At 58.0% G+C, this 111,207-nt stretch carries 117 protein-coding genes (1 of these 117 only partly in view); 48 read left to right on the forward strand and 69 right to left on the reverse strand.

Annotated elements, in window-relative coordinates:
• The first annotated feature begins 1 nt into the window (after position 1).
• From pta to ACR0AM_RS07215, 4 genes are all read left to right on the forward strand, one after another.
• Positions 2-1,009: a phosphate acetyltransferase gene (gene pta / locus ACR0AM_RS07200; protein WP_480622512.1), complete on the forward strand. Its 1,008-nt coding sequence runs from the start codon at positions 2-4 to the stop codon at positions 1,007-1,009.
• A 90-nt stretch (positions 1,010-1,099) separates the two neighbouring features.
• Positions 1,100-3,919 (forward strand): molybdopterin oxidoreductase family protein, encoded by a 2,820-nt coding sequence (locus tag ACR0AM_RS07205; RefSeq protein ID WP_480622513.1) that lies wholly within the window; start codon positions 1,100-1,102, stop codon positions 3,917-3,919.
• Positions 3,920-4,028: 109 nt separating this feature from the next.
• Positions 4,029-4,778 (forward strand): 4Fe-4S dicluster domain-containing protein, encoded by a 750-nt coding sequence (locus ACR0AM_RS07210; protein ID WP_480622514.1) that lies wholly within the window; start codon positions 4,029-4,031, stop codon positions 4,776-4,778.
• Entirely contained in the window at positions 4,778-5,650 is an 873-nt protein-coding gene (locus tag ACR0AM_RS07215) for a dimethyl sulfoxide reductase anchor subunit family protein (RefSeq protein WP_480622515.1), read from the forward strand. Before ACR0AM_RS07210 ends, ACR0AM_RS07215 begins: the two co-directional genes overlap by 1 nt.
• A 133-nt stretch (positions 5,651-5,783) precedes the next feature.
• Here ACR0AM_RS07215 and dapA read toward each other — a convergent pair whose 3' ends face one another.
• On the reverse strand, positions 5,784-6,656 hold the full coding sequence (gene dapA, locus ACR0AM_RS07220; RefSeq protein WP_480622516.1) for a 4-hydroxy-tetrahydrodipicolinate synthase: 873 nt from the start codon (positions 6,654-6,656) through the stop codon (positions 5,784-5,786).
• 133 nt (positions 6,657-6,789) lie between these two features.
• Here dapA and ACR0AM_RS07225 point away from each other — a divergent pair, with 133 nt between their 5' ends.
• Positions 6,790-8,763 (forward strand): lytic transglycosylase domain-containing protein, encoded by a 1,974-nt coding sequence (locus tag ACR0AM_RS07225; RefSeq protein WP_480622517.1) that lies wholly within the window; start codon positions 6,790-6,792, stop codon positions 8,761-8,763.
• Here ACR0AM_RS07225 and ACR0AM_RS07230 read toward each other — a convergent pair.
• Positions 8,737-9,606, reverse strand: coding sequence for a DMT family transporter (locus ACR0AM_RS07230; RefSeq protein WP_480622518.1), 870 nt, complete (start codon positions 9,604-9,606; stop codon positions 8,737-8,739). The two genes, ACR0AM_RS07225 and ACR0AM_RS07230, sit on opposite strands and share 27 nt — an antisense overlap.
• Positions 9,603-10,268: a tRNA (5-methylaminomethyl-2-thiouridine)(34)-methyltransferase MnmC2 gene (gene mnmC2, locus ACR0AM_RS07235; protein ID WP_480474112.1), complete on the reverse strand. Its 666-nt coding sequence runs from the start codon at positions 10,266-10,268 to the stop codon at positions 9,603-9,605. Before mnmC2 ends, ACR0AM_RS07230 begins: the two co-directional genes overlap by 4 nt.
• Positions 10,269-10,323: 55 nt before the next feature.
• Here mnmC2 and ACR0AM_RS07240 point away from each other — a divergent pair, with 55 nt between their 5' ends.
• Entirely contained in the window at positions 10,324-11,358 is a 1,035-nt protein-coding gene (locus ACR0AM_RS07240; protein WP_480622519.1) for an NAD(P)/FAD-dependent oxidoreductase, read from the forward strand.
• Here the strand turns inward: ACR0AM_RS07240 and ACR0AM_RS07245 are convergent.
• The 4 genes from ACR0AM_RS07245 to ACR0AM_RS07260 form a co-directional block, all read right to left on the reverse strand.
• On the reverse strand, positions 11,350-12,141 hold the full coding sequence (locus ACR0AM_RS07245; protein ID WP_480622520.1) for an HTD2 family dehydratase: 792 nt from the start codon (positions 12,139-12,141) through the stop codon (positions 11,350-11,352). The genes ACR0AM_RS07240 and ACR0AM_RS07245 overlap by 9 nt on opposite strands.
• A 15-nt stretch (positions 12,142-12,156) precedes the next feature.
• Positions 12,157-12,699: an NADPH-dependent FMN reductase gene (locus tag ACR0AM_RS07250; RefSeq protein ID WP_480622521.1), complete on the reverse strand. Its 543-nt coding sequence runs from the start codon at positions 12,697-12,699 to the stop codon at positions 12,157-12,159.
• Positions 12,700-12,821: 122 nt separating this feature from the next.
• Positions 12,822-13,493, reverse strand: coding sequence for a YiaD family glycine zipper/OmpA-like lipoprotein (locus ACR0AM_RS07255; protein WP_209505259.1), 672 nt, complete (start codon positions 13,491-13,493; stop codon positions 12,822-12,824).
• Between the two features lie 125 nt (positions 13,494-13,618).
• Entirely contained in the window at positions 13,619-14,311 is a 693-nt protein-coding gene (locus ACR0AM_RS07260) for a helix-turn-helix transcriptional regulator (protein WP_480555054.1), read from the reverse strand.
• A 104-nt stretch (positions 14,312-14,415) separates the two neighbouring features.
• On the opposite strand from ACR0AM_RS07260, the gene ACR0AM_RS07265 reads away from it, so the two are divergent.
• On the forward strand, positions 14,416-14,607 hold the full coding sequence (locus tag ACR0AM_RS07265) for a hypothetical protein (RefSeq protein WP_480484088.1): 192 nt from the start codon (positions 14,416-14,418) through the stop codon (positions 14,605-14,607).
• A 2-nt stretch (positions 14,608-14,609) separates the two neighbouring features.
• On the opposite strand, the gene ACR0AM_RS07270 is transcribed toward ACR0AM_RS07265, so the two are convergent.
• Positions 14,610-15,257: an RluA family pseudouridine synthase gene (locus ACR0AM_RS07270; RefSeq protein WP_480606234.1), complete on the reverse strand. Its 648-nt coding sequence runs from the start codon at positions 15,255-15,257 to the stop codon at positions 14,610-14,612.
• 92 nt (positions 15,258-15,349) lie between these two features.
• Between ACR0AM_RS07270 and ACR0AM_RS07275 the strand changes: the two genes are divergently transcribed.
• On the forward strand, positions 15,350-15,760 hold the full coding sequence (locus ACR0AM_RS07275; RefSeq protein WP_480622522.1) for a nuclear transport factor 2 family protein: 411 nt from the start codon (positions 15,350-15,352) through the stop codon (positions 15,758-15,760).
• A gap of 4 nt (positions 15,761-15,764) precedes the next feature.
• A complete protein-coding gene (locus ACR0AM_RS07280) occupies positions 15,765-16,478 on the forward strand; it encodes an SGNH/GDSL hydrolase family protein (protein ID WP_480622523.1) in 714 nt (237 codons plus the stop codon).
• On the opposite strand, the gene rarD is transcribed toward ACR0AM_RS07280, so the two are convergent.
• From rarD to ACR0AM_RS07340, 12 genes are all read right to left on the reverse strand, one after another.
• The gene (gene rarD, locus ACR0AM_RS07285) at positions 16,469-17,374 is read right to left on the reverse strand and encodes an EamA family transporter RarD (RefSeq protein ID WP_480606239.1); all 906 of its coding nucleotides are present in this window, start codon (positions 17,372-17,374) and stop codon (positions 16,469-16,471) included. The genes ACR0AM_RS07280 and rarD overlap by 10 nt on opposite strands.
• Positions 17,375-17,633: 259 nt before the next feature.
• Positions 17,634-20,087 (reverse strand): GcvT family protein, encoded by a 2,454-nt coding sequence (locus ACR0AM_RS07290; protein WP_480622524.1) that lies wholly within the window; start codon positions 20,085-20,087, stop codon positions 17,634-17,636.
• Positions 20,088-20,176: 89 nt separating this feature from the next.
• Positions 20,177-21,151, reverse strand: a complete 975-nt coding sequence (locus ACR0AM_RS07295; RefSeq protein ID WP_480555049.1) for a GlxA family transcriptional regulator — start codon at positions 21,149-21,151, stop codon at positions 20,177-20,179.
• Positions 21,152-21,161: 10 nt separating this feature from the next.
• Complete coding sequence (locus ACR0AM_RS07300; RefSeq protein ID WP_480622525.1) at positions 21,162-22,055, reverse strand: homocysteine S-methyltransferase family protein; 894 nt, start codon at positions 22,053-22,055, stop codon at positions 21,162-21,164.
• An 11-nt stretch (positions 22,056-22,066) separates the two neighbouring features.
• Entirely contained in the window at positions 22,067-23,101 is a 1,035-nt protein-coding gene (locus ACR0AM_RS07305) for an alcohol dehydrogenase catalytic domain-containing protein (protein WP_480622695.1), read from the reverse strand.
• Positions 23,102-23,115: 14 nt separating this feature from the next.
• Positions 23,116-25,569, reverse strand: a complete 2,454-nt coding sequence (locus tag ACR0AM_RS07310) for a GcvT family protein (RefSeq protein WP_480622526.1) — start codon at positions 25,567-25,569, stop codon at positions 23,116-23,118.
• A 15-nt stretch (positions 25,570-25,584) separates the two neighbouring features.
• A complete protein-coding gene (locus ACR0AM_RS07315) occupies positions 25,585-25,965 on the reverse strand; it encodes a GFA family protein (protein ID WP_480622527.1) in 381 nt (126 codons plus the stop codon).
• Between the two features lie 4 nt (positions 25,966-25,969).
• Positions 25,970-26,593: a LysE family translocator gene (locus ACR0AM_RS07320; RefSeq protein WP_480474126.1), complete on the reverse strand. Its 624-nt coding sequence runs from the start codon at positions 26,591-26,593 to the stop codon at positions 25,970-25,972.
• On the reverse strand, positions 26,593-27,162 hold the full coding sequence (locus tag ACR0AM_RS07325) for a helix-turn-helix domain-containing protein (protein WP_480474127.1): 570 nt from the start codon (positions 27,160-27,162) through the stop codon (positions 26,593-26,595). The genes ACR0AM_RS07320 and ACR0AM_RS07325 overlap by 1 nt, the downstream gene beginning before the upstream one ends.
• Positions 27,163-27,287: 125 nt before the next feature.
• Positions 27,288-27,806, reverse strand: a complete 519-nt coding sequence (locus ACR0AM_RS07330; RefSeq protein ID WP_480622528.1) for a GNAT family N-acetyltransferase — start codon at positions 27,804-27,806, stop codon at positions 27,288-27,290.
• Between the two features lie 100 nt (positions 27,807-27,906).
• Positions 27,907-28,362 (reverse strand): GAF domain-containing protein, encoded by a 456-nt coding sequence (locus tag ACR0AM_RS07335; RefSeq protein ID WP_480474129.1) that lies wholly within the window; start codon positions 28,360-28,362, stop codon positions 27,907-27,909.
• A 74-nt stretch (positions 28,363-28,436) separates the two neighbouring features.
• Positions 28,437-29,609, reverse strand: coding sequence for an acetyl-CoA C-acyltransferase (locus ACR0AM_RS07340; protein ID WP_480622529.1), 1,173 nt, complete (start codon positions 29,607-29,609; stop codon positions 28,437-28,439).
• 102 nt (positions 29,610-29,711) lie between these two features.
• Between ACR0AM_RS07340 and ACR0AM_RS07345 the strand changes: the two genes are divergently transcribed.
• The 3 genes from ACR0AM_RS07345 (at position 29,712) to ACR0AM_RS07355 (ending at position 32,317) form a co-directional block, all read left to right on the forward strand.
• Positions 29,712-30,050: an STAS domain-containing protein gene (locus tag ACR0AM_RS07345; RefSeq protein WP_480493872.1), complete on the forward strand. Its 339-nt coding sequence runs from the start codon at positions 29,712-29,714 to the stop codon at positions 30,048-30,050.
• A 21-nt stretch (positions 30,051-30,071) separates the two neighbouring features.
• Positions 30,072-30,521, forward strand: coding sequence for an ATP-binding protein (locus ACR0AM_RS07350; protein ID WP_480474132.1), 450 nt, complete (start codon positions 30,072-30,074; stop codon positions 30,519-30,521).
• A 218-nt stretch (positions 30,522-30,739) separates the two neighbouring features.
• Positions 30,740-32,317 (forward strand): gamma-glutamyltransferase family protein, encoded by a 1,578-nt coding sequence (locus tag ACR0AM_RS07355; RefSeq protein ID WP_480622530.1) that lies wholly within the window; start codon positions 30,740-30,742, stop codon positions 32,315-32,317.
• 35 nt (positions 32,318-32,352) lie between these two features.
• Here ACR0AM_RS07355 and hspQ read toward each other — a convergent pair whose 3' ends face one another.
• Positions 32,353-32,679 carry a heat shock protein HspQ gene (gene hspQ, locus ACR0AM_RS07360; protein ID WP_209504966.1) on the reverse strand — a complete coding sequence of 109 codons (327 nt, stop codon included), beginning with the start codon at positions 32,677-32,679 and terminating at the stop codon, positions 32,353-32,355.
• Between the two features lie 80 nt (positions 32,680-32,759).
• On the opposite strand from hspQ, the gene ACR0AM_RS07365 reads away from it, so the two are divergent.
• Both ACR0AM_RS07365 and ACR0AM_RS07370 read left to right on the forward strand, forming a co-directional pair.
• Complete coding sequence (locus ACR0AM_RS07365; RefSeq protein ID WP_480493874.1) at positions 32,760-33,641, forward strand: AEC family transporter; 882 nt, start codon at positions 32,760-32,762, stop codon at positions 33,639-33,641.
• A 60-nt stretch (positions 33,642-33,701) separates the two neighbouring features.
• Positions 33,702-34,283 carry a transglycosylase SLT domain-containing protein gene (locus ACR0AM_RS07370; protein ID WP_209504968.1) on the forward strand — a complete coding sequence of 194 codons (582 nt, stop codon included), beginning with the start codon at positions 33,702-33,704 and terminating at the stop codon, positions 34,281-34,283.
• Between the two features lie 15 nt (positions 34,284-34,298).
• Here the strand turns inward: ACR0AM_RS07370 and ACR0AM_RS07375 are convergent, their stop codons facing one another.
• The 4 genes from ACR0AM_RS07375 to ACR0AM_RS07390 form a co-directional block, all read right to left on the reverse strand.
• Positions 34,299-34,895 carry a LolA family protein gene (locus ACR0AM_RS07375; RefSeq protein ID WP_480474135.1) on the reverse strand — a complete coding sequence of 199 codons (597 nt, stop codon included), beginning with the start codon at positions 34,893-34,895 and terminating at the stop codon, positions 34,299-34,301.
• Between the two features lie 39 nt (positions 34,896-34,934).
• Positions 34,935-37,859: a DNA translocase FtsK gene (locus tag ACR0AM_RS07380; protein WP_480622531.1), complete on the reverse strand. Its 2,925-nt coding sequence runs from the start codon at positions 37,857-37,859 to the stop codon at positions 34,935-34,937.
• Between the two features lie 14 nt (positions 37,860-37,873).
• Entirely contained in the window at positions 37,874-39,055 is a 1,182-nt protein-coding gene (locus ACR0AM_RS07385) for an aminotransferase class I/II-fold pyridoxal phosphate-dependent enzyme (RefSeq protein ID WP_480622532.1), read from the reverse strand.
• A 108-nt stretch (positions 39,056-39,163) separates the two neighbouring features.
• Complete coding sequence (locus tag ACR0AM_RS07390; RefSeq protein ID WP_480622533.1) at positions 39,164-40,492, reverse strand: amidase; 1,329 nt, start codon at positions 40,490-40,492, stop codon at positions 39,164-39,166.
• A gap of 52 nt (positions 40,493-40,544) precedes the next feature.
• Between ACR0AM_RS07390 and ACR0AM_RS07395 the strand changes: the two genes are divergently transcribed.
• Complete coding sequence (locus tag ACR0AM_RS07395) at positions 40,545-41,807, forward strand: FAD-dependent monooxygenase (protein ID WP_480622534.1); 1,263 nt, start codon at positions 40,545-40,547, stop codon at positions 41,805-41,807.
• On the opposite strand, the gene ACR0AM_RS07400 is transcribed toward ACR0AM_RS07395, so the two are convergent.
• The 6 genes from ACR0AM_RS07400 to ACR0AM_RS07425 all read right to left on the reverse strand — a co-directional run bounded on the left by ACR0AM_RS07400 (position 41,804) and on the right by ACR0AM_RS07425 (position 45,823).
• On the reverse strand, positions 41,804-41,989 hold the full coding sequence (locus ACR0AM_RS07400; protein WP_209504973.1) for a Trm112 family protein: 186 nt from the start codon (positions 41,987-41,989) through the stop codon (positions 41,804-41,806). The two genes, ACR0AM_RS07395 and ACR0AM_RS07400, sit on opposite strands and share 4 nt — an antisense overlap.
• The gene (locus tag ACR0AM_RS07405; protein ID WP_209504974.1) at positions 41,986-42,627 is read right to left on the reverse strand and encodes an LON peptidase substrate-binding domain-containing protein; all 642 of its coding nucleotides are present in this window, start codon (positions 42,625-42,627) and stop codon (positions 41,986-41,988) included. The genes ACR0AM_RS07400 and ACR0AM_RS07405 overlap by 4 nt, the downstream gene beginning before the upstream one ends.
• Positions 42,628-42,653: 26 nt before the next feature.
• Positions 42,654-43,568, reverse strand: a complete 915-nt coding sequence (gene trxA / locus ACR0AM_RS07410; protein WP_480622535.1) for a thioredoxin — start codon at positions 43,566-43,568, stop codon at positions 42,654-42,656.
• A gap of 75 nt (positions 43,569-43,643) precedes the next feature.
• Positions 43,644-44,432 (reverse strand): exodeoxyribonuclease III, encoded by a 789-nt coding sequence (locus tag ACR0AM_RS07415; RefSeq protein WP_480622536.1) that lies wholly within the window; start codon positions 44,430-44,432, stop codon positions 43,644-43,646.
• 73 nt (positions 44,433-44,505) lie between these two features.
• On the reverse strand, positions 44,506-44,898 hold the full coding sequence (locus ACR0AM_RS07420; protein ID WP_480622537.1) for a GFA family protein: 393 nt from the start codon (positions 44,896-44,898) through the stop codon (positions 44,506-44,508).
• A gap of 238 nt (positions 44,899-45,136) precedes the next feature.
• Positions 45,137-45,823, reverse strand: coding sequence for a response regulator transcription factor (locus ACR0AM_RS07425; RefSeq protein WP_171724917.1), 687 nt, complete (start codon positions 45,821-45,823; stop codon positions 45,137-45,139).
• A 162-nt stretch (positions 45,824-45,985) separates the two neighbouring features.
• On the opposite strand from ACR0AM_RS07425, the gene ribA reads away from it, so the two are divergent.
• Both ribA and ACR0AM_RS07435 read left to right on the forward strand, forming a co-directional pair.
• The gene (ribA, locus tag ACR0AM_RS07430) at positions 45,986-47,077 is read left to right on the forward strand and encodes a GTP cyclohydrolase II (protein WP_480539617.1); all 1,092 of its coding nucleotides are present in this window, start codon (positions 45,986-45,988) and stop codon (positions 47,075-47,077) included.
• A complete protein-coding gene (locus ACR0AM_RS07435) occupies positions 47,074-47,574 on the forward strand; it encodes a L,D-transpeptidase family protein (RefSeq protein WP_480622538.1) in 501 nt (166 codons plus the stop codon). The genes ribA and ACR0AM_RS07435 overlap by 4 nt, the downstream gene beginning before the upstream one ends.
• Here ACR0AM_RS07435 and ACR0AM_RS07440 read toward each other — a convergent pair.
• Both ACR0AM_RS07440 and ACR0AM_RS07445 read right to left on the reverse strand, forming a co-directional pair.
• Positions 47,558-48,217 (reverse strand): YggS family pyridoxal phosphate-dependent enzyme, encoded by a 660-nt coding sequence (locus ACR0AM_RS07440; RefSeq protein ID WP_480622539.1) that lies wholly within the window; start codon positions 48,215-48,217, stop codon positions 47,558-47,560. The two genes, ACR0AM_RS07435 and ACR0AM_RS07440, sit on opposite strands and share 17 nt — an antisense overlap.
• A gap of 99 nt (positions 48,218-48,316) precedes the next feature.
• Positions 48,317-49,336: a porin gene (locus ACR0AM_RS07445; RefSeq protein WP_480622540.1), complete on the reverse strand. Its 1,020-nt coding sequence runs from the start codon at positions 49,334-49,336 to the stop codon at positions 48,317-48,319.
• A 281-nt stretch (positions 49,337-49,617) separates the two neighbouring features.
• On the opposite strand from ACR0AM_RS07445, the gene ACR0AM_RS07450 reads away from it, so the two are divergent.
• From ACR0AM_RS07450 to holA, 4 genes are all read left to right on the forward strand, one after another.
• The gene (locus ACR0AM_RS07450; protein WP_480484184.1) at positions 49,618-50,103 is read left to right on the forward strand and encodes a DUF3576 domain-containing protein; all 486 of its coding nucleotides are present in this window, start codon (positions 49,618-49,620) and stop codon (positions 50,101-50,103) included.
• A 72-nt stretch (positions 50,104-50,175) separates the two neighbouring features.
• On the forward strand, positions 50,176-52,713 hold the full coding sequence (leuS, locus tag ACR0AM_RS07455; RefSeq protein ID WP_480622541.1) for a leucine--tRNA ligase: 2,538 nt from the start codon (positions 50,176-50,178) through the stop codon (positions 52,711-52,713).
• Complete coding sequence (lptE, locus tag ACR0AM_RS07460) at positions 52,700-53,191, forward strand: LPS assembly lipoprotein LptE (protein WP_480622542.1); 492 nt, start codon at positions 52,700-52,702, stop codon at positions 53,189-53,191. The genes leuS and lptE overlap by 14 nt, the downstream gene beginning before the upstream one ends.
• On the forward strand, positions 53,188-54,216 hold the full coding sequence (gene holA, locus ACR0AM_RS07465; protein WP_480622543.1) for a DNA polymerase III subunit delta: 1,029 nt from the start codon (positions 53,188-53,190) through the stop codon (positions 54,214-54,216). Before lptE ends, holA begins: the two co-directional genes overlap by 4 nt.
• Before the next feature lie 4 nt (positions 54,217-54,220).
• Here the strand turns inward: holA and ACR0AM_RS07470 are convergent, their stop codons facing one another.
• Complete coding sequence (locus tag ACR0AM_RS07470; RefSeq protein ID WP_480622544.1) at positions 54,221-55,402, reverse strand: TIGR03862 family flavoprotein; 1,182 nt, start codon at positions 55,400-55,402, stop codon at positions 54,221-54,223.
• A 48-nt stretch (positions 55,403-55,450) separates the two neighbouring features.
• Here ACR0AM_RS07470 and ACR0AM_RS07475 point away from each other — a divergent pair, with 48 nt between their 5' ends.
• Positions 55,451-55,747, forward strand: coding sequence for an HNH endonuclease (locus ACR0AM_RS07475; RefSeq protein WP_480474152.1), 297 nt, complete (start codon positions 55,451-55,453; stop codon positions 55,745-55,747).
• Here the strand turns inward: ACR0AM_RS07475 and ACR0AM_RS07480 are convergent, their stop codons facing one another.
• From ACR0AM_RS07480 to ACR0AM_RS07490, 3 genes are read right to left on the reverse strand one after another with little or no spacing between them, the layout of a single operon-like run.
• Complete coding sequence (locus tag ACR0AM_RS07480) at positions 55,748-56,485, reverse strand: VOC family protein (RefSeq protein WP_480622545.1); 738 nt, start codon at positions 56,483-56,485, stop codon at positions 55,748-55,750.
• Positions 56,482-57,090 carry an enoyl-CoA hydratase/isomerase family protein gene (locus ACR0AM_RS07485; protein ID WP_480622546.1) on the reverse strand — a complete coding sequence of 203 codons (609 nt, stop codon included), beginning with the start codon at positions 57,088-57,090 and terminating at the stop codon, positions 56,482-56,484. The genes ACR0AM_RS07480 and ACR0AM_RS07485 overlap by 4 nt, the downstream gene beginning before the upstream one ends.
• A complete protein-coding gene (locus ACR0AM_RS07490; protein ID WP_480493887.1) occupies positions 57,087-57,830 on the reverse strand; it encodes an SDR family oxidoreductase in 744 nt (247 codons plus the stop codon). Before ACR0AM_RS07490 ends, ACR0AM_RS07485 begins: the two co-directional genes overlap by 4 nt.
• A gap of 140 nt (positions 57,831-57,970) precedes the next feature.
• Between ACR0AM_RS07490 and ACR0AM_RS07495 the strand changes: the two genes are divergently transcribed.
• The 5 genes from ACR0AM_RS07495 to lpxK all read left to right on the forward strand — a co-directional run bounded on the left by ACR0AM_RS07495 (position 57,971) and on the right by lpxK (position 64,010).
• Entirely contained in the window at positions 57,971-59,485 is a 1,515-nt protein-coding gene (locus tag ACR0AM_RS07495) for a DUF2125 domain-containing protein (RefSeq protein ID WP_480622547.1), read from the forward strand.
• 168 nt (positions 59,486-59,653) lie between these two features.
• Complete coding sequence (locus tag ACR0AM_RS07500) at positions 59,654-61,000, forward strand: TldD/PmbA family protein (RefSeq protein WP_480622548.1); 1,347 nt, start codon at positions 59,654-59,656, stop codon at positions 60,998-61,000.
• Complete coding sequence (locus ACR0AM_RS07505; RefSeq protein ID WP_480622549.1) at positions 60,987-61,787, forward strand: inositol monophosphatase family protein; 801 nt, start codon at positions 60,987-60,989, stop codon at positions 61,785-61,787. The genes ACR0AM_RS07500 and ACR0AM_RS07505 overlap by 14 nt, the downstream gene beginning before the upstream one ends.
• Positions 61,784-63,022, forward strand: a complete 1,239-nt coding sequence (locus tag ACR0AM_RS07510) for a 3-deoxy-D-manno-octulosonic acid transferase (RefSeq protein WP_480517867.1) — start codon at positions 61,784-61,786, stop codon at positions 63,020-63,022. The genes ACR0AM_RS07505 and ACR0AM_RS07510 overlap by 4 nt, the downstream gene beginning before the upstream one ends.
• Positions 63,009-64,010: a tetraacyldisaccharide 4'-kinase gene (gene lpxK / locus ACR0AM_RS07515; protein ID WP_480622550.1), complete on the forward strand. Its 1,002-nt coding sequence runs from the start codon at positions 63,009-63,011 to the stop codon at positions 64,008-64,010. The genes ACR0AM_RS07510 and lpxK overlap by 14 nt, the downstream gene beginning before the upstream one ends.
• Before the next feature lie 37 nt (positions 64,011-64,047).
• Here lpxK and ACR0AM_RS07520 read toward each other — a convergent pair whose 3' ends face one another.
• Together ACR0AM_RS07520 and ACR0AM_RS07525 are read right to left on the reverse strand one after the other, a co-directional pair.
• The gene (locus tag ACR0AM_RS07520; RefSeq protein ID WP_480474161.1) at positions 64,048-64,710 is read right to left on the reverse strand and encodes a DsbA family protein; all 663 of its coding nucleotides are present in this window, start codon (positions 64,708-64,710) and stop codon (positions 64,048-64,050) included.
• Positions 64,711-64,723: 13 nt separating this feature from the next.
• Complete coding sequence (locus tag ACR0AM_RS07525; protein WP_209504997.1) at positions 64,724-65,230, reverse strand: DUF721 domain-containing protein; 507 nt, start codon at positions 65,228-65,230, stop codon at positions 64,724-64,726.
• An 81-nt stretch (positions 65,231-65,311) separates the two neighbouring features.
• Between ACR0AM_RS07525 and mutY the strand changes: the two genes are divergently transcribed.
• Together mutY and ACR0AM_RS07535 are read left to right on the forward strand one after the other, a co-directional pair.
• Positions 65,312-66,367, forward strand: a complete 1,056-nt coding sequence (gene mutY / locus ACR0AM_RS07530) for an A/G-specific adenine glycosylase (protein ID WP_480493893.1) — start codon at positions 65,312-65,314, stop codon at positions 66,365-66,367.
• Positions 66,368-66,428: 61 nt separating this feature from the next.
• Entirely contained in the window at positions 66,429-67,565 is a 1,137-nt protein-coding gene (locus ACR0AM_RS07535; RefSeq protein ID WP_480493894.1) for an alkane 1-monooxygenase, read from the forward strand.
• 65 nt (positions 67,566-67,630) lie between these two features.
• Here ACR0AM_RS07535 and ACR0AM_RS07540 read toward each other — a convergent pair whose 3' ends face one another.
• From ACR0AM_RS07540 to ACR0AM_RS07555, 4 genes are all read right to left on the reverse strand, one after another.
• Entirely contained in the window at positions 67,631-69,013 is a 1,383-nt protein-coding gene (locus tag ACR0AM_RS07540; protein ID WP_480622551.1) for an adenylate/guanylate cyclase domain-containing protein, read from the reverse strand.
• A 139-nt stretch (positions 69,014-69,152) separates the two neighbouring features.
• On the reverse strand, positions 69,153-70,256 hold the full coding sequence (locus ACR0AM_RS07545) for a site-specific DNA-methyltransferase (RefSeq protein WP_209505001.1): 1,104 nt from the start codon (positions 70,254-70,256) through the stop codon (positions 69,153-69,155).
• Positions 70,257-70,363: 107 nt separating this feature from the next.
• Positions 70,364-70,981 carry a ribonuclease HII gene (locus tag ACR0AM_RS07550; RefSeq protein ID WP_480622552.1) on the reverse strand — a complete coding sequence of 206 codons (618 nt, stop codon included), beginning with the start codon at positions 70,979-70,981 and terminating at the stop codon, positions 70,364-70,366.
• Between the two features lie 110 nt (positions 70,982-71,091).
• Positions 71,092-71,550, reverse strand: a complete 459-nt coding sequence (locus ACR0AM_RS07555; RefSeq protein WP_480493896.1) for a hypothetical protein — start codon at positions 71,548-71,550, stop codon at positions 71,092-71,094.
• 176 nt (positions 71,551-71,726) lie between these two features.
• Here ACR0AM_RS07555 and ACR0AM_RS07560 point away from each other — a divergent pair, with 176 nt between their 5' ends.
• The 3 genes from ACR0AM_RS07560 (at position 71,727) to ACR0AM_RS07570 (ending at position 74,366) form a co-directional block, all read left to right on the forward strand.
• Positions 71,727-72,014 (forward strand): hypothetical protein, encoded by a 288-nt coding sequence (locus tag ACR0AM_RS07560; protein WP_209505003.1) that lies wholly within the window; start codon positions 71,727-71,729, stop codon positions 72,012-72,014.
• Entirely contained in the window at positions 71,986-72,687 is a 702-nt protein-coding gene (locus ACR0AM_RS07565) for a winged helix-turn-helix domain-containing protein (RefSeq protein WP_267365085.1), read from the forward strand. Before ACR0AM_RS07560 ends, ACR0AM_RS07565 begins: the two co-directional genes overlap by 29 nt.
• Before the next feature lie 104 nt (positions 72,688-72,791).
• The gene (locus ACR0AM_RS07570; RefSeq protein ID WP_480622553.1) at positions 72,792-74,366 is read left to right on the forward strand and encodes a DUF427 domain-containing protein; all 1,575 of its coding nucleotides are present in this window, start codon (positions 72,792-72,794) and stop codon (positions 74,364-74,366) included.
• 76 nt (positions 74,367-74,442) lie between these two features.
• On the opposite strand, the gene ACR0AM_RS07575 is transcribed toward ACR0AM_RS07570, so the two are convergent.
• The 6 genes from ACR0AM_RS07575 to ACR0AM_RS07600 all read right to left on the reverse strand — a co-directional run bounded on the left by ACR0AM_RS07575 (position 74,443) and on the right by ACR0AM_RS07600 (position 78,133).
• Positions 74,443-75,237, reverse strand: a complete 795-nt coding sequence (locus tag ACR0AM_RS07575; RefSeq protein ID WP_480622554.1) for a DUF1217 domain-containing protein — start codon at positions 75,235-75,237, stop codon at positions 74,443-74,445.
• The gene (gene flbT / locus ACR0AM_RS07580) at positions 75,234-75,635 is read right to left on the reverse strand and encodes a flagellar biosynthesis repressor FlbT (protein WP_480622555.1); all 402 of its coding nucleotides are present in this window, start codon (positions 75,633-75,635) and stop codon (positions 75,234-75,236) included. The genes ACR0AM_RS07575 and flbT overlap by 4 nt, the downstream gene beginning before the upstream one ends.
• The gene (gene flaF, locus ACR0AM_RS07585; protein WP_480622556.1) at positions 75,635-76,009 is read right to left on the reverse strand and encodes a flagellar biosynthesis regulator FlaF; all 375 of its coding nucleotides are present in this window, start codon (positions 76,007-76,009) and stop codon (positions 75,635-75,637) included. The genes flbT and flaF overlap by 1 nt, the downstream gene beginning before the upstream one ends.
• Positions 76,010-76,086: 77 nt before the next feature.
• A complete protein-coding gene (locus ACR0AM_RS07590; RefSeq protein ID WP_480622557.1) occupies positions 76,087-77,298 on the reverse strand; it encodes a flagellin N-terminal helical domain-containing protein in 1,212 nt (403 codons plus the stop codon).
• A 210-nt stretch (positions 77,299-77,508) separates the two neighbouring features.
• Positions 77,509-77,868 carry a flagellar biosynthesis protein FlgN gene (locus ACR0AM_RS07595; RefSeq protein ID WP_480622558.1) on the reverse strand — a complete coding sequence of 120 codons (360 nt, stop codon included), beginning with the start codon at positions 77,866-77,868 and terminating at the stop codon, positions 77,509-77,511.
• A complete protein-coding gene (locus ACR0AM_RS07600) occupies positions 77,858-78,133 on the reverse strand; it encodes a rod-binding protein (RefSeq protein WP_480474173.1) in 276 nt (91 codons plus the stop codon). Before ACR0AM_RS07600 ends, ACR0AM_RS07595 begins: the two co-directional genes overlap by 11 nt.
• A gap of 110 nt (positions 78,134-78,243) precedes the next feature.
• Here ACR0AM_RS07600 and ACR0AM_RS07605 point away from each other — a divergent pair, with 110 nt between their 5' ends.
• Genes ACR0AM_RS07605 through ACR0AM_RS07615 form a run of 3 tightly spaced genes read left to right on the forward strand, consistent with a single transcriptional unit; the run spans position 78,244 to position 81,092 of the window.
• Positions 78,244-79,488: a flagellar hook-length control protein FliK gene (locus tag ACR0AM_RS07605; protein ID WP_480622559.1), complete on the forward strand. Its 1,245-nt coding sequence runs from the start codon at positions 78,244-78,246 to the stop codon at positions 79,486-79,488.
• 3 nt (positions 79,489-79,491) lie between these two features.
• Entirely contained in the window at positions 79,492-80,154 is a 663-nt protein-coding gene (locus ACR0AM_RS07610; RefSeq protein WP_480474175.1) for a flagellar hook capping FlgD N-terminal domain-containing protein, read from the forward strand.
• A 50-nt stretch (positions 80,155-80,204) separates the two neighbouring features.
• Positions 80,205-81,092 carry a phosphotransferase gene (locus ACR0AM_RS07615; RefSeq protein WP_480622560.1) on the forward strand — a complete coding sequence of 296 codons (888 nt, stop codon included), beginning with the start codon at positions 80,205-80,207 and terminating at the stop codon, positions 81,090-81,092.
• Here the strand turns inward: ACR0AM_RS07615 and ACR0AM_RS07620 are convergent.
• From ACR0AM_RS07620 to ACR0AM_RS07640, 5 genes are all read right to left on the reverse strand, one after another.
• On the reverse strand, positions 81,085-82,389 hold the full coding sequence (locus ACR0AM_RS07620) for an NAD(P)/FAD-dependent oxidoreductase (RefSeq protein WP_480622561.1): 1,305 nt from the start codon (positions 82,387-82,389) through the stop codon (positions 81,085-81,087). The two genes, ACR0AM_RS07615 and ACR0AM_RS07620, sit on opposite strands and share 8 nt — an antisense overlap.
• Positions 82,386-83,204: an ABC transporter permease gene (locus tag ACR0AM_RS07625; protein ID WP_480474178.1), complete on the reverse strand. Its 819-nt coding sequence runs from the start codon at positions 83,202-83,204 to the stop codon at positions 82,386-82,388. The genes ACR0AM_RS07620 and ACR0AM_RS07625 overlap by 4 nt, the downstream gene beginning before the upstream one ends.
• A complete protein-coding gene (locus ACR0AM_RS07630; protein ID WP_480474179.1) occupies positions 83,201-84,091 on the reverse strand; it encodes an ABC transporter permease subunit in 891 nt (296 codons plus the stop codon). The genes ACR0AM_RS07625 and ACR0AM_RS07630 overlap by 4 nt, the downstream gene beginning before the upstream one ends.
• Positions 84,091-85,218, reverse strand: coding sequence for an ABC transporter ATP-binding protein (locus ACR0AM_RS07635; RefSeq protein ID WP_480474180.1), 1,128 nt, complete (start codon positions 85,216-85,218; stop codon positions 84,091-84,093). The genes ACR0AM_RS07630 and ACR0AM_RS07635 overlap by 1 nt, the downstream gene beginning before the upstream one ends.
• Before the next feature lie 69 nt (positions 85,219-85,287).
• Positions 85,288-86,373 carry a polyamine ABC transporter substrate-binding protein gene (locus ACR0AM_RS07640; protein WP_480474181.1) on the reverse strand — a complete coding sequence of 362 codons (1,086 nt, stop codon included), beginning with the start codon at positions 86,371-86,373 and terminating at the stop codon, positions 85,288-85,290.
• A gap of 140 nt (positions 86,374-86,513) precedes the next feature.
• Here ACR0AM_RS07640 and ACR0AM_RS07645 point away from each other — a divergent pair, with 140 nt between their 5' ends.
• On the forward strand, positions 86,514-87,197 hold the full coding sequence (locus tag ACR0AM_RS07645) for a GntR family transcriptional regulator (RefSeq protein ID WP_480474182.1): 684 nt from the start codon (positions 86,514-86,516) through the stop codon (positions 87,195-87,197).
• 77 nt (positions 87,198-87,274) lie between these two features.
• A complete protein-coding gene (locus ACR0AM_RS07650; protein ID WP_480517901.1) occupies positions 87,275-88,672 on the forward strand; it encodes an aspartate aminotransferase family protein in 1,398 nt (465 codons plus the stop codon).
• Between the two features lie 52 nt (positions 88,673-88,724).
• On the opposite strand, the gene ACR0AM_RS07655 is transcribed toward ACR0AM_RS07650, so the two are convergent.
• Both ACR0AM_RS07655 and ACR0AM_RS07660 read right to left on the reverse strand, forming a co-directional pair.
• Complete coding sequence (locus ACR0AM_RS07655) at positions 88,725-90,041, reverse strand: lytic murein transglycosylase (protein ID WP_480622562.1); 1,317 nt, start codon at positions 90,039-90,041, stop codon at positions 88,725-88,727.
• A 62-nt stretch (positions 90,042-90,103) separates the two neighbouring features.
• Positions 90,104-90,817 carry a helix-turn-helix transcriptional regulator gene (locus tag ACR0AM_RS07660; RefSeq protein ID WP_480484146.1) on the reverse strand — a complete coding sequence of 238 codons (714 nt, stop codon included), beginning with the start codon at positions 90,815-90,817 and terminating at the stop codon, positions 90,104-90,106.
• 84 nt (positions 90,818-90,901) lie between these two features.
• On the opposite strand from ACR0AM_RS07660, the gene ACR0AM_RS07665 reads away from it, so the two are divergent.
• On the forward strand, positions 90,902-91,600 hold the full coding sequence (locus tag ACR0AM_RS07665; protein WP_480622563.1) for a glutathione S-transferase family protein: 699 nt from the start codon (positions 90,902-90,904) through the stop codon (positions 91,598-91,600).
• Positions 91,597-91,983, forward strand: a complete 387-nt coding sequence (locus tag ACR0AM_RS07670) for a DUF1801 domain-containing protein (protein ID WP_480622564.1) — start codon at positions 91,597-91,599, stop codon at positions 91,981-91,983. Before ACR0AM_RS07665 ends, ACR0AM_RS07670 begins: the two co-directional genes overlap by 4 nt.
• Here ACR0AM_RS07670 and rnr read toward each other — a convergent pair.
• From rnr to dapE, 3 genes are read right to left on the reverse strand one after another with little or no spacing between them, the layout of a single operon-like run.
• Positions 91,974-94,232 carry a ribonuclease R gene (rnr, locus tag ACR0AM_RS07675; protein WP_480622565.1) on the reverse strand — a complete coding sequence of 753 codons (2,259 nt, stop codon included), beginning with the start codon at positions 94,230-94,232 and terminating at the stop codon, positions 91,974-91,976. The genes ACR0AM_RS07670 and rnr overlap by 10 nt on opposite strands.
• 47 nt (positions 94,233-94,279) lie before the next feature.
• Positions 94,280-94,855 carry a TIGR04282 family arsenosugar biosynthesis glycosyltransferase gene (locus tag ACR0AM_RS07680; protein WP_480588368.1) on the reverse strand — a complete coding sequence of 192 codons (576 nt, stop codon included), beginning with the start codon at positions 94,853-94,855 and terminating at the stop codon, positions 94,280-94,282.
• Positions 94,856-94,858: 3 nt separating this feature from the next.
• Positions 94,859-95,998, reverse strand: a complete 1,140-nt coding sequence (dapE, locus tag ACR0AM_RS07685; RefSeq protein ID WP_480622566.1) for a succinyl-diaminopimelate desuccinylase — start codon at positions 95,996-95,998, stop codon at positions 94,859-94,861.
• Positions 95,999-96,207: 209 nt separating this feature from the next.
• On the opposite strand from dapE, the gene ACR0AM_RS07690 reads away from it, so the two are divergent.
• Positions 96,208-97,266, forward strand: a complete 1,059-nt coding sequence (locus ACR0AM_RS07690; protein ID WP_480474191.1) for a transporter substrate-binding domain-containing protein — start codon at positions 96,208-96,210, stop codon at positions 97,264-97,266.
• Here ACR0AM_RS07690 and ACR0AM_RS07695 read toward each other — a convergent pair.
• Positions 97,263-97,607: a hypothetical protein gene (locus ACR0AM_RS07695; protein WP_480474192.1), complete on the reverse strand. Its 345-nt coding sequence runs from the start codon at positions 97,605-97,607 to the stop codon at positions 97,263-97,265. The genes ACR0AM_RS07690 and ACR0AM_RS07695 overlap by 4 nt on opposite strands.
• 116 nt (positions 97,608-97,723) lie before the next feature.
• Here ACR0AM_RS07695 and ACR0AM_RS07700 point away from each other — a divergent pair, with 116 nt between their 5' ends.
• Positions 97,724-98,059, forward strand: a complete 336-nt coding sequence (locus ACR0AM_RS07700; protein ID WP_480622567.1) for a cupin domain-containing protein — start codon at positions 97,724-97,726, stop codon at positions 98,057-98,059.
• 319 nt (positions 98,060-98,378) lie between these two features.
• On the opposite strand, the gene dapD is transcribed toward ACR0AM_RS07700, so the two are convergent.
• The 3 genes from dapD to ACR0AM_RS07715 form a co-directional block, all read right to left on the reverse strand.
• Positions 98,379-99,206: a 2,3,4,5-tetrahydropyridine-2,6-dicarboxylate N-succinyltransferase gene (gene dapD, locus ACR0AM_RS07705; RefSeq protein ID WP_480474194.1), complete on the reverse strand. Its 828-nt coding sequence runs from the start codon at positions 99,204-99,206 to the stop codon at positions 98,379-98,381.
• Between the two features lie 109 nt (positions 99,207-99,315).
• Positions 99,316-99,915, reverse strand: coding sequence for a GntR family transcriptional regulator (locus tag ACR0AM_RS07710; protein WP_209598385.1), 600 nt, complete (start codon positions 99,913-99,915; stop codon positions 99,316-99,318).
• Positions 99,916-99,959: 44 nt separating this feature from the next.
• Positions 99,960-100,871 (reverse strand): threonine/serine dehydratase, encoded by a 912-nt coding sequence (locus tag ACR0AM_RS07715; protein WP_480622568.1) that lies wholly within the window; start codon positions 100,869-100,871, stop codon positions 99,960-99,962.
• A gap of 79 nt (positions 100,872-100,950) precedes the next feature.
• Here ACR0AM_RS07715 and ACR0AM_RS07720 point away from each other — a divergent pair, with 79 nt between their 5' ends.
• Both ACR0AM_RS07720 and ACR0AM_RS07725 read left to right on the forward strand, forming a co-directional pair.
• Positions 100,951-101,793, forward strand: a complete 843-nt coding sequence (locus ACR0AM_RS07720; protein WP_480559968.1) for an LOG family protein — start codon at positions 100,951-100,953, stop codon at positions 101,791-101,793.
• A 3-nt stretch (positions 101,794-101,796) separates the two neighbouring features.
• Positions 101,797-102,897, forward strand: a complete 1,101-nt coding sequence (locus ACR0AM_RS07725; protein WP_480622569.1) for a cystathionine gamma-lyase — start codon at positions 101,797-101,799, stop codon at positions 102,895-102,897.
• Here ACR0AM_RS07725 and ACR0AM_RS07730 read toward each other — a convergent pair whose 3' ends face one another.
• Complete coding sequence (locus tag ACR0AM_RS07730; RefSeq protein ID WP_267363718.1) at positions 102,898-103,281, reverse strand: hypothetical protein; 384 nt, start codon at positions 103,279-103,281, stop codon at positions 102,898-102,900.
• Positions 103,282-103,440: 159 nt separating this feature from the next.
• On the opposite strand from ACR0AM_RS07730, the gene ACR0AM_RS07735 reads away from it, so the two are divergent.
• The 3 genes from ACR0AM_RS07735 to ACR0AM_RS07745 all read left to right on the forward strand — a co-directional run bounded on the left by ACR0AM_RS07735 (position 103,441) and on the right by ACR0AM_RS07745 (position 106,419).
• On the forward strand, positions 103,441-104,361 hold the full coding sequence (locus ACR0AM_RS07735) for a DnaJ C-terminal domain-containing protein (protein ID WP_480474198.1): 921 nt from the start codon (positions 103,441-103,443) through the stop codon (positions 104,359-104,361).
• Positions 104,358-104,696: a hypothetical protein gene (locus ACR0AM_RS07740; RefSeq protein ID WP_480474199.1), complete on the forward strand. Its 339-nt coding sequence runs from the start codon at positions 104,358-104,360 to the stop codon at positions 104,694-104,696. Before ACR0AM_RS07735 ends, ACR0AM_RS07740 begins: the two co-directional genes overlap by 4 nt.
• A 64-nt stretch (positions 104,697-104,760) precedes the next feature.
• Positions 104,761-106,419 (forward strand): U32 family peptidase, encoded by a 1,659-nt coding sequence (locus tag ACR0AM_RS07745; protein ID WP_480622570.1) that lies wholly within the window; start codon positions 104,761-104,763, stop codon positions 106,417-106,419.
• Here ACR0AM_RS07745 and ACR0AM_RS07750 read toward each other — a convergent pair.
• From ACR0AM_RS07750 to ACR0AM_RS07765, 4 genes are all read right to left on the reverse strand, one after another.
• Complete coding sequence (locus ACR0AM_RS07750) at positions 106,416-107,036, reverse strand: cytochrome P460 family protein (RefSeq protein WP_480493906.1); 621 nt, start codon at positions 107,034-107,036, stop codon at positions 106,416-106,418. The genes ACR0AM_RS07745 and ACR0AM_RS07750 overlap by 4 nt on opposite strands.
• A gap of 286 nt (positions 107,037-107,322) precedes the next feature.
• Entirely contained in the window at positions 107,323-108,510 is a 1,188-nt protein-coding gene (gene rlmN / locus ACR0AM_RS07755) for a dual-specificity RNA methyltransferase RlmN (protein WP_480622571.1), read from the reverse strand.
• A gap of 93 nt (positions 108,511-108,603) precedes the next feature.
• Positions 108,604-108,981: a lysozyme inhibitor LprI family protein gene (locus ACR0AM_RS07760; RefSeq protein ID WP_480474203.1), complete on the reverse strand. Its 378-nt coding sequence runs from the start codon at positions 108,979-108,981 to the stop codon at positions 108,604-108,606.
• 108 nt (positions 108,982-109,089) lie between these two features.
• Positions 109,090-109,257 (reverse strand): hypothetical protein, encoded by a 168-nt coding sequence (locus ACR0AM_RS07765; RefSeq protein WP_209598391.1) that lies wholly within the window; start codon positions 109,255-109,257, stop codon positions 109,090-109,092.
• Positions 109,258-109,756: 499 nt separating this feature from the next.
• Here ACR0AM_RS07765 and ACR0AM_RS07770 point away from each other — a divergent pair, with 499 nt between their 5' ends.
• Positions 109,757-110,254: a DinB family protein gene (locus tag ACR0AM_RS07770; RefSeq protein ID WP_480622572.1), complete on the forward strand. Its 498-nt coding sequence runs from the start codon at positions 109,757-109,759 to the stop codon at positions 110,252-110,254.
• Between the two features lie 80 nt (positions 110,255-110,334).
• Here the strand turns inward: ACR0AM_RS07770 and ACR0AM_RS07775 are convergent, their stop codons facing one another.
• A complete protein-coding gene (locus tag ACR0AM_RS07775; protein ID WP_480474205.1) occupies positions 110,335-110,871 on the reverse strand; it encodes an invasion associated locus B family protein in 537 nt (178 codons plus the stop codon).
• A gap of 179 nt (positions 110,872-111,050) precedes the next feature.
• Here ACR0AM_RS07775 and ACR0AM_RS07780 point away from each other — a divergent pair, with 179 nt between their 5' ends.
• Positions 111,051-111,207, forward strand: partial view of an asparaginase gene (locus ACR0AM_RS07780; RefSeq protein WP_480554431.1) — the 5' end (the start) only. Its footprint extends 842 nt past the window's final position; the window shows 157 of its 999 coding nt (coding positions 1-157); it begins with the start codon at positions 111,051-111,053; its stop codon lies off the right edge, out of view.

Genomic DNA, 111,207 nt, shown 5'->3' on the forward strand with positions numbered 1-111,207 from the left:
CATGACCCTGACACCCGTCGAGCTGTTGCGGCAAAACGCTCCGGCCACCCGTCCCATAATCGCCCTCAGCGAAGGCAACGACCCCCGCATCTCCAAAGGGGCCCTCAACGCGCATCAGGCCAATCTGGCCGATATCATTCTGGTTGGCCCGCACGCCGAAGTCGAAGCGTCCCTGAAAGAACAGGGGGCTGCTGCCTCTCACGGCGTTGAGATCCATGACCCTGTGACTTCGGACCTGACCGAAGAATTTGCCCAGACCTTTTTCGAACTGCGCCAGCATAAAGGCGTCGACCGGGTCAAAGCCCGTGCTGCCGTTGAAACACCCCCCGTCTATGCCGCCATGCTGGTGCGCAGCGGACGCGCCACCGGCACCGTAGGAGGGGCCGTTCACACGACCGGCGAAATCGTCCGTGCAGCCATCCAAGTGATTGGCATGGCCCCCGATGCAGGAATGGTGTCGTCCTTTTTCCTGATGTACCCGCCGGAAAACGCTCAGCCCGGGGCGCGGGCGATGCTCTATTCCGATTGCGGGCTGGTCATCAATCCGACCGCGGGCGAGCTGAGCAAGATTGCCATGGCATCCGCCACATCGGCCCGGACGCTGCTGCAGGTCGATCCAAAGATCGCGATGCTCAGCTTTTCCACGAAGGGCAGCGCCAAGCATCCGGACGTGGAAAAGGTGATCGAGGCTACAGAAATGCTGCGCCAGGCCGCGCCAGACCTGAACGTCGACGGTGAACTGCAATTCGACGCCGCCTTTGTACCTTCGGTTGGTGAGCGTAAATCACCGGGTTCGTCTGTCGCCGGGCAGGCCAACGTGATGATCTTTCCCAATCTTGATGCTGGCAATATCGGCTACAAAATCACCCAAAGACTGGGGGGCTACACCGCCATCGGACCGGTCTTACAGGGGCTGGCCAAACCCGCCAACGACCTGTCCCGCGGATGCAGCGCCGAGGATGTGACCCAGATGATCGCCGTGACCGCATTACAGGCAAATAGACTGTAACACTTAATTTTCGCACCGCTCCCGGAACGATGTTCTAAAATACCGAGGAAACTGACAAAATCCTCCTGACATAACCAACTGGACCCGCAAATGACCCATCAGCAGCCGATCCTTGATACGTCACCGAAAGTCTCGGACGAAATCCGCAGGACCACCTGCTACATGTGCGCCTGCCGATGCGGCATCAACGTTCACATGAAAGACGGCAAGGTTGCTTATATCGAAGGCAATCGCGACCACCCGGTGAACAAGGGCGTCTTGTGTGCCAAGGGGTCCGCCGGGATCATGCAGGTCAACGCCCCTTCGCGCCTGCGCAAGCCACTGAAACGGGTCGGCCCGCGTGGCTCGGGTGAATTTGAGGAGATCAGCTGGGACGAAGCGCTGGAACTGGCTGTCAGCTGGCTGGAGCCAATCCGTAAAGACAACCCGGAGAAGCTGGCCTTTTTCACCGGCCGGGACCAAAGTCAGAGTTTTACCAGCTTCTGGGCGCAAAATTTCGGAACCTGCAACTATGCGGCGCATGGCGGCTTCTGTTCGGTCAACATGGCCGCGGGCGGCATCTATACGATGGGCGGCGCGTTCTGGGAATTCGGCCAGCCTGATTGGGACCATACCAAGCTGTTCATGTTGTTTGGCGTGGCCGAAGACCACGACTCCAACCCGATCAAAATGGGTATTGGCAAGATCAAAGCGCGCGGCGCACGTGTAATCGGCGTCAACCCCATCCGCAGCGGATACAATGCCGTCGCCGATGATTGGGTCGGCATCACACCGGGAACTGACGGGCTGTTCATCCTGTCATTGATCCATGTACTGATGAAAGCCGGAAAGATCGATCTCGACTATCTGAGCCGCTACACCAATGCCCCGGTTTTGGTGGACGCGTCCGAAGGCGCCGGAAACGGCCTGTTCCTGCGCGACGATGACGGAAAGCCCCTGGTCATCGACCGGAATACAGGCAAGCTGACGGCCTTCGACACGCCTGGCGTTCGCCCGGATTTGTCAGCGATCTACGAAAACGACGGTGTCGTTCATCGCCCTGTGTTTCACTTGATGGCGGAAAAATACCTGTCTGAGGAACACGCGCCCGAAGCTGTTGCCGAAAAATGCGGTATTCCCGCCAAGCGCATTCGCGCGATTGCTGCGGAACTGGCGCGCGTCGCCTTTGACGAGGCGTTCGAGCTGGATCACGAATGGACCGATTTCCGGGGCGAGAAACACACCAAGATGATTGGCCGCCCTGTTGCGATGCACTCGATGCGCGGCGTTTCGGCTCATGCCAATGGTTTCCAGACCTGCCGCGCGCTGCATGTGCTGCAGATCATCCTTGGCACGGTCGAGGTTCCCGGCGGCTTCCGCTTCAAGCCCCCCTACCCCAAACCGATCGAGGCGCACCCGACACCGCATTGCAAGGTGACGCCCAACTCGCCCCTGGATGGCCCGCATCTGGGTTTCGTCCGCGGCCCGGAACACCTTGCGCTGAAGAAAGATGGCAGCCCCGCACGGATCGACAAGGCTTTCACCTGGGAAAACCCGATGTCCAGCCACGGGCTGATGCATATGGTGATCTCGAACGCACATGCTGGCGACCCGTACAAGATCGATACGCTGTTCATGTACATGGCAAACATGTCGTGGAACTCGACCATGAACACCAAGGGTGTCATCGAGATGCTGACGGACAAGGTTGAAAACGGCGATTACGTGATCCCGCGCATCATCTATTCGGACGCCTATTCTTCCGAGATGGTGGCCTACGCGGACCTCATCCTTCCGGATACAACCTACCTCGAACGCCACGACTGTATCTCGCTGCTGGATCGCCCGATTTGCGAGGCGGATGCGGCCGCTGACGCAATCCGCTGGCCTGTGATCGAACCGGACCGTGACGTGCGCGGGTTTCAGTCAGTATTGATCGATCTCGCAAACCGTATGAAACTTCCGGGCTTCACCCATGAAGACGGCAGCGCAAAATGGGTCGATTACGCCGACTATATCGTCAATCACGAACGCAAGCCGGGTATTGGCCCACTGGCTGGATTCCGTGGCGAAAATGCCGACAAGGAAGGGCGCGGAGAAGTCAACCCGGATCAGTTGAACCGCTATATCGAGAACGGCGGCTTCTACGTGGCGCATATCCCGCAAGGCGCGGATTACTACAAACCATGGAATGCGGCCTATCAGGACTGGGCCGTGGGCATGGGGCTCTATGACAGCCCGCAGCCATACCTATTCCAACTCTACTCCGAGCCGATGCGCAAGTTTCAGCTGGCAGCCGAAGGCCACGGCGACCGACAGCCGCCGGATCATCTGCGCCAGCGGATCAAAGACACGATGGACCCGCTTCCGATCTGGTACGAAACCGACCAGCACGGCAACGACGGCTTCACTGTCAACGCGCTGACCCAGCGCCCGATGGCGATGTATCACAGCTGGGGCACGCAAAACGCCTGGCTGCGGCAGTTGCACGGGCGAAACCCGCTCTATGTTCCGACCAAGCTGATGCACAAGCACGGCCTGAGCGACGGAGATTGGGCCAAAATCACATCCCCTCATGGTGAGATTACCGTCCCTGTGATGGAAATGGCCGCCCTGAACGAAAACACCGTCTGGACATGGAACGCCATCGGCAAACGCAAAGGCGCCTGGGCTCTGCAGCATGACGCGCCCGAGGCCACTAAGGGCTTTTTGCTCAACCACCTGATCCACGAATTATTGCCGCCAAAAGGCGACGGGCTTCGCTGGGCCAACTCCGACCCCATTACTGGTCAGGCTGCATGGTTTGACCTGAAAGTCAAAATCGAAAAGGCCGACGCGCCCGCCGATGCTCAGAGCCAGCCTCATTTTGACCCGATCAAATCACCGGTAGGAACTGGACCTGCGAATTTGGCGTGGAAGGTGGGCGAATGACCCGGACCCGCACTTCATCTGGCCACAAATATCCCGGGGGTGAATTGAGCCGCAGGCTCAAGAGGGGGCTGGCCCCCTCACCCGTCCTCAACAGCACAGGTATCCTGACATGACCCAGCTACCGAACTCCACCGAGCGCAAGATGGGTCTGGTGATCGACCTGGACACCTGCGTTGGGTGCCATGCCTGCGTGATTTCCTGCAAGGGCTGGAACACGGAAAATTATGGCGCGCCGCTGTCCGATCAGGATGCCTATGGCGCCAACCCGTCAGGCACCTTCCTGAACCGCGTGCATTCCTACGAGGTGCAACCGGCGGAAGGACACGCGCAACTGATCCATTTCCCGAAATCCTGCCTGCACTGCGAAGACGCGCCCTGCGTCACCGTCTGCCCGACCGGGGCCAGCTACAAGCGGGTCGAAGATGGCATCGTGCTGGTTAATGAAAGCGACTGTATCGGGTGCGGCCTGTGTGCCTGGTCCTGCCCCTATGGCGCGCGTGAACTGGATAAGGCCGAGGGGGTGATGAAGAAATGCACCCTCTGCGTCGACCGGATCTACAACGAGAACCTGCCCGAGGTGGACCGGATTCCGTCCTGTGTCCGAACCTGTCCGGCGGGCGCACGGCACTTTGGCGATCTGGGCGATCCGGACAGCGACGTCAGCAAGCTTGTTGCGAAACGCGGCGGAATGGACCTGATGCCCGAAATGGGCACCAAACCCGTCAATAAATATCTGCCGCCGCGCCCGAAAGACACGGTGGAAGATCAGATCGACATCCTGGCCCCGCTGTTGGCACCTGTCGCTGAAGAGCCCAAGGGCTTCCTCGGCTGGCTCGACAAGACGTTGGAGAAACTCTGATGCATCCTGCACCCTCCGTCATCCTCTTCACCACCCTGTCCGGTCTGGGCTTCGGTTTGCTCATCTTCCTTGGTCTTGGCTTTCCGGCCGTCTCGGGTTGGGTGGCCTTTGTGTTCTTCGCCATTGCTTACGGTCTGGCCGTCGGAGGGCTGATGGCCTCGACCTTCCACCTCGGCCACCCGGAACGGGCCTTGAAGGCTTTTACCCAATGGAAAACCAGCTGGCTCAGCCGTGAGGGCTGGTGTGCCGTGCTCGCCCTGGTCGTCATGGGACTTTATGCGATTGGCGTAGTGTTTCTGGATCGGCATTGGAGCCTGCTGGGTTGGGTCGGAGCCTTGATGTCACTGGCGACCGTGTTCACGACATCGATGATCTACACGCAACTCAAGACCATCCCGCGCTGGAATATGAACCTGACCCCCGCCATGTTCCTGAGCTTCAGCCTGGCGGGTGGTGCGTTGCTGGCGGGCCAGACACGTGTTGCTATTCCGCTTCTGCTGATCGCCGCTTTGGTTCAATTCTTGTATTGGAAGAAAGGCGACAAAGCGCTGGAGGCATCCGGAACGGATCTGGGCACGGCGACAGGTTTGGGTAACCGGGGCACAGTCAGAGCGTTCGAGCCACCGCATACCGGTACCAACTATCTGCTGCGTGAGTTTGTTCATGTGGTCGGGCGCAAACATGCACAGAAATTGCGGGTGACCTCGTTTGTATTGGCCTTTGTCCTGCCGGTTCTGTTGCTGGTCCTGCCATTCAACCATTTCCTGGCCCTGCTGGCGGTGGCATCGCATCTGGCGGGTGTCGCGACCTCGCGCTGGTTGTTCTTTGCGCAGGCCGAACATGTCGTAGGGCTTTATTACGGCAAACGTTGAGGGGGCTCTGCCCCCGCCGCGGCACACCGCGACTCCCCCGGGATATTTTTGGCCAGATGAAGTCTGGATCCTGAAAAAGAAAAAGGCGGCGCTCGGTAGTCGAGGCCGCCTTTTCCGGTTTCTGAAGACCGGGTCAGATGAGGCCCGCGTGTGCCATTGCTGCTTTAATCGCGGCCTTTGTGCTGTCTCCCAGCTCGGTCAGAGGCGAGCGGACTTCAGTGCTGCAGAGACCCAGTTTGCTGAGCGCGTATTTGGCGCCGACCAACCCGGGTTCGATAAAGATCGCTTCGTGCAGCGGCATCAGCTTGTCCTGGTATTCCAGTGCCTTTGCATAATCGCCCGACAATGTGGCCTGCTGGAATTCGGCGCAGAGTCTGGGGGCCACGTTTGCGGTAACTGAAATGCATCCGACACCGCCATGGGCATTGAAACCCAGTGCCGTGGCGTCTTCACCGGACAGTTGGCAGAAGTCCTTGCCACAGATCGCACGCTGCTGGCTGACGCGCGCCAGATCGCCCGTCGCATCCTTGACCCCGACAATACGCGGCAACCGGGCCAATTCGCCCATGGTGGCGGGGGTCATGTCGATGACCGATCGCCCGGGAATGTTGTAGATGATGATCGGAATATCCGCAGCCTCGTGCAGGGCTTGGAAATGCGCGATCAAGCCGCGTTGAGTCGGCTTGTTGTAGTAAGGTGTGACAACCAGCGCCGCATCGGCCCCAACTTTTTCGGCGAACTGAACGAACCGGACGGCTTCGACCGTATTGTTCGACCCGGCACCGGCAATAACCGGCACACGGCCAGCAGCCGTTTTGACCACTTCTTCGATGACCGTTTCGTGTTCGTCGTGGCTGAGCGTCGGGCTTTCGCCGGTGGTTCCAACGGGCACCAGCCCGGTCGAGCCTTCGGAGATCTGCCATTCGACCAGATGTTTAAGCGTCTTCAGGTCCAACTCGCCGTTGTTGAACGGAGTGACGAGGGCTGGCATCGAGCCTTTGAACATGACACGCTCCTTAAGGTGCACATTGCGGTTTTTGCGCCTCGGCCTCTCACGTTTCCAGCTTTGTGAGTTGATCCCGCCGGCGCAGGGTTTATCCTCACAGGCTCTATCCTCGGTTGGTTGGGAAATGCAAGGGATGACACGCTTTCTGGCACTGTTGACTGGTGTGATTCTATACGCAGTGACGACACCGCAAGCCGTACGCGCGGACGCGGCCGGTGATTTGCGCGCTGGGCTCTATGAAATGCGCAAGGGCGACTGGAACGCGGCACTGCGCGTATCGGGCCAGCGCGGCTCGGTCTCGCGCGATGTCATCGTCTGGCACTGGTTACGTGAGGGGTTTGGCAGCTCGGGCGATGTGCTGGTGTTTCTCGAACGCCGCCCGGACTGGCCCGGACTGGATTGGCTGCGCCGCAAGAGTGAGCCGGTCTTTACCGGGGCCGATCCCGACAGGGTTCTGAAGTTTTACGCTGGCTTACCCCCTCAGACTGCTGAAGGCGCGCTGAACTATGCGGTGGCCTTTAAGGCCAAAGGGCGCATTGGCGAGGCGGAAGCCGACATCGTGACAGCCTGGCGTACCATGCCGATGGGGTCGGGGTTGCAAAAAGACTATCTGGAAAATTTTGCCAAACTGCTGAAGCCGCACCATGCCGCGCGGCTGGACCGGATGCTGTGGGATGGCCATTTGGTCAGCGCAGAACAGATGCTGCCCTTGGTCAGCACCGACGAGCGCAAGTTGGCCGAAGCGCGGATCGCATTGCAGAAACGCCAGCCAGGCGTTGACGGCAAGGTGGCGGCGGTGCCGAAGTCGCTGGCAGATACGCCGGGGCTGGCATTCGACCGTTTTGTCTGGCGGGACAAGAAAGAACTGGATGACAGCGCCGTCGACCTGATGCTGGCACGGTCAAGCGGACCGGAAGCCCTGGGCGAGCCTGACAAATGGGCCGAGGGTCGCCGCCGTCTGGCCCGGCTCGAGATGCGATCGGGGCGGGCGGCGCGTGCTTATGACGTAGCGGCCAAGCACCATATGACCCCCGAAATGGGATATTCCTATGCGGATCTGGAGTGGCTGGCCGGGTTTCTGGCCCTGCGCAAACTGAATGACCCCGCCACAGCCGTGCGACACTTCCAGAATTTTTCGGATGCCGTGCAATCGCCGATCTCGAAAGGGCGCGGCGGCTATTGGCTGGGGCGGGCTTACGCCGAGCTTGGGGAAGCAGACAAAGCCTATGAGGCCTATGCGATGGGCGCGGATCATCAGACCTCTTTTTATGGTCTGCTGGCGGCGGAACGGATCGGACGGCCATTTGACAAGGAACTGGCCAATCCGCGTCGCGCGCCGCACTGGCGTCAGGCTGAGTTCGCCGCTTCCAGCGTTCTGGAAGCCGGGCTGCTGTTGCTGAAGGCCGGGGAAGACAACTTGTCCGAGAGGTTCCTGACCCATCTTGTCGAAGGTCTTGACCCTGTGCAGGCCAACCAGTTGGGCGACCTTGCAATTGAACTTAAGCAGCCGCATCTGGCCGTGATGATCGCCAAGCGGGCTGCGACCACGGGCACCATTTTGCCTGCGGCCTACTACCCGGTTCATCCGGTGGCCGACATGCGTCTGCCAATGGCCAAGGAAATGACGCTGGCCATCGCACGGCGCGAAAGCGAATTTGATCCGGTTGTCGTCAGCGGCGCGGGTGCGCGCGGCCTGATGCAGGTGATGCCCGCAACGGCCAAGCTGGTGGCCGGAGAGCTGGGGATACTCAGCGGCCATCAGATCGGTCGGTTGACGTCGGACTGGCAATACAACGCCAAGCTTGGCGCCAACTATCTTTCGGGCCTTGCGACCGAGTTCAACGGGAATGTCGTCATGATGGCGGCCGGTTACAATGCTGGTCCTAAGCGTCCAATCTCGTGGATGGAACGCTATGGTGATCCACGCACCGGCGAGGTGGATATCGTAGACTGGATCGAGACCATTCCGTTCGATGAGACGCGCAATTATGTGATGCGCGTGACCGAAAGCTTGCCGGTCTACCGCGCCCGACTGGGGCAGCCCGCCCTGCCGGTTCCGTTTTCGCAGGAACTGATCGGATCATCGCTGGCGGCGTTCGCGCCATAAAGTAAAAAGCCCTGCAGCTACAACAATCGCTGCGCCTGCGACAACTTCGGGGCGCAGTGTTTCACCAAAGATCGAAATCCCCAGAATCGCGCTCCAGACCAGGTGGAAATAGGCGAAGGGTTGGACAGCACTGGCTTCGGCCATCTCATAACATTTGATCAGCAGCCAGTGCCCCGTTGCCCCGCTGACGCACAGCAACGCCATCCACAGCCAGTCGCTGCGGGCCATTGGCTCCCAGAACCACATTCCAAAAAGGGTCATGGCGATGGCACCAACAACGCCGGTCCAGAAAAAGCTGGTGGCCGTGCTGTCCTGACGTGCGACATAGCGCGTCAGCAGGCCGTAAATCGCAAACAGAAACGCCGAGATCAGCGGTATGACGGCCCAAGGATCAAAAACACCAACGCCCGGCTGCAGAATGATCAGAACACCAATGCAACCGACACCGATCGCAACCCAGCGCCGCCATCCGACCTTTTCACCCAGAACCGGCCCGCTCAGCGCGGCGACAAGCAGGGGATAGCTTATGAAAACGGCCATACTGTCGATCAGACCGAGCACTGTGAAACCGAACACGGCGACGCAGATCTCGGTGGCCAGCAGCAGGCCCCGCAGGATCTGAAGCCCCATCTGGTTCGTCTGCATGGCCGCCCTTAACCCGCCGGAAGATCGCGCCGCCAGTGCAATGACAAAGGCCGCAAAGAACCAATAGCGGATCATCACCACCATGTAGGTGTTATAGGTTCCGGCCAAATGGCGTGAGATACCGTCCTGCAAGGCAAAGACAATCGTCGCGCCCACCATCAGGGCGATACCCGCACCTGCATTGTTTTTTTGCGTCATGCCTTGAGCGCCCGCGTCATGTGCCTCTTTCGGCCATAACCGGATGTACGGGTGACGGTGAAACCGGCATCCTGAAGCCCGCGTCGAACAAACCCGGCGGCCGTATATGTGGCTGCGGTACCATCGGTGGCTGTATGCGCCGCCACTTGCTGCATCAGATCTGCCCCCCACAATTCTGGGTTCTTGGCAGGAGAGAACCCGTCGAGGAACCAGGCGTTGGCCAGGCCAGTCCATTGCGGCAGGCTGTTGCGCGCATCGCCGATGATCACTTCGCATTGAAGGGTTTCAAGACTGCACGCGCGACCTGTCCAATGGGCCAGAAACCGGCTGCTCCACGGATGCAACTCGGGGAAGGCCTCAAGCGCGTGACGCATATCATCCGTGGCCATGGGAAAGGCTTCGAAACTGGTGAACCGAAGCGGCCCTGTTTGGCCGGATTTCTCCCATTCAGACCAGACCGTCAGCAGGTTCAGACCGGTGCCAAAGCCCAGCTCGGCAATATGAAACCCCGGCGCAAAACGTTCTGGCAGATCATTACCTGCTAGAAACACATGGCGCGTCTCTTCCAGCCCGTTCTGCAACGAGTAATAGGGATCGTCGAAACGGTCCGAGACCGGTATCTGATCCTCGGTCCACGTCAATTCGGCATGCTGGTCTGCCATCGGGGAATCCTGTAGCTAAGCGGCGCGACACTGAACAAGGAAAAGGGAATTGGCAATGATCGATGTGACGGTTCGCGGGGCAGGAATTTTCGGCCTGTCCATCGCCTGGACCTGCGCCCGTCGGGGCGCGAAGGTGCAGGTCGTCGATCCTTTTGGGCCGGGCTCCGGGTCCAGCGGCGGTCTGGTGGGGGCCTTGGCCCCGCACGTGCCTGAAAACTGGAATGCTAAGAAAGCTTTCCAATTCGACAGCCTGATCATGGCCGAACCCTTTTGGCATCAGGTCGAGGGTACCGGCGGCGTTTCTCCCGGCTACGGGCGGCTGGGCCGTCTTCAACCCATTCCTGACGCCCGCAGTCTGGATCTGGCCCGGCAACGCGAAGGTTCAGCCGATCAGCTTTGGAACGGGCAGGCAGAATGGCGGGTGATCAGCACATCGCAGGCCGGATCGTGGTGCCCGCCCAGCCCCACCGGCTTTGTCATCCGCGATACACTGACGGCGCGCATGCATCCCCGGCGGGCCTGCGCCGCTCTGGTTGCAGCCCTTGAGGTCATGGGTGTCCACGTTGTCAGTAGCGCTGATGATAAAGGGCAGGTTGTCCACGCCACGGGCCTAGCCGGATTACTGGAACTGAACGACGCCTACGGAAAGACCGTCGGAAACGGTGTCAAAGGTCAGGCCGCCCTGTTGCGCTTTGATGCGGGAGAGGTGCCACAGCTTTTCGCGGATGCGGTCCATATCGTGCCACATGCGGACGGAACGCTTGCAATCGGATCAACGTCTGAACGGGACTATGACGACCCAACCAGCACAGACAGTGCATTGGACGATGTCATAGACCGGGCCACGAGCGCACTGCCGCTTTTACACGGGGCCGAGGTGATCGAACGTTGGGCCGGGGTGCGTCCCCGCAGCAAAAGCCGCGCCCCGATGTTGGGCCTGCATCCGTTGCACCGGGGTCAGTTCATCGCCAATGGCGGCTTCAAGATCGGATTTGGCATGGCTCCGAAAGTGGCCGAGGTCATGGCTGATCTGATGCTGGAGGATCGGGATTCGATCCCCGATGACTTCCACCCCGAAGCCTCACTGTGATAGGGCCACAGCCTTCATGCATTCCCGCCCGTCCGGGCCGCGCACCCACATGTCCTGACCGTTCCGGCACAGCTGGGCAGTCTCGAAATGCATCAACGGTGAGGTCGCACGGAAAGAAAACGATTTGAGTGGTCCGCCAAGATCAACTGCAAACAGCATCAGAAGCTGCGCCAAAAGTGGCCCGTGCACAACCAGCCCTGCATATCCTTCCACATCGCGCGCATAGTCCAGATCGTAGTGAATGCGATGGCCGTTGAAGGTCAGCGCTGAGTAGCGAAACAGCAGGGTGGTATCGAACGCAACCGCGCGGATATCCGTTTCATCCGTGCGTGAACGAGGCGGTGTCGGAGTTATTGCGTCCGGCGTGGGGTCTTCACGATAAACAAGGTCCTGCCATTCTGTCAGACAAAGTTGGCCACCTTGCCGTATCTCATGCCGCAACGTGACAAAACCCAACGGTCCGGAGCGCCCTGTTTTTGTGCTTTGGTTTTCAAGAACCGATGTCCTGTCGGCAGTGACTCCTGCGATCAGCGGCGCATGAAATTCCAATTGCCCACCGGCCCACATTCTGCGGGGCAACCCCATATCCGGGATCAGGCCACCCACCCTGGGATGCCCATCCCGGCCCAGCGCAGCAGGCGGTTGCGGCGCCCAAAAATAGAGCTGATGGAAGAATGGCGGCAGAGCTGAACCTTTGGCAATTGTTGGCTCAGAGCCCAACGCAACCTGAAACGACGCAGCGCGGGCCGGGTCAAGGATATCGCTTTGACGATGTTCCAACATTTGGGCAGTCCAAGCTTAGAAACCGGCCTCGGCCCTGAGTTTCTGCATCAGCATGTGCAGCGAGTTTTCGTATCGCCCGGACAACAACCTTCCCTGTTCGTCGAACTCATTAGAACTGTCAGCGAGGTGGATTTCCGGACCCTGCAAAATGCGGGGCTGAAAGGGCACCATGCAGGCGCGCAGGATCATCTGCGCCCTTTCCCCACCAGCGCGGCCACCCGCCGCCGACATCACGGCAACCGGCTTGCCCGCCCATGGATTGCCTTTCGTCCGGCTGACCCAGTCCAGTGCGTTTTTCAGAACTCCCGAAGGCCCTTTGTTGTACTCGGGCGTCGAGATGATCACCGCATCCGCCTGCCCGATCTGGTCGGCCAGCATCTGAACAGATGCCGGTATCCCTTCGGCATCCTCCAGATCGCCATCATAAAGCGGCAAGTTCAGGTCTGCTTCGGCATAGCTGACAGGGTCGAACAACCGGGCCGCTTCGCGCAGCAGCTTGCGGTTCGTCGCGTCCTTGCGCAGGGAGCCGGACAGGCCAAGCAGGGTCGGTTGAGACATCAGGGACAACTCCGTTTCAGTGTTTCCCATTAGTTAGACCGAGATTGACCCCGACCAAACCCCCATTGACGCACAGTCATTGCGCAACAGGGGATGTGCCAGACCGGTCCTGCGTTTCAGGATCACGCGTTTCCGCTGGGGACCACAACAATCTCAACCCGCCGGTTTTGCGCTTTTCCTTGCGGCGTTAGGTTGGACGCGACCGGGTTGTTTTCACCCTGACCGTAGGTTCTGATACGGCTGTAGCTGACACCATTGGCTTGCAGGATATCCGCGACCGCGTTTGCGCGACGCTCGGACAATCCCTGATTATAAGACGCGTCGCCGTCGCTGTCGGTATGACCAATGATCTGCACGTTCGAGTTGGGATAGTTGACAAGGTTCTGGCCCACTTTCACCAGATCCGCCCGCAGCGCCGGGCGCACGGTCGAGCTGTCCGTGTCAAACGTAATGTCATTCGGGACGGTCACGATCAGCCGGTCACCCGCATTGACGATGGTAATCCCGTCATTTGCCAGTTGCTGACGCAATTCCGCAGCCTGCTTGTCCAACTGGTTGCCGATCAGACCGCCACCCGTGGCACCAATGGCGGCACCGGCCAGCGCCCCAAGACCCGGGTTCGAATTATTGGCAATCGCGCCGACACCCGCACCGATAAGGCCGCCCAGAACCGCACCCTGCTTCGTATTTTTGTTGGGGTCGTTCTGAACGGTCAGGGTGCCCGGATCGGTACAGGCCGTCACCGCCATGATTGAACACAGGCCTGTCGCCAGAAAAAACTTTGAAATCGTCATGATATCACCTTCTGCTCCGGTACCCGTTCTTCGGGCTTGATCCATTTCACCCAGTATATCACTGCGCTTGCTCACAGGCTCAAGCAACAATGCGGTGAAATAGGCGAATACCCGCCAAAGGCCATTCATACCGGTTCCGCAAAGGTGCCCGCGTGCTGTTGTTCCTGCCAGAGATCACGCAAAGATTTACCCTGTCCCAGAAATCCTTCGTCAGTGTATTCACTGGACCAGATGCGATCGGTTCTGAAATGGCGAAAGCCGTTTCGCATTTCGCACCACCCTGCCAGCAACGTGCATTCGATATGATAGATCAGCGCCAGCGGGCGCACCACGCGGATGGTTTGTTCGCCTTCACCATCTACGTAAGTGATGCGGATTTTCCGTTCTGCCCGAATAGCTTCGCGATAATGCGAAACAGAAACACATCCCTTCTCGGGATCATCCGCCGGAGCCCCCCAGGGTGAAACCTGCAACCAATCGGTCGGGCTATGCAGTGCATCGATCTTCCGACAGATTCGACTTGCAGCGCGCTGCAAGTGGCTGTCGCCGGTGCGCGCCAGAAGAGACAGGCCAACCCACAGAGCCTCAACCTCTTCGGCGTCGAAATTCAGCGGCGGCAAATCGTAACCACGCCGCATCATGTAGCCGACACCGGCCTCACCTTCGATGGGTGTTCGCTGGGCCTGCAATTCGGCAATGTCACGATAGACGGTGCGCATGGACACCTCCAGCCGGGCAGCCAGCGCTTCTGCCGTGACCGGCGCACCTGCGGCCCGCAGAATCTGGATGATTTCAAATAAACGGGTCGAACGGCGCATCGCATTCTCCTGACACTCTGCTGACACCCTAGCACACCCCACTGACAACATGCTGTCAGCAGTGACGCGCGACAATGGGTGGATATCACACAAGGAGCCAAGAAATGCCGCACCTCGACAACCACGTCATGATGACACTGAAGCTTGGTCAATGGTCACAGGACCACACACTGCGTGCTTTCGAGATTGAACGTGAGCTCGCGCAGGAGCGCCATTGCCGCCAGCCGGTTTCGACGAAACGAACAAGACGCATTTCGCTGGGCAACCTGAAGATGCTGTGGGCCGGAATTGTCTAAAATCAGAAATCGGGCTGGGCGCGAAACTTCATCGAATGCCCGCCCTCGGGATGCTTCAGGCGCAGTTCTTCGGAATGCAGCATCAATCTGGGAAATTCCCTTGCCGCACCTGTTGTATAGAACGGATCGCCAAGGATCGGGTGACCCAATGCCTGCATATGAACGCGCAACTGATGAGACCGCCCGGTTTTGGGAAACAAACGCACGCGAGAGGTCTCGCCCTCATGTTTTACGACGCGCCAATCGGTAACCGCAGGTTTGCCCGTATCATGACACACCATTTGTCTGGGCCGATTGGGCCAGTCCACGATCAACGGCAGGTCAACGGTGCCGGTCTTTGGCTCCATCCGCCCCCAGACACGGGCAATATAGGTTTTCCGGGTCTGCCGCTTCTCGAACTGCATACTCAGATGCCGTTGCGCATGGGGTGTTTGGGCAAAAACCATGACACCTGATGTGTCCCGGTCCAGTCGATGCACAAGCAGCGCCTGAGGGAATGCCGCCTGCACGCGTGTCAGAAGACAATCAGCCAGATGCTCGCCCCGCCCCGGCACGGAAAGCAGACCTGACGGTTTGTTCACCACAATCAGCTGCGCATCTTCGTGCAGCACGTCCAGCGCGGTTTGCGGGGGGGCATAGGTTTCGGTCATGCGGGCCTGCTTATCTCAGCGCGCACCTTCCCGCAACGTCGTCCTTGCGCGCCCGGTCATGATCAGTGAACTTCTGCGCAGGAGGACAGGACATGCACCCCACAATTGAACGACTGCAAGAGGTTGTCGCCAAGGGCGATGAGGCGCAGATCCACGATCTGCTGGCCGAAGATGTGCAGTTCCTGCCACCAACCTATTACAGCACCTGGACCGGGCGCGCACCTGTCGCTGCCGTTCTTGGTCATGTCGGGCAGGTCTTTTCCGACTTCCGGTATCGCAGGATCATGGGCGCTGGCAACGATTGGGCACTGGAGTTTCAATGCAAGATTGGAGATCTGGACGGCATTGGCGTTGACCTCATTACGCTGAACGAGGATGGTTTGATCCAAATCTTCGAAGTGGCCATGCGCCCCTACAAAACAGTCGGCGCTTTGCGCGAGGCGATGATGGCGCGCGTGATGACTGACGCTCGTTTTCTGGAATTCAAAAACGCCCTGACGTGACTTGATGATGCGCACTCTGATAGCACCCGACCAGGTTTTACGTGTGCCCTTGTTGCCCATTCTGGCCGCGCAAGCCCTTTTGGTGCGCCGCAATGCCCGGCTTTTGCCGGAGCCGATTGGCCCGCGAGCGGGCCGAACAGGGCGTGGCCCCCGCCTGCGTCTGCTGATCACCGGCGACAGCTCGGCGGCCGGAGTGGGCGCGGGAACTCAGGCGCAGGCCTTGTCGGGGCAGCTTGTGGACCGGTTGGCCAGACACCACACGGTTGAATGGCAACTTGAGGCCACCACAGGGCACACGACGCTGGATACGATTGACCGCCTGAGGCGCATAAAGGGCGAATTCGATGCGGTGGTCACTGCTTTGGGGGTGAACGATGTCACCCGCGCCGTCTCTTGCCGCACATTTGCGGATCGTCAGGCGCAGCTTATCAACATCCTGACAAAAGACCTGGGGGCGCGTCGCATTATCATCACCGGCGTTCCGCAAATGAACAGGTTTCCGGCCCTGCCACACCCATTGGCCTGGGTGCTTGGCCGTCAGGCTGCGCGGCTGGATAATGCGTTGCAACAGGTTGTTTCCGTCCATTCACACGTGCAACAACTAAGGCTTGATCTGCCCGACGACCCGGCCCTGGCGGCACCGGACGGGTATCACCCAAGCCCCCGGGCCTATGCGCTGTGGGCAGACGCTGCAGCACGCCTGTTGCTTCAGGCCTGAGCCCGCGCCTGCCGGATCATCGGGATCGAGTAAATGACCAAAGCCACCCAGATCAGTGGGAATGCGATCATGCGTCCGGTGTCGATTTTCTCACCAAACAGAGTGATGGCTGTAATGAAAATCATAGTCGGCGCAATGTACTGCAGGATGCCCATGGTCGACAGGCGCACCAGCTTGGCCCCGTTCGCATAGACCAGCAATGGAACCGCCGTGACGATACCGGCGCAGGACAACAGTAGGGTATCAGACATCGCGACCCCAAAATGGCCTGTGCCTTGCACGCCCAGCCAGGTGACATAAGCCAAGGCCGGGATCAAAAGGATCAGGACCTCAAGCAGAAAGCCCTGGTTGGGACCAATTGGAAGGGATCTCTTGAAGAACGCATAGAAACCCCAGCTGACCATCAAACTCAGCGCCGCCCAGGGAAGCCGCCCTGCCTCAAGCACAAGCACAAGAACGCCCAGCGCGGCAAGCCCCACCGCAAACAATTGGGTCCGAGTCAAGGGCTCACGCAGCAGAATTGCGCCCAACGCAATACTGAAAAGCGGGTTGATGTAATACCCAAGCGCCGCTTCCAGCGCGTGCCCCGTCGAGATCGCCCAAACATAAATCGCCCAGTTCACGGAAATCAGCGCCGCCGTCAAAGCCGCCATGGCCAGCATCCGGGGATTGCCCAGTGCAGCTTTCAAGTCCCGGGTACGCCCCAGCGCGACCAGAAGCAAACCTGCAACCGGAACAGACCAGATAACCCGATGCGCCACCACCTCAACCGGTCCAATGTGATCCATCGCCTTCATATAAAGCGGCAGAAATCCCCACAGGACATACGCCGTGACAGCTAAAGCCAGACCTTTGGGCGTGTCCGCATTCTGTGGTGGTAAAGGCGTGTCTGTCACGAATGTTCTCCGGTTGATACCGGTTTCGTTTACGGCAGAACTGAACGGATTGAAAACTCTGAAAACAGTGAAGTGTCACATAACGATTTGTGATAAGTTAGCTGACCGCAGCTGTTGCCGCCAAAATGCGAGGCTCTGCCTCGCGCTCCAGGATATTTAGAGCCAGGTGAAGCAAGGGATCCGCACTTCATCTGGCCCAAAATATCCCGGGGGAGTCGCCCGGCACGGGCGGCGGGGGCAGCGCCCCCTCCCCTGTTTGTCAGACCTTAACCCGTTCGGATTTCGGGTCATACATCGGTTTAAGCGATGCTTCGGCTTTGACCTTCACGCCGCAAACATCGATCTCATAGGTTGAACCCAGAACGTCTGCGGCCTTTTCACCTTCGCACGGTACATAGCCCATTCCGATGGCACCGCCGAGGCTGTGACCGTAGTTGCCGGAACTCAGGTAGCCGACATATTCGCCATCACGCACGATCGGCTCGTTGTGGAACAACAGCGGTTCAGGGTCGGTCAGACGGAACTGTACCAGACGGCTTTTGGGGCCGCTTTCTTTTCGTGCAATCACCGCTTCACGCCCGATAAAATCACAACCTTTGTCCACCTTGACGGCAAAGCCAAGACCAGCATCAACCACGTGATCCTCACAGGTGATATCATGGCCGAAATGGCGGAAACCCTTTTCGATCCGGCAGCTGTCCATCATGTGCATACCACACAGCTTCAGCCCCATGTCCTGACCGGCCTCATGCAGCGTCTCGAAGACGTGGCCCGCCATGTCCGAAGAAACATAGATTTCCCACCCAAGCTCACCCACATAGGTCACGCGATGAGCGCGGGCCAGGCCCATGCCGATCTCGATTTCCTGCGCGGTGCCAAAGGGGTTGTTCGCGTTTGTGAAATCATTGGGCGAAACCTTCTCCAGCAGAGCCCGAGCGTTTGGCCCCATGACAGCGAGAACGCCTTCACCCGCTGTGACATCTGTAATGACCACGTTGAAATCCCCGACATGGCGCATCATCCATGTCTGATCCGCCAAGCGTGTGGCTGCGGGGGTCACGACCAGATAGGTAGTTTCGGTCAGGCGGGTCACGGTGACGTCCGCTTCGATCCCGCCCGTGCGGTTCAAAAACTGCGTATAGACGATCTTGCCGACAGGGACCGAGTAGTCTCCCCCGCCGATGTAGTTCATGAACTTTTCAGCATCAGTGCCTTCCACGCGAATCTTGCCGAAGGAAGACATGTCATACATGCCCACATTCTCGCGCACGGCTCTGTGCTCGGCAGCGGAATTCTCGAACCAGTTCTGGCGCTTCCAGCTGTACTGGTATTCGCGCTCCTGCCCTTCATTCGCGTACCAATTGGCACGTTCCCAACCTGCGAGTTCGCCAAAAACGGCGCCTTGTTCTTTCAGGTGATGGTGGAACGGGGTTCGGCGCACACCGCGCGCGGTGACTTTCTGACGATAGGGATAGTGATCGGCGTAGAGCAGTCCCAACGTTTCTTTTGAGCGTTCAAAAAGGTACTTCTTATTGCCCTGAAACGGCTGCATCCGACCGATATCCACGTCGCCCAGATCAAAGGGCTTTTCACCGGTATCCATCCACTCGGCCAGCGACATGCCCGCGCCACCGGCGGACTGGATACCGATCGAGTTGAACCCGGCCGCGACCCAAAAATTGTCCATCTCGGGCGCCAGACCCAGGTGATAGGCGTCGTCGGGAGTAAAGGATTCGGGGCCGTTGAAGAAGGTGTGAATACCCGCCTCGGACAGCATTGGCATCCGGTTGCACGCCGCTTCGAGGATCGGTTCGAAGTGGTCGAAATCCTCGGGCAGTTGGTCGAACTCGAAGCTGTCAGGAATACCGTTCATGGCCCAGGGTTTGGCATTGGGCTCGAATGCGCCCAACATCATTTTGCCCGCGTCTTCCTTGTAGTAGGCGCATTCATCCGGCACCCGCAGAACCGGCATTTGGCTCAACCCTTCAATGGGTTCAGAGACGATGTAGAAATGTTCGCAGGCGTGCAGCGGCACATTCACGCCGGCCATCTTGCCTACCTCGCGCCCCCACATTCCCGCGCAATTGACAACCATATCACAGGCGATATGCCCTTGGGTTTGCCCGTCATCACTGACCCAGTCGACACCGGTTGCACGCCGTCCGTGCCGGGAAATCCCGGTCACCTTCACCCGTTCCTTGATCACCCCACCGCGTTGACGCGCACCCTTGGCCAACGCCAAGGCAATATTAGCAGGATCCGCCTGGCCATCGGTTGGCAACCAAACGCCACCTGCCACGCCGTCGAGGTTGATGTGCTCATATCGCTCTTTGACTTCGGTCGGTGACAGCTCTTCGACCGGCACGCCAAAGGCACGGGCCATTGCCGCATTTCGGTGAAGCTCTTCCAACCGCTCACTGGTCAGGGCGACCGAAACGGACCCGACCTGACGCAGGCCGGTGGCGACACCGGTCTCTTCCTCAAGGCCCAGATAAAGCTCGGCGGAATAGCGCGCCAGTTTGGTCATGTTGGAAGACGCGCGCAGTTGCCCGATCAGGCCCGCCGCGTGCCAGGTGGTGCCGCTGGTCAGTTGCTTGCGCTCTAGAAGAACAACATCAGTCCAGCCCTTCTTGGTCAGATGATACGCGACCGAACATCCGATGACGCCGCCACCGATGATGACCACTCGGGCCTTGCTGGGAAGATCAACCATCCTGAAATCTCCGCTGTGTCAGGTTTGGCGTAAGCTGCCACGGAAGATCGACAACAAATGCACCAAAAACGTCACAAGATCAGCAGTTTTCACCGATGTGTCGCGGCCCGCTTTTCACGTCGAACGACAAAAGGCGTGACCCCGAAGAAGCTTTTGTAAACAGACGAAAACCCGTTCGGAAAACCACAGGCCAACCCGATTTCGCGAACGCTCATAGTGGTGTTCAGAAGCAGGTTATTGGCCTTGGCCAGCCGCATTTCACGATAGAATCCGTTGGGCGTGGTGCCAAAGAAGGTTTTGAACTTACGCTCAAGCGAGCGGTTCGACAGTTGCAGCGAATCGACGATCTGATTGATCGGCAGAGGGTCTTCGATATTGGCCTGCATGAGCTTGATGCACTGATCCAGCTTCACATCTCCGGTCGCCGTCAACTTTACACCAGAGAATGGCTGCATCGAGGCGAAATCCCGGATGTTTTCATGCAACATGATGTCCGCCACGGTCATTTTTGCGGGCCCCGAGATATGACGGCCGATCACTGCCAGCGCGATATCTGTTGTCGCCTCCATTCCGGCACAGGTCACAACGGCGCCCTGTTCGGTTGCAATCGACAGTTTGGCTTCAAACCGGGCCCCGCGTTCCCGCAGGAACGAGGCATTCTCCCAGTGGGTTGCCAAGTCGTCTGTACCCTGTTCGTCGATATACCGGCTGGCGGCTTCCGCCAGCAGAAACACCTTGGCATCCCGGAAGGTGTAATCCGACACCACCCGCCCCAAAGACAAGTCCGGGTGATCCGGGTCAGAATTGCCAATCACAAAAAGATAATTCGCCTTGGGCTGCGCCTGCACGCGTTCCGTTTGCACCACCGCGTCGCTGCTGCTGGAGATCGGGCCACCTTTGAGCGACCGATAGGCAAAAGTGAACGGCGGCTTCGGACACACACGATTTGCCAGCCTGAGAACCTCGACCAATGAGGCCAGTTCAAGCAGCACAAATCCGGGTGCGACCAAAATATCGAAATGTTGCTGTATCGCCTGCGGTGATTCAGAAGCAAATTTCCTCATCGCTGTCACCTTAGACGATCTCATGCCCGGCAGTACGCAACCGCTTGGCCAGCGCTTCGATGTGGTCCGGGCCGATCTCGCAGCATCCACCGACAATCGTGGCCCCCTGATCGACCCAACGCATGACGTGATCCGCATAGGCATCGGGACCAAGATCATGGCGTTGATCCAACGCATCCACTGTCGGCGCGTCCATTAGAAACTCATCCGAAATATGTGTAAAGCCGTTGGCATAGGCACCATAAGGCTTGTTCATGCCGGACAGGATGTCCAGAGCAGCTGGGATCGCTTCGGGGCGCGAACAATTGATCAGCAGCGCATCAGGTGAAAACTCTGCAACCAAGGGCGCGACATCCCTGAGCGGTTCGCCGGACCTGAGGCGGCTGCCATCTTCGTCATTGACCGTGAATGACAGCCAGACTGGTTTGCCACATCCGGTCGTTCCGCGCAGCGCACCCTCGGCCTCCTGCACCGAAGATACTGTCTCGATCAGAAACAGATCGACGCGCGCAGCCATCAAAGCCACAAGTTCAGCAAACTTTCCCGCCGCATCTGCCGGGTCGGGATTCAGGTCGGGTCGGTAAGATGCAAGAAGCGGCCCCAGAGACCCCGCAATCCGCCCCCCGGTCGAAGTACGAGCACGTTCGGCCTGTGTCAGGGCAGTGTCGATAAGGGCGGGCATCTGGTCCTCCATCCCCACTCGCACTAGGCGTGAACGGTGGACGGCATAGGTATTGGTGGTGGCAACCGTGGCACCACGACGGAAGTAGTCGCCATGCACCGCGCCGACCAGATCAGGGTGGTCGATCATCACACGTGTGGACCATAGTGGCGTCGCCCGGTCTCCGCTGCGTTTGACCAATTCCTGTCCAATTGAACCGTCCAACAGAGTGATCTTTGTCATGTCGTTGCTCCTTAAGGCAGCAGCACGAGTTTACCCGGAAGGGTCTTTGCCTGAAAATCAGCCTGTGCGCGGACGATATCCTTCAACGGGTAGGTTCGGGAAACCAGTGGCTTGATCCGTCCGGTATTCATCAACTCCACTAGGCGGCCAAAGACTTCGGGTGCCTGATGCGTGCAGCCGTGAATGGTGATGTCGCGCAAATAGATGTCCCGCAGATCAGCCTCGACAATCGGGCCGGCGATTGCCCCAGAAACGGCGTAGTGCCCGCCGGGCTTCAGGGCAAGGATCAGCGATGCCCATGCGGGCCCGCCAACAACATCTATAACCGCGTCGAACATATCCTGCGGCGGCAGCTCATCCCGGGCAAATGTGCCCAACGCCCCTTGGGATCTGACGACCTCTGCCTTCTCTGCAGCCGTCACACCCCAAACCGATGCTCCGCGCAGCGCCGCAAGCTGCACCGCCGCCAGACCGACGCCGCCTGACGCGCCAGTGATCAGAACTTTTTGCCCAGACGTCACGCCCGCGCGCGTCAGCAGGTTTTCGGCAGTACCAAAGGCGCAGGGAATGGCCGCAATTTCAACATCAGACAGGGGCGATGCACTTACGTCGTAAAGATCATTTGCTTCAACCAGACAGTATTGGGCAAAGGCCCCATCAATCTCTGACCCGAGCGCAATAAAGCCCTGAGGTTTGCCGGGGCGCGGACGTGGAAGGTTGATCGGGCACGTCACACGCTGGCCCTTTTTGAACCCCGTGTTTGGCCCGACTTCTTCAACGATCCCGCACAGATCGCCGCCCTGAATGCGGGGAAAGTTCAGTGCGCCGCCCCACCCTCCGGCTTCAATATCCTGATCGACGGCATCCGTCCCGCCGGTGACATCCGATGAATACCAGCCGACCCTTGTGTTGATATCCGTGTTATTGACCCCTGCCGCGGCGACCCGAACAAGCACCTGCCCCGGCCCAGGGGCCGGGACTGGGATATCGTCGCGCCATTCCAGCGCCTCTGTTCCGCCATGGCCGGTCAGATAGACGCCGGACATGGTCGCCAGACGCGTCACGCCCGCAACCGCTCGTTCTCGGGGTCCCAGAGCGGTTGATCCAGCTCTACCACGGCGCGGCATTTCTGACCGTAGATTTCGACCTCAAGTTCAGTTCCGGGGTTGGCAAACTCGGCCCGGATCATGCCCAGCGCGATGGATTTGCCAACGCGGTAGCCCCATGCGCCGGATGTGGTTTCGCCGACGATCTCATCGCCTTGCCAGATACAGGACATATACGGCGCGTCGCAATCGCCCGCATCAACGGTCAGGGTGACGAAGGACTTTTTCACGCCTCGCTGCTTTTCGTTCAGGATTGCAGCCTTGCCCGGGAAGTCCTGTGGTTTGTCGAGCTTGACGAACCGTTCCAACCCGCCTTCAAGCAGGGAATAGTCGGTCGACAGATCGCCCTTCCAGGCGCGGTACCCTTTTTCGATCCGCAGCGAGTTCAGCGCATACATTCCAAACGGCTTGGCACCGGCATCGATGATCGCGTCGTAGATTGCAGGCATATCCGCATTTTCAGCGTGAACTTCCCAGCCCAGCTCACCAGCGAATGAGACACGCAGCAGAGCGACCCATCCGCCTTTGATTTCGCTTTCCTGAAAGCTGAGCCACGGCAAGGTCAGATCGGCCTCGGTAACTTTGCTGAGAATGTCCCGAGATCGAGGCCCGGTAACGATCAGCGTGCTCATCCGCGTTGTCCAGTCTTCCAGCGTGAACTCGGCATCGGCAGGTATGTGACGCACAAGCCATTCACGGTCATGCCATTGCGCGGTCGCTGCAGTGACCAGAACGAACAGGTCTTCGGCCTCGCGCGTGACCGACATTTCGGTCAGGATACGCCCGCGGTCATCTGCGAAGTAAACCAGCCCAACCCGACCAATCTTGGGCAATGCCCCTGCAACCAGACCGCGCAGCCATTCATCAGCACCCGGCCCCTGTATTTTGAACCGCGAGAAGCCCGGCAGGTCCAACACGCCACAATGATCGCGCACGGCCTCACATTCTTCCTTGATCCGCTGTTCCCACGGTCCGGACCGACCCCAAGTATGGGTCGCGTCCAGCGAGGTGTCATCGCCGGGCTGTGCAAACCAGTTGGCGCGTTCCCAGCCGCTATAGGCCCCCATGACACCGCCGTGCGCGATCACCTTGTCATGCACGGGCGACAGCTTCTTGTCTCGTGCGGCAGGCCATTCATGGTGCGGGAAGTGCATGGCATATTCGTTGCCATAAACTTCCATGCCTTTCTGGTTGCAATAATCCTGATCGGTGTAATCGGTATAGCGGCGCGGATCGACGGCCCACATATCCCATTCGGTCGCGCCATCAACGACCCACTCGGCCAGAACCTTGCCTGCGCCACCGCCCTGCGCGATGCCAAACGTGAAAGTATGTGCTTCGAACGCGTTCTTGACGCCGGGCATCGGGCCGATCAAAGGCAGCCCGTCAGGCGCGTAAGGGATCGGCCCGTTGATGACGCGTCCAACGCCCGAGGTTGCCATCAGCGGCACTCGCTCCATCGCATCGGTGACGATATCTTCGATGCGGTCCAGATCGTCATTCCACAGCTGAAAGCTGAAATCATCCGGCATCGGATCGTCTTCGGTCATCCAGTGGCCCTTGCAGTTCGGCTCGTAAGGACCAAGGTTGAAGCCGTTCTTTTCCTGCCGCAGGTAGTAAGAGACATCCACATCACGCAGTAGCGGCAGCTTGGCACCGCTTTGCTTGGTCCATGCTTCGATCTCGGGGATTTCATCGGTCAGCAGGTACTGGTGACTCATGACCATTGCCGGAACGGTGCGGCCACCGAAGGGCTTGAACCATTCGCCCACGCGCTGTGCATAATACCCGGCTGCGTTCACAACATAGTCACAGGCTATATCGCCTTTGTCCGTGTGCACGGTCCAGGTGCCGTCATCATGCTGCGTCACGCCAGTCGCCGGGCAGAAACGGATGATCTTCTGCCCCATATCGCGCGCGCCTTTGGCCAGCGCCTGGGTTAGCTGCGCCGGATCGATGTCGCCATCCGTCGGATCGTAGAGAACACCTTCAAGGTCATGCGTTTCCAGGAAGGGATAACGCTCTTTCGCTTCTTCCGGGGTCCACATTTCCATCGGAATCCCCTGATAGCGGCCCATCGCCATGGCGCGCTCGAACTCCTGCACACGTTCTTTCGAATGCGCCAGTCGGATCGAACCGGTCTGGTGGTAGTTCATCGGGTAATCGACTTCCTCGCCCAGACGCGCATACAGCTCGGTCGAATAGCGCTGCATGTTCATGATCGCCCATGAGGTCGAAAAGGTCGGAACGTTCCCTGCCGCATGCCAGGTCGACCCGGCAGTCAGTTCGTTCTTTTCCAGCAGAACACAATCGGTCCAGCCTTTCTTGGCAAGGTGATATAGCGAGGAAGCCCCCACCACGCCACCGCCGATAATGACCACGCGGGCTTTTGTTGGAAAATCACTCATGCGTTTTGATCCTTGTTACTGTGCCTCTTGAGGCAGATCGTCCGTGATGTCGTAATAATCGCCCTTGTCAGCCACAAAGATGTGCTTTGAGAGCTTTAAACCCGTGGAAACATCGAGTGCGCCCATGGAGATCGAAATCGTGTCCTCCTGGTTGTGTTGCCAGAAGAGAAACGAGCCACATTTGCTGCAGAACCCCCGTCGGGCGATGTCAGACGCGCGATACCAGCTTAGCGTGTCGCTGGCCGAGAAACTCAGGTTGTCCTGATGGGTTGAGGTCGAAGCCCAGAAATGGCCCGACTGTTTGCGGCATTGTCCGCAATGGCAGACCGAAGGCGGCGACATGTCTCCGTTGATCGTGAACGCGACCGAGCCGCAAAGGCAGGATCCCTTATGCATCTGACTACCCCTTTGTTGCGGGTGTGGTGCTGGTTCCCAACAACACACCGTAGATGACAAAACAGGCCGCCATGATCCGGCGCACCCAGATATTGAACACGGCGCTCAGCGCTGCCCTGCCCATCAAGGCGCCCAGCGCCGTAAAGCCGGTGTAGCTGAGTGTGGTGATGATCAGCGCGGTAGGCATGATAACCCCCATCTGCTGCCAGACCGGGACCTCGGGCTGAACGAACTGCGAAAACGCGGCCAGGTATCCGGCGACGCTTTTGGGATTGATCGTTGCCACTGCCAGCGCGTGCAGATAGACATGTCGCGCCGGACGCTCGGAGGCTGGTGCGGGTTTTGTTGCATTCATCCATCCGCGAATGCCCAACCAGATCAAAAACCCCGCGCCAATCAGTTTGGCGACAAAGAACCCGGTCGGCGATGCGGCGATCAGGGCCGTCACACCCAGCGCAGACAGGATCAGAAAGGCGCTGGCTTGCGTGAGAATTGCCAATACGCCCAGCATTGCCTTTGGGAACGGAAGGCTCATCCCGTTTGAGATGCAATTGACCGCATTTGGGCCCGGCGTGGTTACGAAAACCACCCAGAAAAACGCAAATATGGTCCAGGCTTCGAACGACATCAGTAGACCGGCGGGGCGATGACCCAGATGGCCGCAGCGGGCTCGTCGTAAGGGTTGGCCCATTGATAAGGTTCGTGTCGGATCCGAAAACTGTCACCTGGCCCAACCGTGAACGCGCGCGCCCCGATTGTCAGGTCCAACTTGCCCGAGATCATGTATCCGACTTCCTGTGTCGGACGATTGGCCGGTGTCTGCATCTGCGAGTTGGGTTTGAAGGTAGAATGTACCATTTCGAAATCATCGGTCAGATCCGGCGAGAGCAGTTCTTCGATCAACCCTTCCTCGCCCGACCCCATGGGCCGGCGCGAGCCGGCACGCACGACATATCCCTGCTCGTCCGCAGGTGCCGCCGAATGCGCAAACAACATCGACATGGGTACGCCAAGGCATTCGGCGATCTGCCTCAGGTCCGAGATCGACGGCTCAGACATGTCACGCTCAACCTGGCTGAGCCAGCCGACAGACCTGTCCAGCCGGGTTGCGATAGCACTCAGCGTCAATCCACGCGCCTTGCGCAGCGCGCGGATATCTGCACCAAGTGTTGCACTTTGCGGGGCCTGGCTGTTCAAGGGGGCTCCAACTCTCGTGAAAATTTGATCTCGTTTTTCACGATGCCTCGATTCCGTGAAATTTCCAAGCATTTTTTCACGCAAGCCCGTATTCCGGATTGGCTATGCCCTGACGGTTCGGTCACTCAGCTGATATGGCAAACATATGTATCGGTGGTGGCAGAGGCGCGTTCCTGCCAAAGCGTGAAGCCTGTTTTTTGCAGAACGCGGGCTGAACCCGGATTGTCACGCCCGACCCCGGCAATGAGACGCACGGCAGGCCCAGGCGTCAATGCGTCCTGCAAGCCTTGCAAAATCTCGGAGGCGTAGCCATTCCCCCAAGCGGATTCTGCAATCAGATAGCCAACGTGAAGGTTTGGAATTGAATCGGCCTCTGTACTCATGGCCAACACGAATAGGCCAATAAGGTGGTTACCGCGGTTATAGCGCGCAAGCAGAATATCGCTTTCAGCACGTCTGTCATCAATCCAGTTCGAAATTTCCCGGCCCTGCAACTGCATCGACGGTGGCAGGTGTTTCAGGACCGCAGGGGTCAGAAGCGCGACAAGATCATCTTCAAGCCGAGCTCGCAATCGCGGATCGGTGAGTTCAACCTTCCAGTTGCGAACCGAAAGGCGCGGAGTTCGGAAATGGCCTGGAACCATGGTTAATCCAATACGTATCGGGCTTTCCGGTTTTATCAGGCCCCGAGCGAAATCGAAAAGAGGAAACCGGTAGACGCACCTTGTACGGACCGAGAATCAATCAGGCTTGTGCGAAGGTCTTTGACAGGATCGCGGACAGGTTATCCGCGTCTTCAGTTGAGAACGCATCGGGTTGATTGCTGTCGATGTCGAAAACTGCAATCAACTCGCCCGCTGCGTTCCGCACCGGCAGAACAAGTTCGGACCGGGTTGAACTGGCGCAAGCGATGTGACCCGGAAACGCGTCGACATCCGGCACCAGCTGCACTTCGCCAGTGCGCGCTGCCGCCCCGCAGACGCCGCGCGCGAACGGGATGACCAGACAGCCATGCCCGCCCTGGTAGGGGCCGATCTTCAGCAAGCCCGGTTCTGTCACCCGGTAAAACCCGGTCCAGTCGAAACGGTCGTCAGAATAGTGGACCTCGCAAGCAACGGTGGCCATCAGGGCAACCTGATCGGTTTCGCCTTCGGTCAATGCTGCAATTGTACTGGCCAGCGTACTGTAATCGACGGTCATAGGTCCCGAACCCCTTGGAAAACCCCGGGGGCTCTGCCCCCGAACCCCCGGAGTATTTCGAAAAAGATGAAGGGTCAAATGCGTTCGATCGCGATAGCTGTTCCTTCACCGCCGCCGATGCAGATTGCAGCAACTCCCCGCTTGAGATTTCGTTTCTCGAGCGCGTTCAACAAGGTGACCATTATACGGGCGCCAGATGCTCCTATAGGATGGCCCAAGGCACAGGCACCGCCATTTACGTTCACCTTGTCGCGCGGCAATCCCATCTCGTGCATGAAAGCCATCGGCACAACTGCGAAGGCTTCATTGACCTCCCACAGGTCGACATCATCCTTGTTCCAACCGATGCGGGACAGGAGCTTTTGCGCCGCCGGAACCGGCGCAGTCGTGAAAAGTCCGGGCGCTTGAGCATGGCTGGCATGTCCCAGAATCCGGCCCCGAACTGTCAGCCCTCGCGCTTCTGCCGTTTCAGCCGATACCAGAACAAGCGCCGCCGCGCCGTCGGATATTGACGAGGAATTGGCGGCGGTCACTGTCCCGTCCTTGCGGAAAGCGGGTTTCAGCGTCGGAATTTTCTCGGGACGGGCAGATTTGGGTTGCTCGTCAGCCACCTGTACAACCTCACCCTTTCGCGTGCGCACTGTGACGGGGACGATCTCGCCCGCGAAAGCACCGCTTTCTTGCGCGGAAAGTGCGTTGGACAAGGATTTCAAGGCATATTCATCCTGCGCTTCGCGGGTGAACTGATACGCCTCAGCGCAGTCTTCGGCAAAGGTTCCCATCAGGCGGCCCTTGTCATAGGCGTCTTCCAGCCCGTCAAGGAACATGTGGTCGATTACCTGACCATGACCGATGCGCGCACCGCCCCGCATTTTCGGCAGCAGGTAGGGCGCGTTGGTCATGCTCTCCATACCTCCGGCGACCATTGTATCCGCATAACCCAATGCGATCTGGTCGAAGGCCATCATCGCCGCCTTCATCCCGGAACCACACATCTTGTTCAGCGTGGTGGCGGGAACCTCCTCGCCCAAGCCCGCCGCGAAACCCGCCTGGCGCGCCGGAGCCTGCCCCTGACCTGCGGGCAGGACACATCCCATCAACACCTCGTCAACCGTCTGTGCCCCTGCCTGCTTTAACGCGGCACGAATCGCTGCGCCGCCAAGCTCGGATGCTGCGACACCGTCGAACATGCCCTGAAAACCACCCATTGGCGTTCTGGCAGCACCTGCAATAACAACATCTCTCATCCGGATAATCCTCCTGTCGTCCAGTCCTTGAATACCGAATGGTAAGAATTCGCGTCTAGCGTATTTCTACGACTCATTTTCAGATTGGAGGGCGGCCGGACCATGGGGCTGACCAGCACATCAGACGGTACGACACAGATTATCACCGTTCACTCTGACCGGATCGACGCTGCGATGGCCATTCAGTTCAAAGAAGACATGCGCGCTGAGACCGAGGCCTGCGCTGATCGGGTTGTCCTTGACCTTTCAGGTGTCGAGTTCATCGATTCAAGCGGGCTGGGCGCAATCGTGGCCTCCATGAAACAACTGGGGCTGAACCGAAGGCTTGATCTGGCAGGCCCGCAGCCCGTGGTGGAAAAGGTCTTTCGCCTGACGCGCATGGATACTGTGTTCAGGTTGTTTGCGACACTGGATGACGCCCTGTCGAAACCGGACAGGTGACAAGAGCAGGAGTGCGACAACATGGAGCCCATTTGTAACGCGACCTGCCTGGAAGTGAGCTTTCCCGCAACGGAAACAGAAGCCAGCGCGGGGATTGCGAAACTCAGTGCCGGACTGGCGAAACGAGGGTTGCCGCCGCACAAGGCGGACGACGTCAAGATCGCACTGGCAGAAGCAATCAACAACGTTGTGGAACATGCCTATATGGACGTGGCCCCGGCCGGGGTTCAGGTCACATGCCGGTTGGACAGAAACCGCCTGGACATTCTGATCTCGGACACGGGCCATCCATTGCCCGGCTACGAACCACCAGACGGAACACCAGCACCACTGGGAACCCGCATTCAGGATCTGCCCGAAGGCGGATTCGGCTGGTTCCTGATTCATCAACTTACCAGCGATATCTGTTATGAGCGTCGCGACGGGTGCAATCGGCTATCCTTGCGATTTAACTTTGACAAGAACGGGTAATCAGCCGCAATTGGCCACAATAACGCCATTTTCGAAACATTGTCGCGCCGCAAATCGCCGCCATACAGTGAATCGTAGCTCAGATAGCTTCCCTCGGCGCCAATTATCACAGCCCCCACCCAGTGAACGGCGCCGAGGATCTCCTCCCCAACTTGAATTGACTGGACAACCGGCAATCAGAGAATAGCTTTCCCCTGTTTTAAGGAGAAAGAACCACCATGCGTGATCTGCACAAACCTGGCCGGTCGGAAGTTTTTGCAACGCGGGGGATGTGCGCAACGTCGCACCCGCTGGCCGCCAAGGTGGCAATCGATATTCTTGAGCGCGGCGGCAACGCCATGGACGCAGCGATTGCAGGTGCAGTTCTGCTTGGGATTTGCGAACCGCAGATGACCGGGTTGGGCGGCGATTGTTTCGTTTTGTTCAGCCGTGCGGGCGAAAACCGGATACGCGCATTGAACGGATCGGGTCGCGCACCGGCCGCTGCACGGGCGCAGCCCTTGCGAGACAAGGGTCTGTCATCTGTACCGTTGAACGGCCCGGACGCGGTGACTGTTCCCGGTGCCGTGGACGCCTTCTGTCACCTTGCAGAAACCGAAGGACGTTTGGGGCTGGGCGCGATTCTGGAACCCGCAATCCACTATGCCGATGCTGGCGTTCCGGTGGCCCCTCGGGTTGCATTTGACTGGAAAACAGGGGCGGCCACATTACAGGGCGCTGCGCGTGATCATTATCTGATCAATGGGCAAATACCCGCAATCGGGCAGATCTTTCGCGCCCCCGGTCAGGCTGAGGTCTTGCGCAGGATCGCCAGTCAGGGACACGACGCTTTTTATTCAGGAGACATTGCCGAGGATATAATCCGGGCTCTGTCCGCACTCGGAGGTGTCCACACCGCCGAGGACTTCCACCGCACCAAGTGCACTGAAACGCAGCCCATGCGCGGGGCCTACAAGGGTGTTGATCTGGTCGAACACCCGCCGAACGGCCAAGGTGCAACCGCGATCCTGCTGCTGAACATTCTAAAACAGTTCGATCTGGCCAGTATGGATCCATTTGGAGCAGAACGGGTTCATATCGAGGCTGAAGCCACCAAGCTGGCTTATGACGCGCGCAACCGGTTCATTGCTGATCCCGATCATGTCGCGCGGGCCGAGCGGTTTCTTGATATGGATGTAGCAGTCAGGCTGGCGGCATTGATTGACCCAAAACGCGCAATGCCCGCAGCAGCACCTTTGACGGAAGCCGTACACAAAGACACGGTCTATATCACGGTGGTCGACCGCGACCTTATGGCTGTGTCGCTGATTTACTCGATCTTTCATAGCTTTGGGTCAGGGATCGCGTCCGAGAAATACGGCATTCTGCTTCAGAACAGGGGCGCGGGGTTCACGCTTCAGCCGGGTCACCCCAATGAACTGGCTGGTGGCAAGCGCCCGATGCACACGATCATACCGGGGATGTTGACCGAGAATGACCGTGTCACGATGCCATTCGGCGTCATGGGCGGTGCTTATCAACCGACCGGGCACGCGCGTTTCGTTTCGAACCTTAGGGACTTTGGGCTGAAGCTACAGGAAAGCATCAACGCGCCGCGTGCCTTTTTTGATGGAAATGTCCTGAAACTGGAGCGGGGCTATTCTGAAGAAGTGGCGAAACAATTGTCTGAAATCGGCCACAATATTGAAGTTCCGGAAACTCCGCTTGGTGGAGCGCAAGCGATCCGAATCCGAAAAGACGGTGTTTTGGAAGGTGCCAGCGACCCGCGCAAGGATGGGTGTGCCCTTGGATACTGATCAGCGGCAGTACAATGCCGACCGGTTCGCCAGACCTAGTTCAGGTGGAAATGCAGAGGGTAGGCACCGTCTTCGAATGGGCCGAACATGTTGGAGATATCCGGGTGTTCAACCGGCTCGCCGGAATAATCTGCAACCAGATTTTGTTCTGAAACATAAGCAACATAGAAGGATTGGTCGTTCTCTGCCAACAGGTGGTAGAACGGCTGTTCTTTCCTTGGACGGCTGTCTTCCGGAATGGCCTGATACCATTCTTCTGTGTTCGAAAACTCTGGGTCCACGTCAAAAATCACCCCTCGAAAAGGGTGTTTCTTGTGACGGACCACCTGGCCCAATCCGTATTTCGCGCGTGTCTTTAACATTGTTTCAGCCCCCACCGCTTTTACTAACGGTTTTTGGCCCGAAATGCCAATCATTGATGTGAAATTCAGGGAAACAGTCTGTGAACCTAATACTGACAGTGTTCGAAATCGTGGCCCCGGTTTTTCTCTTGGCAGCCATTGGCTTTACCTGGGTCAAACTGGGGTTCGAATACCGGCTGCAATTTGTGACACGCTTTGCAACGACGCTGGCAATGCCCAGTCTGATCTTTGTTGCGCTCATGCAAACCGACATCCCGGGCGGAGATTTGTCGCGTTTCACATCCGCGACCCTGGTCGCAAATCTTCTGCTGGCAGGGGTGTTCTGGTTGCTGGTTCGCGTATTGAAACTGGATCAGCGCACGTACCTGTCACCTCTGATTTTCGGCAATACCGGCAATCTTGGCTTGCCGCTATGTATCTTTGCGTTCGGACAGATTGGCTTGGGTTACGCAGTCATCTTTCTGTCTGTAACTGCGCTGTTTTCTTTCACTTATGGAATATACCTAGTCGCCGGAAAAGGCGCATGGGGACAAGTCTTGCGCCAGCCGATGGCGTGGGCGACCATTCTGGGTGCAGTGTTTTTGTGGCAAGGGTGGCAAACTCCGACATTTCTAACCAACACGTTAGAGCTTTTGGGGCAAATGGCTGTTCCGCTGATGTTGGTCACGGTCGGTGTGGCAATCGCCCGCCTGACCTCGCGCAGTCTGGGGCAAGCACTCTGGTTGTCAGTCCTGAAACTTATCGTCTGCTTTGCGTTGGGCTGGGGGATTGGAGTGTTGTTTGATCTGGACACTGTCGCCTTTGGCGTTCTGGTCCTGCAAATTTGTACGCCGGTCGCTGTGACCTCATATTTGCTGGCAGAACGATTTGAGGCCGATTCCGATGCCGTTGCCGGCATGGTCATGGTGTCCACTGTGCTTTCCGTGGCGGCGTTACCCGTAATTCTTGCCATTGTTTTGTAGCGATTGTGATTTCCTCAGAGCTCAATCTACGCTAGAATAAACAAAAAAGGCATGAGGCACATGAGCAGAATTCTTATCGTACTCTTCGGGGTGCTGCTTTTGGCATCCTGTGGCGGCGGGTCAAAACAACCGCCCAGCAAACTGAACGACGCGTGCAGTATTGCGCACGAGCGACCGGATTTTATCAAGGCTTTCAAAAGCACCGAGCAGAAATGGGGTGTTCCGGTTCACGTTCAGATGGCCACGATTTATCAGGAAAGCCGATATCGCCACGATGCACGTACCCCGCACCGTTACGTGCTGGGCGTGATCCCGATGGGGCGGCAAAGCAGCGCCTATGGGTTCAGCCAAGCACTGGACGGCACCTGGGATCAATATCAGCGCGAAACCGGCAAGCGTCGGGCCAAGCGGGATCGCATCCGCGACGCGTCGGACTTCATCGGCTGGTATATGAACAAAAGCTATGAGCGCAACGGCATCCACCCCGGCGACACACGCAATCAATACCTGGCCTATCACGAAGGCCACACGGGGTACGCACGCGGCACCCACAACAGCAAATCATGGTTGTTGAGCGTGGCCAATGACGTGGACGCACGCGCGCAACTGTATCAGGCGCAATTAGCGAACTGCCGGTACTGAGTCATACTCAACGGGTCAGCGATTGACTGACCCGCGTCTTTCCTTGTTCGAAAAAAGGCCCTGATCCAGGTCATCGCTTTCGGTCAGCGCGCCCAGAAGAACTGTGGTCTGACTGCCCGCGTTGTCATGGATCACCCATTTGCGAAGTTCGACCGGGTTATCGGTGAACATCAATTCAATCCGGCCTGCTTCAGGGTTCTTGGGGTCTTGTGCAGTGACCACTGTGGCCGTGCCGTCAAAGCTGTGGCCGACAACCATATTGGCCTGATCAAGATTCACATTGCGCGCCAGCACAATGGATAGCGGCGTGCGCTTCAGCGGGTATTGCTCGGGCGGCTGGTTCGATTTGGGATCAAAGATCTGAACACTGCCCGAGCGCGCCAGCACCACAGCGCTGTTGGGCGGGTCATATTCGAACCGCATCTTGCCTGGGCGCTGCATCCACAGCTGCCCGGTGCTCAACGAGCCATCATCATTCACCTGCGTGAACGTTGTCTGAACCGTTTTCAATCCGTTCAGGTAGCTTGAGATTTGCGAAAGCGGCAGTTTTTCCGCCGCCCAGGCGGCTGGTGCAGCCAGTGTCAAAGCAAGGGCAAAAGCAATCTGTTTCATGCCGTACAGATAGGCTGTCTGCCCTTGTTATTAAATATCCTATTGCTCGGGGACGAGGATTTCGCGTTTCCCGACATGATTTGCTGACGAAACAACACCTTCCTCTTCCATCTGCTCAACAAGCCGCGCCGCCTTGTTGTACCCGATGGCGAGTTTCCGCTGAATGTAAGAGGTCGAGCATTTGCGATCCTTGATCACAATTGCCACCGCCTGATCGTACAGCGCGTCTTCTCCGTTCGTGTTGCCACCCGTATTCAGCCCCAGAACGGCGTCAATGTTGTCGACCTTGTCCTCGGCCGGTCCATCCAGAACGCTGCCCACGTAATCGGGCGGGCCGAATTGTTTGAGGTGGTTGACGATTTCCTCGACCTCTTCATCCGACACAAACGGCCCGTGGCATCGGGTGATCTTGGCGCCACCGGCCATGTAAAGCATGTCGCCCTGCCCCAGCAGCTGCTCGGCGCCCATCTCGCCCAAAATGGTACGGCTGTCGATTTTTGAGGTCACCTGGAACGAAATCCGCGTCGGGAAGTTGGCTTTGATCGTGCCGGTGATCACGTCAACAGACGGGCGCTGTGTTGCCATGATCAGGTGAATGCCCGAGGCCCGCGCCATTTGCGCCAGACGCTGGATACACGCTTCGATCTCCTTGCCCGCGACCATCATCAGATCGGCCATCTCATCAACAATGACGACGATATAGGGCATCGCTTCGGGCGCGAATTGTTCCGTCTCGAATGTTGGTTCACCGGTTTCATCGTCAAACCCGGTCTGCACCGTGCGGCTGAACAACTCGCCCTTGGCCAGCGCATCCTTCACACGGCCATTGTAGCCAGCGATGTTGCGCACGCCCATCTTGGACATCTTGCGATAGCGGTCTTCCATTTCGCCCACGACCCATTTCAGGGCCACGACCGCTTTTTTCGGATCGGTCACAACAGGTGACAGCAGATGCGGGATGCCATCGTAAACCGACAGTTCCAGCATCTTGGGGTCGATCATGATCAGGCGGCATTCATCCGGCGTCAGCTTGTAAAGCAGCGACAGGATCATCGTGTTGATCGCCACCGACTTGCCCGAACCCGTGGTCCCGGCGATTAGCAGGTGAGGCATCTTGGCCAGGTTCGCCACCACGGACGCGCCGCCGATATCCTTGCCCAGCGCCAACGGCAGCGCCTGATTGCCATCGCCGAAATCGCGGCTGGCGAGGATTTCGCGTAGAACCACCATTTCCCGGTTTTCATTGGGCAACTCGATCCCGATCACCGAACGGCCGGGCAGTGTCGAAACACGTGCCGAAAGAGCCGACATCGAGCGCGCAATATCGTCTGCCAAACCGATCACACGGCTCGCCTTAAGGCCCGGAGCGGGCTCCAGCTCGTACATGGTCACGACCGGGCCGGGGCGTACGCTGACGATCTCACCCTTGACGCCGTAATCGTCCAGAACGTTTTCCAGCATCCGCGCGTTTTCTTCCAAGGCCTCATCGCTCAGGTGATGGCGCTGGATATTTGCGGGGTTGGACAATAAGCCCAGAGGCGGCAGTTCAAAATCAGAGTGTCGTTCCTCGAAGGACAATGCCGGTTGCGCTTCGGCCTGCGCACGACGGGACGGCAACGGTGTCCGGCGCACGGGCTGCGCCACCACAGGCTTCCGCGGTTCAGCCACTGGGATCTTCATCGCCTGACGCGGTTGCGGCATGGCATCGGCGACATCCTCGAAAACCGATTCATCATCGATATCCAACTCGGACGCGTAGTCGTATTGTTCCGTCCCGGCCTCATAACCCATCAAAGCAGGCTCTGGTGCCTCTGGCGTGTCACCAGTGGACACCTGCGGCTCGGGGCGCAGACCATACGCCGTCACCGGCGGTTCCGGGGGCAGTTCGGACAAGGTATGCTGGTTCAGGATCAGCGGATCGGGACGGCGTCCACGACCTTTGGTCAACGGCAGGCTGGGATCTGGCTCGGGTGTCATTTCGCCCACGGCAACCTTGCGATTTCGCACGGCGGCCGAGATTTTGGAGCGGATGCGATCTTCGCCGGGCATGTCGTCAAAGCCCGCGATCGGTTCCGGGTCCACCAGCTCGGGTTCGGGCACTGGATCGGGGCGACGGATAAGCGACGGCATTCGCGCCAACAGGCCCGATTTGACCGGAGGTTCAGGGCGTCCCAATTCCGGTTCTTCAAAAACAGGGTCGGCATAGACCAGTTCGTCGTCAAACATCGCTTCAGCCGCTTCAGCCCGAGCAAGCTTGCGTTCTTCCCACTGCGCCCGGCGATCCCGTGCCGCTTGCGCGGCCGAGGCCGCACCGCGCCCCATCAGCGTCATCAGCATGTCATAAGACATCACAAGGCCCAGGATGAAGGCCCGGAAGCCGCGTTTCACGTCGGCCTTGGTGAAGCCCAGCACAAAAACACCCAGCGCGGTCATACCGACGGCCATGGCCAGCGACATCAGTTTGACCAGAAAATGCGAGGACATCGGCAACAGCGTCAGCAACGCGCCCATGACCGTGTCGCCAAACAAACCGCCCAAACCGTAGCTATGCGTTGCACGCCACTCGGCACCGGGAACAAGGGTAGCGGCATAAACCGAGGCTACAGCGATCCAGATCGGGGCAAAGATCAGGCGGGCAATGGCCCGGTCTTCACCGAAATGGCCCGCAAAACGCAGACCCCATCCAACCAGAACAAGCGCGATGCCCCAGCTTCCCCAGCCCACGATCATGAACAAGGGGGCTGCAATAGACGCGCCCACCCGTCCCATCCAGTTCTGCACCGGTGCATCGGTCGAAACCATCCAGTTGGGATCATCGGGCGTATAGGACCAGATCATCGCAGCCGCGGCCAAGCCCAACAGGATCAGCGCGATACCGATCAGTTCTTTACTGCGTCGCTCAAGGGCTGCCTGTGTTGTGCTGTCCAGCAATGGGTCGCGGTTTCGCGCATTATATGATGCCATTTTGCCCTCGTACCTCACGTATAGATGCAGTCGCGGAGTGTGATCAGACCACGCTGCAACTCTGTTTTTGGGGCTACCAATGCAACCCGGATAAAGCCTTCGCCCGGGTTGTTCCCCGGATCGCCTTGTGAAAGATATGCGCCAGGAAGAACCCGAACCCCGGTATCCTTCCAAACCTTCAATGCCGCGTCCTCGCCATTCTCGACCGGCAACCACAGAAAGAACCCGGCCTCTGGCGACATGTAACCTTGCACGCCCGCAAACACCTCATCAGCAATGGCGTATTTCTCCTGATAGAGCGCGCGGTTTTGCTCGACATGTGTCTCATCCGCCCAGACGCGCGCGGCGGCGGCTTGCAAGGGCAAAGGCAGTGGGGACCCGGCATAGGTGCGCAGCTTTTTCACCTGGCTGATGGACTTTGGTCCACCTGCAATCAGGCCCGAACGCAAACCGGCCAGGTTCGAGCGTTTGGACAGGGAATTAAACAGCGTGATCCGTTCGGGATCAGCCCCCAGTTCCTGCGCGACAGTCAGAACCCCCGTCGGGGCTTGGTCACGGTAAATCTCGGAATAGCACTCGTCGGCAAAAATGCGGAAATCGTAAGCCTCGGCCAGACGGATCAGGTCAGCCCAATAGTCGCGCGACGCAACTGCACCCTGCGGGTTGGCCGGGGAGCAGATATAAGCCACCGCAGTTCGGTTCAGCACATCTTCGGGCAGGCTGGAATAATCCGGCAGATGACCTGTCGCGGCGGTTGCAGGGACAAAATAAGGTTGCGCACCCACCGAAATCGACGCGACCATGTAGACCTGATAAAACGGGTTCGGGCACAGGATGATCGGTTGTTTGCCATTCTTCTGTTCCGGGCACAGCGCCATGGCCGCATTATACAGCCCCTCACGTGTGCCGTTCAGCGCCATGACGTTGGTGTCAGGGTCCATTTCGACCCCATAGCGCCGCTTGATCCAGCCCGTGATTGCACCGCGCAGGTCTTCCGAGCCTTCGTTCGGCGGATAGCCCTGAAACCCGGCCGCGTTTTCCATGATAACATCCGTCACCCAGGCCGGAAAGTCGTGCGTGGGCGCGCCAATCGTCATATGAACGACGTCACCGCCCGGTTGATGGTGATCCAACAGGGCGCGCAAACGCGGGAATGCATATTCCGGTAGGTTCGAAAACCGCTCGGGAAAATCCATATTACTGCCTCAATATCGGGGTCATTTGCGCCCCGTTTTTTTGGCAGATTACAGCCCGCATACCTCTTCGTCCAGACAAAGAGGTTCCGAATCAGTGGATTGTGGCATTCAGGCCAATGCCGATTCTGCCGCTGACCCCAACCGCAACAGGGCCTCTTCCGAGTTCGGATACCCCATCATCATCAGCCCGCAACCGGGCGTTCCGGTGGGCAGGGTCAGCGCCGCAAGCCCCATCAGGTTGCCGATCCGCGTGTTGCGAAGGGCCAGCAGGTTTTCAGTCACGTAATAGTCGTGATCGGTCATCAACCGGTCCAGATTGGGTGGCAGATTGGGAACGGTTGGCGCAAGAACGGCATCGAACCCGGCGGTGGCGGTATCCCATGCCGCGCGACAGGCTTCTAGCTTCGACCACGCAGCGACGTAGTCCGGACCGGATACGTCTTTTCCAGCCCGGAACCGTTCCAGTATCGGAGGATACATTACATCAGGATTCGCTTCGATCACATCTCGCCACAGTCCGTACGATTCGGTGGGATCGACAACACTAGACAGGGACATTGCGTTGTGAAGTTCGGGAACCTCAAGAGGTATAACCTTTGCGCCTGCGTCTCGAAGTCGTTCCAAACCAACCTCATAAGCGACTCGCGGTACATCGCGCAAATCGTCTTTAACCACGTTTTGCAAATCTGCAAAACGGCGGCCTTTCAAGTTTGCACCTCGCAGATCGGCAGGCGTTCCGCCCTCAAGCAAAGCCAGCATATGTGCTGCGTCTTCAACTGAGCGCGCCAAAGGGCCCACCGTGTCAAACCGAAGGCGCAGAGGTACAACCCCTTCCAAACTTATCCGCCCGGCGGTGGTTTTTAGTCCAACCAAATTGTTCCAAGCCGATGGGATGCGTACTGACCCAGCAGTATCGGACCCGATACCCCCAGCTGCCAAACCCCACGCAACCGAAGCCGCCGCGCCTGAAGATGAACCGCCAGGCACGGCGTCCTCATCGTCAATGCAAGGCGGCGTACCAGTGATCGGGTTCAATCCAAGGCCGGAAAAGGCCAGCTCGCTCATATGCGTCTTACCCAGACAGACCGTTCCCATCTGGGTTGCGTGGCGTACCACAAGTGCATCCGCGTCCGGCACCCGGTCTTTCAAAAGCGCCGACCCGGCCTCGGTCGCAGTACCAGCGGTGTCGAACAGGTCTTTCCAGCTAATGGGAACCCCATCCAGCAACGACCGCCGCAATCCCATCTTCGCGCGTTGCTGCGCGGCTTCGGCCTCGGCGCGGGCGCGGTCATGGGTGACGCGGGCATAGATGCGGTCGCGGTGCGGATGGGCGTCTATTGCGGACAGGTAGGTTTCCGTCAATTCAACCGGATCGATCTGGCCCATCCCAATTCCACGGCCCAAATCACACGCCGTCATGGTCAACCAATCCTGCATCCCGCCCCCTCCTGCTTTTTGGCTTGAAAGAACGGTAGCGACAGGACTGCACATGGACAATCCCGAAAGGGCGCGCATATTGCAGGGCATGACACAGGCATCTGACATTCTGATCGTGGGCGGCGGGCTGAACGGCCCGGCTTTGGCATTGGCTCTGGCACAAACCGGACATTCGGTCACAGTGATTGATGCGCTGGAAGAGAAGGTCCGCAAGAATGCAGCATTCGACGGGCGAGCCTATGCGCTGGCCTTGGCGTCACAGCGCTTGCTGGCTGCCATCGGTGTCTGGGACCGCGTTGCGGAACACGCCCAACCGATGCTGGAGATCAAGGTCACAGACGGCCACGCCGGTACAGGCCCGTCACCGTTTTTCATGCATTTCGACCACGCCGAAATAGAAGAAGGCCCGATGGGGTATATGGTCGAAGACCGTCACCTGCGCCGCGCCTTTCTGGACGCTATGGCTGATGAGCCCCGCATCACTCAGCTGAGTGGCAAGACTGTTGTGTCGCAACAAGCCGACACCACTGGAGTGACCGTGACGCTGGACGATGGTTCGACTGTGAACAGCAGCCTGCTGGTTGGGTGTGACGGCCGCCACAGCGGCACCGCGCGCCGCGCAGGTATCAAGCGCACAGGTTGGGAGTATGGCCAGACCGCACTTGTCTGCGCCATTGAACACGAGCTGCCGCATCACGGCATTGCCCATCAGTTCTTCATGCCGCCAGGCCCCTTGGCGATTCTGCCGCTGACCGGCAATCGCAGTTCCATTGTATGGAGCGAACGCACCAAGGCCGCGCAACAGATCAACGCCCTGCCCGAGGGCGACTATCTGCAAGTCCTACGCCCACGGTTCGGCGATTTCCTAGGTGAAATCCGCCTGGCAGGAGATCGTTTCACCTATCCTTTGAACCTGACCATCGCCAATTCCTTTGTCGCTGATCGTCTGGCACTGGTCGGGGATGCCGCCCACGGGATGCACCCGATTGCCGGTCAGGGCCTTAACGCCGGTCTGCGTGATGTCGGCGCGCTGGCAGAGGTTCTGACCTTGGCAGGGCGGCGCGGCGAAGACATCGGGTCGCTTATGGTGCTGGAACGCTATCAGGAATGGCGCAGGTTCGACACCGCTGCTCTTGCGATGGCAACGGATGTTTTCAACAAACTGTTCTCGAACGACAACCCGTTGCTGCGCATTGGGCGAGACGTTGGTATGGGAATTGTCGGCGCACTGCCGGGGTTGCGGCGCGGTTTCGTCCGCGAAGCCGCCGGTTTGACCGGAGATTTGCCCAAGCTGCTGCAAGGGCAGCCAATTTAGTCCAGCTGCCGTGCCTCGTCGACCAGCATGACCGGAATGCCGTTGCGGATGGGAAAAGCCAGACCTGCTGCCTGTGACACAAGTTCCTGCCTTTCGGCGTCATAGCGCAGGGTCGTTTGCGTCTGCGGGCAGACCAGAGCTTCGAGCATGCGGCGATCAAAGGCGTGTTCAGGGTCAGTCATTGCAGTTTTTCCTCATTCGATCCGCCTCGCATTGCGAATTCTATCAATGTCATCAGCGTCTCGCGCCGTGTGCGCAGGCAAGGGGCCTCTAACAAGGCCTGTTTATCTTCCGGGTCAAAGTCCAGCAACATGGACAGCGAGTTCACCAGCAATTCATCCTCGGCGTCTTTCAGTGAAGCCCAATCGGTGGACAATTGCCGGGACGAAAAGAAGCGTTCCAGCAAAGCCAGGAACTTGGTGCGATTGAATCTGTCGTCGTTTTCGGCCTTGCCCAGATCCCTGTCAAAGCCGTCCCACGAAACTTCGCACCGCCGGTATGGCGTGAAAGCGTCCAACTCTGACACCACGCGGAACCGGGACACACCGGTCAGCGTGATCAGATAACGGCCATCTTCCGTTTCGGAAAACTGGGTCACACGCCCGACGCATCCGATGCGGTGCAGTTTGTTCTCATCATGGGCCGAAGGATTTGGCTGGACCATCGCAATCAGCCGTTCCTTGGTCTTGAGCGCATCGTCCAGCATTTGCAAATAGCGCGGCTCGAAGATGTGAAGCGGCAAGCGCGAGCGGGGCAACAACAGCGCCCCGGGCAAGGGGAACACGGATACGGTGTCCGGCAGATCGGCGGGATGCATCATGTCCCAATTCTAGCTCTGATCAGAAATTAGGCAAATATCATCGAGCTGAGTTTGCGGCGACCGTTCAGAACGATCGGGTCATTGGGCTTGAGCGCATCAAAGATCGTGAAAAGCTGGGTCTTGGCGGCCCCGTCATCCCACTCACGATCCCGGCGGAACAATTCCAGCAATTGCGCCACGGCTTCTTCCACTTCGCCGTTCGCATGCAATGCCTGTGCCAGGTCAAACCGGGCCTGAAGATTTTCGGGGTCTGCTTCAACGGCCGCTGTCAGATCAGCCACCGAACCCGCATCAGCCGCTTGCTTGGCCAGCTGCAATTGCGCATGCGCAGCCTCGACCTCGGCCGAGTTGGATATTTCAGCCGGTGCACCGTTCAGGATGGCCTCGGCATGCTCCAGATCGCCAGTGGCGATATGTGCCCGCACCAGCCCGCCATATGCTGCCGCGTGGTTCGGGTCTTCGCCAAGAACGGCGGCAAAAGTCTGCGCGGCATCTGCCGCTGCGCCTTCGCTCAGCATTTCTTCGGCGGCAATTACGGCGTCATCCAATTGACCACCGGGGCTTTCCCCACCTGACGTCTCGATCACGCGGTCTACGAAAGCCTTGATTTCGGACCCCGGCAGCGCGCCCTGAAAACCGTCCACGGGTTGCCCTTTAAAAAACGCGTAGACCGTTGGAATCGACTGGATGCGCATTTGCGAGGCGATCATCTGTGCCTCGTCCACGTTGATCTTGACCATCTTCACCGCGCCTTTGGCGGCGGTAACAGCGTCTTCCAGCAGCGGGCCCAGCGTCTTGCACGGGCCGCACCAGGGTGCCCAGAAGTCAACGATAACAGGCGTTTCCTGCGAAGCTTCGACCACATCGACCATAAAAGTGGCCTCGGTCCCGTCCTTGATCAGATCGGTGGCTGGGGCGGCTGCGCCGTTCAGGATGTCCATGGCAATCACTCTTTCGTTCGAACTTGCGCTCTATATGCAATCGCTTGTCGCAGAAACCAAGGGCAGAGTTTCAGTTCAGATGTCGAAAGTCGCAAAGACCGGCGCATGATCACTGGGCTTCTCCCACCCACGCGCATCCCGCAGAATGCGACTGGAATGACCCGCATTCGAAATATCGGGCGTGGCCCAGACATGATCCAGCCGCCGCCCCTTGTCTGCCGCATCCCAGTCGCGGGCCCGGTAGGACCACCAGCTGAAAAGCTGCCCTTCGGGAATATCCTGCCGGGTGATATCGACCCAACCACCCGCGTCCTGGGTCTCGGCCAGATGTTCCACTTCAATCGGAGTGTGCGAGACGATCTTGAGCAATTGTTTGTGTGACCAGACGTCATCTTCACGCGGGGCAATGTTCAGATCGCCGACGAGGATGGATTTTTTCGGCTTTTCTGCGTGGAACCAATCGCGCATGCCCGTGAGATAGTCGAGCTTTTGGCCAAATTTCTCATTCACTTCACGATCTGGCACATCACCGCCAGCGGGGACATAGAAGTTGTGGATCGTGACACCATTCTCCAACCGCCCGGCTATGTGGCGTGCGTGGCCGAGATCTGCGAAATCCATGTCGCCCACCTCCTCTATCGGCAGGCGGGACAGGATGGCGACGCCATTATATCCTTTCTGGCCACGGGCAATCATGTGGGTATAGCCCAGCGCCGCGAACCCTTCGGTCGGGATCTTTTCAACCGGAGACTTGCATTCCTGCAAACACAGAACATCCGGTGCCTCTTCTTCCAACAGTTTCAGCACGATAGGTTCGCGCAGTCGGACCGAGTTGATGTTCCAGGTGGCAAGTGTGAAGGGCATGGCGAGGATTCCTCTGTCGCGATTTGGCGAAGGTTAACGCGGTGGGGGGTGGGGTGCCATCAGAAAAGAAAAGCTAGGACGGGTGGCTTTCATTTTGGGGGGCATCGTCGCAAATCTCGTACCAGTCCGGCTTTTCCGAAACAAATTCGTGAAACTGAACTTTCTGCTTTAACCCAGTATCCAATGCGTTTGCAGCGATTGGAAAACTGTCTGCTTCTGAAGTGATTTCGCCCAAAGATGTCCCGCATTTCGTGCAGAAACACCTGCCGTATTTGTAAGGCGGATCAGGCTGGTGCAGCGTTACGTTTTCCCTTCCCCGAACCCACACCAAGTCTTCTTTGTTGACAAATACGACTGTGCTGGCCCCGGCTTTTCTGCATCTTGAACAATGGCAGGTTCCCATCACGGATGGTTGAGACTTCAGGTTAAACTTCACCGCCCCGCACAAACAGCGTCCTTCGATCATCACGCGCTCCTCCAACCTTTCGCAAGAATTAGAACATTACAGGAACAAAATGGATTCCGCAACGCCTGTGACGGTATAGGCGGCGCATGATCTCGCCCTTCAGAAAAGAAAAAAGCCGGGCCATTCGGCCCGGCAGTCCAACAGGGAGGTGCATGTCATAACCCGGACATGCGCGGGTTGGGAGTAACCTAATTATAAGTACAGGGTATCACTTTGATCCAAGTCAATCCACACCCAGTTAAGACACTAGCCTATATCCACCGGATTCTGTGACCAAAAGGCGCGCATTTGACGGATCGGGCTCAATCTTCTGACGCAGGCGGTAGATGTGGGTTTCCAGCGTATGCGTTGTAACACCAGCATTATATCCCCAAACTTCGTGAAGCAGCACATCCCGCGCCACCACGCCGTCGGTCGAGCGGTACAGGAATTTGAGGATGTTGGTTTCCTTCTCGGTCAGGCGGATTTTTCTGTCCTCTTCCGTGATCAGCATCTTCATCGCCGGTTTGAACGTATAGGGGCCAAGTACAAATACTGCGTCCTCGGATTGTTCATGCTGGCGAAGCTGCGCACGGATACGTGCCAGAAGCACCGGGAACTTGAATGGTTTCGAAACATAGTCATTCGCGCCGGCATCCAGGCCCAGGATCGTATCGGCATCGCTGTCATGACCGGTCAGCATCAGGATCGGGCTTTTGACACCCTGTTTGCGCATGAGGCGGCACAGTTCGCGCCCGTCGGTATCCGGCAGACCCACATCAAGAATGACCAGGTCATAGATCGCTTCGCGCGCGCGCTCCATGGCAGAGTGACCGTCTGACGCCTCAAACACGTCAAAGTCTTCGGTCATGACAAGTTGCTCGCTGAGCGCCTCGCGCAGGTCCTCGTCATCGTCCACCAGCAGGATTTTCTTGAGTTGAGCCATTTCCCGGTCCTCCAAACGCTTTTCCATCACTTGCGCGTGGAATATGCAATCAACAAGATTTGCTGCAACCGTTTCACGCCTTCGTGTCAGAGTTCGCGGAAATGTTTCACATTTCCTTTCGAAAGGGCTAGGAGAAAGATTGAGCGTTATAGGGTAACATTGATGAGTCTCATCCCCGATATCACGGAACTTCTCGCCCGGGCCCGGGCCGATCTGCGCATGGGCGTTCCCGTTGCGCTGACCGATGACAGTGGCTTCAGCGTGCTTGCGGTTTCTGCCGAAACGCTCAGCCCGCAGCGTCTGGCCGACCTGAAAAAACTAGGGAATCCGGTGGTGGCCATAACTGGGCGACGCGCTGAAACCCTGAAAGCGCGGGCGTACGACGGGGATCTGGCGCGGGTTTCGATCCCGGCGGATGCAGATATCGCGTGGGTACAGGCGGTTGCTGATCCTTCCGACGATCTGAACGCGCCCATGAAGGGCCCGTTGATGACCGAGCGGCACGGCAATGCCAATCTGCACCGTATCGCAATAGCATTGGCCAAATCCGCGCGCATCCTTCCCGCTGTGGTCGTGGTACCTGTCGAGGACGGCAGGGCATTTGCCGCTTTGCACGGTTTGACCTGCATTGATCACACGCGCGCCACGCCTCATCTGGCGGATCGCAGTACTTTGCACGAAGTCGTCGCGGCCCGCCTTCCGATGGAGGTGTCCGAAGCCGGTCGGTTACACGTCTTCCGACCTGAAGACGGTGGTGAAGAGCACTATGCCGTCGAGATCGGTCGCCCGGACCGCGACAAGCCTGTGCTGGCCCGATTGCATTCTGCCTGTTTCACCGGCGATCTGATGGGAAGCCTGAAATGTGACTGCGGCCCGCAACTCCGCGGTGCCCTGGCACAGATGGGGGCAGAAGGTGCAGGCGTTCTTCTGTATCTGAATCAGGAAGGGCGCGGTATCGGTCTGGCGAACAAGATGCGCGCTTATTTCCTTCAGGATCAGGGTTTTGACACCGTTGAGGCGAACCACAGGCTGGGTTTTGAGGATGATGAGCGTGATTTTCGGCTTGGGTCGGACATATTGAAATCGCTGGGTTTCAACTCTGTCCGCTTGCTGACCAACAACCCGGCCAAAATCGCCATGATGGAACGGACAGGTATCGCAGTAACCGAGCGTGTCCCTCTGAAGGTTGGCGAAACCTCTCACAACCGGGGATACCTGGCGACCAAGGCCAAGAAGTCAGGGCATCTGCTTTGACCCCAAACGATCTTGTTCTAACTCCACGAGGCATCCGGTTTCTTGGCAGGGTGTTCCCCTGTTCCGTGGGCAAAGGCGGGTTGAGCAACGCAAAACGCGAAGGCGATGGCGCGACCCCAACCGGACATCATCGAATCGTCGGTATGCTGTACCGGGCCGACCGAATGGCCGCCCCCAGCAAATGGGCCCGTGCCATTGGCCCACGGGACTTGTGGTCTGACGACGTGTCTGAAAGCAGATACAACCACATGGTCAGCGCACCCTATGCATTCAGCCACGAAAAGCTGCGCCGCGCCGACCCGTTATATGATCTGATTCTGTTGACCGACTGGAACTTGCCAAACGCGGTTCCGGGCAGAGGGTCAGCGATTTTTCTGCACCAATGGCGCAGACCCGGTTATCCAACCGAAGGCTGCATTGCCTTTCGCCGGGATCATCTGCACTGGATCGCAGGGCGCATTGCCCCCGGATCACGGCTGATCATTCCTGAGGTTTAACCCGTTCGCCAAAGATGGCGGAGCCAACGCGCACATGTGTCGCGCCAAGGGCGATGGCCTGTTCGAAATCTTGACTCATTCCCATAGACAATCCATCAAGCCCGTTGCGTGCGGCGATTTTGGCCAATAGCGCAAAGTGCAAAGCCGGCTCTTCATCGACCGGGGGAATGCACATCAATCCACACACAGGCAGATCCAATGACCTGCACTCGGCAATGAAACCATCCGCGTCCGCAGGAAGGATACCGGCCTTTTGGTCTTCCTCACCGGTGTTGACCTGAATGAACAGGTCCGGACAGGTTCCCATTTCCTGTGCCAAACGCGCCAGTGTCTTGGCCAGTTTGGGTCGATCTACCGAATGGATCGCATCGCACAGTTCCATCGCGTGACGGGCCTTGTTGGTCTGCAACGGGCCAATGAGGTGCAGATCAATACCCTCGAACTGTTCTTTGAACGCGGGCCACTTTCTTGCTGCTTCCTGCACGCGATTCTCGCCAAAACATCTGTGCCCCTGCTCAAGAACCGCCTGCACCCTTTCATTCGGCTGCACTTTAGACACGGCAATCAGTTTGACAGAACCAGCCGGTCTGTCTGACCTGGCTTCGGCTTTGGCGATACGTGCGGTGATGTCTTGCAGCGACATGGGACCCTCATCCTGTTTTGCGCAGAAAAACACCAAGTCGGCGCAAAAGAAAAGGGCGAGTCCGAAGACCCGCCCTTAAACCTTGCGGTTCAGATCAGCTTAGAAGTTGAACTGAGCACCGAAGTCAGCAACCATGGTCGAATCTGCGCAGATGTCACAGTCGTTGACACCGATACCACCGCGCAGCGATGCACCGCCGCCCAGGTCGTAGATCGCGCCAACAGCAACCTGCTGAGTATCAGCAGACGCGTTACCGTCACCGTAGGTGAACAGCAGGGTGGTTGCAGCGCCCAGGTTGTAGGCAGCCGACAGACCCCATGCAGTACCGTCAGTTGCAGTAACTTGAGTTGCGTCGTCTGCAACAAACAGAGTACCCGAGAAGTCACCCCATTCGCCACCCAGGGTCAGAACGGTCAGGCTCGGATCGCTTACACCAGCAACACCAGCGTCGGTCTGGCCGTAGGCCAAAGCAGCTGTGATGTTGTTGAAGGTGTAGGTTGCGCTGATGTCCCAACGGTCTGCACTAATAGGTGCACCGTTCAGAGCTGCAGTCGCTTGGTCGTACGATGCGCCAAACGAGAAGTCGCCAACCGAGTACTGGAAGAACACGGCGTTCGAACCCGAACCGGTCGAAGTGTAACCCAGGAAGCTGTAGTCAACACCCGAGTACTGACCTGCGAACAGCTCAAGACCAACTTCGTTGCCGTAGTAGTTTGCCAGGTTGTCGAAGGCACCTGCAACGTTACCGGCGTCAACACGCAGGCCACCGTAGATGACCGAGAAGCGTGCACCGTTCAGACCGGCGGAGTTTGCTTCACCGTTGCCGCTGTTTTCGTCAGCTTGCAGACGAACGCGGCCTTCGAAACGAACACCACCGTCGGTTTCTGCAATACCGTCGATGTTCAGACGGAAGCGCGAGACCAGGATCGCGTCGTCAGTTTGAACAACGGCAGTACCAACGCCTGTCGCGGTACCGGTTGTCTGGACGTTTACAACGGTACCGCTACGATCTTCAACGTAACCAATACCAAAGCGGCCATAACCGCTGAAGTTAACTTCAGCTGCTGCAACGCCTGCGGTCGCAATCAGCGCCGTCGATGCGAAGAGAACTTTTTTCATCTTGTTTCCCTCGGTTTCAAAAGAGTTATCTACTCGACATATGCCTCGGCACATGTCTCAGCACGGACACCGTTTCGCTCTTTTTGCCCCCTTTGCGCAAGCTTGGCATAAAGACGTCGGCGTCATTGAGGTCAAATTGGTGCAAGGATGCCACAGTCAGTTTTCGCCCCGATGCAGCTGATACACTTACATTTCAGAAGAATGGGCTTGTTGCAGCGGGGGTCCTTGGCTAGGAGTATCCCCTGAATACTGTAGAACAAGTGAAACAGGACCTGTTTGCAATGCGCCTGCCGACGATTTTGGGAATGATCCTGCTGACCGCTGCTCTTTCGGCATGTGGGCAGAATCGAAACGCTTCGACAACATACTCCCCGAACATCGCTGGCGGCAATTCGGACGAACAAGAGCTGAATGACCCCGATCGGGCAACTATCTGGGATATCTTTGACCGCAGCACCGCCGAGCAGACCACAAACGTAAACCGGTATCTGTGGGCGGCTTCACTGGATGTACTGAGCTTCCTGCCCGTGCAGGAGGTTGATCCGTTTACCGGTGTAATCGTAACGGGTTACGGCACACCTCCGGGCGGCGGCCGATCCTACCGGGCAACTGTTCATATCAGCGATCCGGCGCTTGCCGCGCGCTCTTTGTCGGTTGCGCTGCAATCGAGCGGGGGGGCTCCGGTGAGTGCGGCAACATCCCGCGCAGTCGAGGATGCGATTCTATCGCGCGCCCGGCAGCTACGCATAGCAGACAACAAGTTCTAGCAACCCGCCGAAAATCACAATATTACCACGCCGGGTTCCTACCCGGCGTTTTCATTCACGAAGGACCGCACAATGTCGCGCTACTCGGCCACTGAAATCGAAGCAAAATGGCAGGAGGCCTGGGACAAGGCCGGGATCTTCACCGCCAACCACAAGGCGGACAAGCCGAAATACTATGTGCTTGAGATGTTTCCCTACCCGTCTGGCCGAATCCATATGGGGCATGTGCGCAACTACACGATGGGTGACGTCATCGCGCGGCACAAATTGGCGACGGGCCATAACGTGCTGCACCCGATGGGCTGGGACGCATTCGGGATGCCTGCGGAAAATGCCGCGATGGCCATCGGGGGTCATCCGAAGGACTGGACCTACAGCAACATCGCCGACATGCGCGACCAGATGAAACCACTTGGCCTGTCCATCGACTGGTCTCGTGAGTTCGCGACCTGCGACCCCGAGTATTACGGCCAGCAACAGGCGCTGTTCCTCGATATGCTCGATGCCGGGCTAGTCTATCGCAAAAACGCTGTGGTGAACTGGGACCCGGTCGACATGACCGTTCTGGCCAACGAGCAGGTTGAAAATGGTCGTGGCTGGCGTTCGGGTGCATTGGTAGAGCGACGCGAGCTGACCCAGTGGTTCTTCAAGATCTCGGACTATTCCGAAGAATTGCTGGATGCGCTGGACACTCTGGACAACTGGCCCGCCAAAGTGCGCCTGATGCAGGAGAACTGGATCGGCAAATCCCGTGGTCTGCAATTCGGCTTTGAACGCACAGACGGCGGCGATCCGATCACCGTCTATACAACCCGCCCCGACACGCTGCTGGGCGCATCTTTCGTTGGCATCTCGCCCGATCACCCGATCGCAAAACAGCTTGAAGCCGAAAATCCAGAAGTGGCTGAATTCGTGGCCGAATGTCGCAAAGGCGGTACCACTGAGGAAGCCATAGAAACCGCCGAAAAGCTGGGCTTTGACACAGGCATCAAGGTCAAGCACCCGCTGGACCCGAGCTGGGAACTGCCGGTCTGGATCGCCAATTTCATCCTGATGGATTACGGCACGGGCGCAATCTTTGCCTGCCCTGCGCATGATCAGCGTGACCTCGACTTTTGCCGCAAATACGGCCTTCCTGTGGTCGACACATTCTTTGCACTGGATGACGACACGCCGGTCGACAAAATCGCATTCGTCCCGACGAAAACCGAGAAAGTCCGCTGGGTGAACCACTTTGCCGGTTTGACCGAAGCGACAGGCGAAGAAGCCATCACCGCCACCGTCGATTTTGCTGAACAAGCCGGTTGGGGCGAGGGTGTCACCAAATACCGTCTGCGGGACTGGGGCCTCAGCCGTCAGCGCTATTGGGGGTGTCCGATTCCCGTCGTGCATTGCGAAAGCTGCGGTGTGGTGCCCGAGAAAAAGGAAAACCTGCCGGTCCGCCTGCCTGACGATGTCACATTCGACAAACCCGGCAACCCGCTGGACCGCCACCCGACCTGGCGCGATTGCGCCTGCCCGTCTTGTGGCGCGCCGGCCAAGCGCGAGACCGACACGATGGATACCTTCGTCGATTCGTCGTGGTATTTCGCGCGCTTTACCGCTCCGCGTGCGGAAACACCCACCGATCTGGCCGAGGCTGAATATTGGATGAATGTCGACCAGTATATCGGCGGCATTGAACACGCGATTCTGCACCTGCTATATTCCCGGTTCTTTGCGCGGGCGATGCACCTTACCGGCCACTTGCCTAAGAAAGCCATCGAGCCGTTCGACGCGCTGTTCACGCAAGGCATGGTGACGCATGAGATTTACCAGACGCGCGACGCCAACGGCCGCCCGGTCTATCACCTGCCCGAGGATGTAACCAACGGCAAACTGGCCGATGGCACAGAGGTCGAAATCATCCCCTCAGCCAAGATGTCGAAATCCAAGAAAAACGTGGTCGACCCGGTCAGCATCATTTCGGCCTTTGGGGCCGACACGGCCCGCTGGTTCGTGTTGTCCGATTCGCCACCCGAGCGGGACGTGGAATGGACGGCGGCAGGGGCCGAAGCCGCCTATAAGCACTTGAATCGCGTTTGGAACCTGTGTGACAGGATAGGCGCCATGGACGCCGATGCAGCGGGCGAAACCGATGAGGATCTGTTGCGCGAGATGCACAAAACCATCCGCGACGTGACATTGGGTGTCGAAAGCTTTGGCTTCAACGCAGCCATCGCCAAACTATACGCCTTCACCAATACACTGGCAAAATCCAAGGCCGGTGCGGCGGCTCAGAAACAGGCAATCAAAACACTGGCCCAGTTGATGTCGCCGATGACGCCACATCTGGCGGAAGATATCTGGGCGCATCAGGGCGGTGAGGGCCTTGTGGCTGTCGCCCCGTGGCCCGTCGCGGATGAAGCGATGCTGGTTGATGACACCGTCACCCTGCCGATCCAGATCAACGGCAAGCGTCGCGCGGAAATCAGCGTTCCAAAAGATATGGACAAAGCCGAGGTTGAAAATATCGCGCTCAGCACCGAAGCTGTCCAAAAGGCGCTGGATGGCAACGCGCCGAAGAAAGTTATCGTTGTTCCGGGCCGGATCGTGAATGTCGTTGTTTGATCGCAGAACATTGCTTGTGATGCCGCTGGCGCTGGCTGCCTGCGGCTTTCAACCGGTTTATGCTCCGGGTGGGTCGGGCTCTGCCTTATTCGGTCGGGTGGCGGTGTCTGCGCCAAATACCGTCGAAAGCTATCTTCTGGTTCAGAACCTTGAGCACCAATTGGGCCGCAGCGCGGGCTCTGTCAGCGATTACGCTCTGGATGTTCAGGTCTCGACCGAAACCCGCGGCGCGGCCATAACCACGACGAACGAGACAACGCGGTACACGATTGATGGACGGGCCCAATACGCGTTGAAATCCAATGAGACCGGGCAGGTCGCTGCGTCCGGCACCGTAACCGATTTTGTGGGCTATTCTGCTTCGGGCTCTACCGTGTCGACGCTGGCTGACGAACGCGATGCGAAAGAACGCCTGATGGTGATCCTGTCCGGGCATATAGTGAACCGCCTGTATTCAACACCGGGCTTGTCCAAATGAAGTTGAGCCCGCGCGAGGCTGACGGGTATTTCACCAAGCCGGATGCGGACAAGACCGGGCTGCTGATCTATGGTGCGGATGCCATGCGGGTGGCGCTTAAGCGGCAGCAGGTTCTGGCCGCCCTGCTTGGTCCTGGTGCGGAAGAGGAAATGCGCCTGACCCGCCTGCCGGGTGGCGACTTGCGCGGCGATCCGGCGTCTCTGCTGGACGCGGTCAAGGCGGTTGGGTTTTTCCCCGGCCCGCGCGCGGTGTTTGTGGAAGACGCCACCGAAACCGCCTCGCCTGCGATTCTGGCCGCACTTGAAGATTGGACCCCCGGCGACGCTCAGATCATCGTGACGGCTGGTCAGCTGAAACCAAACTCGAAAATCCGCAAAGCGTTCGAAGGGCATCCTGCGGCCTATGCGATAGGTATTTATGACGACCCGCCATCGCGCGCAGAGGTCGAGCGGGTTCTGACCGAGGCGCACCTGAATAACATCCCCCGCGATGTCATGTCTGCCATCAACGAACTGGCCAACAGTCTTAGCCCCGGTGACTTCACCCAAACCATTGAGAAACTGTCGCTTTACAAGCGCGGTGACAACTCTGAGTTGACCATGGAAGACATCGAAGCCTGTACCCCGCGTTCGACCGAGGCGGCGCTTGACGACGTGCTGAACGTGGTTGCAGAAGGCCGCGCCGGTGAGATCGGACCGCTGATCCGGCGGTTGCAGGCACAGGGTACCAACGGGGTAACTCTGTGCATTGGGGCAACCCGGCATTTCCGCACCCTTTATGCCTGCGCCTCGGATCCCGGTGGTGCGGCGCAGGGTATCGGCAAGTTGCGTCCGCCGGTTTACGGCAAACGGCGTGACCGTATTCTGCGTCAGGCACAGGGCTGGGGCGCGCCCAAGCTGCAAACTGCTCTGACCGTTCTTACGGATACCGACCTCTCCCTGCGCTCCGCCGGACAGACCGCCCCCTCAATGGCACTGGTCGAGCGCGCAATGATTCGTCTGGCGATGCTTGCGCGGTCGCGCTGAGTTATCAGCCCTGATCCAGCCAATCGGCAGCGGCCCGACCGGCCCAGCGGCCAGTGGCAAGACAGGCTGTCAAAAGATACCCCCCGGTCGGCGCTTCCCAATCCAGCATCTCACCGGCGCAGAACACGCCCGGCATGGTCTTCAGCATCAGCCCGTCACCCAACGCGGATCGTTTCACGCCACCTGCCGTCGATATAGCCTCATCCATCGGTCGCAGTCCCGCGTGCAGGATTGGCAGTTTCTTGAGGACCGCCACTTCGCCGGGCAGCGGCAAGTGACTGCGTTTTGCCATCTCGTGAAACACGGCGATCTTCTGCGGTGACAGGTTCAACGACTTTCTCAACCATTGCGAAAGTGTGGTTTTCGACTTTCTGGAAGACCAACGCGCCTGCAAGGACTGCTGTTCCAGGTCGGGCACCAGATCGACAAAAAGTAGCTGCCCTTTGCGCAAAGCAGGGGTGAGAGTGTAAAGCCCCCCTCCCTCCAGCCCGGTTGCCGAGATCGCAGCCTCGCCGCGGCTATCCAGGTCACCGGCCATCCACCGAACCGACTTCAGCGCCGCCCCGAAATGTGGCTGCATATGAGTGCTCCAGTCCACCGACAGGGCTGAATTCGCAGGTTCAAACGGTGCCAGTTCGACGCCCCTGTCAGACAGGATTTGCGCCCAATGACCATCCGATCCAAGGCGGGCCCAGCTGCCCCCCCCCAGCGCAAGCACGGTTACAGCAGCAGTCAGGTTTTGCGGCCCGTCCGGTGTGTCGAATACCAGCGCATCAGCTTCCCAACCTTTCCATCGCCAACGGGTTTTGATCTCAACCCCGGCTGTGCCCAGTCGCGCAAGCCATGCGCGCAACAAAGGCGACGCCTTCATGGCCTCGGGAAAAACCCGCCCTGTAGAGCCTGTAAATAATGTCTGTCCCAATCCACGCGCCCAGTGCTGCACGGCTTGCGCGTCAAAGGCGGTGATCATCGGGCGCAACCAGTCCGCCGCATCGGCATAAGACCGCATCAGTGTCTCAGGCGGTTCATCCTTTGTCAGGTTCAGCCCCGATTTACCAGCCATCAGAAATTTGCGTGCAACCGAGGGCTTGGCTTCGGCAACCAGCACGGAATGCCCGGCCTCGGCCAGTTGCTCGGCCGCCATCAACCCTGCGGGGCCTGCTCCGATCACGACTGCCTGCGCCATTCGCACCCTCTTGCCTTCGCCATCTATCGGCGCAAGTTTCAAACCATCATGGCGAACAACGATCCGATCTGCCCGCTCTGCGACCGCCCGATCCCCAGCGGGGGTGGCAGCCTGCATCATCTGATCCCAAAACTCAAAGGAGGCAAGGGCGGACCCACCGTTCTTCTGCACCAGATTTGCCACAAAGAAGTCCATGCCACCCTGACCGAGGCCGAACTGGCGCGCTGTTACAACACGATCGCAGCCTTGCGCGCGCATCCCAGGCTTGAGAAATTCCTGATATGGGTGCGTAAACGCCCACCCGGATTTCGGTCGAAAGTTCCGGGCAAGCGACGCAACAGGTGATCAGCCCGGCAAGACCGTATCGCCAAAGGCGTCTTTCAAAGGTGCGGCCAACCCTTCGACTTCTATTCCCCGGTAATCCGGTACAGGCACAAACTCTGCACCCGCAAGATGCTGGAATTCCAGTGTCGTATACGGTCGTTTCCACAACCACTCGCGATTCTCGACGGCCCACAAATCGGCGTTTGGAGGGGTTTCGTCGGTAAAGGCATAGAAATGCAGATCAAAGCCATGGGGGGCCACCTCCTGCATTGACAGCAAGGACATACCTTGCGCGCGCCAAAACGCGTCCTCACCCGCAATATCACCGGTCCGAAGGGTTATCTGACCGATCCGGGCCTGCGCAAACGGAGCATCTGGATATGCCACCTGCGCCGGTTTGTTACCTTCGAAATCATGTTGCAGCAATTCGATGACAAACCCTTCGGGATCAGCCAGATGGCACATATACCCGATATCCAGAAACTGGCGCGGCGTGCTTACCGCAGTACCCAGCGCGCGCAGATGCGCTGCCGCAAGATCGACATCAGGGACGGTTATTCCGATCTTCCAATATCTTTGGCCCCGGTCATGGGTGTATCCGCCACCACCCGGCAACAGCACAAGGTCTGCATCTTCCGAGTTGTAGCCGACGCGACAACCTGATCCCTGCCGGTCAACCCGCATACCCAGAAAGTCGCGATAGAATACGGCCAGTCTTTCCGGATCAACGACCCGCAACCGAATGGCCGAAATCCTCATGAACACATCCTTGCGATGTCCGCGGCGATAACGGGGTCAGCGTTCACGCTATCTGTCACCAGCTCATGCGCGGTTTGCATCAGGTGATCGGGTTCGACAATCCGATCAACCAGACCGAAGTCATAAGCCTCTTGCGCGGTGATCTTCTGACCTGCCATCAGGATCAACTTGGTTCTGGCCGGACCCACCAATGCCGCCAACCGTTTCGGATCGGAAGGTTGCGGCAGAAACCCCAGCTTCATCACCGGATAGAAGAACTTGGCCGTTGGCACCGCAATGCGAAGGTCACAGGCCAAAGCCATGCCATTGGCCCCACCAGCCAAAGTTCCGTTCAACGCGGCAATGGTCAGACAGGGCAATGCGGCGATGGCACCGGACAGTCTTTCCCAGACGTCAGAGGTGGCCAGACCGGCGCGCGCCTCGTCCAGATCGGCCCCCGCGCTGAACACTTTGCCCGCGCCCGTCAGGATCAGCGCCCGCGCGCTGGTTGCAGACTCGGCAATCCCGACCAGTTCACCCAGCATCGCTCCGGTCAGGGCGTTTGCCTTTTCGGGATTGTTGATCGTAACAACCCACAGGCCATCCTCTTTCGTCAGGTCAATCATATCAACCCGACCCTTTTTCGGATGTCTTCCAGACGCAGCGAGATTTCCGTTCCCAAATACTCATCCGCGTCCTTGGAACACATCCACAACAGGGCACGTGCTGGCCAGTCTGCGGGAATATGCGCGTCCCAGTCCAGTTGACTGACCGGATTGATACCGCTTGCCTTGATGGACCGCTGCATATCCGTGGCAACCGTCCCCGGCGACAGCCCCATGGCGCGAATACCGTGTTGGGCTTCTTCCAGATGCAGGCATTCCGTCAACATTTTTGCCCCGGCCTTTGACGCGCAATAATGGCTCCACGCCTCAACCGGGTTGGACGCCGCGCCGGACGAGACGGTCAGAATGCTTCCGCCCCCGGCGGCCCGCATCACCGGCAATGCCGCACGCATCCCGTAGAAAACGCCTTTGAGGTTGATGTCGATGGCTTTGCTCCAGGCCTCAGGATCGGCGTTGGAAAGATGAAAGATCGGATCGATCACACCGGCATTGCCAATCAGAACATCCAGCCCGCCGAACCGATCCACACATGTGGCCACAGCCTGCTCGACCTGCGCGAAATCGCTGACATCGCAGGCCAGCGCGATGGCCTGATCACCCAGATCAGCGGCCAAGGCATCAATCTGATCGCGGCTGCGGGCCACCAATGCGACATTGGCCCCGGCTGCGGCAAAAACGCGCCCCGCTTCGGCCCCGATGCCACGGCTGGCCCCGGTTATCAGAACTGTTTTCCCCTGCATTCGCCTCTCCTCACGCATTGTTATTGATCCCGGCAACAGGCGTAACGCGGAAACGGGGAAATGGTCCAGCCCTTGCCCCCTTGACGATAGGTGCCACAACCCCGACCATGCGCCGCAAATTGATCAAGAAGGGTTACCTTATGTCCGTTTTCCTCCACCGCAGCTGCGGTGCTGTTCTGGCTTATGCCGTCGCGACCCAGGGCGCGTTCGCCGACCTTACTGCAAATGATGTCTGGTCCGACTGGCAAAGCTATTTCACATCAATGGGCTACACCGTTACAGGCGACGAAAGCATCGCCGGTGACGTCACCACAATTTCGAACATGACACTTTCTTTGACCTTTCCGGAAGAAGACGGGCAGTTCCAGATGGTCATGCCGGAAATGACGCTGACCGAAAATGGTGACGGAACCGTTACCATCGGATTGCCCGAGAGCTTTCCCATGGACGTCACGGGAACAGCCGACGATGAAGAGTTTGCAGCCAAAGTGATTTATTCGCACAGCCAGCTGAACATGGTCGTTTCGGGTACACCCGAAGACATGACTTATGACTACACCGCTGACAAACTGGGCATTGCGCTGGATTCGATTGAAGTTGATGGCGAACCGCTGCCGAACGAGGTTTTCAGCATCGCGGTCGAAGCAGGTGATCTGGCCGGTCGGTCGCGGATGCAAATCGGCGAACACCGAAACATCACTCAGATATTCAACAGCGATACACTGACCTATAACCTGAACTTTCAGGATCCGGAAAGTGGTGAAAGCGGGCTGATCAATGGCCAACTGGGCCAACTGGCCTTTGAAGGCGAAAACGTGATCCCACTGGATTTTGACATGTCTGATCCGCAGGCGTTTTACCAGGCGGGTTTCGCCTTTGATGGCACGTTTACCTATGCATCCGGCAGCACCGATCTGAGCGGGACCAGCGAAGGCCAGGCGTTCTCGATGAACAGCACCTCGGAGGGTGGGCACTTTGCCGCCAGCATCGACGCCGAGCGCATCGCCTATGACATCGCGCAGAACAGCACCAAACTGGCGGTGACAACAGCGGATCTGCCGTTCCCGATCGAGTTGTCCATGGCCAGTGCAGGGTTGAACTTCGAATTCCCGATCCAGCAATCGGACGAAATACAGCCCTTCGCCTTTGGCCTCAACATGACCGATTTCACCATGTCTGATGTCCTGTGGGGCATTTTTGACCCGGCAGGCGCGCTGCCCCGCGATCCGGCGACAATCGCGCTGGAAACGACCGGCACGGCAAAAGTTCTGATGAACATCTTCGATCCAGAAATCAACGTCGAGTCGGATGAGGCTCCGGGTGAGTTACATTCGCTGAAAATCAGCCAGCTTCTGGTTTCGTTGGTTGGTGCCAAACTGACCGGTGATGGCGAATTCGCCTTCGACAATTCGAACACAGAAGAGTTTGGCGGAATGCCTAGCCCAAGCGGCGTGGCAAACCTGAAACTTGTTGGCGCCAATCAGCTGATCGATACGCTGATCGGCATGGGCCTCATTTCGGACGACGATGCGCTGGGCGCGCGGATGATGATGGGTCTGATGGCTGTCCCCGGCGATGAGCCTGACACCCTGAACTCGACCATCGAATTCACGGAAGACGGTCAGATTTTGGCGAATGGCCAGCGTATCAAGTGATACCCATCTGAAAGGGCCGCGCAGTGCGGCCCTTTCCATTCCTTTGAACCTTGTGCCAAACCCGGTAGCGGCATGGATTTATCCCGATCCACACAGCACAATCCGGTCACAGGTCTTGCGGGGCGGGCGGTGCAAGGCTAGGTCCTTGGCAATCAACCCGGAGACCTCATGACCCGCACACCAGAAGAAATCAGCCAACAATTGCTCGATGTTGCTCGCCGGGCAGGCGCAGAAGCGGCAGATGCCATCGTTCTCGAAGGGTCCTCGGTCTCAGTCGAAGTGCGGGGCGGCGCACTGGAACATGCGGAACGCTCGGAAGGCGCTGATCTGGGCTTGCGTGTGTTTCTGGGCAAGCGGTCAGCCATTGTGTCCAGCTCTGACAGGCGCCCGGAAACCCTTGCGGCGATGGCCGAACGCGCCGTGGCCATGGCAAAAGAAGCGCCCGAAGATCCCTATTCCGGGCTGGCGGACAAAAGCCAACTGGCCTGTGACTGGGATATTCAGTCACTGGAATTGCTGGACACCGCCCCGGCCCCGTCCGCAGAAAGCTTGATGCAGGATGCGCTGGCCGCCGAGGCCGCAGCACTGGCGGTAAAAGGCGTCACGCAGGTGTCGGATGCGGCTGCAAGCTATGGAACGCACCGGGTGCATCTGGCGGCTACAAACGGGTTTTCCGGTGGGTATGAGCGCAGCAGCCGATCCATCTCATGCGTTGCGATCTCTGGTGAAGGCACCGGGATGGAGCGCGACTATGACGGTGACAGCCGGACGTTTCAATCCGACTTGCGCGACGCGGCTGAGATTGGGCGCAAAGCAGGGGAACGCGCTGTGCAACAGGTTGGCGCGCGCAAACCGGCGACCGGCAGTTTCCCGGTGTTGTTTGATGAACGTATCTCGTCTTCGCTGATCGGGCATCTTCTGGCCGCCAGCAATGGGGCCGCGATTGCGCGCGGCGCGTCTTGGCTGAAGGATTGCCTGGGGCAAGACGTGCTGCCCGCGCATCTGTCACTGATCGAAGATCCGTACCGCCCGCGTATCTCTGGCTCGCGCCCATTTGATGCCGAAGGTCTGCCCACGCAGCGCCGGGTGATCGTGGAAAACGGTGTCCTGACGGGCTGGACACTGGATCTGTCGAGTGGCCGCAAGCTGGGAATGGACTCAACAGGCAACGCTGCGCGCGGTGTGTCCGGCCCACCCTCACCCAGCAACTGGAACCTGAGCCTTACGCAGGGAACCCGCAGTCGCGACGATCTGTTGCGCGATATGGGCACCGGTTTGCTGGTCACGTCCATGATCGGATCGACGATCAACCCCAATACGGGCGACTATTCCCGTGGTGCATCAGGTTTTTGGGTCGAAAACGGTGTGATCACGCATCCTGTCAACGAATGCACAATCGCAGGCAATCTGCGTGATATGCTGCGGCGGATCATTCCCGCCAATGACGCCCGCCCATATTTGTCGCGCGTGGTCCCGTCGCTGTTGATCGAAGGAATGACACTTGCCGGCAACTGATCTGCCCCTTCTGATTGAGGCCGCGATTGAGGCCGGCAAGATCGCTACACGCTATTCCGGGACGCAGGCACAGCGTTGGGACAAACCCGGTGGCGCCGGTCCGGTGACCGAGGCCGATCTGGCCGTCAACGCGATGCTGGAAGAAAAGCTGTGCGCTGCGCGACCGGGCTATGGCTGGCTCAGCGAGGAATCCGAGGATTCGCCCGAGCGGCTGGACCGCAGCAATGCCTTTATCGTCGATCCGATTGACGGCACCCGCAGCTTTACCGAAGGCGCGCGCACCTGGGCGCATTCGCTGGCTGTTGCAGTGGATGGCATTGTGACTTCCGCCGTAATCTATCTGCCGATGCGCGACTTGCTTTATGCTGCCGCGCAAGGTCAGGGCGCAACTCTCAACGGGCAAAAGATCACGACGTCGAAAACGTCTGAGTTATTGCAGTCGCAGGTTCTGGCCGCCAAACCAAATCTGGACGCACAGCACTGGCGCAATCAGAATGTTCCAGCCTTCCACCGCGCGTACCGTCCCTCGCTTGCCTATCGCATGGCGCTGGTCGCGCAGGGGCGGTTCGATGCCATGCTGACCCTTCGCCCAAGCTGGGAATGGGATATTGCCGCTGGCGATCTGATCATCCGAGAGGCAGGCGGCGTCAGTTCAGACCGTTTGGGTCATCCTCTGATCTTCAACAATGCCCACCCCAGGCTGAATGGCGTAATCGCCGCCAGCACCGCAATCCATGCGCAACTGTCTGCTCAGCTGGACCCGATCGGGCCCGGAATCGGCGCATGAGCAAACCGCGCTCATTAAGCCTTGCCGCTTATCGGGTGCTGTCCTGGAGAATGCGGAACGGCGTTGGTGTAAAAACCGACCTGCCACGCCCCGAAGGCGAGGTCGTGTGGATGCACGTCGCCACGCCAGACCGCCTGCGGGCGGTGAGTGATTTTTGTCGCCGGTTGCTTCAGTCCCGATCCAAGCTGCATTTTCTACTGACCGCTCCGCCGGACGCGGATCTGTCTGCCTGGCCGGAATGCAGCTTTCCCCTGATCAACCTGCCTCAGGAACAGAGCGGGGCCGCGCGTGACTTTATCGAATACTGGCGCCCAGGTATCGGGATTTGGGTCGGCGGTGATTTGATGCCCAACATCATAACCCGAGCCGATGAACAGGCTGTACCCCTTGTGTTGTTTGACGCCCAGTTTACCGTTGCACTGTCCCGGAACGCGCGCTGGCTGCCAGACATAACCAGAGTGACCTTTAGCTGCTTTCGCAAGATACTGACTGCAAATTCTGAAACCGCCCGTCACATCCGGAGACTTGGCATCCCGTTTTCAACAGTCGAAGAATCGCCGCCTTTGCGCATCAGCCCAAATCCAAGACCTTGGCCAGAAGACGAGCTGATCGAAACCAACCACACGCTTGCAGGGCGACCTGTTTGGTTGGCTGCCTGGGTGCAGGACAAAGAGTTCATTTCGGTTCTGACAGCACATCGTCAGGCATTGCGCCTTTTGCACCGGCTGGTTCTTGTACTTCACGTCGCCGACGTTCACGAAGCTGCCCCCCTAAAACGGAGGCTGGAGGCGATGGATCTACGCTGTGTTAACTGGGACGATGGCGACTTGATCGAAGACAGCACGCAGGTCGTTCTGACTGCGGACCCAGAAAATCTGGGGTTGTGGCACCGTGTGTCGGCAGTGACGTTCATGGCCAGTTCACTGGAACGCGGTGCAGGCGGTCAGGACCCGTCCGACGCAATCGCGCTGGGGTCTGCCATAATTTCTGGACCATTCGTGCATCGCCATCACGAGCTTTACGCCCACCTGCAACAGGCAGGCGCAGCCAAGGAGGTCAAGTCAGCAACCGAGTTGGGCGATGCCGTCGTACAGCTTCTGGCACCGGACCGCGCCGCTGACATGGCTTTGGCAGGATGGCAGATAATCACCGAAGGTGCGCCGCAGGCAGACACTCTCATCGAATTGGTGCAGGATATTCTGGACGAGAGGAGCGCAGATCATGCGGGCACCTGAGTTCTGGAACACTCCTCCGGACCAGCCGGATCTGAGGGCACGGCTGCTGGCCCCGCTGGGCCGCTTATATGCCGCAGCGACAGCCCGCAGGATTGCCTCGAAATCGGGGGAAAATCCCGGTGTGCCCGTGATCTGCATCGGCAATCTGAATGCAGGTGGAACCGGGAAAACGCCCACCGTCATCTGGACCCTCGAACAACTGGGTAATGCCTGGCACAAGCCCCATGTCGTGACACGAGGACATGGCGGGTCACTGGAAGGCCCGGTGCAGGTCGATCCGGGCAGGCACACCGCCGCCGAGGTGGGGGACGAGCCGCTGTTGCTGGCGATGTTTGCCGAGGTCTGGGTTGCCAAGGATCGGGCGGCGGGTGCGCGTGCAGCGGCCGCGGCGGGGGCAACGGTGATCGTTCTGGATGATGGTTTTCAGAACCCTTCGGTCGCCAAGGATTTCTCGATTATCGTTGTGGACGCCCAGCGCGGATTTGGAAACGGATTATGCCTGCCAGCCGGTCCACTGCGAGAGCCGGTCGATACCGGCCTGCAACGGGCCGACCTTGTGCTGTCCTTGGGTGAAGAGGCGGCACAAAAGGTGTTTGCCAACAACTGGAAAGACCGGTTGACCGTTCCTCATGTCACCGGGGCAGTCGAACCCCTGCAAACCGGTATGGATTGGTCAGAAACGCGTGCGTTGGCGTTTGCAGGAATCGGCTATCCCGAAAAGTTCTTCCAAACCCTGCGTCGGTTGGGTGTGGATCTGGTCCGGGCCGAGGCGTTGGACGATCACCAACCGTTGACACAGGCCCTGATGACCCGGCTGGAAAACGAGGCGCGTTTGCTGGGCGCTCAGATGGTCACCACCGAAAAAGACGCCGTTCGCATGCCGCCCGCTTTCCGAAGCAAGGTGATCACTTTGCCGGTTCGGCTTCAGATTTCAGACGCCGACGTGGTCAGGGACATGCTTTTGAAAACCGTCCCTTCACCAAGGTAACTCAGGCTGGCCCCCGGTGGCGCCAGCCGGGTTCGGGTCAGCTGCCGAGCTCTGCTTCGATCAGCTTTTTGAAGTCCGCGTAGGACTGATTGTCAACTTTCTTGCCGTTCACGATGAAGGACGGGGTTGCCTGAATTCCATCGCGTTCGGCGTTTTCCTGATACCACGCGGCCAATGTCCGCGCCTTGGTGCCATCCTGCAAACAGGCCTCAAGCTGGTCGCCATCAATACCTGCCAGACGACCAATCTTGCGCAGTTCATCGACGATCTCGGCCGGGCCACCTGCGCGCGTCCATTCTGCCTGACCTTCGTAAATCAGATCAGTGATGCCAAAGAATTTCTCGGGGCCGGCACAGCGGGCCACCATCGACGCCCACAGACCGTAGCGATCAAAATAGACCTCACGATAGGTGAACTTGACCTTGCCGGTGTCAATGAAATCCTTCTTGAGCTGTTTATACGCGCTCTTGTGGAAATTCGCGCAATGCGGGCAGGTGTAGGATGCGTATTCGATGATTTCGACAGGCGCCCCTTCGGCCCCCTGAACCATGTCAATGATTGTGGATGTATCCAGGTCCGCCTCTTGCGCCTCGGCGGCACTGACCAGCGGAAAACTTGTGTTGGAATTTGTCAGCGACACCCAATAGCCGCCAGCGGCCACGGCGACGGCCGCACAGATTACGGTTGCAATACGGCTCATTCTCAGCCCTTTCTCAGCGTTTCTGTTTGGATAAAACGTTGCGCCCAAGACGTTCAAGGGCCGCGCGCAAATCTTCATCATTTACACTGCGTGACACTTTGTCTGCCTCGGCAGCAATTTCAGGTGCAATCTCGGGTTTTGCTTGCTTCGGTCTATGGTCGAAACTGGCCTGCCCCTCGGCAAATCCGGTCGGAGCGGTCTGGGTGATCCGGACACGGCTGATGGCATTATAGCCGTAGACCGCGTTCACTTTACCACGCAGCTGTTCCTTCTGCATTTCCAGCATCGGGGCCTGCGGGCCTGTGGTCAGAACGGTCAGGGTCGCGCCGAAACCGCCTTTGCCATAGCCGACACTGACTGGGCGCGCGATGGCGGCGGTATCCTGACCCACGATCTCGGCCCAATGGGTCAACAGACGTGAGACAGCAAAGCCCCGGCTTTCCCCGGCGCGCCTGATCTGGTCATTCAGCAAAGACGCGGTGCGCTTGAACCCGCGGGTTGACGAACGTCTGCGTTGCATCTGGTTTCCAACTCCTGCGCCGCTATTGTAATAGGCAGAACACCGGGTGCCAGCGAAACCTGACAGGGAGACGAATAAAACTTGCGTGATTCCTTTGAATTCACCGCCAGCGCTGCGCTTCTGGAGTGGTATGACCACAACGCTCGCGCCATGCCATGGCGCACAGGACCGGCAGAGCGCGCCGCCGGGGTACGCCCTGACCCCTATCGGATCTGGTTGTCCGAAGTGATGTTGCAACAGACGACTGTAGCAGCGGTGCGGGATTACTTTCTGCGCTTCGTGACACGTTGGCCTACGGTTCAGGCGCTGGCCGCCGCGCCGGATGATCAGGTCATGGGGGAATGGGCCGGTCTTGGCTATTACGCGCGTGCGCGCAACCTCTTGAAATGCGCCCGCGCTGTGACACGGGATCACAATAGTCAGTTCCCCGATAAATATGATGCGCTGCTGACGCTACCCGGCATCGGCCCTTATACCGCTGCGGCAATCTCGGCCATCGCCTTCGATCAGCCTGAAACGGTTCTGGATGGCAATGTCGAACGCGTCATGGCCCGATTTTACGACATCCACGCGCCGCTGCCCGGCTCGAAACCCCTGCTGAAGGAAAAAGCCTCAGCGCTGACACCTTCTACTCGGCCCGGTGATTACGCGCAGGCGGTCATGGATTTGGGGGCCACGATATGCACGCCGAAATCCCCGGCATGTGGCATTTGCCCGCTGCGCGAACCATGCAAAGCGCGGATCGCGGGAACACAGGCTGATCTTCCCCGAAAAACACCGAAAAAGCCCAAACCCACCCGTCGCGGTCACGTTTATATTGTGCGCATGTCAGATGGGGCCATGCTGCTGGAGCGCCGACCGGACAAAGGTCTGCTGGGCGGAATGCTGGGCTGGCCCGGATCGGAGTGGGCAGACGATCCGGTCGAGCACCCCCCGCTTGCGGCAGATTGGAAAATGGTGCCGGGCGAGGTGCGCCACACCTTTACGCATTTTCATCTGATTTTAAGAATCTGGGCCGCAGAAACCACCGGTCAGGATGTTCCCGAACACTTGATCGCAGTGGGAAAGCACAGCTTCCAACCCAGCGACCTGCCCACAGTGATGCGCAAAGCCTATGATCTGTGGAAAGGACAATAAGACCGCTGTGCATTCCTTGGCCTCGCGGCTAGGCTGTTCCCATCTAGCAGGAGCACCAGAGATGACCGCAACAGTCTCGTTGGCACGCTGGCAATCAGCATCACCCTTCTGGGTGTCTCTGCTGTTGATCCCGCTGATCTGGTTCACTGCTTTCGCGGGCGGATGGTGGGTTTTGCTGATCCCGATCTCGACCTGGTGGGTCTTTGCCGTGCTGGACCGGATCACCGGGCTCAACGTGGAAAATGCGGACCCCGAGACGCCGGACGGCGATCTGCAACGGTACATCCTGCTGACCAAGCTTTGGGCACCCCTTCAGTTCCTTACCTTGTTTGGCCTGATCTGGTACGCGAGCCACGGCAGCCAGCTTTCGACGCCTGAGAAAATCGGCCTGTTCTTTGGCATGGGTGTTATCTCGGGTACGGTCGGTATCAATTACAGCCACGAGCTGATGCATCAGAAAAGCCGTTGGGAACGCTGGCTGGGCGATATCCTTCTTGCCATGGTGCTTTATTCTCATTTTCGGTCCGAGCATCTGCTGGTCCATCACCGTTATGTAGGAACGCCACGCGATCCGGTGACGGCGCGATACAACGAAGGGTTTCACCGCTTTTACCCTAGGGTGTTGCGGCAAAGTCTGGTCTCGGCCTTCAACGCCGAACGCGGAAAACTGGCCCGCAAGGACCGACCCTGGACCGACCGCTCCAACCCGTTCTGGCGTTACTGGGCGTTGCAATTGGGGATGCTGGCACTGGCGTCGCTGATCGGAGGCTGGTCAGGTCTGGCCCTTTTTCTGTTGCAGGCCGGTGTCGCGATCTGGCAGCTGGAATTGGTCAACTACGTGGAACATTACGGCCTGACCCGGAAACATCTGGGGGACGGGCGGTATGAACACGTCCTGCCCAGGCATTCCTGGAACGCATCACAGAAGGCTTCAAACTGGTTGCTGATCAATCTGCAACGCCATTCGGATCACCACTACAAACCAAACCGCCGGTTTCCGCTGCTTCAACACCACACGCCCGAAAAGGCACCGCAACTGCCCTATGGCTATCCCGTCATGACTGTGGCTGCGATGATCCCACCGCTGTGGCGGCGGGTCATGAACCCGCGGGTCCGGGAATGGCGACGCCAGTACTACCCCGAGATCACCGATTGGCACGCCTATAACAAGGCCCTGAACCCGGTACCTGATGCGTAACCGATGCGCAGCCCTGCCCATCAGGCTCAGCGCTTAGGGTGCTGTTCTGGTGGGGTATACGGTCCTCAGCCTTTCATCACCCAGATATCCATCGGTGTTTCCACGCCGCGCACGGATTGATCGGTAAGCTCTGCAAAACCAGTCATGGCGACCGACGCAGACTGGTTTTCCTCTGCAATCCGCACGCGCACGGCATCACTGACCACGATACGCGCCTGTAAATCACGCGTCAGCGCCTCGAGCTTGGCTGCGACGTTGACGGCATTCCCGATGACTGCAAATTCAAGCCGGTTCGCACCAATGTCGCCCAATACGACCGAGCCATAATGCACCCCAATCCCGACGCGGATTTCAAGCTCTCCCGCCCGGCGGCGTTCCAGATTCCATCGAGCAATCACGCTGACCATCGCGCGTGCGCATCCCAGCGCGTTGCTTGCATCCAGCGGCGTGGGCACCGGGGTGCCAAAGGTCGCCATCAGACCATCCCCCAGATACTTGTCTAGGGTTCCGTGGTGGCGAAAAACCTCGGTCTCCATGCGGGCGTGAAAGCCTCGCAGCACTTCGATCACATCATAGGGGTCACGCCCGGCCGCGTATTTTGTAAACCCGACGATGTCGATGAACAGAACGGCCACATTCTCTTTTCGGACCCGTTTCAGCGGCTCGTCATTCTGACTCAGCTCCTCTACCACGTTGGGCGAGAAATAGCGTGACAAGTTGGCCCGTTCCCGTTCCAGCCCTGCGTTGCTCATCAATAGCCGGTTCAGCCGCTGCATCGAAAGGCCCAAAGTCACGGCCACCATCATGAACACGGTCACCTGCTGGATGCGCTGAGGCGCCATGAAACTGTTCGGATCCAGAAGCTCGGCAACATCTGGGTAGCCTTGCAGGGCGGCTGCAACTTTTTCGCTGATCCCCGGAATAGGCGTTGCGACCCACGACGCAACGATCCAACCGATCGTCCACATAATCGCCGTCCAGGTTCCGATGGCGATCACGGTCCGCCAGGAATAAGCCAACGTGCCTGCGGCCAGAATGACGAAGAAGTACTGAAAGTTGTCGAACCGGTATTGCATGGCCAATGGCCTGACATCATCGCTGAAGGGATTGGGCACGATCATCCCGAGCGTCATGATCAGCAGGTCGACGAAAATCAAAAACAACTCGCCCCGCGATTGCCCGACACGACCTGCACGGCGGATCAACCACCCGTTGCCGCAGATCAGCAGCAGAATGAAGTGATACCAAAGCACCTCCCATTGCGGGTTCAGAAAAATGAGCAGCACCGCAGTCAGCGCCATCGCCACCCATCGCGCACGCACAGCCAGTTCCAGACCCTCGCGCTTGTGCCGTTCCAACGCAGCCTCGGTATATTTGTTGTCCAGATCAAACGCATCGGGCTGGGTGAAAAACAGGCTTCGGCGGGGCTGTGCGGTCGTCTCGGTCATGGCCGTGGTCTTTCTTGCAGAGGCTTGGCAGCCTTATGCAATCACTGTTGAAGGCAAAACAAAAGACCCCGCCGATTGATCGGCGGGGCAAGGCATAGTGCCATGTGTCAGGCCACAGGCACCGGCGGTGTTCGTGAATTCAATTGTGCATTTCTGCGCGGATCTGTTGCCGCAGGATGTCAATCGGTACGGTCTTGCCGTCCCGTTTGAAGCACCAGTATGTCCAGCCGTTGCAGGACGGTGCGTTTTCCAGATGCGCGCCGACCTGATGGATTGACCCTTTGACATTGTCACCCACCAGCGTTCCGTCCGCACGCACCTTCGCCTTGTGACGTTGGTTCATGGAATAGAGCTCTTCACCCGGGCGCAACATTCCGCGTTCGACCAGTTGACCGAATGGCACGCGTGGCTCGGCACGTTTGCTGGCGCTGACTTCCAGAGCTTCGCGATCAAACTTGCGGACCTTGGCGATGCGTTTTTCAGCCACCTTGCGATAGCTTTCCTCTCGCTCGATACCAATGAACTCGCGCCCCAACATCTTGGCGACGGCCCCGGTGGTTCCGGTACCAAAGAACGGGTCCAGCACCACATCGCCGGGGTTGGTCGAGCCGACCAGCACGCGGTGCAACAGCGATTCCGGTTTTTGCGTCGGATGCGCCTTGTCGCCGTTTTCGTCCTTCAGGCGCTCATGCCCGGTGCAGATCGGCAGTACCCAGTCGCTGCGCATCTGCACACCTTCGTTCAGAGCTTTCAGCGCCTCATAGTTGAAGGTGTATTTCGCGCCTTCGCGCTTGGACGCCCAGATCATCGTTTCATGCGCATTGGTGAACCGCTTGCCGCGAAAATTCGGCATCGGGTTCGACTTACGCCACACAACATCATTCAGGATCCAGTATCCGGCATCCTGCAGCGCTGACCCCACGCGGAAAATGTTGTGATAAGACCCGATCACCCAGATCGCACCATTGGGTTTCAGCAGACGATGTGCCGCCTTCAGCCATTCGCGCGTAAACTGGTCATACGCCCCGAAGCTTGCGAACTGATCCCAATGATCATCCACCGCATCGACCTGCGAATTATCCGGACGATGCAACTGACCTTTCAATTGCAGGTTATACGGCGGGTCCGCAAAAATCAGATCCACGGACGCCTCGGGTAGACTGTTCATCACATCGATGCAGTCCCCGGAGAGAATCGTGTTTAAAGGGAGCGCTTTTGCGCCCTTTTTGGTGGTTGTTGTCATATCACTGCCTCAAGTGTCCACGGCGCTTTTGCGCTCATTTGGTTGAGACAAGGATGAGTCAAAGTCGATTCGCCGTCAAATTCTTTTTTGAATCAGCTACTTACGATTTACTCTTGATACAAGATATTGTGCACCGGTTTGAACGAACGCCTATGGTGTGGGGTCACGCCAAGATTTCGCAACGCTTCCTTGTGTTGTTTTGACGGATAGCCCGCGTTGGTTTCCCACCCATAACCCGGATGCTGTTGCGCTAAATCCACCATCACCTGATCGCGCCAGTTTTTCGCCAGGATCGAAGCAGCCGCGATCGACACCGATCGTGCATCGCCCTTAACAACGGCCTGTGACGGAATTCTCAGACCCTGCGGTATCAGGTTGCCATCAATCAGCAGAAAATCAGGTGCCGGGGTCAACGCCTCCACCGCGCGCATCATCGCCAAGTGCGACGCCCTCAGAATATTGACTTCATCAATTTCGGCGACAGCAGCATCGGCTACCGCGAACTCAGCAGTGTTTCGAATCTCAGCGTCCAGCGCAGCCCGGCGTTTTGCGGTCAGCTTTTTCGAGTCATTCAGGCCGTCAGGAAAGTGCTTCGGGTTCAGAATCACGGCGGCAGCCACAACCGGCCCGGCCAATGGGCCGCGCCCGACCTCATCCACACCGGCGATACGGATGTGGCCCATGTCCAGCAGCGCCTGCTCAAGTTCGAAGTTTGGCATTGTCATTCCCTTGGAAAACCGCGTTTCGCGTAGCACCGCAAGAAGAAAAGAGAGGACGGTCCACACCACCCTCTCTCTCACGGCACTTCTTTGGCACCGTTCCTGCTCAACCCAAACTACTGATAAACGACGCGGTATCCCTTCTGGCGCAGGCATGCAGGTTCATAGGCCTGCCTGACCTTTTTGCCATTCCAGAAACCGACCTTGCACTCTTGCGGCAGGCTATTGGCATGTTTGTAATGCTTCTCGAGACATTTCGGCCCAAGCAGCGGATGATCCTGCGAATACCCATCATAGGTGCGCAGGCAGCGCTGGGGCAGGTCGTACCGCGCCACATGCGGCGGTAACGGGCGCACTTGCTGCGCCACATATGGTGTATGGGTATAGGTCTGTTGACGCGTCGCCCGGTCCTTTTTCTTTTCCTTGTTATAGTAATGAACACCGGCACCTATAATTGCGATGGCCGCAAGCCCCCCTAGAATGTCCTTTGCGTCGGCCGCCTTCGCCTGAGAAGCTGAAACACCGGTAATCGCAACTGCGGTTGCAATGATCAAAGCGATGAATTTCTTATGCATGATGCCTGTCCTTTCGGATGTTCGTGCGACCGTATGACGGACCGCGTGCTGATTGCCCTGAAAGTGGGGACACCTGCCCCAGACAAGCAATAACGGCCCGGTGTTATCGGATATCAGGTGCCGCAATCCCCTTGAGTTATTGAATATCGTGGCAACTCATGCGCAGGATGCGGCCTATGAAACAGATCCTCTCTTCTCTGACCTTTGCGGCCCTGTTATCGCTTGGTTCTGCTGCGACAGCGGCAGATTGTTATGCGGACTACAAAGCCAAGAAGGACAACCCGCTGCGTTTGCATTACGGCGTTATGCAGGTCACAAACTGCGACAAGGGGCAGGCCCGGGCAGAAATCGCCCAGCGCCTGAACGCATCAGGTTGGACCTTGCTTGAAGTGCAGTCCGTTTTCGGGCCGGAAGGGTTGGATCAGAGGAAAGGCAATGCCGGACAATTCTATCTCCGTTTCTGATGCACGCCGGTCGGGTGTCCGCCTGGTTGTGCTGGGCATCGCGGCCATTGTCGTCATTCTGATCACCGCTGCCGTTTTCCTGTTCTGGACCTTGCCGGACGCAAATGCGTTCAACGCTCGTGTCGAACGGCTGTTTGTCGAGGCCGATCTGACGTCACAGACCGAGATTCGCCTGCTTGAAATTCTGGCCCAATCGGGCACCGCCTTTGCTGACACCCTGTCCAGTTACCGGATGGTGATCTATGTATTGCTGGTTTTTGCCAGCGCGATGATGATCTCGGCGTTGGTCTTTCTGGTGATGCTGGTCTTGTTGAACCGGCGCATGGCGCAGATCGAACGTACCGGCATTCAGGTGACGTCGCTGCTGATCAGTCGCGAAGAAAACACTGTCTACCTTAACAACATGGATTTCAAACTGACACCCGCCGCCATGGAAACCCTGTCGATTCTGGCGGAATCCCGGTTGGATGACGAGGTGTTGTCCGGCGCCCAGATCGAGGCCATGATTTCCGGTCGCGATGCTGCCGATTGTGACGAAGCCGCTGGCGCAACACGGATCAAACGGTTGCGCGATGCGCTTGGCAACCAGATGGTTAGCGAACTGCTGGTCAAGAATATTGCCAAGAAGGGGTACATGCTGTCGATCGAGAAGGACGTCATTCAAATGGTCTGATGTTTTGACGCGTCGCTCGCACCCGGTAAATTCCCGTTGCAGCCTCTTGGAATGTCAGATGGAAAGCCCCATTCTAAACAAACCCCAGGCAGAGGAGGTCGCTTATGAACGTCCACGCCGCGCCACAGATGAATGGATATGGAATCTCGGTTGAGCCGCTGGATGGCAGGATTGCCATTTACCGGAACGACATTCTTCTGGCTGAAAGCACAAATGCAAAGGTGATGTATGAAACGCGTTTGCCGCCAACGATTTACGTTCCCCGCGCAGATGTATGTGTGGATCTGAGCGAAGAAACAGACCTGCAAACATTCTGCCCGTTCAAAGGTACCGCCACTTACCACGACATCCAACTGGCCTCGGGGCCTCTGACCAATTCCGTCTGGGCTTATGAACAAGCCCTGCCGGAAAGCGCGGATATCCGGGGATGTATCGGGTTTGTGTCCGGCGCCTACACCCGGATTGACCTGGGCGACAATCGCCTGCGCGAGCCGGACGACGGCAATATCAGCGGACCTCTGATCGACTGGCTGATGCGCGGTGCTTCGGCCGCGACCACGCCCGAAAGCTTTACCAAGGCATTGGCCAAGAAGATGCTGGAGCACGGCATCGCCATCCAGCGGCTGAGCATTCTGGCATGGTCCTTGCACCCCCTGATCGCGGGCAAACACTATATCTGGGAAAAGGATCAGGACGAGATTCTGACCCGCGCCCCGACATACGAAATCTATGATCACCCGGCTTTCATCAACAGCCCGTTGCGCCATGTCTCGAACGGGTTAGGCGGCGTACGGCAAAGGCTGAACGACGATAACCCGCATAACAGCTTCCCGATCATGGAGGAGTTGCGGGCCAAGGGTGCCACCGACTATGTCGCGATGCCGTTGCCCTTTTCTGACGGGCGAACCAACGTTCTGACCCTGACCTGTGACCACCCCAACGGCTTCACCACCGAGAATCTTGGCCTTGTGTTCGAATGCTCCTCGGTGATCGCCCGCTTTTACGAAGTGTTCATGCAACGCGAGAATGCGCAGGTTTTGCTGGAAACATATGTTGGAAAACGCTCTGGCGCACGCGTTCTGGGGGGCGAGATCCGGCGCGGTGACGGGGATGAGATCGACGCGGCAATCATGTTCTGTGACCTCCGCAACTCGACAAGCCTCGAAGAGAAACTGGGTCGGGGCACGTATATCAGTGTTTTGAACGAGTTCTTTGAAACCGTCTCGGGTATCGTTCACGAGAACGAAGGCGAAGTTTTGAAATTCATTGGTGACGCTGTTCTGGCGGTATTCCCGGCAACCGATGAAAACGCCAGCGCGGCCCGTGCCAACGCACAGCGCTCGGCAATCAATATCGTCGAAACATTGGGTGAGTTGCGCAAAGCAGGTACCGGCTTGCATTGCGACTGTTCGATTGGCGTGGCTTATGGGCGCGTCACTTATGGCAATGTGGGCTCTCGTGAACGTCTTGATTTTACAGTTATTGGACAAGCGGCCAACATAGCCGCGCGGTTGGGCGAATATGGGAAAACCGAAGGGCATCGCATAGTCGTTTCCGAAGATATCGAGCCTGCCTGCTCCAACGCCTTGCCATTGGGCGCGGTCAACCTGCACAACGTGTCTCGACCCGTAGTATGCTACGCTTTGCACACCACGGCCGACGAGATTTTGAACGGTTAACATGTGGTTTGTGCAGGTTAAACGAGAGACGTCGGATACTTGATTGCGGCCCGGACTTTTGCCCCGCGTCTTCTGATCACACAGCCCCAAGCAAGATCAAAGCGGTCTGCGCTGGCGATATCGTACTCTGAAGACCCGCGATTTGACTTCTGGCCAGATAGGTGTCGGTCAGTTTCTCAACTGCTTTCTGGTCCGAAAACTGTGCCAGATCATCCGATCCAGTCAGATGGAATAGCCGGCTTTTGAACTCGACCAATTGTTTGTCGATATCCAGTTGGGCGAATGACTGTGGCAGCCCAAGCGCCGTTTCCATCATTTTGCGCAGTGGTGGAAATCCCATAAGATCGAACCATTTCGTATCTGTACTGCTTCCGCTTTTCGCCAGATCAGACAGCTCACGCTGGGCATAGAGCGAAATGCGCATCGTCTCATCCGACTGTCCGACCGCTATCTCAAACCGCGCAGACAGATTGGCCTGGGCTATCTGTTCCATATTGGTAACCAGCACCGTTTTTCGAACAGCTCCCGGGCCAAACCCGAAAGCATCCGAAAATTCCCGGTACCGTTTATCTGCCAGACGATTGGACAAAGCGTCCTCCGCCTGGGTTCCATCCTCCAGGATTTTCCGGATAAAGAACCGGTTGTCCACATCCGCCTCCAACCCAAAGGCCCCCAAAGCGACCTGCAACAATCTGCGGTCCGAAACCAACTGTTCGGCGGTCTTCACTTTCCCAATGTTGTCCAGGAAATACTTCGTCTCCCTCTCATTCACTGCCGAAGACGAGAAACTTTGAAACTGACCTTGATAAGTACGTTGCAGAAACCGCCAGCCGACGATCCCGCCAGTGGGGATGACCGGTTGAAAGCTCATTGCTGATAGGCCATCAACCGTTCTTCGCGCGGAAGAAGCGAGCGAAGTGACTTGAGGCATTTATAGTATTGCTCGGCCACCAGCGCGTCTGTTGCTTCGGACAACACACGGCGGCTGTCTGTATCTGTAAAAACCTGGCTCAGCTCTTCCACGTTGCGCAACAGGTGTTGACGTGCCCGGACCGGATCCATGTCTCCGGACAGAACAAGCTGTGCAGCATAGCAGACACGGCGCACTGGAGTATTTACTTCATCCGGGTGTATCGCATCGCGCAGCCGCAGGACATTGGCCTGCGGCGTCATGATCGAAAACCGGCCACGACGGTCGCCGTTTTCAATCACAACACCATTGATCAGCACCCTTTCCTTCGGGGCGAGTTTCAGAACCAGCCCGCTCATCACGTTGCCCTCATCTGGCGCAATCCGCGCAAAATCGCCGTGTTTATTTCAAGCAATGGTTCGATGGATGCGCCGTCCGCTAAAATGCGGCTGCTGTGCAGTTCCGTAAACTCGGCAAGGTAGAAGATCCTGGCGCGAATATCGTTTGGCAACGCGTTTGCCGAATCCGCGACACCTGTTGCCAACACACCCCATAACCGGCGGTTCTCGTGAACGGCTTGAACAAACGCTGAGAAATCCGTTGCCTTGCGTGCGGTAGCCGCCTTGAGACGCCACGTAATCCTGGAAATTGCCTCATATTCAGTGTCACGGGGCGTTCGCGTCGGCGCGGCGGCTTGCGCATAAGTGTATTGAGCGAGGGTTTGCGGGGTCACTTGAATTCCTTCCAAAAAGCCGTCGTCAGGTAGTCACGACCGGGGCGCGAAAACCGCGCCCCGGACCGCGTTGCGTATTAGCGGAACAGCGACAGGATCGACTGCGGTGCCTGGTTGGCGATCGAGAGCGACTGTGTCGCCAGCTGCTGCTGTACCTGAAGGGCCTGCAAACGCGCCGAGGTTTCTTCCATGTCAGCGTCGACCAGCGCGCCGATACCGGATTTGAACGAGTCAGAGAGATTCGAAATGAACTCTTTCTGGGTCTCGATACGACCCTGCGCCGAGCCAAAGGCGGCCGAAGCATCAATCGACGTGTCGATCAGCGATTCGACAGCCGCCAACGCTGCGGTTGCCCCCGCACCTGTCGACACATCAATACCTGCCAACGCGCCCAAACCGCCGGCACCCGCATTCACGAACTGAGCCGAGAACGAAATGTCAGATCCTGTGCCGTTTGTAACCGACAACGTACCCGCATTGCCGGAGTCGTAATCGACGGTCAGACCGGTAATTCCAAGCTCTTCGAGCTTCGATTTCAATCCGACAGCAACAAGGTCACCGGTCGTCGTCGCGGCAGCATCTTCCGCAGAAACGGTATAGGACACAACCTGATCGTTAATGGCGACGACAACCTTATCTCCGGCAGCGAAAGCACCGCTGGATTCATCGGTAACCAACGCCGTCGCAGCCGTCGCACCATTGTCAATGGTTGCCCCCACGCGGTCATTGCCGGTCGATGCGCCGGTAGAGCCGTCGAAAACCTGTTTGGTGACATACCCACCGGTCGACAGGTTCTGCCCCGAGACCGAGATTGACGACGCAGTCACCGCCCCGGTGTTGTCACGATCCAGCGATGCAAGGATCGAGGCAGAGCCGGTCGAGCCGTCAACAAGGTTCAGACCGTTGAACTGGGCCGCGCTGACAACCGATGCGATCTGATCCTTCAGTGCGGTCACATCGTCATTGATCTTACCGCGATCAACGTTGTCTTCCTGCGCCGCGACGATCTTGCTTTTCATCTGAGTCAACAGGTCGGTGACGGTTTCAGATGCATTTCGCGCAACCGCAACAGTCGATTCGCCCAGCGCGAGGCTGTCTTTGATCGCGTTGAAGCCCTTGACGTCGGATTCCATCACTTTCGAGATCGCCCAAACCGCCGAGTTGTCCTTGGCTGTCGCGACGTCCTTACCGGTCGAAATCGCGTTCTGGGTCATTGCCAGGTTCTTGTTGACCGACTTGAGAGTTTGCAGCGCAACCATCGCGCCATTGTTTGTCAGAATGCTGGACATAGCTTTTATCCTTTTGCCTTCGGGCCATTTTCGCCCATGTTCACCCCACAGTATCTGCGGGCATTGGTGTCTTTCTGACTTGTGCGACGCGCCGCGTGGCTGTTCGCGCCACCTGATGCTTCCAGGTGCAGCATCACTTTTGAGCCCGATCCCCTAACGGAGTGCTAAAACGCCCGAACCAGAAGTTTCAGATTTGAATCAAACCCAGGCCTATGCGCGCTTTTCCAGCTTTGCCGTGTTACGAACGGGAAATTCACTTCGTTGCCCATCCGCGCCGTAAGTGCTGAATTCCTGCCGAACCCGCCGCAGTTCGGCCATGCGGCTGGCCACGGCCCGAATCCCGTCGGCGGCACTGTTCAGCAATGCCTGATTGCGTTCGACTTTCTGCTGCACCCGCATGAGTGCATCGCTGTTCAGCACCTGAAGGTCGTTGATCGCGCCAATCAGTTTTTCTTTTTCCGGCACCATATGCGTCAGACGATCCAGATCACCCTGGACAAGCGCCGCACGCTCCAGATCCAAAACTTCTTCCAGAGATTTGATCAGTGCCATGTCGGCCTCAGACGTCATCGGTTTTCTCCATCAAAGATTTCAGCAGAATTTCTGATAAGCCCACTCCGCCAGCCCGGGCCAGTTGCCGGGCCTGATGCTGAACTAGAAACGAAGAGAACTGGTCTTCACCGGCCCCGCCACCGAAGGACTGGCGCGTTTTGCCCAATCCGGCGGACTTCATCATTTCGCTGAGGAATGCGGCCTCCAACTCGATGGCCGCGCTTTTTAGTCGGGTCTGGGTCAAGGGCGTTTGAACCGCCTGGGGAAATGTCGAAACCTGCATGGTATTCTCCGAAAATGCTTCGAACTTTCTCGATCAAAGGTGAAAGCGGTTAAAATAAACGTAACTTCCTGCGGGCAGAGTTCTGATCAGTCACACGGAGCCAGAGCAAAATGCCCAAACCACTAACGCTGGCGGCCGCAGCGCCAACAGCAACTGCGAAACCCAATTCGCCCGCAAAAGAACCGGGTCGTGCTACCGGGGTGGGCAGTTTCGAGGACATCCTTGAACAGGGAAACGAAACAAGTCCCGCCACCGACAATACGGTTTTGGACGCTTCTATCGAAACCACCGACGAAACTGCCGAGATTGAGGTGGAGGCCATTCTGCCAAACACGGCTGAGGCATCTGTCGTGGCGATTTCACCTCGGGCACCAGAGTTGGCAGATAACATTTCACCGCAGACCGAAATTGTCGGAACGTTTGAAACGCCTACGGCGAATACGGTGCATCCCGCGCCGTTTATACCTGCTAGGGCGGATATCCCCGCAACGGGCACGACAGAACCGGAACAAACCGTTGCGTCAACGGGTCTACCCCGTCAGACCGACATTCAACCCTTTGTGCCTGGGCAACCAACCGAAAGGCAGGTTCACGCCGCTTCGACCCAGGTCGTGCCTGCCCAAAAACCCACAGAGGCTTTGCCTGTTTTGGGCCAGCCACCCCAATCTAAGGACCAGACAACCGGGGTGAAAACCGAACGGCTCCTTGAAAGCACAAAGGCGGCGCCCGAGACAGCAGAAGTCGCTGCCACGCCCAAGCCGACAAATCCAACCCGCGCGACACCGGTTGCGCAGCTTCAACTGATCCTCAACTCAATCGAAGCGGAACAGGCGACACCGGCGCAGGAGGTTGACGCGGGGTCCATCGCCTTAAACGAACCCGTTCAGCAAGCCCCCCGCGAGGTGGCACAACACACGGCGATGCCCTCTCCGTCCGCCCGTGCTGAAATTGCTCGTGCTATAGCCGGGCAATTGGCGGCAACGATTCAGACCCGACCGGGAACCGGCATCATGGAAATCTCGCTAAGCCCCGAAGAACTGGGGCGTGTATCCATTGTGCTGAACGGTAGGGATGACGGGCTCCAGATGACAATCGCCACCGAACGCCCGGACACGATGGAACTTATACGCCGCCACCTGTCCGTTCTTACGGAGGAGTTTCAGAAACTGGGCTATGGAAACCTGAACATCGATCTGGGGACTCCGTCGGATTCAGGTGCACGGGATAAACCGGCAAATGAATTCGACGCTCAGGCCACACCGGAATCCGAACTGGTTCGGAACGTACACCTCGCGCAAGCCACGCCACATCCACAAACTCCTGCTCCGGTCAGGGGCATCGATATGAGATATTGAAAGATGATCACACCCGTCACTGCCACACAGGCTGCCACATCTCAGGAAACTGCCGGTCCGTCCCGAAGTTCTGCGATCACTTCGGATTTCGAAACGTTTCTGTTGATGCTGACCGCGCAAGCCCAGAATCAGGACCCGCTGGAGCCGATGGACTCAACCGAATACGCATCGCAACTTGCGCAGTTTTCGATGGTTGAACAACAGGTTCAAACCAATGACCTGCTTTCCGCCCTGACCAGCACGCTTGGCAGTGTCAATCTGAACGACCTTGCAAGCTGGGTCGGAATGGACGTCAGATCTGCCTCGGGTTTTCATTTCAACGGCCAGCCAGTGACCCTGTTTTCGCGCGCGGATTCTGACGCGGACGCAACCAAACTGGTGATCCGTGATCATGAAGGCACAGTCGTCGACACGGTTTCTGTTCCTACAACGGCGACGGAGTTTGCTTGGGCAGGTGTAAGTTCCTCAGGTGATCCGATGGCTGCTGGCAACTACACCGCGACGCTTGAAAGCTACAAGAATGACCGGCTGATTTCCGAGAAACCCGTCGCTGCCTATAACCGGGTCGTCGAGGCGCAGGTGGGAGAAGATGCTGTTCTGCTGACCCTGCAAGGCGGTCAGGTGATTCCCGCAGATCTGGTCACGGCTGTTCGAACGGGCGCTTGATCTGTTGGGCTGGACGGGCCAAAGGTTGGCAACTTGACTCGCCAGAAGAAGTGAAAAGACCTCTGCCCAACCTGCCTGCCCCCCCTCATGATCTGGTTGAACACCTCAGCTCTCTTGGGCTGGTCAACATGTATGCGCAGTTCGAAATCCTGTATGGCGGTCGGACCAACAGGGTTTGGAAAGTGCTGGGGGACGACGGCGACAAAGTGCTGAAGCTTTACAGCCCGACCCTGCGCAACCCCTTGTTTCGAAATGATGCAAAGCTGGAAACCCTCTGCCTTAAGGCGCTTGGTCCGACCGGTTTTGTGCCAAGGCTGCGCGCCGCAGGACAGCACAAGGACGCGCATTGGGTGTTTTACGACCACGCACCCGGAACACCCTGGCGGAATGGCTCGGACAAGGTTGGTGAACTGCTGCGCAGGCTGCATTCGCTGCCCAACACCATTCCAGCGCCTGCCGGGTGCAACGGCAGCGCGGATCTGATGGCCCATGGGTACAGAATTCTGCAAGGGTGCAGGTCAGAAACCCGAAACGAACTGGCAGTATTGCAACCCTCGATATCTGTCCCCTCCACGACCAAGACTTGCCTGATCCATGGCGACCCGGTCGCTGGGAATATTCTGGTTGCATCCCGCGGCCTGACCTTGATCGACTGGCAATGTCCGGCCTTTGGCGACCCGTGCGAAGACCTTGCGATGTTTCTGTCCCCGGCGATGCAAAGGTTGTACCGGGGCTCACCTTTGTCGGACGCGGAAGAAGTTCAGTTTCTGTCCGCCTATCGCGGACCTGAGATTGTTTCCCGTTATCAACGGCTCAAGCCATGGTATGCTTGGCGCATGGCCGCTTATTGCCTGTGGCGCGCGGAAAACGGTGCACCCGACTATTCCGAAGGCTTGAAACTGGAAATCGAAACCCTGAAACCGAACGAATTCACCTGAGGTCCGAAAGCGCAAACAAGGCGTATGCCGGTGGCATCAATGCGCGACGCCAGCGGCCCAACGGAAACCGTTCAGGAGTTTGCCTCATCGGGGCTGGCAAACGGGCATCCTTGCCCAAAGCCAGCCGTGCCAATGCGCGTCCGCTGTATGTGCCCATAGCGACGCCGTTGCCATGATACGCAAATCCGGCAAACATGCCTGGCTGCATGGGCACGGCACCAACAAAAGGCATCAGGCTTCGCGAGAGGCACACCATACCTGACCAGATATGAGTCGCCTCAACCGCCGCCCAGGCCGGGAACATGCGTTTGAAATCCTGTTGAACCTTTGCCCGGATCGCGGCCTCGGACCGGGGCGACGATAACAAACCGCCTCTCATTCCGAACAAAAAGCGCCCATCCGGCATCAGGCGAAAATAGTGCAGAAGATTACGCGTGTCGTAACATATCTGGTCCGAGTTCCAGCCCTGCGCCGATAGTTCAGCCTGGCTAAGCGGGCGCGTTACCATCACGGTCGATTGCGCGGGCAAGTAGCGTCCGGACATCCAATCGGGGATGTCTTCGCTAGAATACCCGTTGGTACAAATCAGCACGACCTGAGCGTTAACCTGCCCTGCGCTTGTTTGCAGTCTGAAGCCGGACGTTGTTTTTTCAATGTTCAGAACGGGGCTGTTCTGAAAGAAATTCACACCCGAAGCCGCCGCAGCGCTTGCCAACCCGAACAGGTATTTCCGGGGATTGAGCCCAAAGCCGACCGGCAGAGTATACCCTCCGAAAAATGCACCACCCATACCAAGCGCTGGCAAATCAGCAGCTTGGTGCAGAATGCCGGTCTCGTCCGCGTGTCGGCGCAGGACATCCATCGCATGTCGCGAATGGGCCAGTTGGGTCTCACCATTGGAATGCGTATCCGCATCTATCTGATGCCGCGCCAGCAGATCGGCAACCAGCTGGACCGCGTCCTGTTCAGCCGTCTCATAGGCCTGCGCCGCTTCGCGGCCATAGCGGCGCACCATGGACTTTTGCCCTAGCTTCGATCCGCCAAGACAGCAGAAACCGCCATTGCGACCTGATGCGCCCCACCCCGGTGGGCCTGCCTCGAGCACAGCAACCGAGGTCGCGTTTTCAGCCAGATGCAAAGCCGCTGAGACCCCTGTAAAGCCGCCACCGACGATGGCGACATCAACGTTCAGATCGCCCTGAAACTCTGGCCAGTTCGGGTTTGCAATGGTCTCGTCCCACCAGCAACCATCACGAGGACCCGCACCATAGGTGTATTCGGGAAATATCCGTTTCATTCGGTGCGCGCAGCGGCCTGCTCGTCCTGCCGTTGACGCATCATGGCGCGCTTGGTCACAAGTGAGGCCGTTATCACCCCAACCGTCACGACCGCAATCATGATCGTCGACAGCGCGTTTATCTCGGGGCTGACGCCCAGCCGCACGGCCGAAAAGATCTTGATCGGCAGGGTCGTCGCCGACGGGCCCGATGTGAACGACGCTATAACCAGATCATCCAGCGACAATGTGAAAGCCAGCAGCCAGCCCGAGATTACCGCGGGCGCGATAATCGGTAGGGTGACCAGACCAAAGGCCTGCGCGGGTGAACAACCCAGATCCAAAGCGGCTTCTTCCAGCGATTTGTCGAATGTCACAAGCCGTGACGAGACGACAACCGACACAAAACACATCGAAAATGTTGTGTGCGCCAGAACGATGGTCAGGATACCCCGGTCCAGCCCGATCCCGATAAAGAGCAACAGCAGCGACAGGCCGGTGATCACCTCGGGCATCACAAGCGGTGCGTAGATCATGCCGGAAAACAGTGTCCGACCAAAGAACCGCTTGCCCCTGACAAGCACATAAGCGGCCGCAGTCCCCAGAATGGTTGCCAATGTCGAAGAAAACACCGCAACCCGGACCGTGACCCATGCGGCATCCAGAAATGCCTCGTTCTGAACCAGTTCGCCATACCATTTGGTCGAAAACCCGGCCCAAACCGTGACCAGCTTGCTTTCGTTAAAGCTGAAGATGATCAGGATGATCATCGGAATATACAGGAACGCGAAACCCAGCGTCAGCGAAACCGTATTGAACCAGCTTAATCTGTTCATCCGTCAGCCTCCGCCTGTTTCTGCTGGTTGCGCTGGAACAGCACGATGGGAACGACCAGAATAAGCAACAGCACGATCGCGACAGCACTTGCCACGGGCCAGTCTCGGTTCGAGAAAAACTCTTCCCACAACACCTTGCCGATCATCAACGTGCCGGACCCACCCAGCAGTGACGGGATCACAAACTCGCCGATCACGGGGATCATCACCAGAAAACAACCTGCGATGATGCCCGGTCTGGACAGTGGAACGGTGACCAGCCAGAAGGCTTGTGCCCTCGAACAACCCAAATCCTCGGCCGCCTCGATCAGCGAACCATCCATACGTTCCAATGACGAATAAATCGGTAGGATCATGAACGGGAGATAGGTGTAAACAATACCGATATAGACGGCAGTCGAGGTGTTCAGGATCGTCAAAGGCGTCGAAATGATACCCGTCCACAGAAGCAGTTGGTTAAGGTACCCTTCATTCGACAGAATGCCCATCCAAGCATAAACCCGGATCAGGAATGACGTCCAGAAAGGCAGGATCACCAGCATCATCAGCGTTGGGCGCCATTCCTCGGGCGCACGGGCCATGCCATAGGCGATGGGGTAACCAACCAGCAAAGTCAGGAAGGTTGAGATCAAAGCGATCTTGACGCTGGACAGATACGCTTTCCAATACAGGTCGTCCTCGGTCAGCCAGACGAAGTTTTCAAGATCAAGTTGGCTGAAGAACTCTTTGATCCCCGCCCAACCAGCGGAAAAATCCAGTGTCGGTGTATAGGGCGGGATCGCAAGCGCGGTATCCGACAGCGAAATCTTCAGAACGATGAAGAATGGCACCATGAACAGCGCCAACAGCCAGACATATGGTATGGCAATCAGAACAGCACGGCGCATCAGTCGACCAGCAGAACCGCAGCGGTGGCCGTCCAGGACAGCCAGACCGGGTCTTCCCAGGTGAATGAACGGCGCGAGATGCGGCGGGTGTTGGCCGTCTGCGCCTTGATGATTGTGCCGTTTGCAAGTTCAACGTGATAAGTGGACAGATTGCCCAGATACGCGATGTCATGAACCTTGCCTTGCACCGCATTCACTGCATCCGCCGGACGCTCGGCCGAGATTGTCACTTTTTCCGGGCGGATCGCCAGATGGCACAACTGACTGTTTTCAAAGTTCTTCGCTGACGCTGCGGTCAGCGGCGCTTGCCCTTCAGCCCAGTCTACCTGATAGGTATCCTCTCCGACAGATGTCGCGCGCCCTTCTATGATGTTCACGTCCCCGATGAAATCAGCGACATAGACCGAGGCAGGATTTTCGTAAATCCGGTCCGGAGTGGCAACCTGCATAAGCTGACCCTGATCCATCACCGCCACACGGCTGGCGACTGTCATGGCCTCTTCCTGATCGTGCGTAACGATCACGAATGTGGTGCCGGTTTTTTCCTGAATATCCATCAGTTCGAATTGGGTGTCCTGGCGCAGTTTCTTGTCCAGTGCGCCCAGCGGTTCATCCAGCAGCAAAAGCTTGGGTGCCTTGGCAAGCGAGCGCGCCAGCGCCACACGCTGCCTCTGCCCACCCGAAATCTGATGCGGTTTACGGCGGGCGAACTGTTCAAGCCGGGTCAGGCGCAGCATTTCTTCGACCCGGTCTTCCAGATCATGTTTGGGCATTCTGTCCCGGCGCAGGCCAAAGGCGATGTTTTCCCAGACGCTAAGATGCGGAAAAAGGGCATAGGACTGGAACATCATGTTTACGGCACGCTTATTGGGCGGGATCGGGTCGATATCCTTCCCCCCAAGCAAGATTTGGCCTTCGGTCGGTGTTTCGAACCCGGCCAGCATCCGCATCATCGTCGTTTTGCCACATCCAGACGGACCAAGCAGGGCAAAGAACTCTCGCTCGAAGATATCCAGAGACAGGTTGTCGATGGCAGTAAATTCACCAAAACGCTTGGTCACGTTTCGGAACTGGATCAAGGGTTTCGCCTGCGGGTCATCCCATGGCGCAAAGACGTCAGAATTCACTACGGCCCTCGTTCGAATAGCTGAAAAGAGAGGCAAGGCGGCGGCGCCGCCCTGCCGGTGCAATTCGGATCAGGTGCCCGATTTGACCTTGGTCCACAGACGCGTCACGACCCGCTGCGTTTTCGCCGGATAAGGTGTCGTGATGTACAGGTTCTGCATCGTGGCATCATCCGGGTAGATGGCCGGATCGCCGATCACGTCCTCTTCCAGAAATTCCTGAGACGCTTTGTTGCCGTTGGCGTAATACACATAGTTCGATGCCGCCGCCATGTTGTTGGCGTCCAGAATGAAGTTAAGGAACGTGTGTGCGCCTTCGGGATTTGGAGCATCGACAGGAATTGCCATCTGGTCGAACCACATCAGTGACCCTTCGGCGAAGGGGTGATACTCGATCTCCACCCCGTTATCTGCCTCTGCGGCACGGTCGCGTGCCTGAAGGATGTCACCCGACCAGCCAACAGCAACGCAGATGTCGCCATTTGCCAGCGCATTGATATATTCCGAGCTGTGGAATTTCTGGATATGCGGGCGGACTGCTGTCAGAACCGCTTCGGTCTTGCCGATCACGTCCGCGTCGTGGCTGTCAGGGTTTTCTCCAAGGTATTGCAGCACCATGGGAATGATCTCGGCCGGGGCATCCAGGAAATGCACACCGCAAGTGGCCAGCTTTTCCATGTTCTCGGGTTTCAGGACCAAGTCCATGCTGTTCAGGGCAATGTCGTCGCCCAGAACCTCTTTGACCTTACCGACATTCACGCCGATCCCGGTTGTTCCCCACATATAGTTGATCGAATACGCGTTGTCCGGGTCATAACCGGCAGTTCGCTCTTCGATTACATCCCAAAGGTTTCCGGCGTTCGAAAGCTTGCTTTGGTCCAGCTGCTGAAACGCGCCGGCCTGGATCTGGCGCTGAAGGAATGTACCTGACGGTACAACTACATCATAGCCCGAGCCACCGGCCAGCATCTTGGTTTCCAGAACCTCGTTGCTGTCGAACACGTCATAGATCAGGGTCAGACCTGTTTCTGCTTCGAACTTGCTCAGCAGTTCTTCGTCGATGTAGTCGGACCAGTTGTAAACACGCACCTCTTCAGCAAATGCCGCCGAAGTCCCCAATGCGATGACCGCTGTCATGGTCAGCGTTTTGATTGTCATATTCTTCTCCCTGCAAGTGTACGGGTATTTTCCCGTTTTTTTGGATTTGATCAAGTTTTGCGTTTTCCCTCGATCCAGCGTATGGTTTCACGTGGCCAGTCACCTGACAAGTCAGGCTTAGTCGAAATAGGAAGAACCAATTGGATTTGATCAAAAATAAGGCATATGCGCCGTCGACCGAAGGGGGCAAACAACCCGCGCATGAGCAGGTTTACCAAACACTCAGATCACAGATTCTGTTCGGTGAACTGGTCCCAGGTCAGCCCGTCACGATCCAAGGTCTGACTGATTCGCTGGGTGTTGGGATGACTCCGGTCCGCGAAGCGATTCGCCGGTTGATCTCGGATGGAGGGTTGGTTTTCCAGGGCAATCGGCGCGTCAGTGTACCGTTGCTGAACTCCAACGATATTGAAGAGATGATCTTCGCCAGAATTTCAATAGAATCAGAGCTTTCCAGACGTGCAACCGCCAACCTGAAAACGCAGGACATTGATCACTTGGAACGCCTGGACAGGCATTTGGATCGCATGATCGCCGATGGAGATGTCGGTGGCTATCTGCGTTTGAACCAGGCTTTTCACGAAACGCTGTATTCTTACGCAAACGCGCCGATCCTCAGTGACCTAGCTGAAAGACTTTGGTTGCGGTTTGGCCCCTCATTGCGTGTTGTCTGCGGGCGCTTCGGCACACAGAGCCTTCCGGATCGGCACAAGGACATTATTGCCGCTTTGCGCGTCGGTGACGCTGAAATGACCGCAAAGGCAACCGCCCAGGACATCGAACAAGGCATGGACCTGATGGCGGAAGCATTGACGTCCGTCTGATTCAGCCTGATTCGATTGACACGAAAAAATTTGATCATATTGTGTTCGCCAACTGCGTTCTTGAAGGAGATTCTCCGATGTCTACCATCACCAACCATATGCCGACCGCCGAATTGCAGGCGCTGGATGCGGCGCATCACATTCACCCCTTCTCGGCCAATGGTGCGCTGGGGAAGGAAGGGGCGCGCGTGATCACACGTGCCACTGGCGTTTATCTGACTGACAGCGAAGGTGAAGAAATTCTGGACGCCATGGCGGGCCTGTGGTGCGTCAATATCGGGTACGGGCGTGATGAGCTGGCTGATGTTGCCGCGCGCCAGATGCGCGAGCTGCCCTATTACAACACCTTCTTCAAAACGACCCACGTCCCGGCGATTGCTTTGGCTGCCAAGATTGCCGAACTGGCTCCGGGCGACCTGAACCATGTCTTTTTTGCAGCAGGCGGGTCCGAGGCAAACGATACCAATATCCGCCTCGTGCGCACCTACTGGGCCCAGAAGGGCCAGCCTGACAAGAACATCATCATCAGCCGAAAGAACGCCTATCACGGCTCATCCGTGGGCTCGGCCTCGCTGGGTGGTATGGCCGGGATGCACGCACAGGGTGGCATTCCGATCCCGAACATCCACCACATAAACCAACCCAACTGGTGGGCCGAAGGCGGCGACATGTCGCCCGAAGAATTCGGTCTGGCCCGCGCGCGCGAGCTGGAAGAGGCGATTGAGGAGTTGGGCGAAGACCGGGTAGCCGCCTTTATCGCCGAGCCGGTTCAGGGTGCAGGCGGTGTGATTGTCGCGCCCGATACATACTGGCCGGAAATTCAGCGTATCTGCGACAAGTACGATATCTTGCTGATAGCTGACGAGGTCATCTGCGGATTTGGCCGGACAGGCAACTGGTTCGGCTCTGAAACCGTTGGCATCAAACCGCATATCATGACCATCGCCAAGGGCCTTAGCTCGGGCTATGCGCCCATCGGCGGGTCCATCGTGAACGACGAAATCGCCGAAGTAATCGGCGGTACCGAATTCAACCATGGCTATACCTATTCCGGCCACCCGGTCGCGGCTGCCGTGGCATTGGAGAACCTGCGCATCCTCGAAGAAGAGAAGATCGTTGAGCATGTGCGCGACGTTGCCGCCCCCTATCTGAAAGAGAAATGGGAAGCACTGGCAGATCATCCACTGGTGGGTGAGGCTAAGATCGTTGGCATGATGGCATCTATCGCGCTGACCCCGGACAAAGCAAACCGCGCCAAATTCGCATCCGAACCCGGCACGGTCGGCTATATCTGCCGTGATCGGTGCTTTGCCAATAACCTGATCATGCGCCATGTCGGCGACCGGATGATCATCTCACCCCCGCTGATCCTGACGCCTGCGGATATCGACGAGATGTTCGTGCGGATCTACAAGTCGCTGGACGAAGCACAGGCCGAGATCATTGCGCAGGGGCTGATGAAAGCCGCATCCTAACTCAGCGATTTATGCATCTTAAAAGGCGGTCCATATGGGCCGCCTTTTTTTGTCATCGCAACCGCTCCAGCAGGTTTGGCGTGGGGTATCCGTCCGGGACCAACCCTTGCGCCAGTTGATACGCTCGAACCGCGTTGATCGTATTTGGCCCAGTGCGCCCGTCGACACCCTTTGTGTCAAAGCCCGCATCCGTCAGACGTGTCTGAAGTTCCTTTTTCTCGGCAAAGCTCAGCACCCGATCGCCGCGCGGCCAGTCAGATTGAAACGGTGCGCCCCCCGCAAGCCGGTCGGACAGATACCCGATGCCGATCACATAGGCATCGGCCCCGTTATACGCCTCGATCACGTTGAAATTGTCAAAAATCATCAGCGCGACGCCCTGACTTCCAGCCGGAAGCAGGATCGCGGCCTTCCCATGATCCGGCACGACGGTGCCATCCCGCGCCACGACACCCTGTGCAGCCCATTCGGACGGCATCAGCGTAAAATCACGACGGGCTGAGGCGTAATCGAAATCCGTGGGCAGACGCACCTCCACGCCCCACGGCTGACCCTTCGTCCAACCATGCCGCGCCAGATAAGACGCCGCCGAAGCCAGCGCATCCGTCGGGTCATCCGACCAGATGTCGCGCCTGCCATCACCGTCGAAGTCTACCGCGTGATCCAGATATGACGTGGGCATGAATTGCGTATGCCCCATTGCGCCCGCCCAACTGCCAAGCATGTTGCCGGCACTGATATCACCAGCCTGCACAATCCGCAGGGCAGCGACCAACTGCGTTTCAAAGAATTGTGCCCGCCGCGCATCAAAGGCTAGCGTCGCCAATGAACGAAGCGTTGGACTGCTGCCGCGATAAGACCCGAAAGAGGTTTCAAGTCCCCAGATGGCTGTGACCACCTCTTTTTCGACGCCGTATTCAGCCTCGATCCGGTTCAACACCTGCCGATGCCGCTGCAGGGCGGCGCGCCCATTCGACAGGCGCGTTTCCGAAACTGCGGTCTCAAGATACTCCCAGATGGGTTTCGAAAACTCCGCCTGATTGCGATCCCGTTCCAGGACATCTGCGTCATAGCTCATGCCCGAAAACACCTGAGTCAGTGTTCCCTGCGAAATGCCCTGCCGCCGCGCGCGGCCCTGAAACGCGCCAAGCCAGGTCTGAAACCGTGCCGTTGTCGCAGAAGCCACGGGCAAGGCCTCAGTCAACGGGCGCGGGACCGGACGGATCGAAACGGTCACATCCGCCGAAGCCAGTTGCAACGCATCGCGCGATATCCCGCTGTCTGCCCATCTGGTATTTTCTGTTGTTTCCGCCTGCACTATGGATGCCCACAATGCGACGGTCATGACGCCGCCTACGCATTTTCGCATTCCGTTTTTCCTGATTACTGCTCGACCACAGGGTAGCGCAAAATCGGAAATTCACAAAGAGCTCAGACGTTCGCCTCACGCTCCTGCGCGGCACGCTCTGCCCGAATGCGTTCCAATGCTTCGCGCAGCAGGGGCACGCGGTTCGGCCTGAAACTTTGTTCCGTCACTGACATATCCTGCAAGCGATCCAACCGGAAAACGCGAAAATCCTGTCGCAGGTGGCACCAGCCCAACAACACGTTCGAGTGATCCAGATAGACGATGCTCAACGGGTTGACGCGCCTGTGCGTAGCATCGCCTTTCGCGTCCGTATAGAAAAACTCAACCGCGCGCTCATCCCACGTCGCCTGCCGCAGAGTGGCCACGTCAATCGTGGGTTCAGGCGGGCGGTTGAACCGCGTAGCAGCCAGAACCGCATGGCTGAGCCGGTGGGACTGGCGTTGCGGCAAGCGTCCCTGAAGTTTCCGCAGGGCCGTGCCCGCTGCGCCCGACAAAGCCGGATCGCCAATCACCTGAACTTCGCGCAGGCCCAGAACCAACGCTTCAAGCTCATCATCAGTGAACCCCAATGGGGGCAGGGTTGCGTCCTCGATCAGCGTAAAGCCAAACCCCGCTTCGCCATCGATCACGGCACCCAGTCCACGCAATGCATCAATATCCCGATGAATTGTTCGGGCCGAAACACCCAAATCCTGCGCCAACTGTTCGGATGTTCTGGGCGAAGGGCCAGAACGCAGGGCTTGCATCAGTTGGAACAAACGGGCGGTGCGGGACATGATGTATTATAGCTTATCCCTAATGACAGAAACTGTCATTAGACCCCGATACTCAGTCAGCACCCCATAACACGGAGCCTTATAATGCTGACCCTTCTCACCTTCCCCTCTGCCTTCGGCCTGTTCAGTGCCAGCCCCTTCTGCGTCAAGACAGCATTGATGCTTCAGCAGTCCGGCCAGACCTGGCAGCGCTCGGACATGCTTGACCCCCGTAAGATGCCCCACCAGAAGCTGCCCGTTTTGCGGACGCCGGAACGCCTAGTCCCGGACAGCGACCTGATCCGCGATTGGTTGGAACAGCAGGGCGCGGATTTCGACAAAGAGTTGACGGATGTCGAAAAGGCGCAGTCTCGCGCCCTGGTGCGCATGGCCGAAGAGCATCTGTATTTTCACATCGTTCTGGATCGCTGGGGCAATGACCAAGTCTGGCCAATCTTACGCGATACGTTCTTTACCGGAATTCCGGCTTTGATCCGAAAACCCGCATCCAATGCGATCCGGAAATCCGTTCTGAAGGGAATTACGTCACAGGGAATCGGGCGATTTTCGCTGTCCGAACGGCTGGACCGGATCGAACGTGACCTCGAGGCGATCTCGGCCTATCTGTGGCAATCCTCTTTCCTGCTTGGGGACCGGCCGACATCGGCTGACATGAGCGTTGGTCCAATGCTTGCCGCTATGCGTGCCACACCTGCGGACACCCCCCTGACCCGCCGGATCAAACAGGATAACCTGCTAAACAGTTACGTGGATCGGTTGGAACAGGCGATACCAATTGCGTGAAACCTTTCGAAAACCCTTTGGTCGCTTCGGCCTTTGAAGCCCTGCCCCCGCAAACCCGTGCGGGGGCACTGGCCTTGCGGGCACTTGTGTTTGACACGGCAGCCTCTCTGCCTGCCGCCCCCACGGTGCGAGAGGAACTGCGCTGGGGTCAGCCCGCCTATCTTGCACCCAAAGGGTCAACGATCCGGCTGGGCGCGCACAAGTCGGCAAGTTTCGCCTTGTTTGTGCACTGCCAAACCCGGTTGATAAGCGATTTCACATACGCCTTTCCGGGCGAGGACCAGATAGATGGGAACCGTGCCGTTCTGTTTGATGACACTACACAAATCGATCCAACACGCCACGGATGGCTGATTGCCCGGGCGTTGACCTATCACCTCTGACGGCGTTTGCGTTCGACCTTGCGCTTGATCTTGTCCTTCTTGCGCTTGGTGCTGATCGCTTTGCGCCGGGATGATCGCCCTTTTGGCCCCTGTCCGCGCGGCAGGGTCTGGTCGTCAATGGACAGCAGCTCCAGCTCCAACCCGCCGGTCACTGGTGTCGCTTCGGTCAGTCGAACGGTGACACGTTGACCAATGGCGATAGTCAGCCCCGTGTCCGCCCCCATAAGTGTCCCGGCCTCGCGGTCGAAATGGAAAAACTCGCGCCCAAGTGATCGCACCGGAACCAAGCCATCCGCACCGGTTTCGTCCATTTTGACAAAAGCACCAAACCGGGCAATTCCGCTGATCCGGCCCGTGAATTCATTGCCAACCCGTTCGCTCAGATACGCGGCCAGATAGCGGTCAGTCGTGTCCCGTTCAGCCATCATCGAGCGGCGCTCGGTGTCCGAGATATGAGTGGCCGTTTCTTCGAGCCGGGTAATCTCGTCTTCTGTCAAACCGTCCGTGCCCCAACTGTGGGCCGAGATCAGCGCCCGATGCACGACCAGATCGGCATAGCGCCGGATAGGAGAGGTGAAATGCGCGTAGTTCCGCAGCGCCAGCCCGAAATGGCCGAAGTTCTCAGGGTTGTAATATGCCTGTGCCATTGACCGCAGGGTGGTCAGGTTGATCAGTTCCGCATCCTCGGTCCCGGCGGCGGCGTTCAGCAGCGCATTCAGGTGGCGGGTTTGCAGCACCTGCCCCTTGGCGAGGTTCAATCCGGCAGCCTGCGCCGTTTCCCGCAGGCTTTCCAGTTTCTCGGGCGCGGGTTCCTCGTGCACGCGGAACAGCAGCGGACGGCGCTTGGCGATCAGTGTCTCCGCAGCCGAGACATTGGCGAGGATCATGAACTCTTCGATCAACCGATGCGCATCCAACCGGTCACGGAACGCCACGCTTTCAACATGACCCGTTTCGCTGAGCACGATCTTACGCTCGGGCAGGTCCAGTTCCAGCGGCTGTCGCACAGCCCGCGCTTTCTTCAGCGCGGCATAGGCGGCATAAAGCGGTTTCAAGACCGTCTCCACCAATGGCCCGGTGCGGTCGTTCGGGTTGCCGTCGATGGCCTCCTGCACTTCGGCATAGTTTAGCGACGCGACCGAACGCATCAACCCCCGCACGAAACGATGACCAATCTTGTTACCGTCCGCGTCAATCTGCATCCGCGCAGCGATACAGGCACGCGGGACGCCTTCATGCAGGGAACACAGATCACCCGACAGCCGATCAGGCAGCATCGGGACCACTCGGTCAGGGAAATAACTTGAATTGCCTCGTTTGCGCGCCTCACGATCCAGGGCCGAGCCAGACAGCACATAAGCAGCAACATCGGCGATAGCGACCCAGATCACATGTCCGCCGGGATTCTTCGGGTCGTCATCCGCGTGCGCGTAGCAGGCATCATCACGATCACGCGCATCCGAGGGGTCGATGGTCAGCAGCGGCATGTCCCGCAGGTCCTCGCGGCCCTTCAGGCCAACGGGTTTGGCATTGTCTGCTTCGGCTATGACCTTGTCGGGAAAGTCATCCGGGATACCGTGCTGATGGATCGCGATCAGCGAAACAGCCTTGGGCGCGGTCGGATCACCCAACCGTTCAACAATGCGGGCGCGTGGCAGGCCCATGCGATTTTTTGGCCCGGCCTGTTCGGCCTCGACCAATTCGCCGTCTTTGGCACCATGCACCGCGCCATCGGCAACCAGCCATTCGGTCTGGCCGGCCTTGTCGATAGGGACGATCCGGCCCCCTTCGGCCCCTTTGCGGAATATGCCCACGATCTTGCGCGGGTTGGTTCCGATCCGGCGGATCAGACGGGCTTCGTAATTGTGATCTTCCTCGTGCACGACGGTCAGGCGGGCCAGAATACGGTCACCCTCGCCCAAGGCCGGGTCGCTGGCCCGCGCGATGATCAGAACGATGGGCTCGACCCCTTCGCCATGCCATTCCAGTGGTCGGGCGAACAGATCACCATCGGCATTCGGCTCTTTCACCTGCAAGACACTGACAGGTGGAAGACGGTCCGGATCGCGATAGCTGCGCTTGCGTTTTTCAAGGTGTCCTTCGGCCTCAAGCTCTTTGAGGATGCGCTTGAGGTCAATGCGATCCGCGCCCTTGATACCAAAGGCTTTGGCGATGTCGCGTTTCGAGGTCAGGGTGGGGTTCGCCGAGATCCAGTCAAGGACCTCCTGCTTGGTGGGGATGCGAGTCATGCTTCCGGCGTAGCACGCGTTTGCGACCGCGTCATGACCAAAAAACCTCAGGGTTTCAGATCAGCAACCGTATCCACATCGCGCAGTTGGTCCAGCAGGGTCACACGGCAGTTTGGGATTGAGGCAAGTGTGTCGGCCAATGCATGTTCTGTCGACCAGCGCACATCGTGGAACAGACCTGCGGGCAGCGCGCCATAACGCTGCGCACCGACCAGCCAATAGCCGCCATCCGGCGCGGGGCCGAACACCATCTGGGATCGCCCAAGCGCACCAAAAGCACGGGCAATATGTGCACGCGAAATACCCGGAATATCCGCACCAATCAGGCAAACCGGCCCCTTGGGCATTCCGCGCAACATCCGCTTCATCCGGCCACCTAGGTCACCGGACCCCTGCGGCGCGCGTGGCAGGTCAACGGGCCAGACACGGCTTACAAGGCCTTCTGCATCGGGCGACACGGCCAGCACAATCTGCCAACGGGGATCACGTAGCCTGCGGATCAAGGCGCGGGTCTGATGCCGAAACCACCACGCGGCACCAACCATGCCGATATCACGCCCCAGCCGCGTCTTGACACGACCCGGTCTGGGTTCCTTGACCATGATCACCAATGTGCGTTGCATGGATCAGGCGAAATAATCCGTCAGGATACGGGTATAGATCGATTTGAGCTGCTCGATCTGCGCAACCTCAACACACTCGTCCACCTGATGCATCGTGCGCCCGACCAAGCCGAACTCCACCACCGGACAATGGTCTTTGACAAAGCGCGCATCCGAAGTGCCCCCGGTTGTCGACAGTTCGGGTGTTACGCCGGTCTCGGCTTCGACCGCTTTGGCCACCAGATCCGACAAAGGCCCTGGTGGGGTTAGGAAACTTTCACCCGAAATGCTGATCGTGACACCGATTTCGACACCGTACTGAGCTGCCACCTGATCCGCTTCTGATTGCAACCAGTCACTCAGGCTGGCTCCGGAATGCAGATCGTTAAAGCGGATATTGACCGCTCCGCTGCATTGCGCCGGGATCACGTTGGTCGCGGCGTTTCCGGTGTCGATGGTAACAACAGCCAGTGTGGAGGCGTCGAAATGGTCCGTGCCCTGATCTAGTTCATGACTGGCAAGCCGATCCATCAGCCGCGCCATGGCGGGCAGAGGGTTTTTGGCCCGATGTGGATAAGCCGAATGTCCCTGCACACCTGTAATCTTAAACCACGCAGTCATTGAGCCCCGGCGACCGATCTTGATCATCTCACCCATTTTGTTCGGGCATGTTGGCTCACCCACCAGACAGACCGACATACGCTCTCCGGCACCTTCCATGTAATCGAGAAGCGCAGTGGTGCCGTCCAACGCATCGCCTTCCTCATCACCGGTAATCGCCAGAACAATTGCCCCATCCGGCGGGGTGTCACGCACGAAATCCATTGCGGCAGCCGCAAAAGCCGCAACACCGGATTTCATATCGGTAGTACCGCGCCCATACATCACACCATCCCGCACTTCGGCCCCGAAGGGCGGCGCAGTCCAGGCAGCTTCGTCGCCGACAGGGACGACGTCTGTGTGACCGTTAAATCCGAAACTACGCGCATGACCTTTCTGCCCCCAACGTGCGAACAGGTTACTGATGCCGCCGCGATCGACGCGCGTGCATTCGAAACCTGCCTCCGACAGCACTGTCTCAAGCAAAACAAGTGCTCCGCCCTCTGAAGGTGTGACCGAAGGGCAACGGATCAGTTCGGCTGTCAATTGGACGGGATCAGTCATGCGGGGACCTCTGAAACTGTGTCTGACGCGGGTTCGCGCACAGATTCAACGATTTGGCCGGTTTTCCAACCCCAATCCGTAAAAAAACGGTCATCCGAATATGTAGATGTCAAAGCGGCACCCCAATAAAACATGGAACTTTACCCTGCGACCACCTTGCCGCCCGCCACAAATTCGCGTTACAGGGCCGCGAAACAGGTGAATTGAATATGAAGCGCGCCCTCTTCGCACTGATCTGCCTGACTTTCGCCGTCATCGCACAGCAGAGCCTGGCACAGTCCCTTTCGGTCACAACAGTGACCCGCCCGCCGTTTTCCTATGTCGAGGGCGGCCATGAAACCGGTTTTTCCATGGATTTGCTGGCGGCCCTGGCCGAGGCTCTGAACTGGGACTACACGGTCAACCGCGTCGACGCGTTTTCTGACATGTTGGGTGCCGTGCAGAGCGGATCTGCAGACCTTGCCATCGCCAATATCTCGATCACCGCCCTGCGCGAAACGCAAATGGACTTTTCTCAGCCGATCTTTGAAGCGGGTCTTCAGATCATGGTGCCCTCGGACGCGGTACGAAAACCTTCGATTTTGCAGGCTCTGCTATCGAAAGAACTTTTCATCGCTATCGGGCTGGCCTTTGCCATTCTCCTCGGTGGCGGCATGCTGATGTGGAGCTTTGAACGCCGTGCCCAACCCTATTTCGACCGCAACCTTAACGAGGCGTGGTTCCCATCGTTCTGGTGGGCACTGAATTTGGTTGTGAATGGCGGGTTCGAAGAACGAATGCCGCGAACACCGTTCGGTCGTATGCTGGGGGTTACCCTGGTGGTGTCATCCTTGTTCATCGTGTCGGTGTTTACCGCCCGCATCACCTCGGTCATGACGGTGGACGCGATTACCGGCAGCGTGAATTCGGTGAACGACCTTTACGGCAAGAATGTCGGGACAATCTCGGGGTCTACAGCGGCGAGCTTTCTGAACCGGCGCGAGATCGAGTTCACCGGCTACCCCGGACTGAACGAGATGCTGGACGCCTTCAAAGCCGAAGAACTGAATGCCGTCGTGTTCGACGCGCCGATCCTGTCCTACTTCGCAGCTCATGAAGGGCGGCGGATTGCATCGATGACAGGTGGCGTCTTCCTGCGCGAGAATTACGGCATCGCATTTCCGACCGGATCACCGCTGGTCGAGGATGTTAACCAGGCATTGCTCGGCCTGCGCGAAGACGGAACCTATGACGAAATCTATCGCAAGTGGTTCGGGTCGCGAAACTAGGCTTGTGCTTCGTCTTCGAAAAACGGTGTCATCTGCGCGACGATCACTGCGTTTTCATCCAATGCTCTTTGCATCAGCGCACGTTCGTCCGGCTCGATATCGTGGCCTTGCGCTTCACGCTCGGCCAATGTGCCATATCCGGTGACGTCCAGCGGTGCGGTGTCTGCCTGCTTAAGGATCGCAACCGTCTCACGCACGGCCTCGGCCTCATCCACGCCGCTGGCATAGCACATCAGTGCCGCGCCGGTCGCCCCATCTGGCAGGCCGTCGCCCTCCTTGCGGCCAATCTGGACCAGAAGGGTATAGACTTGCTGACGTGAGGGTTTCTTTTGCTTCTCCATGCACCGGGCCATAGCCCCGCGCCGGTTCGCGGTCAAGCAGCCAACAATTGTAGGAGCCCCGCCTTGCGCCCATAGTACCCAGAATAAACCTATCCCGGATACCAAAGGACGCCTTCATGCCCTACCCAGATTTCATAACGAGTTTTCCCAGCCTCGACGTACCGTTCCCCGACGACGTGGTGCAAACGGCCGTGATCCGGTCGGATGCAGGGTTGGTGGCGTTCTTTACTTTTCTTCAGGATTTCGAGTTGCCCTTACATTCTCACAAAGCCCAATGGGGCACAGTGGTCGAGGGTGAGATTGAATTGACCATCGACGGGCAGACCCGGACCTACCGCTCTGGCGACAGTTATTCGATCCCGTCAGGCGTGGAACATGGCGGCAAAATCAAGGCCGGCACACGGGTTATCGATGTTTTCGAGGAACCGGACCGGTATCCGATCAAGGGATAAGATGGGCGAGAGACTCAGTGAACGCGAGTCTCGGCCTCCCTCATTGATTGAATGCCTCCGGCCCGAAAAGCTGTTGAGTTGAATCCGGCGGCGATGGTGAAACCGAAGGCAACGGTGAATCCGAAGGCGGCAGCGAAACCGAAAGTGCTGAAGTAAACACAGGAAGCACTGAAGTCGAAGCCATGCAGGGTGAGAACCGCTAAGCAGCACTTCAAAGCTGATCGCGGCCAAGAACTTCGTATCTGGTTCAGTCGGCTTGACCCAAAAAACAAATAGGCCGGAGCAGTTATGCCCCGGCCTTGCGCGTTAATCAGAACGATCAGTCCCGCAGCAATTCGTTGATGCCCGTTTTCGAGCGGGTCTTTTCGTCAACCCGCTTCACGATCACAGCGCAATAGAGGCTGACGTTGTTCTTCGACGGCATGGAACCCGCGACCACAACCGAATAGGGCGGAACCTCGCCATACATGACTTCTCCGGTTTCGCGGTCCACGATCTTGGTGGACTTACCAATGAACACGCCCATCCCCAGAACCGAGCCTTCGCGGACGATACATCCCTCGACCACTTCCGAGCGCGCGCCGATAAAGCAATTGTCTTCAATGATGGTGGGACCAGCCTGCATCGGCTCAAGCACTCCGCCAATACCAACGCCACCCGACAGGTGCACATTCTTGCCGATCTGTGCGCAGGATCCGACGGTGGCCCAGGTATCAACCATCGTGCCTTCGTCAACATAGGCCCCAAGGTTCACGAAAGACGGCATAAGCACCACGCCCGGTGCGATGTAAGCGGATTTGCGGACAACGCAGTTTGGAACCGCGCGGAACCCGGCAGACCGCCACTGGTTTTCACCCCAACCGGCGAACTTGCTGTCCACCTTGTCCCACCAGCCGCCGTCCTGCGGACCGCCCGGCTGGATTTCCATGTCCTTGATACGGAAGCCCAGCAGAACCGCCTTTTTGGCCCATTGGTTTACGTGCCAGTCACCGGATTCCAGCTTTTCCGCCACGCGCAACGAGCCACTGTCCAGCGCATTCAGCGTATCCTCGATCGCCTCGCGCTGCTCGCCTGTGGTGGCGGGCGTGATGGTCTCGCGTGCCTCCCAGGCGGTTTCGATGGCGGCTTCCAGTTGCGCGTTGGACATGGAGTGTCTCCCTACAGAATATGTTCACGTTGATTTGGCCTATACGCAAGCCCGACCCATGGCGCAATGCGACGCAGACGGGCCCAATTGCGTCTGAGGCTCAGGGTCATCAGCTTGCGCGCCGGATATGGCGGGTCAGGATCGCCGTTGCTGTGGCCATTTCCTTGCGCTTCAACGCCCGCACAATGGCCGCATGATCCGTGTCAGCCCTCTGCACCCATTTCAACCGCCATTGCGCGAACAGATGGCGTGCGCTTGCGATATGCAGATCGTCGATTGCGTGCAAAAGCCGAGGCAGCCCGCAAGGTGTCAGGATGGCGCGATGGAACGTTCTGTTGAGGGCCTCCCATTGCGGCATCGACTGCGCCTCGTCACAGGCGATACGTGCGTTCTCGATCTTTTCCAACGCGACCGGAGACATGTTTTGCATCGATTGCTGCAACGCCAGCGTTTCCAACGCCACGCGCATTTCGATCACCTCCCGAACCTCTGCCGGGTCTAATGCTGTTACACGCATTCCCTTGCGCGGTTCATGCCGGGCCAACCCATGCGCCTCAAGCCGCAACAAGGCTTCGCGCACCGGAACATGGCTGGTATCGAAGGTTCGGGCAATATGGTCCTGCCGCAGCTTTTCACCGGCCGCTAGCTCTCCGGTGATGATCCGCTGGCTGAGGCTTTGGTAAATCGTGTCGGAGATCATTGCAGTCATGGATTATAGATAAAATCCACCATCCACATCCACAACCCGATAATTTACCCAGCGAACGGGTCCGGTGCGATATTTGCACCACAAACCAGAACGGCCACGCGCTCACCCGGTTCAGGTCGATACGCACCCGAGGTCAAGGCGGCCAATGCGGTCGCGCCGGCAGGTTCTACCAGAATGCGATGCGCGCGCCAAAGCGCTTGCTGTGCCGCCGCGATGGCATCGTCTGACACCAGAACCGAACTCATACCCTGTGCCAGTTCAAAACAGATTTCGCCGATCCGCCGCGCGCCCAGCGCGTTTGCGGCGATCCCCGACACGGAAACATCGACCGGTTCACCAGCGCGCAACGCTGCATTCAACGCACAGGACGTTTCCGGCTCGACCGCCACAACCTTGCGCGCGCCACCGAACCAGGCCAGCGCCCCTGCGATCAGCCCGCCGCCGCCAACAGCGACCAGTACCGTATCCGCCTGCAAGCCCTGGGCGTCCCATTCGGCAAAACAGGTCCCTTGCCCCGCCACCGTGGCCGGGGCGTCATAAGCATGGATCTGCATTGCACCCGTCGTTGCCTCATGCTCTTGCGCTGCGGTCAGCGCGTTCGCGTATTCACCGGAAACAACACTCAGGTCGGCACCGGTTTGCCGGATCAGTGCGATCTTGGACGGGCCCGCCAGTTCCGGCACAAATATTTTTGCAGGATACCCCAGCGTCTGCGCTGCATAGGCCGCCGCCGCACCATGATTGCCACCGGATGCGGCGACCACACCCGCAGCCGGCACGTCCGAGCTGAGCAGCGTATTGAACGCACCCCGCGCCTTGAAACTGCCAGTATGCTGCATGTGCTCGAGTTTCAGTTCAACCGGATAGCCGGGAATGTTGCTTTCCATAACAGGGGTCACCTGCGCATATCCCGCGATGCGGTCCCGTGCTGCCGATATTTCACTTTTCCAATTCATTCTCGTCTTTCCGTGACTGGCACTCTGCCCGCGAACCCTATAGCTGTTTGTCAAACACGCAAGCAGGGATCGATCACCGATGAGAGAAGACCGTCACAGTCCGTTTCGCGATGCGCAGACCGACCGCTCGACCGCGAAAGAGGTTCCGGACACACCGCAAACACGCTCTCCGGCCTACCGTCTGGCTTTCGCGGATGACGAGTTTCTGTGCCGGGACGAGCTGCGCCCTGTACGTTTGCAGCTTGAGTTGCTGAAACCCGAAATGATCATGACCGAGCGTGAGATCACGTCGACCATCGTCATGTTCGGCGGCGCCCGCATCCCCGAACCCTCGCAAAAGCACACCGCGCGGACAGAGACTCTGGCCAGCTTGTCGAAATATTACGATGAAGCGCGTGAGTTTGCCCGGCTGATGACCGTAAAATCAAAAGAAACCGGCTGCCGCGAGAATGTGATCGTCACTGGCGGCGGCCCCGGTGTGATGGAAGCTGGCAATCGCGGTGCACACGAAGCGGGCGGGTGCTCGATCGGGCTGAACATCGTGCTTCCGCACGAGCAGGCGCCAAACAGTTTCGTGACGCCAGAGCTCAGCTTTAATTTCCACTATTTTGCGATCCGCAAAATGCACTTCCTGATGCGCGCCCGCGCCATCACCATCTTTCCCGGTGGGTTTGGGACGCTGGATGAGCTGTTCGAATCCCTGACCCTGATCCAGACCGGCCGGATGGACCGCGTGCCATTCCTGCTGTTTGGCCGCGCGTTCTGGGAGAAGGTTATCAACTGGGACGCACTGGCGGATGCCGGTACGATCTCGGAAGAGGATTTGGACCTGTTCCGCTTTGTCGATACCGCGCAGGAGGCGGCCGAGATCATCGAGAACTGGGAACCCGCCCCGCCCCGCGACGAAATTCCGGGGCGCTGAGCGATGAACCCCCCAAAGACAGGCGAAATGCTCCACCTGCGTGGCAACGCGTTGTCAAAAGGCGAACCCGTCGCCCTTCCACTGACGCAAAGCAGCATGTTCCATCTGCCGGGCGCGCCGGACGGTCACCCGACCTATGGCCGTGTCGATAACTCCACCTGGGCACATCTTGAGCATGTTTTGTCCCATCTGGAAGACGCGCCTTGCCTAAGTTTTCCTTCGGGGATGGCCGCAATTTCTGCGGCTCTTTTTGCAACGGTGCAAGCCGGGTCGCGCCTTCTGATTCCTTCGGACGGGTACTATGTCACCCGTCTGCTGGCCGACCGGTTCCTTTCGCGTCTTGGCGTGACAATTGAAGAGCGCCCGACCACTGCGTTTGCCGCAAGTGGTTTTGACGGGTTTGACGTTGTGTTCGTCGAAAGCCCTTCGAACCCCGGTCTGGACATGATTGACCTGAAAGCCATAGCCGAACAGGTGCGGTCTGCTGGCGGGGTGACGATTGCCGACAATACGACGATGACGCCGTTGGGTCAGCGTCCGTTGGATTTGGACATCGACGTGGTCGTGTCGTCCGACACCAAAGCGATGGGCGGGCATTCCGACATGCTGATGGGCCATGTGGCCAGCCGCAACAGTGACATCATGGAACGGGTCGAGGAATGGCGGAAGGTCTCCGGCTCGATCCCCGGACCGCATGAGGCATGGTTGCTGCATCGCGGGTTGGAAACGCTGGATGTCCGGTTCGACCGGATGTGCAATTCGGCTCAGGTAATAGCAGAACGGTTGGCAGTTCACCCAGCGGTCAAACAGGTCCGCTATCCCGGGCTGGCCAATGATCCATCGCACGCACTGGCGCAGGCACAAACGGCCCGGTTCGGATTTCTGCTATCCTTGACTTTGGAGAGCGAAGACAAGGCCGAAGCCTTCATCAACACCTGCCCGCTTTTGCGCCCCGCCACATCCTTCGGAGGTGTTCACAGCTCGGCCGAACGCCGCGCGCGCTGGGGCGATAGCGTCGACCCGGCCTTCATCCGCCTGTCCGTTGGATGCGAACCGGTGGACGAACTGTGGCAGGCGATCGAGGTCAGCCTGAACGCGCTGTGATTACTTCTTCGCGGCACGCAGATCCTTGAAAACGTAGATCGGCAGCACCACGCTGGCGATCAGCGCCCCCAGCCAGACAAGCAGCGTCGCCGCCAGCAGGTTCGAGATACCACCAACGGTCAGCCCCGACGCGATGAGGTCGGTCACCAGCAGGCCCACAAATGTCACGACCAGGGCTATCCCGCCTTTCAATGCGGGCGCTTTCTTTTCGCCAAGCTTCAGTATCAAGGGCTCGGCGATCACCTGAACGACAGTGAAAACGATCACAACCACGATAAAAGAGATCGGTTTGATCGCGAAACCGGACAGTATCAGCGAAGCCAACAACAGCCCGATGGCATTGCCGGCCAGCAGGGCCAAAGCGGATTTGATTCTGCGCGACATGGGATGGCCTCCGTCTATCTACAATCAGAAATATGAAGATATTAGCAGGCTTCTGAGTTTTTTCGAGACAATTCAATTGCCTCTTCCTTTTGACCCGTTGAAAACACGTGATAGAACACATTCATCAAGATCAGACCTGCCCTGACCCGCGAGTGTGAGATGAGCGACGATCCCTATTCCGTCCTTGGCGTACCGAAAGACGCCAGCGCCGACGAAATCAAGAAAGCCTACAGGCGTATTGCTAAGGAGTGCCACCCGGACCTGAAACCCGGCGATGCCAAGGCCGAGGCCAAATTCAAGGCCGCCGCTGCCGCGTATGACTTGCTGAAAGATCCTGAAACCCGCGCCCGCTTCGACAATGGCGAAATCGACGCATCGGGTCAGGAACGCCCGCAACAACACTATTACCGGGACTATGCCGAGGCCGCTGGAAACCCCTATCGCGGGCGTCAGGCGGACCCGGACGACATGTCGGACATCTTTGCCGAATTCATGCGCGGCCGCGGTGGATTTGGCGGCCAGCAAAGACATGAATTTCATGCGCCAGGGCATAACCTGAACTATTCCCTTCAGATCAGCTTTCTGGATGCCGTGTTTGGCGCCAGCCAGAAACTGACCCTACCAGACGGTAACCGGATCGAGGTCAAGATCCCCGCCGGTATAACCGAGGGTCAAACCATCCGTCTGCGCGGCAAGGGTGCTCCGGGTTATGGCGAAGGCCCTCCGGGGGATGCGTTGGTGACCGTCACGGTCGCCAAACATCCGGTGTTTGACCGTCAGGGCGACGACATCCATATTACGCTGCCGATCAGCATAGATGAGGCCATTCTGGGCGGCAAAGTCGCCGCCCCCACAATCGATGGCGGTGTAAACGTCAATGTTCCGGCGGGCACCAGCAGCGGTAAAACCCTTCGCCTGCGCGGCAAGGGGGTGAAGAAACGCGGCTCATCCCAGCGCGGCGACCAACTGATCGAATTGACTGTCTCGATGCCCGACAAGATCGATGATGACCTCAGGCAGTTCATGGAGACCTGGCGCGAAACGCACCGCTACGATCCGCGGAAAGGAATGCCGTCATGACCCTGACCGAAAAGGAACTGATCGAAACCGTCTCGCGCCTGACCTCTGACCGCCTGACCGAATATCTTGCGGCCGAGATCGTGATCCCTGAACAATCGGAGCAGGGGCTGGTCTATCACAGTATCGACGTTGCCCGGCTGGAACTGGCTTGCGAGTTGCACGAGCAATACGACATGGAGGCCGATGCGCTGTCGATGATGATCTCGCTGATTGATCAGATGCATGGGCTGCGCGCCGAACTGCGTGAGGTTCTGAACGCAGTCGAGGCGCAACCCGAGCCGGTGCGCCAACAACTGATCGAAGTTTTCGGCACAGCGCGGTTCCGTCGCAGATAACAGGGTTTTGGGCGCAATGATTATGGCGTAGAAGGCCGCCTTGATCCTTTGTCAGGTAGCTTCCATGACCCAGCCCAGATCCGAGTTGCTGATGCCTGCGGGCAATCTGCGCAAACTAAAACTCGCCATCCTCTATGGGGCAGACGCCGTGTATCTGGGCACGCCGGATATGTCGCTGCGCACCAAGTCCGAGTTTTCGCTGGACGAGGTAATTGAAGGGGTCGAGTTCTGCCACAACCATGGCCGGCGCGCCTACCTGACACTGAACCTGTTCTCGCATAACAAAGACATCCCGAAACTGGACGAATACATCGACACGGTGCGCAAGGTGCAGCCCGACGGGTTGATCATCGCCGATCCGGGCGTATTCCAATACGTCCGCGAGCGCGCGCCCGAACTGCCGCTGCATATCTCGACCCAGGCCAATATCTGTTCGTGGCTGTCGGTGAAGTTCTGGCAGGATCAGGGGGCCGAGCTGGTGGTTCTGGCGCGTGAGGTTTCCTATCCCGAACTGGTCGAGATCCGTGAGAAATGCCCTGATATCAAGTTAGAAGCCTTCGTGCACGGCGCTATGTGCATGACCTATTCGGGCCGCTGCCTGCTGTCGAATTTCATGGCCGAACGCGGGGCCAACCAGGGCAACTGCGCCAATTCCTGTCGCTGGAACTATGGTCTGAAACTGCGCCTCAAGGATGGTACGCATCAGGAATTGCGTATCACCGAAGAAAACGCCGACCTGTTCGAATTCCTGCTGGAAGAAGGCTGTCGCCCCGGTGACCTGATGCCCATCGAAGAGGATGATCGCGGCTCGTACATCCTAAACTCACGCGACCTCTGCATCATGCCGAAGCTGGACGAGTACCTGAAAATCGGTGTCGACAGCCTCAAGGTCGAAGGGCGCGGCAAATCGGAATACTACGCCGCGATCGTCGCGCGGGCCTATCGTATGGCCATCGATGACTATTTCGCGGATCCCGAAAACTGGGACCCCAAGCCTTACATGCGCGAGCTCGAAACCGTCGGAAATCGCGGCTATACACTGGCCTTTCACGAGGGTCGGCTGACAAACTATGCACATGATTACGAACACACGGCCTCGATCGCGCAATGGGAATATGCCGGGATCGTCACCGAAGTGACCGAGGATGCCTTTCTGGTTGAGGTGAAGAACAAGCTGGAACCGGGTGATGTGCTGGATTTCGTCTCGCCAGTCGCACGCGACACAGTTCTGCTGCGGGTCTACGATTTCGAACGCGCCCATGATGGCGCACGGTTGGACGTGGTTCATGGCAGCACAAAAACCATCATCCGGTTGCCTTTCACCCTGTTTGATCACGAGGATATCGACGATCTGCGCTCCCGTTTTCCGGTCTATTCAGTGCTGCGCAAGGAACGCGCCCTGACCGACGAACACTGGAGCCGCATTCGCTTTGACAAGCTCGTGCAGGGATTGGAAACCTCCGGTCGCGACAATTCAACAGCTTATGCACGCCGTCGCGATGATCTGGTTGAAAAGATTGGCGAAGACGGTAACGAACGCCGGTTCAAGACAAACCGCATCGGCACGGAAGGATGCTGCGGCAAGGGCTGCAACGGATGCCTGATCTTCTGGCAGGATGACAAATACGCGTTGGCCCGCGAGGTACTGTCCAAACGAAAACAAGGCGAACAGCTCAGCCGCCGTGAGGCGACAGAACTCAAGCTGCCGGGTGAACCGGCTTAGTTTCCCACCCGATATTCTTCGGGGATAAAGAACGTATAGTCGCGATCCGCCACTTGCTCGTGACAGACATGGCAGTACGCGACCTCACTGGCGCGGTCCCCCATAGTATCCCCGAACACCGACCCGTCCGGCAGCACCATTATATAACGCCAGTCAGCGGTGATCGGGCTGGTACCGTCTGGCAATTTTTCCATTATGAACATGGCGCCTGGATGTATGTGACCTTCATCGGTCACCGTCATGCTGTCCTTGGCAAGCACCGATCCCATGGGAAGTTTTTCGCCTTGCTGCAATGTCCCGTAGTTATGTGCCATTCGGTTGGCATACGAGTTTACGTAACGCTGCCCGTGCGTGGCCGAGATATAAGGCGCGTCGTTAAAAAGCGGCCAGCTTTGGTAGTTGAGGATCAGATCCAGTTGCGCCGCGGCATACCCCCGTGCCATGCGACGGCTTAGTGAATGGTAGTGGGCCGCGGCCTCATCCTTGCTCAGCTCTGCTGGATTTTCGATCGCGATATGAGCGTTGTGACCATCCGCCGTTGCCAGTCCTGAAGAAATCAGAAGTATCGCGCACGCAATGGCTTTGTGCTGGAGAATTATTCGTAGATAGGAGTCCATTATTACGACCCACCTGAAAATCAGTTCGCCTGAGCGCCACGTGACGACAGAGTTCTTATTCTAGCGGCTCTGGGATCTCTTACCAGCTCAGGTCCCAGAATCTCACCGCCTTGTGCTTCGATTTGAACCTGCATCCTGCGGCATTGAATCTTTAAAATATAGCAAATTATGCATATTGAATCAGTATCTGAAACATTAAGTTTACAGGCACACTTCATGCGTGCAGGCGGTCATTTTGGACAATCAAAGCACGACCACCCGATCCATGATGAACCGGACAGAAAAACTACCGGGTTAAACCGGCTTCGGACTCAATCTGTTTGCGCGATTTTCGGGCACGTTCGGTTGCCGATTTCAACTGACCGCACGCCGCCATGATATCCTCGCCCCGTGTCTTGCGAATGGGAGAGGCGTAGCCTGCCTGATAGATGATGTTGGCAAAAGCGCGGATGCGGTTGTTCGAGCTGCGCTTGTACGGTGCACCGGGCCATTCGTTGAACGGGATCAGGTTGATCTTGGCCGGAATCTTGTGGCGCTTGATGTGGTCGATCAAACGATGGGCATCCTCGTCACTGTCATTCACACCGTCCAGCATCACGTATTCGAACGTGATCCGCTCGGAGTTCGAGGCATTGGGATAGCTGGCCAGCGCCTGCAACAACTCATTGATATTCCAGCGCTTATTGATCGGGACCAGAACGTCGCGGGTTTCATCCGTGGTTGCATGGAACGAGATCGCCAGAAGACAGCCGATTTCCTCGGCGGTGCGTGCAATTTCGGGTACCACTCCGCTGGTCGACAGCGTGATGCGGCGGCGCGACAGGGATATCCCCTCGGGGTCCATCGCGATCTTCATCGCGTCGCGGACGTTTTCGAAGTTGTAAAGCGGCTCACCCATTCCCATCAGAACGATGTTCGACAGAAGGCGCGTTTCATCCTTTGGCGCACCGGGGGTCGGCCATTCGTCAAGATCGTCGCGCGCCATCATGATCTGCCCGACAATTTCGGCAGATGTTAAATTACGTACAAGCTTCTGGGTGCCGGTATGACAAAACGAACATGTCAGTGTACATCCGACCTGAGATGAAATGCACAGCGTACCGCGATCTTCTTCGGGGATGTAGACCACCTCGACCTCGTGCCCACCCGCGATTCGGCACAGATATTTGCGGGTGCCGTCCTCGGACACCTGTCGGGTCACGACCTCAGGGATCTCGACCACAAAGTTTTCGGTCAGTTGCGCACGGTACGCTTTGGCGAGATTCGTCATCGCGGAAAAATCGCGCACGCCCCATTGATAGATCCACTGCCAGATCTGACCGGTGCGCATCTTGGCCTGCTTTTCCGGCGTGCCATGTTCGATCAGAACCTCGCGCAAACGGTCGCGGGTGAGACCGACAAGGTTCACCTTCCCCTCGGGCAATTTACGAGGGAGAGTCATGACGTCTTGCGTGATCGGCGCTTTGGGCGACATTGTGGTACCTGCTGGGGCGTATCTTCAAGGATTCTGGCTTGGGATGCGCCTCTATATAGGAACCTGTGCAAAGATCAAAAGGAATCGTTTCAGTCAGTCTGCAAAACTCAACAGTTCTTCAACGCGTGCCCGCCCCAAATTCACCCGGCATGATGTGATTGCGATACCTGTACCCGATCCGCCACCAAACGACGCGCCGACGGCGGTGCAATGCGTATCGCGATAGGTTTCCCAGGCTTGTTGCGCCGCTATGAGGGCAGGTTCAGCCACTATCCGCCCGGTGACCTCATCCAGCTCCTTGGCAGATTGTACCGCCAAATCAAAACTCACCTGCAGCGCACGCGACACCCGTGTTTCCATCTCTCCGACGCAGGATCCGATTTCGACTTGTGATCCGGCGTCGGAACATTCCAACGCCGGGTCGGCGGTTGCAGTGGCTGGCAAAAGCAGTGCAATCAAGATCAGACGCATGGCCGCCTCATTCATCTATTCAGCAGGGGTCAGGCCAGAGTAACATGTTTTGCCAGAAAGGTTTAGATGCAGGTTGGCCCTCTGAATCAACGGAAATGCGGTTCCGCGTCAGACACCCGCGGGTGGGACATAGCAATCTTCGGCATCCAGGGTCTTGACCGGATCATTCGGTCCGCATTGTTCGCCGGTTACGGGATAAGTCTCGCCCTTGTTTTCACAGGCGCTCAGCAGCATGGCCGATATCATCATCAGCGCGGCAAGAGATTTGTTCAGCATGGTGGCAACTCCTTGGTTTCTCTTGAACTGATTAGTTCAGAAACCGTCAAAGCACACTTTGACACGGATCAAGTAAACGCGTTGATCCTGCGTAAAGTTACAACCCACGCTCTGGAGGGAATTACAGTACTGGTCCACGTTGTGATTGAGTTCTGCGGTGTCGAAGAGTTCCCACCTCAGAAGGTTTCAACATAGCCGCGACGGAAGCGCTTGTGTGGCATACCGGTCGAAGGCGGCACATACCGGACTTGCTCGGGATATCAGAAAACAAGAAAGGGCGGTCCCCTTGTCAATCGGCGCGTACCGAAAGCGGTACTTGGTGATCCTAAACCCCGACAGGCACGAATAAGAAAAGACTTACGCAAAGTCGGTAGCGCATCTAACATGGCTTCACTCGGCGACGCGCTAGCCTGCCCGGTTGAAGGCGCAATTTGCTCAATGCCAATGCAAAACGCCCCATCTTTCCACAATCCCTCCAATAGCACTAAGGTCATTAGAAATGATTTCTGCCGAATATTGCCAACTCATGGCACGCTACAACAGCTGGCAAAACTCCTCACTCGTTGCAGCGGCCAACGAATTGACGAATGCCGAGCGTTGGTTAGATCGAGGCGCATTCTTTCAGTCCATCGCCGGGACATTGAACCACCTCTATTGGGCCGACGCGCTTATACTTGAGCGCATCAAAGGCAATGAACGCCCACAAGATACGATCACACACTCACTGACCAGTCCAACAGACTGGTCTGACTTCAAAAGCTTACGCATACAACGAGACGCGGAAATCGAACGGTGGGCAGCCGGTACAACCGACACAGATCTCAAGGGCGCGATCAAATGGTACCCTCCGGACGGCTCTGCCAAAATTGAAATGCCAAGAGCTGTCTGTGCCGTTCAGCTCTTCAACCACCAAACCCATCACCGGGGACAGATACATGCCATGCTCACTGCGTCAGGGGTAATTCCTGAACCAACGGACATTTCAGGAATGCCGTAGCAATTGCTGAACGCCGTTGACCGTAGCCCAATCAAAAAAAGCCCCGCCAAAGACGGGACCAATTGCTCAGGCCGGGGTGCTTACTTGGTGCAGCGCTTTTCGGCGTCTTCGATTGCTGCGGTAAAGCCCAGCAGCGAGAAGGTGTCCTTGGTTTGCGTGCCGCGTTCGGACCGGGCAGTCAGAACAGCCTCGGTTCCGCGTTTCAGCGCGGTGACGATCTTGGCGTCATCTGCATCTGACGCAGGCCAGGCCCACTCACCTTCGGTGAACAGTTCAAACTCGGACCCGTCGACATTCAGGTTCACCGTCGATCCCGGAGCAAACGGGTAGCCGCCGGTAAAGGTCACTTGTCCTTTGACCTCGGCATTGGGCCGATAGAACACAAACAACAGAATGTCGCTGCGCCGCACGGATACGACGCGCCCGCCCCGGGTGTTCACGGTTTCCTTGGGGGCCGAAACGCTCCAGCATTCGGTGGGATCATCTTCGACAAAAACGCTCCAGTCCGTTTTTGCGGCAACCCGGTTTGTGCTTGTCGCCTGCTGGGCGATTGCAGAAGTCGCGGCGATGCCTGCCACACACAGGCCCGCAATCGTACGAACGAGCATTGATCCCATTTGTCCAGCCTCCTAGCTCGACCGATACCTCAAATCCATCGGACATGGCTGCGAACCCTTCCGGCCCGTCTATTCCGTTGCGCATTCCGATGATTGCCGACATACACACACTAACGCAGGTTTCGCCACAGGCGAAAGGGCGATTGGCAGAATTTTGCGCATTAATTTCGGAGGTCCAGATGACGCAGCCCGTAGCAATGACAGAACTGTGGCGTGGCAACTTGCTGGAAAGCCTGCATCTGGGCCACGCGGTCATCTGCGACGACTCCGGCCAGATCGTGCGCAGCTGGGGCGACCCGCAGGCGGTTATCTATCCGCGCTCTTCCGCCAAGATGA

Source organism: Ruegeria sp. AD9, assembly GCF_056542305.1.

Bases quoted from the DNA above. Each gene is read 5' to 3' on its own strand.
- ACR0AM_RS07760 (WP_480474203.1), bottom strand. From the start codon at position 108,981: ATGCGTCTGATCTTGATTGCACTGCTTTTGCCAGCCACTGCAACCGCC.
- ACR0AM_RS07775 (WP_480474205.1), bottom strand. From the start codon at position 110,871: ATGGGATCAATGCTCGTTCGTACGATTGCGGGCCTGTGTGTGGCAGGC.
- ACR0AM_RS07395 (WP_480622534.1), top strand. From the start codon at position 40,545: ATGGACAATCCCGAAAGGGCGCGCATATTGCAGGGCATGACACAGGCA.
- dapE (WP_480622566.1), bottom strand. From the start codon at position 95,998: ATGACTGATCCCGTCCAATTGACAGCCGAACTGATCCGTTGCCCTTCG.
- holA (WP_480622543.1), top strand. From the start codon at position 53,188: ATGAAGTTGAGCCCGCGCGAGGCTGACGGGTATTTCACCAAGCCGGAT.
- ACR0AM_RS07695 (WP_480474192.1), bottom strand. From the start codon at position 97,607: ATGGAGAAGCAAAAGAAACCCTCACGTCAGCAAGTCTATACCCTTCTG.
- ACR0AM_RS07335 (WP_480474129.1), bottom strand. From the start codon at position 28,362: ATGACCGTCGATTACAGTACGCTGGCCAGTACAATTGCAGCATTGACC.
- ACR0AM_RS07380 (WP_480622531.1), bottom strand. From the start codon at position 37,859: ATGGCATCATATAATGCGCGAAACCGCGACCCATTGCTGGACAGCACA.
- hspQ (WP_209504966.1), bottom strand. From the start codon at position 32,679: ATGTTAAAGACACGCGCGAAATACGGATTGGGCCAGGTGGTCCGTCAC.
- flbT (WP_480622555.1), bottom strand. From the start codon at position 75,635: ATGAGCGGGCTGGTTCTGAAACTCGCCCCGAAGGAAAGGGTGCTGATC.
- ACR0AM_RS07700 (WP_480622567.1), top strand. From the start codon at position 97,724: ATGCCCTACCCAGATTTCATAACGAGTTTTCCCAGCCTCGACGTACCG.
- ACR0AM_RS07425 (WP_171724917.1), bottom strand. From the start codon at position 45,823: ATGGCTCAACTCAAGAAAATCCTGCTGGTGGACGATGACGAGGACCTG.
- ACR0AM_RS07215 (WP_480622515.1), top strand. From the start codon at position 4,778: ATGCATCCTGCACCCTCCGTCATCCTCTTCACCACCCTGTCCGGTCTG.
- ACR0AM_RS07490 (WP_480493887.1), bottom strand. From the start codon at position 57,830: ATGCAGGGGAAAACAGTTCTGATAACCGGGGCCAGCCGTGGCATCGGG.
- leuS (WP_480622541.1), top strand. From the start codon at position 50,176: ATGTCGCGCTACTCGGCCACTGAAATCGAAGCAAAATGGCAGGAGGCC.
- ACR0AM_RS07765 (WP_209598391.1), bottom strand. From the start codon at position 109,257: ATGCTGAACAAATCTCTTGCCGCGCTGATGATGATATCGGCCATGCTG.
- ACR0AM_RS07445 (WP_480622540.1), bottom strand. From the start codon at position 49,336: ATGAAAAAAGTTCTCTTCGCATCGACGGCGCTGATTGCGACCGCAGGC.
- ACR0AM_RS07495 (WP_480622547.1), top strand. From the start codon at position 57,971: ATGTCCGTTTTCCTCCACCGCAGCTGCGGTGCTGTTCTGGCTTATGCC.
- ACR0AM_RS07770 (WP_480622572.1), top strand. From the start codon at position 109,757: ATGATTTCTGCCGAATATTGCCAACTCATGGCACGCTACAACAGCTGG.
- ACR0AM_RS07205 (WP_480622513.1), top strand. From the start codon at position 1,100: ATGACCCATCAGCAGCCGATCCTTGATACGTCACCGAAAGTCTCGGAC.
- ACR0AM_RS07275 (WP_480622522.1), top strand. From the start codon at position 15,350: ATGCACCCCACAATTGAACGACTGCAAGAGGTTGTCGCCAAGGGCGAT.
- lptE (WP_480622542.1), top strand. From the start codon at position 52,700: ATGTCGTTGTTTGATCGCAGAACATTGCTTGTGATGCCGCTGGCGCTG.
- ACR0AM_RS07545 (WP_209505001.1), bottom strand. From the start codon at position 70,256: ATGACAACAACCACCAAAAAGGGCGCAAAAGCGCTCCCTTTAAACACG.
- ACR0AM_RS07420 (WP_480622537.1), bottom strand. From the start codon at position 44,898: ATGATCGAAGGACGCTGTTTGTGCGGGGCGGTGAAGTTTAACCTGAAG.
- ribA (WP_480539617.1), top strand. From the start codon at position 45,986: ATGAGTCTCATCCCCGATATCACGGAACTTCTCGCCCGGGCCCGGGCC.
- ACR0AM_RS07385 (WP_480622532.1), bottom strand. From the start codon at position 39,055: ATGGATTTTCCCGAGCGGTTTTCGAACCTACCGGAATATGCATTCCCG.
- ACR0AM_RS07340 (WP_480622529.1), bottom strand. From the start codon at position 29,609: ATGAGAGATGTTGTTATTGCAGGTGCTGCCAGAACGCCAATGGGTGGT.
- ACR0AM_RS07260 (WP_480555054.1), bottom strand. From the start codon at position 14,311: ATGCGCCGTTCGACCCGTTTATTTGAAATCATCCAGATTCTGCGGGCC.
- ACR0AM_RS07270 (WP_480606234.1), bottom strand. From the start codon at position 15,257: ATGACCGAAACCTATGCCCCCCCGCAAACCGCGCTGGACGTGCTGCAC.
- ACR0AM_RS07345 (WP_480493872.1), top strand. From the start codon at position 29,712: ATGGGGCTGACCAGCACATCAGACGGTACGACACAGATTATCACCGTT.
- ACR0AM_RS07565 (WP_267365085.1), top strand. From the start codon at position 71,986: ATGCCGGACAATTCTATCTCCGTTTCTGATGCACGCCGGTCGGGTGTC.
- ACR0AM_RS07300 (WP_480622525.1), bottom strand. From the start codon at position 22,055: ATGACAAAGATCACTCTGTTGGACGGTTCAATTGGACAGGAATTGGTC.
- ACR0AM_RS07485 (WP_480622546.1), bottom strand. From the start codon at position 57,090: ATGATTGACCTGACGAAAGAGGATGGCCTGTGGGTTGTTACGATCAAC.
- ACR0AM_RS07560 (WP_209505003.1), top strand. From the start codon at position 71,727: ATGAAACAGATCCTCTCTTCTCTGACCTTTGCGGCCCTGTTATCGCTT.
- ACR0AM_RS07625 (WP_480474178.1), bottom strand. From the start codon at position 83,204: ATGAACAGATTAAGCTGGTTCAATACGGTTTCGCTGACGCTGGGTTTC.
- ACR0AM_RS07375 (WP_480474135.1), bottom strand. From the start codon at position 34,895: ATGAAACAGATTGCTTTTGCCCTTGCTTTGACACTGGCTGCACCAGCC.
- ACR0AM_RS07320 (WP_480474126.1), bottom strand. From the start codon at position 26,593: ATGTCGTTCGAAGCCTGGACCATATTTGCGTTTTTCTGGGTGGTTTTC.
- ACR0AM_RS07715 (WP_480622568.1), bottom strand. From the start codon at position 100,871: ATGAATTGGAAAAGTGAAATATCGGCAGCACGGGACCGCATCGCGGGA.
- ACR0AM_RS07255 (WP_209505259.1), bottom strand. From the start codon at position 13,493: ATGACGATTTCAAAGTTTTTTCTGGCGACAGGCCTGTGTTCAATCATG.
- ACR0AM_RS07690 (WP_480474191.1), top strand. From the start codon at position 96,208: ATGAAGCGCGCCCTCTTCGCACTGATCTGCCTGACTTTCGCCGTCATC.
- ACR0AM_RS07525 (WP_209504997.1), bottom strand. From the start codon at position 65,230: ATGCAACGCAGACGTTCGTCAACCCGCGGGTTCAAGCGCACCGCGTCT.
- ACR0AM_RS07510 (WP_480517867.1), top strand. From the start codon at position 61,784: ATGAGCAAACCGCGCTCATTAAGCCTTGCCGCTTATCGGGTGCTGTCC.
- ACR0AM_RS07405 (WP_209504974.1), bottom strand. From the start codon at position 42,627: ATGATGCATCCCGCCGATCTGCCGGACACCGTATCCGTGTTCCCCTTG.
- ACR0AM_RS07540 (WP_480622551.1), bottom strand. From the start codon at position 69,013: ATGACCGAGACGACCGCACAGCCCCGCCGAAGCCTGTTTTTCACCCAG.
- ACR0AM_RS07650 (WP_480517901.1), top strand. From the start codon at position 87,275: ATGTCTACCATCACCAACCATATGCCGACCGCCGAATTGCAGGCGCTG.
- ACR0AM_RS07500 (WP_480622548.1), top strand. From the start codon at position 59,654: ATGACCCGCACACCAGAAGAAATCAGCCAACAATTGCTCGATGTTGCT.
- ACR0AM_RS07665 (WP_480622563.1), top strand. From the start codon at position 90,902: ATGCTGACCCTTCTCACCTTCCCCTCTGCCTTCGGCCTGTTCAGTGCC.
- ACR0AM_RS07475 (WP_480474152.1), top strand. From the start codon at position 55,451: ATGGCGAACAACGATCCGATCTGCCCGCTCTGCGACCGCCCGATCCCC.
- ACR0AM_RS07575 (WP_480622554.1), bottom strand. From the start codon at position 75,237: ATGAGCTTTCAACCGGTCATCCCCACTGGCGGGATCGTCGGCTGGCGG.
- ACR0AM_RS07610 (WP_480474175.1), top strand. From the start codon at position 79,492: ATGATCACACCCGTCACTGCCACACAGGCTGCCACATCTCAGGAAACT.
- ACR0AM_RS07600 (WP_480474173.1), bottom strand. From the start codon at position 78,133: ATGCAGGTTTCGACATTTCCCCAGGCGGTTCAAACGCCCTTGACCCAG.
- rnr (WP_480622565.1), bottom strand. From the start codon at position 94,232: ATGACTCGCATCCCCACCAAGCAGGAGGTCCTTGACTGGATCTCGGCG.
- ACR0AM_RS07710 (WP_209598385.1), bottom strand. From the start codon at position 99,915: ATGACTGCAATGATCTCCGACACGATTTACCAAAGCCTCAGCCAGCGG.
- ACR0AM_RS07355 (WP_480622530.1), top strand. From the start codon at position 30,740: ATGCGTGATCTGCACAAACCTGGCCGGTCGGAAGTTTTTGCAACGCGG.
- ACR0AM_RS07720 (WP_480559968.1), top strand. From the start codon at position 100,951: ATGAGAGAAGACCGTCACAGTCCGTTTCGCGATGCGCAGACCGACCGC.
- ACR0AM_RS07400 (WP_209504973.1), bottom strand. From the start codon at position 41,989: ATGACTGACCCTGAACACGCCTTTGATCGCCGCATGCTCGAAGCTCTG.
- ACR0AM_RS07450 (WP_480484184.1), top strand. From the start codon at position 49,618: ATGCGCCTGCCGACGATTTTGGGAATGATCCTGCTGACCGCTGCTCTT.
- ACR0AM_RS07555 (WP_480493896.1), bottom strand. From the start codon at position 71,550: ATGCATAAGAAATTCATCGCTTTGATCATTGCAACCGCAGTTGCGATT.
- ACR0AM_RS07415 (WP_480622536.1), bottom strand. From the start codon at position 44,432: ATGCCCTTCACACTTGCCACCTGGAACATCAACTCGGTCCGACTGCGC.
- ACR0AM_RS07630 (WP_480474179.1), bottom strand. From the start codon at position 84,091: ATGCGCCGTGCTGTTCTGATTGCCATACCATATGTCTGGCTGTTGGCG.
- ACR0AM_RS07315 (WP_480622527.1), bottom strand. From the start codon at position 25,965: ATGCATAAGGGATCCTGCCTTTGCGGCTCGGTCGCGTTCACGATCAAC.
- ACR0AM_RS07245 (WP_480622520.1), bottom strand. From the start codon at position 12,141: ATGTTGGAACATCGTCAAAGCGATATCCTTGACCCGGCCCGCGCTGCG.
- ACR0AM_RS07735 (WP_480474198.1), top strand. From the start codon at position 103,441: ATGAGCGACGATCCCTATTCCGTCCTTGGCGTACCGAAAGACGCCAGC.
- ACR0AM_RS07225 (WP_480622517.1), top strand. From the start codon at position 6,790: ATGACACGCTTTCTGGCACTGTTGACTGGTGTGATTCTATACGCAGTG.
- ACR0AM_RS07240 (WP_480622519.1), top strand. From the start codon at position 10,324: ATGATCGATGTGACGGTTCGCGGGGCAGGAATTTTCGGCCTGTCCATC.
- ACR0AM_RS07280 (WP_480622523.1), top strand. From the start codon at position 15,765: ATGATGCGCACTCTGATAGCACCCGACCAGGTTTTACGTGTGCCCTTG.
- ACR0AM_RS07295 (WP_480555049.1), bottom strand. From the start codon at position 21,151: ATGAGGAAATTTGCTTCTGAATCACCGCAGGCGATACAGCAACATTTC.
- ACR0AM_RS07290 (WP_480622524.1), bottom strand. From the start codon at position 20,087: ATGGTTGATCTTCCCAGCAAGGCCCGAGTGGTCATCATCGGTGGCGGC.
- dapA (WP_480622516.1), bottom strand. From the start codon at position 6,656: ATGTTCAAAGGCTCGATGCCAGCCCTCGTCACTCCGTTCAACAACGGC.
- ACR0AM_RS07655 (WP_480622562.1), bottom strand. From the start codon at position 90,041: ATGCGAAAATGCGTAGGCGGCGTCATGACCGTCGCATTGTGGGCATCC.
- ACR0AM_RS07725 (WP_480622569.1), top strand. From the start codon at position 101,797: ATGAACCCCCCAAAGACAGGCGAAATGCTCCACCTGCGTGGCAACGCG.
- ACR0AM_RS07305 (WP_480622695.1), bottom strand. From the start codon at position 23,101: ATGTCCGGCGTCTATCTGACCGGCCATGGCGGAACAGAGGCGCTGGAA.
- ACR0AM_RS07350 (WP_480474132.1), top strand. From the start codon at position 30,072: ATGGAGCCCATTTGTAACGCGACCTGCCTGGAAGTGAGCTTTCCCGCA.
- ACR0AM_RS07620 (WP_480622561.1), bottom strand. From the start codon at position 82,389: ATGAAACGGATATTTCCCGAATACACCTATGGTGCGGGTCCTCGTGAT.
- pta (WP_480622512.1), top strand. From the start codon at position 2: ATGACCCTGACACCCGTCGAGCTGTTGCGGCAAAACGCTCCGGCCACC.
- rlmN (WP_480622571.1), bottom strand. From the start codon at position 108,510: ATGTCGCCCAAAGCGCCGATCACGCAAGACGTCATGACTCTCCCTCGT.
- ACR0AM_RS07470 (WP_480622544.1), bottom strand. From the start codon at position 55,402: ATGGCGCAGGCAGTCGTGATCGGAGCAGGCCCCGCAGGGTTGATGGCG.
- ACR0AM_RS07750 (WP_480493906.1), bottom strand. From the start codon at position 107,036: ATGGACTCCTATCTACGAATAATTCTCCAGCACAAAGCCATTGCGTGC.
- ACR0AM_RS07605 (WP_480622559.1), top strand. From the start codon at position 78,244: ATGCCCAAACCACTAACGCTGGCGGCCGCAGCGCCAACAGCAACTGCG.
- ACR0AM_RS07745 (WP_480622570.1), top strand. From the start codon at position 104,761: ATGACCCAGCCCAGATCCGAGTTGCTGATGCCTGCGGGCAATCTGCGC.
- ACR0AM_RS07330 (WP_480622528.1), bottom strand. From the start codon at position 27,806: ATGGTTCCAGGCCATTTCCGAACTCCGCGCCTTTCGGTTCGCAACTGG.
- ACR0AM_RS07520 (WP_480474161.1), bottom strand. From the start codon at position 64,710: ATGAGCCGTATTGCAACCGTAATCTGTGCGGCCGTCGCCGTGGCCGCT.
- ACR0AM_RS07570 (WP_480622553.1), top strand. From the start codon at position 72,792: ATGAACGTCCACGCCGCGCCACAGATGAATGGATATGGAATCTCGGTT.
- ACR0AM_RS07230 (WP_480622518.1), bottom strand. From the start codon at position 9,606: ATGACGCAAAAAAACAATGCAGGTGCGGGTATCGCCCTGATGGTGGGC.
- ACR0AM_RS07250 (WP_480622521.1), bottom strand. From the start codon at position 12,699: ATGTCTCAACCGACCCTGCTTGGCCTGTCCGGCTCCCTGCGCAAGGAC.
- mnmC2 (WP_480474112.1), bottom strand. From the start codon at position 10,268: ATGGCAGACCAGCATGCCGAATTGACGTGGACCGAGGATCAGATACCG.
- ACR0AM_RS07550 (WP_480622552.1), bottom strand. From the start codon at position 70,981: ATGACAATGCCAAACTTCGAACTTGAGCAGGCGCTGCTGGACATGGGC.
- ACR0AM_RS07535 (WP_480493894.1), top strand. From the start codon at position 66,429: ATGACCGCAACAGTCTCGTTGGCACGCTGGCAATCAGCATCACCCTTC.
- ACR0AM_RS07265 (WP_480484088.1), top strand. From the start codon at position 14,416: ATGCCGCACCTCGACAACCACGTCATGATGACACTGAAGCTTGGTCAA.
- ACR0AM_RS07740 (WP_480474199.1), top strand. From the start codon at position 104,358: ATGACCCTGACCGAAAAGGAACTGATCGAAACCGTCTCGCGCCTGACC.
- ACR0AM_RS07370 (WP_209504968.1), top strand. From the start codon at position 33,702: ATGAGCAGAATTCTTATCGTACTCTTCGGGGTGCTGCTTTTGGCATCC.
- ACR0AM_RS07590 (WP_480622557.1), bottom strand. From the start codon at position 77,298: ATGTCCAGCATTCTGACAAACAATGGCGCGATGGTTGCGCTGCAAACT.
- ACR0AM_RS07390 (WP_480622533.1), bottom strand. From the start codon at position 40,492: ATGCAGGATTGGTTGACCATGACGGCGTGTGATTTGGGCCGTGGAATT.
- dapD (WP_480474194.1), bottom strand. From the start codon at position 99,206: ATGTCCAACGCGCAACTGGAAGCCGCCATCGAAACCGCCTGGGAGGCA.
- ACR0AM_RS07310 (WP_480622526.1), bottom strand. From the start codon at position 25,569: ATGAGTGATTTTCCAACAAAAGCCCGCGTGGTCATTATCGGCGGTGGC.
- lpxK (WP_480622550.1), top strand. From the start codon at position 63,009: ATGCGGGCACCTGAGTTCTGGAACACTCCTCCGGACCAGCCGGATCTG.
- ACR0AM_RS07730 (WP_267363718.1), bottom strand. From the start codon at position 103,281: ATGTCGCGCAGAATCAAATCCGCTTTGGCCCTGCTGGCCGGCAATGCC.
- ACR0AM_RS07210 (WP_480622514.1), top strand. From the start codon at position 4,029: ATGACCCAGCTACCGAACTCCACCGAGCGCAAGATGGGTCTGGTGATC.
- ACR0AM_RS07680 (WP_480588368.1), bottom strand. From the start codon at position 94,855: ATGCAACGCACATTGGTGATCATGGTCAAGGAACCCAGACCGGGTCGT.
- ACR0AM_RS07640 (WP_480474181.1), bottom strand. From the start codon at position 86,373: ATGACAATCAAAACGCTGACCATGACAGCGGTCATCGCATTGGGGACT.
- ACR0AM_RS07660 (WP_480484146.1), bottom strand. From the start codon at position 90,817: ATGTCCCGCACCGCCCGTTTGTTCCAACTGATGCAAGCCCTGCGTTCT.
- ACR0AM_RS07440 (WP_480622539.1), bottom strand. From the start codon at position 48,217: ATGTCGCTGCAAGACATCACCGCACGTATCGCCAAAGCCGAAGCCAGG.
- ACR0AM_RS07595 (WP_480622558.1), bottom strand. From the start codon at position 77,868: ATGACGTCTGAGGCCGACATGGCACTGATCAAATCTCTGGAAGAAGTT.
- trxA (WP_480622535.1), bottom strand. From the start codon at position 43,568: ATGGACATCCTGAACGGCGCAGCCGCCCCAGCCACCGATCTGATCAAG.
- ACR0AM_RS07480 (WP_480622545.1), bottom strand. From the start codon at position 56,485: ATGAGGATTTCGGCCATTCGGTTGCGGGTCGTTGATCCGGAAAGACTG.